Below are 115343 nucleotides of genomic sequence, written 5' to 3' on the forward strand. Positions count from 1 at the left end.
ACCGTCCTCGGCCTGGACGGCATGCGGATCACCGGCGTGACGGGCTGTGCGCCGGTGCCGAAGAACAAGCTGCAGCCGATCACCAACAGCGGGTTCGCCTGCGCGATCTCCGATCTGGCGCCCGGCAAGGAGCGGTCGTACACCGTCTCGGCGACGTACGACCTGTCGAAGACCGGCAAGATCTGCCTGCCGGTGACCGCGGGGACCGGCGACCAGGTGCTCTGGCAGCAGGGCCCGGTGCCGTTCGGCGCGGCCAAGCCGTCGCCGAACGCGCCCGACACCCCGCTGCTGCTCGGCACCGACAACGTGCCGGCCGCCCCGCCGTCGGGCACGGCCTCGCCGTCGCCGTCCCCGACCGGCCCGGCGCCGCCTCCGCAGCTGCCCAGGACCGGCATCAACGACGGCGTGCTGCCGCTCGCCGCGGCCGGGGTGCTGTTCCTGATCGCCGGTGGCACGGGGCTGTGGTGGACCACCCGGGGCCGCAGGCGGATGTCCAGGATCTGACGAACACGCCCGTTCGAAAAACCTGACGGCAGGTGTCAGGTTTTCGCGGGAAGCTCTCCCCATGTCCAGCAAGCAGGCAGACGGAGGGCTTCCCGTGCAGACGTTCCACCCCGGCGACAGCGGCTACGACACCGAACTGGCCGGATACCAACTCGGGTTCACCCAGCGCCCCGCCGTCGTCTTCGCGGCCGAGAGCGCCGCGGACGTGCAGCGGGCCGTGCGATACGCGGCCGAGCGCGGGCTTCCCGTCGGGGTGCACGCCACCGGGCACGGGCTCGCGGGCAGCACCGAGGGCGGGGTGCTCGTCACCACCCGCCGGATGGACTCCCTCGCCGTCGACGCCGGGCAACGCACGGTACGCCTCGGCGCGGGCGTGTCATGGGGGCAGGTCGTCGCGGCCGCGGCCCCGCACGGGCTCGCCCCACTGAACGGCTCGGCGCCCAGCGTCGGCGCGGTCGGCTACACGCTGGGCGGCGGACTCGGCATCCTGGCAAGGGAGTTCGGGTACGCGGCCGACCACGTACGGGCCCTGGAGGTCGTCACCGCGGACGGCGAACTGCGCGAGGTGACGGCCGACAGCGACCCCGACCTCTTCTGGGGACTGCTCGGCGGCGGCGCCAACCTCGGCGTGGTGACCGCGCTGGAGACCGCTCTGGTGCCGGTGGCCCGGCTGTACGGGGGCCAGCTCGCCTTCGACGGGGAGCGGCTCGGTGAGCGCGTACTGGAGGAGTACCTGCGCTGGACCGCGACAATCCCGGACAGTGTGACCTCCTCGCTCCAGGCCATCCAGTGGCCGGACGCCGAGTGGGTGCCCGCGCCGGTGCGGGGGCGGTACGTGGTGACGGTGCGGGTGGCGTTCACCGGGAGCGCCGAGGAGGGCGAGCGGCTGGTGGCTCCGCTGCGGGCGATCGGGCCCGCGATCATGGACGACCTGCGGGAGATGGCGTACACCGAGTCGCCGTCCATCCACCGCGACCCGGAGCACGCGCACCCCTATTACGGCAACGGCGCGATGCTGCGCGACGTGGCTGCGGCGGCGCTGGCGCAGGCGCTGCGGCTGACCGGGCCCGAGGCGCCCACGATGTGCGTGGTGCAGCTCAACCACCTGGGCGGCGCGCTGGCGAAGCCCGCGCCGAACGCGGTGCCGCACCGCGAGGCGGACTTCCTGCTGCGCGTCCTGACCCCGTTCGCGGAGGATCAACTCACCGCCGTGCGCGCCCTCCACGCGGAGGTCCTCACCGCGCTGAAGCCGTGGACTCTGGGCCGCTCCCTCAACTTCACGTTCGGCGACGCGGAGTTCGGCGGTACCGAGGGTCTGTACGGCGAGGAGAACGAGAAGAGGCTCACCGCGGTGAAGTCGGTGTACGACCCGGCGAACCTCTTCAGGAACAACTACAACGTGAACCCGGCGTAGCCGAGCGGGGTCTGGGGGGCGGCGCCCCCAGGTCCTCAGGCCCGGCGGCCGATCAGCTTCCACGCCGCGGGGAGCAGCCCCATGGCCAGCGCGGCCTTCAGGGCGTCGCCGAGCAGGAACGGGGTGAGACCGGCGGCGACCGCGGCGCTCAGCGACATCCCCGTCGACGCCGCGAGGTAGGGCACGCCCACCGCGTAGATGACCGCGGAGCCGAGCACCATGATCCCGGCCGTGCGCAGCACCGTGCGGTCGGCCCCCCGACGGGCCAGCGCGCCGACGACCGTCGAGGCGAGCAGCATGCCGAGGACGTAGCCGAACGAGGCGCCGCCCGCGCCGGACGTGGCGCCCGCGAACCACGGCACCCCGGCCATGCCGACCAGGGCGTACAGCGCGAGCGAGAGGAAGCCGCGCCCGGCGCCGAGGCCCGCGCCGACGAGCAGCGCGGCGAAGGTCTGCCCGGTGACCGGCACGGGCGTGCCCGGGATGTGCACCGCGATCTGGGCGGCGACACCGGTGAGCGCGGCGCCGCCGACGACGAGCGCGATGTCCTTGGTGCGGGAGGCGGGCAGCAGGTCGGCGAGTACCGATCCGGTGCGGGGGGCGGCGGCGGACGCAGTGCTCATCGGAACTCTCCGGCGGGTATTGGGCGGCGGGACGTGCTGGGACACCGTGACGTTAGCCCACCGAATCTCGCTGGATCACCAGCAGCCGTCCACAAAGCGGGCGTTGAAGGCTTGGTGGGGTCTGCACAAAGGCCGGGATTCATGCACGGCTCGGCGTGACCCTCATCACTGCGGTGATGGTGTTGGGTGCCCCTTTTGCGCCAGGGGCCGTGACTCGGGGAGACTGTAGGTTCCCCATAAATCGAAAGTTACGAGCGCCATGCACGACTCCTTGCCCGCGGAGCCCCTCTCGCACGGGCTGAAGCAGCGCCATCTGACCATGCTCGGCCTCGGCGGGGTGATCGGCGCGGGGCTCTTCGTGGGGTCGGGCGCCGGGATCGCGGTGGCGGGTCCGGGCATCGTCGTCTCGTATCTGATCGCGGGCGCGATCGCGATGCTGATCATGCGGATGCTGGGCGAGATGTCGTCGGCGATGCCCGCGTCGGGTTCGTTCTCGGTGCACGCCGAGCGGGCGCTCGGCCGCTGGGCCGGGTTCAGCGTGGGCTGGCTGTACTGGTTCCTGCTCGTGGTGGTGCTCGCCGTGGAGGCGACCGGCGCCGCGAAGATCGCGAACGGGTGGGCGCCGGGGGTGCCGCAGTGGGCCTGGGTGCTGATCTTCATGGTGGTGTTCACCGGCGCCAACCTGGCCGCGGTCAAGAACTTCGGCGAGTTCGAGTTCTGGTTCGCCGCCCTGAAGGTCTTCGCGATCGTCGCGTTCCTGGTGCTCGGAGTGCTCGCGGTCTTCGGGGTGCTGCCCGACACGTCGGCGGTCGGCATGTCCAACCTGACCGGGCGGGGCGGCTTCCTGCCGGCCGGGTGGAGCGGCGTGGTCTCCGGGGTGCTCGCGGTGATCTTCGCGTTCGGCGGTCTGGAGGTCGTCACGATCGCCGCCGCCGAGTCGGACGACCCGGCGCGCGCGGTCGGCCGCGCGGTGCGCAGCGCGGTGTGGCGGATCCTCTTCTTCTACGTCGGCTCGATGCTGGTCATCGTGACGCTGCTGCCGTGGACGTCGATGAAGCCGGGCCAGAGCCCGTACGTCGCGGTGCTCGACTCGATCGGCATCCCGTCGGCCGGCCAGATCATGAACATCGTGGTGTTCGTGGCGCTGCTCTCCGCCCTCAACGCCAATCTGTACGGGTCATCGCGCATGGTGTTCTCGCTGGCCGAGCGGGGCGAGGCGCCGAAGGGGCTGCTGAAGGTGTCGGGCGGCGGGGTGCCGCGCCGGGCGGTGCTCGCGTCGGTGGCCTTCGGGTTCGTCTCCGTACTGCTCAACCTGAAGTGGCCGGACTCGGTGTTCCTCTACATGCTCAACGCGGTCGGTGCGGTGCTGCTGTTCGTGTGGGCGCTGATCGCCGTCTCGCAGCTGCGGCTGCGGCGCCGCATCGAGCGCGAGACGCCGGAGCGGCTGACCCTGAAGATGTGGGCCTTCCCCTATCTCACCTGGGCGGCGCTCGCCGCGATGGCGGCGGTCCTGGTGCTGATGCTGTTCGACGACACCGCCCGGCCGCAGGTGCTGTGGTCGACGGGGGCGACGGCGGCGGTGCTTCTGGTGGCGGGGGTACGGGAGTTGCGCACGCGCCGCGCGTGAAGTTCATGTAAACGAAACGCACAGGAGTCTTCACCCTGTGTGAGTCGGGTGTCCGCATACCGGTCGGGTGTTCCCTCTGAGCGGAGCCGCACAGAGACTGTGGGCTCCGCGCCGCCGACCCGGTGGATCAGCTACTGAACAGGGCATGCCCATGTCTCGGACAACCGCGCCCGCGCCGAACGACAGCCGGCCGAAGACCGACTCACCTCTCACGCATGGCCTCAAGCAGCGCCATCTTTCGATGATCGCCCTCGGCGGGGTCATCGGCGCCGGGCTCTTCGTCGGATCCGGCACCGCGATCGCCGCGGCGGGCCCCTCGATCATCCTCGCGTACGCGATATCCGGCGCCCTGGTCATGCTCGTGATGCGCATGCTGGGCGAGATGTCGGCCGCCAATCCCGCCTCGGGCTCGTTCTCGGTGCACGCCGAGCGGGCGATCGGGCCGTGGGCCGGGTTCACCGCGGGCTGGGCGTTCTGGTTCCTGCTGTGCGTGGCCGTCGGCCTGGAGGGCATCGGCGCCGCGGGCATCGTGCACGGCTGGCTGCCGGGCGTCCCGGAGTGGGCGCTGGTGGCCGTGTTCATGCTGCTGTTCTGCGGCACCAACCTGGCGGCCGTGAAGAACTTCGGCGAGTTCGAGTTCTGGTTCGCCGCGCTGAAGATCGGCGCGATCGCGCTGTTCCTGGTCGTCGGCGTCCTGGCGATCCTCGGCGTGCTGCCCGACACCAGCGCGCCGGGCCTGGCCAACCTCACCGGCCAGGGCGGTTTCATGCCCAACGGCAGCGAGGGCCTCATCGTCGGACTGCTCGCCTCCGTCTTCGCGTACGGCGGTCTGGAGACGGTCACGATCGCCGCGGCCGAGTCCGAACACCCCGTCCAGGGCGTCGCGAAGGCCGTGCGCACCGCGATGTGGCGGATCGCGATCTTCTACGTCGGCTCGATGGCGGTCGTCGTCACGCTGCTGCCGTGGACCGCCAAGGACATCGCGACCAAGGGCCCCTACGTCGCCACGCTGGACCACCTCGGCATCCCCGCCGCGGGCCAGATCATGAACGTCGTGGTGCTGGTGGCGCTGCTCTCGGCGATGAACGCGAACATCTACGGCGCCTCCCGCATGGCCGGTTCGCTCGTCTCGCGCGGCCAGGGTCCCAAGGTGCTCGGGAAGATCTCCGGCGGGGTGCCGCGGGTCGCCGTGCTCACCTCGTCGGCGTTCGGCTTCGTGTGCGTGCTGCTGAGCTACTGGCGTCCGGACGACATCTTCCAGTGGCTCCTGAACACCATCGGCGCGATCATCCTGGTGGTCTGGTTCTTCATCGCCGCCTCGCAGTTGCTGCTGCGCCGCCGCATCGAGCGCGAGGCGCCGGAGAAGCTGGTCGTGAAGATGTGGCTCTACCCGTGGCTGACCTGGGTCGCGCTGCTCGGCATGGCGGTGATCTTCGTGCTGATGGCCCGCGAGGACGGCACCCGGGTACAGCTCTACTACACGGGCGGCCTCACCGTCGTCCTCGCGGTGATCGGCTACATCCGCCAGCGGACCACGACCCGGACCCCGCTGGACGGCTGACCCGAACCCGCTCAACAGTCCTGCGTCCCAAAGGCCCTAGGCCTCGGGACGCAGGACTTTTTGCTGAGCCCACCCTTAGCTGCGAAGCCCCATTCCTGCTGATAGCGTGCACTTGCACATAGCTTGCAATAAGAACTTGCAGTGATCCGCCGGAGGGCTCGGACATGGCCATTTACACGCTTCCTGAACTTCCGTACGACTACGCGGCGCTCGAACCGGTCATCAGCCCGGAGATCATCGAGCTGCACCACGACAAGCACCACGCGGCGTACGTGAAGGGCGCGAACGACACCCTGGAGCAGCTCGCCGAGGCCCGCGACAAGGATGCCTGGGGCTCGGTCAACGGCCTGGAGAAGAACCTCGCGTTCCACCTCTCCGGCCACATCCTGCACTCGATCTACTGGCACAACATGACGGGTGACGGCGGCGGCGAGCCCCTGGACAAGGACGGGGTGGGCGAGTTGGCCGACGCCATCGCCGAATCCTTCGGCTCCTTCGCCAAGTTCAAGGCCCAGCTCACCAAGGCCTCGGCGACGACGCAGGGTTCGGGCTGGGGCGTCCTCGCCTACGAGCCGATCAGCGGCCGCCTCCTGGTCGAGCAGATCTACGACCACCAGGGCAACGTCGGCCAGGGCTCGACCCCGATCCTGGTCTTCGACGCCTGGGAGCACGCCTTCTACCTCCAGTACAAGAACCAGAAGGTCGACTTCATCGAGGCGATGTGGCGGGTCGTCAACTGGCAGGACGTGGCGAAGCGTTACGCCGCCGCCAAGCAGGCCGGCAACAACCTCCTCCTGGCCCCGTAGGGCCCGTGCGAACGTCCTGCCTCGTGATCGTCTTCTCAGCCTTCATGACGGCAGGCGGATGAAGGAAGCGCCCCCGCGAGGACGTGACTCGCGGGGGCCCTTCTGTGCCGGGACTCAGAGGTTGCTGAAGTCGGGGCCCGCCGTGCGGCTGCGCTTGATCTCGTAGAAGCCGGGGGTGGCGGCGACCAGGAGCGTGCCGTCCCACAGCTTCGCCGCGGCCTCGCCCTGCGGGGCGGGGGTGACGACCGGGCCGAAGAAGGCGATCTGCTCGCCGTCGGCGCCCGGCACCGCGATGACCGGGGTGCCGACGTCCTGGCCGACCTTGTCGATGCCCTCCTGGTGGGAGGCCCGCAGCTGGGCGTCGTAGGTGTCCCGGTCGGCGAACTCGATGAGCTCGGCGGGCAGGCCCGCGTCCTTGAGGGCGGCGGCGACGGCATCGCGGTCAACGCCCAGGCCCTCGTTGTGGAAGCGGGTGCCGAGCGCGGTGTACAGCTTGCCGACGACCTCGTCGCCGTGCAGCTCCTGGGCGGCGATCACCACGCGCACCGGGCCCCAGGCCTTGCCGCCGGGCCGCATGTTCTCGGCGTACTCCTCGGGCAGCTCGTCCAGCCGGTCCTCGTTCAGCACCGCGAGGCTCATCACGTGCCAGCGCACCTCCACGTCGCGGACCTTCTCGACCTCCAGCATCCAGCGCGAGGTCATCCAGGCCCACGGGCACAGCGGGTCGAACCAGAAGTCGACGGGGGTCTTGGCGGACTCGGACATGTCTCTCCTCGGGCAACGTCGGGCAAGCAAGTCTTCTGTACGGCCGAACACCGGCAGTGGCCGAAAGCATTCCGCCGTTCCCGATCGCGTTCCCCCACCGCACACCGCCCCGGCGGCATGGGAGGATCGAAGCCATTCGAACGAGACACGAAGGAGTGCCCGTGCCCGGTGAGAATCTGTCCCGCGACGAGGCCCGCGAGCGGGCCGAGCTGCTGTCCGTCGAGGGCTACGAAGTGGCCCTGGACCTGCGGTCCGCGGTCGGGGACGCCCCGGACGGGCCCCGCACGTTCCGCTCGCTGACGACGATCCGGTTCCGCGCGGCGCGGCCCGGCGCCGCCACGTTCGCCGATCTGATCGCCCCGTCGGTGACCGCGGTCACGCTGAACGGCCGCGCGCTCGACGTGGCAGCCGTGTTCGACGGCAGCCGCATCGCGCTGGACGACCTGGCCGAGGAGAACGTGCTGGTGGTCGACGCCCAGTGCGCGTACAGCCGGACCGGCGAGGGCATGCACCGCTTCGTGGACCCGGAGGACGGCGAGGTCTACCTCTACACCCAGTACGAACCCGCCGACTCGCGCCGGGTGTTCGCCACCTTCGAGCAGCCCGACCTCAAGGCCCGCTTCGTCTTCGAGGCGCTGGCCCCCGAGGGCTGGACGGTGTGGTCCAACGGCGCGGGCGGCCAGGTAAGAGAAGGGGCGCGCGAAGCGCTTCCGAATAAGGGTGGTGGCGGGCGACGGGAGGGCGGGACGTGGCGCTTCGCCGCGACCGAGCCGATCTCGACGTACATCACCTGCGTGGTCGCGGGCCCGTACCACTACGTCACGGACTCCTACACCCGCACCTTCGACGACGGCAGCAAGCTGGAGATCCCGCTCGGCGCGATGTGCCGCAAGGGGCTCGCCAAGCACTTCGACTCCGACGACGTCTTCCTCGTCACCAAGCAGGGCCTGGACTTCTTCCACGACCACTTCGACTTCCCGTACCCGTTCGGGAAGTACGACCAGGCGTTCGTGCCCGAGTACAACCTGGGCGCGATGGAGAACCCGGGCCTGGTGACCTTCCGCGAGGAGTACATCTACCGCGGCAAGGTGACGCAGGCCGCGTACGAGCGCCGGGCCAACGTCATCCTGCACGAGATGGCGCACATGTGGTTCGGCGACCTGGTCACCATGGTGTGGTGGGACGACCTGTGGCTGAAGGAGTCCTTCGCCGACTTCATGGGCTCGTTCTCGCTGGCCGAGGCCACCCGCTTCACCAACAGCTGGGTGACCTTCGCCAACAACCGCAAGGCGTGGGCCTACCGGGCCGACCAGCTGCCGTCCACGCATCCGGTCACGGCCGACATCCGCGACCTGGAGGACGCCAAGCTCAACTTCGACGGGATCACGTACGCCAAGGGCGCCTCCGTCCTCAAGCAGCTCGTCGCCTACGTCGGGCGGGACGCCTTCCTCGAAGGGGCGCGGCGCTACTTCAAGCGGCACGCCTACGGCAACACCCGCCTGGGCGACCTGCTGTCGGTCCTCGAAGAGGTCTCGGGGCGCGACATGGCGACCTGGTCGCGTTCCTGGCTCCAGACGGCCGGGCTCAACTCCCTTACTCCGGTGGCCACTTACGACGCGGCCGGCCGCGTCACCGAGCTCGCCGTGCTCCAGGAGGGCGATGAACTCCGCCCGCACCGCGTCGCGGTGGGCCTCTACCGCAGCGAGGCGGGCGACCTGGTGCGCTACGCCCGCGCCGAGGTCGACGTCGAAGGGCAGCGCACCGTCGTGGACGGGCTCGCCGGGTCCGAGCGGCCGGATCTGATCCTGGTCAACGACGACGACCTGACCTACTGCAAGATCCGCTTCGACGAGGGCTCGCTCGCCACCCTGCGCGCCCACCTCGGCGACATCACCGACCCCCTCGCGCGCGCCCTGTGCTGGTCCGCGCTGTGGAGCCTGACGCGGGACGCGCTGATGCCCGCCCGCGACTTCATCGCCCTCGTCCTCGCGCACGCGGGCCGCGAGTCGGACATCGGCGTGCTCCAGATGCTGCACGCCTGGGCCCAGTCGGCGGTCGTGCACTACGCGGCGCCCGCATGGCGCGAGGAGGGCGACCGGCTGCTCGCCGAGGGCGCCCTGCACGAGCTGCGGCTCGCCGAACCGGGCAGCGAGCACCAGCTCACCTGGGCCCGCTTCTTCGCGGCGACGGCCACCACCGACTCCGACTTCCAGCTCCTGAAGGGGCTGCTCGCGGGCTCGGCGAAGATCGACGGTCTCGACGTCGACCAGGAGCTGCGCTGGTCGCTGCTGGAACCGCTGGCCTCGCACGGCGTCGCGGACGAGTCGGCAATCGACGCCGAACTGGCCCGCGACGACACGGCGTCCGGCAAGCGCCACCATGTGCGCTGCCTGGCCGCCCGCCCGTCGGAGGCGGTCAAGGCGCAGGCCTGGGCGCAGGTCGTGGAGTCGGACGCGCTCTCGAACGCGCTCGTCGAAGCGACCATCGCGGGCTTCGGCCCGCCCTCGCAGCGGGAGTTGACCGCTCCGTACGCCCCGAAGTACTTCGAGGTGATCGAGCGGGTGTGGGCTCAGCGTTCGATCCAGATCGCCATGGACATCGTCAGGGGCCTCTTCCCCGGGCTGCAGGACGACGAGCGGACGCTAGACGCGACCGACGCGTGGCTGACCGCGCACCGGGACGCGGCTCCGGCGCTGCGCCGCCTGGTCCTGGAGGCCCGCGACGACCTGGCGCGCTCGCTGCGCGGCCAGGCCTGCGACGCGGCGGCGGCCGCCGCGCGCTGACGCCCGTTCGGGGGGCCCGCACCGGGCCCCCCGATCGGCAGTCGAACGCCCGTACTTTAGGACGGTGTTGTCCGGATTTGTCGACGGCCGTGTAACAGCGGTTAGCGGGCGGTCCGGCTGCGGGAAACCCCGGAGCATGAACCACAACACCCCGCTCTCCCCCCGCCCCCTGAGCCACCTCACCGATGTCCAGCGGCGCGTGCTCTCCGCCAACCAGCTGCGCGCGCACGGGGTTTCGGCCGCGCGGACCGCCGCCCAGTGCCGGCCCGGCGGCCCGTGGCAGCAGCTGCTTCCGGGGGTGTACGTGCTGCACCCGGGCCCGGCCACCAGCGAGGAGCGGCTGCATGCCGCGCTGATGTACGCGGGGTGGCCGGCGGCCGGGCGCGCCAAGGTCGTCCCGGCGCAGGGCCAGGCCGACACCGCCGCGCCGCAGGCGATCGTCACCGGGCTCGCGGCGCTCGCGCTGCACCGGTTCGCCTCCGCTCCCCCGCTGCTCTCGCTCGACCGGATCGAGGTCCTGATCCCGCGCACCCGGCGGCTGCGCTCCACGGGCTGCGTCCAGCTGGTGCGGGCCCATGTGATGCCCGGCGCGGAGATGATCACCGGGGTGCCGGTGGCGCCGGTGCCGCGGGCGCTCGCCGACGCGGTCGCCGGCCTCTCGGACGCCCAGGCGGTGCGCCGTCTGCTCACCGAGGCGGTGCGCTGCGGACACACCGAACCGGCCGCGATCGTACGGGAGTTGACGCAGGCCAGACTGCTGAGCCGGGCCCATGTGGTGGACGCGGTGGACGCGCTGCTCGCCGAGGGGCGCTCGATCGCCGAGGAGCGGCTCTACACGATGGTGCGCGAGCACGGTCTTCCGGACCCGCTGTGGAATGTGGACCTGCGGCTTCCGGGCGGCCCGCACCTGGGCGGGCTCGACGCGTACTGGCCCGACCAGGCGGTGGCGCTGGAGCTGGACACCCGGGCCCCGCGCCAGGAGGACGACGGCGTGGGGTCTCCCCGGTTCGAGCGGAGCCGAGAACTAGGGGAATGGTCGGAGTACACCCGCAAGCGCGAGACGCTGGAGCGGATCGGGATCACCGTCGTCCACCTCACGCCGCGGAAGCTGCGCGAGTCCCTGGAGCAGCAGGCGGCCGTGGTGCGGACCGCGCTGATGGCGTCCACCGAACGGGAGCCCGCCGCCTATGTGGTGGTGCTGCCCCGCTGAGCCGGGTCGCGAGCGGCGGGCCTTCAGGAGGGGAACGGCCCGCCGCCCGCGACCCGATCCGGACGGGCTTCGGACACCGGCTCTCAGCCTGCGACTTTCCCGAGCGGCGGCCGGGTGCGCCACAACTCCACGCCGGTGTCGACGAGTTCGACCCGGTCCAGATTGCTCACCGCGTCGAGCGGATGCCAGGCGGCCAGGTCGGTGGAGCCGTTGGTCTCGTGGCGCAGTTCACCGCCGGTGACCCGGCCCTCGTACACGATGCGCAGCCCCTGGAAGTCGGCGAACATGCCCAGTCTGCGCGGGTATCGGCGGCTGATCGAGTCGATGCCGAGCAGCCGGACCGGCTCGACGGCGTACCCGGTCTCCTCGTCGGCCTCGCGCACCACCGTGTCGACGGGATCCTCGCCGTGATCCATGCCGCCACCCGGCAGCGTCCACCGCTTGGTGCCGTCCCTGGCCACCCAGCGGGCCAGCAGGATCTCCTGGACCCCCGCTGTTCCCCGTACGCATACGGCGTAGGCCGCCACCCTCAACTCCGTGTTCATTTGGTGAGGTTACGGGGCCGGGTGCGCGGGCGTTGAGACCCGACGCGGCAATCGGACACCCGAAATGCGTCAGTCCCGCTTGTGGCGGGCGTAGTGCCGCGACGCCTTGGCTCGGTTGCCGCAGCCGGCCATCGAGCACCAGCGGCGGGTGCCGTTCTTGGACGTGTCGTAGAAGTGCAGCACGCAGTCCGGGCCGGCGCAGCGGCGGATGCGGTCGGGGCGCTCGCCCAGCAGCCGCAGGTAGTTGTCGGCGGCGGCCCAGGCGGGCAGCCACCGCGGGCTGTCGGTCTCGACCTCGTGCACGGGCCCGTCCGCCGCCAGCGCGAACCGCACCCGGCCGTGGGCGAGGACGGCGTTGAGGGCGTGCCGCGCGGCCGGACCGGCCGGGTCGTCGATGACGGCGGCCAGCGCGTCGCGGACCTGGAGCAGGGCGTCGAGCGTGCCGCGGTCGGCCCGCACCTCGTGCCCGCGCAGCTCGCGGACGACGGTGTCCGAGGCCAGCCATCCGGCGAGTCCTTCGGTGCTCGAAAGGAGGTCCCGCAGGTCGGCGCCGTGTGTCCAGCGGGTGTTCAGCAGGTCGATGGCGAGGGGTTCGCCGGCCAGCGGCCGGGGGTCCTGGTCGGTCACGGCACCGGTCCTTCCTCAGGCGTGGCTCTCGTGCACAACCTCAAGCCTAACCGGTGACGATCCCCGCAGTGGTTGACAGCCCCGAAGTCCCGCCTCCGCCCAGCACCACGAGCCGGACTGGCGGGCTCCGCGCGATGGCGGAAATGCGCCATGTTCACATCATGCAACGGTCAACTCTCCACAAACAACAGTCACATACGCCATGCTCAGCGGTCATCCGGCACCGAAATACGAACCGACTTCGCACCGCCGGACCCTTACCCACATAACAGGGATGCTGAATGACCACTGAATCCCAGCGCTCCATACCCGGGGCGAGACGCACGGCCCGAATAGCGGCCGCGACCGGCCTGGTGGCCGCACTCGTCACGGCGGGCGCCGCGCCCGCCTTCGCCGCCGCCACGGGGGACACCCCAGGAGGAACGCAGACCGCGCCTCCGGTGAAGACCGCTCCGGCCAAGACCGCCGAGAACAAGCTCGGCAGGGCCGACGAGCAGCGGCTCGCCGAGGCTCAGGCCAAGGGCGAGAAGAGCGTCACCGTGATGGTGGCCACCCAGCCCGGCGCCACCGCCGCCGTCAGCAAGCAGTTCGGCTCGGTCGCGGGGGCGACCGTCGGCAAGCAGGACGACAAGCTCGGCTACGTCCGCGCCACCCTGCCCATGGCACGGGCCGAGGCCGCGCTGAAGGCGGCCGCGAAGCTGCCCTCGGTGCACGGCATCGACCTCAAGCAGGACATCCAGCTGGACGACCCGACGCCCTCGGGCGACACCTCGAAGTCCGCGAAGCAGCTGCGCACTTCGGGCAGCTACCCGGCGCCGGGCAAGGACACGCCCGCGAAGAACCCGTACAACCCGAACTTCGAGACGGGTGCGGTCGACTTCGTCAAGCAGCACCCCGAGGCGGACGGCCGCGGGGTCACCATCGGCATCCTGGACTCGGGCGTGGACCTCGGTCACCCGGCGCTCCAGAAGACCACCACCGGCGAGCGCAAGATCGTCGACTGGGTCACCTCGACCGACCCGGTGCAGGACAACGACGGCACCTGGCTGAAGATGAACACCGCCGTATCCGGTCCGGTGTTCACCGCGGGCGGCAAGACGTGGAAGGCGCCGGCGGGCTCGTACGACTTCAGCTCGTTCGCCGAGAAGGCCACCCTGGGCGGCGACGAGGCCGGTGACCTGGACCGGGACGGCCGGACCGACCACGTCTGGGGCGTGCTGTACAACCCGGCGGACAACACCGTCCGGGTCGACCTCAACGGCAACGGCGACTTCTCCGACGACGTGCCGATGAAGCCGTACAAGGACGGCTTCCAGGTCGGCTACTTCGGCGAGGACAAGACGGACCCGATCACGGGGGCCAGCAAGCGCATCCCGTTCACCGTCGAGATCCGCAAGAACGTCCCGTACGACGCGGCCGGGCACACCTCCGACTACGTCAACATCGGCGTGATCGAATCCGAGCACGGCACCCACGTCGCGGGCATCACCTCCGCCAACGGCCTGTTCGGCGGCAAGATGAGCGGGGCCGCGCCCGGCGCGAAGATCGTCTCCTCGCGCGCCTGCAACTGGGACGGCGGCTGCACCAACATCGCGCTGACCGAGGGCATGATCGACCTGGTCACCAACCGCCACGTCGACATCGTCAACATGTCGATCGGCGGCCTGCCGGCGCTCAACGACGGCAACAACGCGCGCGCCGAGCTGTACAAGCGCCTCATCGACACCTACGGCGTCCAGATGGTCATCTCGGCCGGCAACGACGGTCCAGGCGTCAACACCATCGGCGACCCCGGCCTCGCCGACCACGTCATCTCCGTCGGCGCGAGCATCTCCAAGGAGACCTGGGCCGCCAACTACGGCTCCGGGGTGTCCACGGACTACCAGATGATGCCGTTCTCCTCGCGCGGCCCGCGTGAGGACGGCGGCTTCACGCCGACCATCACCGCCCCGGGCGCGGCCATCAACTCCACCCAGACCTGGCTGCCCGGCAGCCCGGTCAAGGAGTCGGGCTACAACCTGCCGGCCGGCTACTCGATGCTCCAGGGCACCTCGATGGCCTCCCCGCAGGCCGCCGGCGCCGCGGCGCTGCTCCTGTCCGCCGCCAAGCAGCAGGGCATCGACCTGCCGCCGGCCGACCTGCGCACCGCGCTGACGTCAACGGCCAAGCACATCAAGGGCGTTCAGGCCTACCAGGAGGGCTCCGGCCTGATCAACATCGTGGGCGCCTGGGACGCGATCAAGCAGACCGCGAAGAAGCAGGCCCCGGCCCACGAGTACACCGTGGCGGCCCCGGTCTCCAGCGCGCTCAGCTACGCCCTGAAGACCCCGAACGTGGGCACCGGCATCTACGACCGCGAGAGCGGCCTGAAGGCCGGCCAGAAGAAGACGTACGACGTCACGGTCACCCGCACCACGGGCCCGGACAAGAACGTCAGGCACAAGCTGTCGTTCAAGAACGACGACGGCACGTTCAAGGTGCTCGGCAAGGACGAGGTCGACCTGCCGCTCGGCAAGCCCGTCACCATCAAGGTGCAGGCACAGCCGAAGTCCGCCGGCGTGCACAGCGCGATCCTCCAGGTGGACGACCCGAAGACGGTGGGCGTCGACCAGCAGATCATGGCCACGGTCATCGTCTCGACGCCGGTCGCGGGCCCCGGCTACACCTTCACGGCCTCCTCGACGGTGCAGCGCAACTCCACCAAGTCGTACTTCCTGACCGTCCCGGCGGGCGCGAAGAACCTGGAAGTGCGCATGAGCGCGCTGCGCTCCGGCAGCCAGACCCGGTTCATCTCGCTGCACCCGTACGGCATGGCGCTCGACACCACGTCGACGCCGAACTGCTACCCGAACTACGACAACCCGGCCAACACCTGCCGCCCGGACCTGCGTTCCTACGAGAACCCGCAGCCCGGCGTCTGGGAGATCGAGGTCGAGTCGCGGCGTACCTCGCCGTACCTGGACAACTCGTTCAAGCTGGACGTGTCGGTGCTCGGCGTCGCCTTCGACCCGGCCACCCAGTCGGTGCCCGAGGCCAAGGTGGGCACCCCGGCCCCCGTCAAGTGGACCGTCACCAACGGCTTCGCCGCGCTCCAGGGCAGGCTGAAGGGCGGCTCGCTGGGCTCCGCGAAGGTCGCCAGGCCGACCATCAAGGCCGGTGAGACGCAGGAGAGCACGGTCACCGTCCCGGCGGGCACCGAGCGGCTCGACGTTGCCATCGGCGGACCCTCCGACGTCAAGGCGGACCTCGACCTGTACGTCCTCAAGGACGGAGTGGTCGTCGCCAAGTCCACGACCAGCAGCTCCGAGGAGTCGGTCAGCCTGGTCAAGCCGGCCGCGGGCACCTACACGATCCAGGTCGCCGGGTACGCGGTCCCGTCCGGGTCGACCACGTACAACTACAAGGACGTGTACTTCGCGCCCTCGCTCGGTACCGTCAAGGTCGACGAGAGCAAGTCCGTCAAGCTCGCGGGCGGTGCTTCCGCGCAGGTGACGGCGGATGTCGTCGCGGCGGGCGCGGCTCCCGAGGGACGCCAGTTCTTCGGCACCGTGCAGCTGGTGAACGAGCGCGGCACCGCCGCGGGCACCGGCAACGTGATCATCGGGAAGGTCACGCAGTAGCACGGCGAAGGAACACGGCGGGGCGGGCGCTCTTCACGAGCACCCGCCCCGCGAACGTGACGTCCTGGTACGAGACGTCGTACCCCGGCCTGCTGGAGCTTCCCGTACGCACAGGCGGCCGAGGGCGGCGGCGAGGGCCGCCATGGCCCGGCTGCGACGGGATACGGGCACGGGAAATCCTCCGGAATGCGGTGGGGTGCGGCCGGTGATCGACCGGGATTCCAGGACCGCAGCCAGCAAAAACGGCTCCCTGGGGCAATTCGGGGCGGATGCCACACGGATGCCATGGACTTGTCATACGTGGGCAGCCGTCCCACACCCCGGACAATGGATTGGACAAGTCCGCCGGGAGCCGACGCATCATGGGTGCGCCGGAGTACATGTGCACTAAGGAGTCACCGTGAGGGTCGGAATCGTCGGAGCCACCGGACAGGTCGGCGGAGTCATGCGCAAGATCCTCGTCGAGCGGGCCTTCCCGGTGGACGAGCTGCGCCTGTTCGCCTCCGCGCGCTCGGCGGGCACCGTCCTGGACGGGGTGACGGTCGAGGACGCCTCCACCGCCGACTACACCGGCCTGGACATCGTGCTGTTCTCGGCGGGCGGCGCCACCTCGCGCGCGCTGGCGGAGAAGGTCGCGTCCCAGGGCGCCGTAGTGATCGACAACTCCTCCGCCTGGCGCGGCCACCCCGAGGTCCCGCTCGTGGTCTCCGAGGTCAACCCGCACGCGATCAAGAACCGCCCCAAGGGCATCATCGCCAACCCGAACTGCACCACGATGGCCGCGATGCCGGTCCTTCGCCCCCTGCACGACGAGGCCGGGCTCACCGCGATGGTCGCCACCACCTACCAGGCCGTGTCCGGCTCGGGCCTGGCGGGCGTGGCCGAGCTGCACACCCAGGCCTGCAAGGTCGCCGAGGCCGCCGACCAGCTGACCTTCGACGGCGGCGCGGTCGAGTTCCCCGAGCCCGGCGTCTACAAGCGCCCCATCGCCTTCAACGTGCTCCCCCTCGCGGGCAGCATCGTGGACGACGGCTCCTTCGAGACCGACGAGGAGCAGAAGCTCCGCAACGAGTCCCGCAAGATCCTGGAGATCCCGGACCTGAAGGTCTCCGGCACCTGTGTGCGCGTGCCGGTCTTCTCCGGCCACTCGCTCCAGGTCAACGCCCGCTTCGAGCGCCCGATCAGCGTGCAGCGCGCGTACGAGCTCCTGAAGGACGCCCCGGGCGTCGAGCTCTCGGAGATCCCGACCCCGCTCCAGGCGGCGGGCAAGGACGCCTCGTACGTGGGCCGCATCCGCAATGACGAGACGGTCGACAACGGCCTGGCCCTCTTCCTCTCCAACGACAACCTCCGCAAGGGCGCCGCGCTGAACGCCGTCCAGATTGCCGAGCTGGTTGCGGCCGAGCTCAAGGGCTGAGCGCTCCGGGGGCCGTGCGTTTGGTTCGGCTGGGGTCTGCGCGTCGTTCGGCCGCGGGCCGTGCGTGGCTGGTCGCGCGGTTCCCCGCGCCCCTTTGGGGCTCGGCCTGCCCGGCTGAGGGGGCGGGTGCCAAGGGCATCCGCCCCCTTCACTTCTCCGGCAGACCGGCGTGCGCCGCCACCGCGAGGGCCAGCGTCGCGAGCGCTCCGCCGAGCCAGAGCACGCCCGGTTCGCCCGCCCGGTCCACGACCAGGCCGCCGGCCGCCGCGCCCAGCGCGATCGCCGCGTTGAACACCCCGGAGAACAGGGCCGTCACCACCTCCCCGGCTTGCCGCGGCGAAGTGGCCGGGCGCACCGCGGCCTCGGCGGGCAGCGGCGGCAGGAGCGCGGCCAGCAGTCCCGCGACCACGACGGCGACCAGGCCGACGAAGCCGAACCCCCAGCGCCGGCCCGCGAGTTCACCGGTGAGCGCACCGGCCGGGACGCCGATCACGGAGGCCACCGCGATCCCGCTGAAGATCACCGCGGTGGCCCGTCCGACGGCCGCCTCCGGCACCAGCCGGTGTCCGAGGCCCACCGCGATCGCCCAGACCCCGCCGATGCACACCCCCACGACCAGGCGGGCCGCGAGCAGCACGGCGAAGGCGGGGGCGAGCGCGGACACCAGATCGGCGAGGGCGAGCAGCAGCACCAGGGCGACGAGCAGGGAGCGCCGGTCGGTGCGGCCGGCCAGGGCGGGCAGCAGGGGCGCGGTGACGGCGGCGACGAGTCCCGGCAGGGTGACGGTCAGCCCGGCGGTCCCCTCTGAGACGTGGAGGGCGGCGGCGACCGGGCTGAGCAGCCCGACAGGCAGCATCTCGGTGGTCACGACGCTGAAGGTGGTCGCGGCGACGACGAGCACGGCGGCCCGGCCGCGCGCGGGGCCCAACGCCCCTGCGGGGGCGGGCTGTTCGGTGGTGGCGTCCATGCCCCCACCCTTCGGTGCGCCGGGCCGGGGAACAACGGCGAAGCCCTCGTCCCGGCGGACGCCGGGGTGCCGGAGTCGGCCCTAGGGCCTGCGCACCTCGAAGAGGAAGCAGCCGTACTCGACGGCCCGCAGGTGCGCCAGCACCACTTCCGGGTCGGCGAAGGCCTCGTCGAGAGCGGCGTCGAGGGCGGCAGTCGCGGCATCGGGGATCGTAAGGAGGCGCCCGCCGACGATGTGCCCGTCGGCGTCGTAGCGGCGCAGGGCGCGCAGCGCGCCCGGCCGCGCGGCGGGATAGCGGTCCGCGCCGGCCGGGGCGCCACACTCCTCGGCGTGGATGAAGACGGGACCCTGCTCGTCGTACGCACCGGGCCTGGCCCAGGTCTCGGCGGCCCAGCGGCGCAGCGGGGCGTACGAGACGAGGGCGACCCGCTCCCCCGCCGCCATGGGCTTCAGACAGCAGCGCAGGAGGTCGCCCGCCTCGGTGGCGGTGTACGGGACGCAGGGCTGCCCGGCGTCGTCGGTGTCGCGGAGCTGCTGGACGGCGGCGGGGTCGACGGGGCGTGCGGTGTAGTACGTCATGGCACCAGCGTGGGCGTGGACGGCCCTGTTCACCGGCGGAAAACGGACATCGCGCTGCGCGCACCCTGCGTGCAAGGATGGCCGGAACGTCACGATCTGATGGAACTGAAAGCATCTGAAGGAGATGACCGGGTGCCTGGCACGAATCTGACCCGTGAAGAGGCGCAGCGGCGGGCCGCCCTGCTCACTGTCGACTCGTACGCGATCGAGCTCGACCTGAGCGGCGCGCAGGAGGGAGGCACGTTCAGGTCCGTCACCACCGTGCGCTTCGATTCCGCCGAGGCCGGGGCGGAGACCTTCATCGACCTGGTCGCACCGACCGTGCACGAGGTCGTCCTGAACGGCACCGCGCTGGACGCGGCCGCCGTGTTCGCCGACTCGCGGATCGCCCTGACCGGGCTCGAAGCGGGCCCGAACGAGCTCAAGGTGGTCGCGGACTGCGCGTACACCAACACCGGTGAGGGCCTGCACCGCTTCGTGGACCCGGTGGACCAACAGGCCTACCTCTACACGCAGTTCGAGGTGCCGGACGCGCGCCGGGTGTTCGCCTCGTTCGAGCAGCCGGACCTGAAGGCGACCTTCCGGTTCACCGTGAAGGCGCCGAGCGGCTGGACGGTGATCTCCAACTCGCCGTCCCCGGAGCCCAAGGACGACCTCTGGGCCTTCGAGCCGACGCCGCGCATCTCCTCGTACATCACCGCGCTGATCGTGGGCCCGTACCACTCGGTGCACAGCAGCTACGAGAAGGACGGGCAGAGCGTCCCGCTCGGCATCTACTGCCGCCCCTCGCTCGCCGAGTTCCTCGACTCGGACGCGATCTTCGACGTGACCCGGCAGGGCTTCGACTGGTTCCAGGAGAAGTTCGACTACGCCTACCCGTTCGCCAAGTACGACCAGCTCTTCGTGCCGGAGTTCAACGCGGGCGCGATGGAGAACGCGGGCGCGGTCACCATCCGCGACCAGTACGTCTTCCGCTCCAAGGTGACGGACGCGGCGTACGAGGTGCGCGCCGAGACCATCCTGCACGAACTCGCCCACATGTGGTTCGGCGACCTCGTGACGATGGAGTGGTGGAACGACCTCTGGCTGAACGAGTCGTTCGCGACGTACACCTCGATCGCCTGCCAGGCGTACGCCGACGGCTCGAAGTGGCCGCACTCGTGGACCACCTTCGCCAACTCGATGAAGACGTGGGCCTACCGGCAGGACCAGCTTCCCTCCACGCACCCGATCATGGCGGACATCCGCGACCTGGACGACGTCCTCGTCAACTTCGACGGCATCACGTACGCCAAGGGCGCGTCGGTGCTGAAGCAGCTGGTCGCCTACGTCGGCATGGACGAGTTCTTCCAGGGCGTGCAGGCCTACTTCAAGGCGCACGCGTACGGCAACACGCGCCTGTCCGACCTGCTGGGCGCGCTGGAGAAGACGTCTGGCCGCGACCTGAAGACGTGGTCGACGGCGTGGCTGGAGACGGCGGGCATCAACGTGCTGCGCCCCGAGCTCTCCGTGGACGACGCCGGGACCATCACGTCCTTCACCGTCCTCCAGGAGGCCCCGGCGCTGCCGGCCGGCGCCAAGGGCGAGCCCACCCTGCGCCCGCACCGCATCGCGATCGGCTTCTACGACCTGGTCGAGACGGGCAAGCTGGTCCGCACGAACCGGATCGAGCTGGACGTGGACGGCGCCCGTACCGAGGTCCCGCTCCCGCAGGGCACCAAGCGCCCGGCGGTCGTCCTGCTCAACGACGACGACCTCTCCTACGCGAAGGTCCGCCTGGACGAGGAGTCGCTGCGGGTCGTCACCGAGCACCTGGGCGACTTCACCGAGTCCCTGCCGCGCGCCCTGTGCTGGGCCTCGGCCTGGGACATGACCCGCGACGGCGAACTGGCCACGCGCGACTACCTGGCGCTCGTGCTGTCCGGCATCGCCAAGGAGTCGGACATCGGCGTCGTCCAGTCCCTGCACCGCCAGGTGAAGCTGGCGATCGACCTGTACGCGGCGCCCGAGTGGCGGGACGCGGGCCTGACCCAGTGGACGGACGCGACGCTGGCGCACCTGCGCACCGCCGCGCCGGGCAGCGACCACCAGCTGGCCTGGGCCCGCGCCTTCGCGGCGACTGCCCGCACCCCGCAGCAACTCGACCTGCTCCAGGGCCTGTTGACGGGTGCGGAGGTCATCGAGGGCCTCGCCGTGGACACCGAGCTGCGCTGGACGTTCGTGGAGCGCCTCGCGGCGACCGGGGTGCTCGACGAGGCGGAGATCGCGGCGGAGCTGGAGCGGGACCGGACGGCGGCGGGCGAGCGCCACGCGGCGACCGCGCGGGCGGCGCGTCCGACGCCGGAGGCGAAGGCGGAGGCGTGGGCGTCCGTGGTGGAGGGCACTGCCTCTGATGCGAACGAGGGCCTCCCCAACGCGGTCCAGGAAGCGGTGATCGCCGGCTTCGTCCAGTCGGATCAGCGCGAGCTGCTGGCCCCGTACTCCCCGAAGTTCTTCGCGGCGGTCAAGGGCGTGTGGGAGTCCCGCTCGCACGAGATCGCCCAGCAGATCGCGGTGGGCCTGTACCCGGCGCTGCTGGTCTCGCAGGACACCCTGGACGCCACGGACACCTGGCTCTCCACGGCCGAGCCGAACGCGGCCCTGCGCCGCCTGATCTCGGAGTCCCGCGCGGGCGTGGACCGCGCGCTGCGAGCACGGGCGGCGGACGCGGCGTCGGCGGCGTAACGGTTTGAGCGGGGCGCGGCCTTCCGGGGCCGCGCCCCGCGCACCCGCTTCGGACACCCTTGCGCGGCACCCTGCTTGAGCGGGAGTCACCGCATGACCGAGTCTGCGGTGGCCGCGTTGAGGGGGCTCCTACGGCAGGCCGACCAGGCCCCAGCCGCGGCGGGCGGCTTCGGTGACCACGTCGCCCCACTCACGCAGGATCGTGGTGAACTCTTCGAAGCTGTCCGGGCGTCCGGCCCAGCCCTCGCACTCGGCGACGAAGGGCCCGCGCAGTTCCTCCAGGCGCCCGGCCGCCTGCTCCCAGGCACGGGCCTTGCCGGGTACCGCCTGCGGTGGGCAGACGAGGAGCAGACGAGGGTACCGGCGGTCGGTGGCGAGCGGGAAGAAGCCCCCGCCTCCGGTCAGCGCGGGATCCTTGGCCGGATCCGCGCACACAGATCAGGTCGTTCAAGAAGCAGTCCATCGCCTCGCGCAGGGGGGCGGCGACAAGCACCCGCATGTCGCCCCAGCCGTCGCCTGCGCGGAAATGCGGCTTGCACGAGCCGCTGGTGCAGAAGAAGCGGTACTCGGCGCACCACGCCGGACCCCGGTCCGGGGGCCACACCCAGCCCTCGGCCAAACCGAGCGCGCTGCAGTCGTCGTAGTCGAGACCCGTCGGCCAGATCGCCTCATCCAGTGCCCGGATGCGGTCCTCGACGGGAATCTCGCGCAACCGCCCCCAATCGGCCATACACAGGGTCAGGTCCATTCCCATGGCAGCAGCATAGGCAGGGGCGCGACGGCCGCCGAGGCTCACCTCATGGACGATGGGGATTGGTGCCACCCTTCCGGAGACGTCGGCAGGCGCACTGTCAGCCTTGCTTCTCGCCGAGGGCTGCGTGCAGCCAGTCCAGGCTGCCCTGGGCGAGAAGTTCGTCGGCGAGGCGCATGGCTGTCTCGGTGACGAGGCGTCCGCGGCTGTTGTCGATCCAGCGCTGCGCGTTGTCGTAGCCCTGTGCTTTGTACTCGATGCCTTGCAGCAGGCACTCGAGTTTGTCGGCGTCCCGGGCGCAGAGCGCTTCGGGCGATTCTTTGGCCTCGTACTCGTCCACGAGGTCGCGCACGGCCAAGGCCAGCACATCGGGCATTCCTGTTGTCTGGTCGGCGGTTACGGCGCGGGCATCGGAGGCGCCGGAGGAGTACTTCTTGCCGAGGTGGTTCACATCGCCGGTGCGGGTCTCCTGGGTGTCGTGCCAGACGGCCAGGAGTGCGGCGCGCGCGGGGTCGGCGCCTTCAAGTCTCGCGATGACGGTCGCCATGAGGGCAGTGCGCCAGGAGTGCTCGGCGACGCTTTCCGGGTCGCGTACTCCCGCCATCCACCAGCCGGTGCGGCGGGCATGCTTGAGCGTGCCCGCTTCATACAGGAAGTGCGCTACTGCGGACAGGTCGTCTGCCACGGTCCGTCCCCTCTCACGCCTCGGCGAGGCGGATCGCATACCGGATGCCTTCCAGTTCCCGGCGCGCGGGCGCCGACAACTCCTGGCTATCCAACAGCACTGGCAGGCGCTTTCGTAGCGCGTGGCCTGTCGGGGTGGGGGAGCGCAGGAGATGGGGGCGGATGGTGAGGAGCGCCCAGTAGTTGAGGTTCGCTGCCTCGCCCGCGTCACTGTTGAGAGTGGTGGCGATGAAGTGGCTCATTCGGTCACGGTCGCCCTGCCGGGCGGCGACGGTGGCCACGGACCGGGCGTTGAGCCAGCCGGATAGCCAGTCGTCGGGGCGTTCGGTGCGTTGCTGGTGGGCGAGCCATGAAGGAGCGTCGGCCCGGTCGTCGTAGCCGCAGAGGTAGAGCGCTTGGCGGCGGAGCAGAAAAAGCTCCGGGTTGCGGGCCTGCTCGGCGGTGCGGCGCATCTGGTCGAAGAAGCGGCGTCGTTCACCAGCGGGTAGGTCAGGCTCGTCATCGGAGGCTTCCCCCGAACACCCTTGCCCGCCACCCCGGGGAAATGAACGCCTCAACCAAGGGGTAGCGACCGCCAAACGGGCATGTCGCACAAGGGAGTTGAGCCATGGCAATGGCCTACGGAGAGTGGCTGAAGGAACAGCGGGAACTGGCCGGTCTCACTCAGCAGCAACTGGCCGACATGGCCCTCATGAGCCGCACGCATATCGCCCACATCGAGGCGGGCCGCCGATGGCCGTCCGAGGACGACGCGAGACGGCTGGACCTGGCGTTGAACACGGGGAATGTGCTGGTGAGTTTTTTGCCGGACAAGAACGCGCGCCCGGTCGCCAATCATTTCGAGACGGCCAAGCGGTTCGAGCAACAAGCCTCGGTGATCCGCGAGTTCGCGCTCTCTTACGTGCCGGGCATTCTCCAGACGGAGGCGTACGCCCGTGCCGTCCTGAGCGTCAGATACCCTCCGTTGAGCCCCGAAGAGCGCGACAAGGCTGTCGCCACACGTCTGGAGCGCTCCCGCATCCTCACCGATCCGGTGACGCCCGTCGTATGGGCGCTCTTGGACGAGAACGTCCTGCGCCACCCCGTCGGCGGCTCAACCGTCATGGCGGAACAGCTCGTTCATCTCACAGAGCTGGCCGACGCCGGACGCATCCGCGTTCACGTGCTGCCGTTCAGCACGGGCGCACACCCGCTGCTGCTCAGCATGGTGACGCTCATGTGGTTCGAGGACCAGCCCCCTATCGCCTACGTGGAGGGGCTGCACACTGGAACTGTGCACGACTCCCCGGCGCTGGTCGAACGTTTCCAGGGCACATACGATCTTGCGCTGAGCGACGCGTTGCCACTGAAGGAATCACTTGCCCTGCTAAGGGCGACAGCGAAGGGCTACGGACACGATGACGATTGAGCACATCATCCCCAGGGCTTCCACGCTGACGGGTTGGCGGAAGTCGAGCTACAGCGGTTCGGACGAGGGCAGCTGCGTAGAGATAGCGGATGGCCACAGCGCCGTCCCCATACGGGACTCCAAGAACCCCCACGGCCCCGCCCTGCTCATCCCGGCCGAATCGTTCAGCGCATTCATCGACGCGCTCAAGGGCCCCGCTCTCTGAGGAAATGAGAACCGCCCGGCGGACGGGCGTCGAGGCGCAGCCGTTCGCCGGGCGGAAACCCGTGGGGGCCCGGTCAGGCGGTCAACTCCGTGTAGCGGCGGCGGAGTTCGGCGGCACCCCGCTCGGTGAGGGCGCCGTGCAGGCGCATGCGGGCGACCCCGCCGTCGGGGAAGGCGTCCAGGCGGACATGGGTGGCGACGGCGTGCGCCGGGAGGCGGAAGCGGTGCAGGGTGTCGGGCTGCAGGCGCGTGCGCGGGATGATCTCGAACCACTCCCCCGTCCGGCCGTTGCGCCCGCTCAGCGCGATCCACCCCGCCGAGTTCCCCTTCAGGTACGCCGTGTCGATCTCGACGGCGCGGATGGCGCCCTGGGCGACCAGGCGGAACCGTACCCAGTCGTTGGTGTCGCGGACCCGGCGGCGGCGGTTCTCCCAGCCGTCGTCCATCTTCCGGGACGTGCCGGGCAGGATGATCTGCGTGGGCGAGGAGTAGAACTTGTCGGACGCGTCCTCGTACGCACCGCCGTTGACGGCCGCCACGAGGTCGATCGTGCCCAGCGTGTCCAGCCACTCCGGATCGGGGACGACCTCGCCGTGCACGCGCAGGCGGGCCACGCCGCCGTCGGGGTGCTGGCAGAGCCGGACGTGGGTGTAACGGCGCCCCGCGGTGATGTCAAAACCGTTTTCGGCGTGGCCGCGTACGGGCGTCGGCGGGACGATCTCGTCCCACTTCACGTCGTCGGCGAGCAGCCGCTCGGGGCCGGGCGAGCCCTCGACCGAGGTGGCCTGCACCGACACCCGCTGCGGGTAGTTGCCCCGGAAGTGGGCGGTGTCGACCACGATCCCCTTGATCACGCCGGGCGCGCCGAGGCGTACCAGGGCCCAGTCGTGGTCCTCGGGCGCGGGGAAGGGGTGGCCGGCGTCGCCGCCGCGACGGCGGCGGGTCTCCCAGCCGTCCATGATCTTGCCCTTGTGCCCGAAGTGCTCCGGGTCGAAGACGGCCCGCTCGCGGACGAGGAGGTTCTCGCGCTCGGCGAAGAACTCGTCGTTGGCGGCGATGACTCCGGCCCCGAGCCGGCGGTCGGCGAGGTCGACCAGCTCGGTGAAGGCGAAGTCACCCGAGCGGTAGTCGGCGTACGGGTCGCCACCGCCGTAGGGGGCGGCGTCGTTGGCGTGCGGGTCCTCTGCGGCTGCGCTGTTCGCGGTGGCGGAAGTCATGACACGACTCTCGCCCGCCCCGACAGCTCACGTCCATCGACAGTTTCCGCACAGTCCGTTCCGTATTACTGAATGGTCATGCTCGCGGCAGGTTGTTGCCAGCTCGCGTCGCTCCGGGCGCCGGCTGCGAGACTCCCGGCATGACCTCACAGACGATCACCGCGGCTGCCGCGGGCACCTGGAAGCTCGGCGACCTGACCGTCAACCGGATCGGCTTCGGCGCGATGCGCCTTCCGCAGCGGGGCGCGGCGCTGCGTGCCGATGCCCTGCCGAGCGACCGGGATCGGTCAATCGCCGTACTGCGCCGGGCAGTTGAGCTCGGCGTGAACCACATCGACACCGCCGCGTTCTACTTCTCGCCGCTGCGTTCCGCCAACGAGCTGATCAACAGCGCGCTCGCGCCCTACCCGGACGACCTCGTGATCACCACCAAGGTCGGGCCCGCGCGGGGCCCCGACGGCGAGTGGGCGGCCCACGCCCGGACCCCGGAGGCACTGCGCGGGCAGGTCGAGGAGAACCTGCGCCAGCTCGGCCGCGACCACCTCGACGTGGTGAACCTGCGCATCGTCGGCACCGATTCCATCGCCGAGCGCTTCGGCGCGCTGGCCGAGCTGCGCACGGCCGGACTCATCCGCCACCTGGGCATCTCCAACGTCGGCCCCGGCCACCTCGCCGAGGCCCTGGCCATCGCGCCCGTCGTCTGCGTACAGAACCCGTACGGGATCGGCGCGCCCGCGGAGCAGGAGGAGATGCTGCGGCTGTGCGGCGAGCGGGGGATCGCGTTCGTGCCGTTCTACGCGATCGCGGGGGCCGGGCGCGAGACGGGCGCGAGCGGCGCCGACAGCGAGGAGGTGCTGGCCGTCGCGCGGGCCCACTCGGTGAGTGCGGCGCAGGTCCGGCTGGCGTGGACGCTGCACCGCGGCCCGCACGTGCTGGCCATCCCCGGCACCGGCGACCCGGACCACCTCGTCGACAACGTGGCGGCGGGCGCCCTGCGCCTCACCGACGAGGAGCTGACGCGTCTCGACGCCCTCCACGTCGAGGGGGCCATCCGTCCCTAACCGGCGGGCCGTACGTTCGCGACCTCGCGCAACGCGGCGAGGACCCGGGCCACCGCCGGGCCCTCCTCCGCCCCGCGCCGCACCGCGGCCACCACGTGGCGCCGGGGCTGGTCCGCGCTGAGTATCCGCATGACGACCCCCGCGCGGCGGTCCGCCGCCGCCATCCGGGGCACCAGGGCGACGCCCATCCCGGCCTCCACCATGGCCAGGATCGCGGTCCACCCGGCGGCGCTGTGCGCCTGCTCCGGTACGAAGCCCGCCGCCTCGCAGGCCGCCGTGGTGATCTGGGACCAGGGGCCGCTGCCGCCGAAGATCCACGGCTCGTGCGCGAGGTCGGCGAGCCTCAGGCCCGGTTCGGCGGCGAGCGGGTGACCCGCGGGCAGGGCCACGTCGAGCGGGTCGGTGAGCAGCGGTACGAGCGCGAACTTGGGGTCCCGGGCGCTCGGCGCGTGCGCGGCGAGCGACAGGGCGAGGTCGACCGCCCCGGCCGAGAGCAGTTCGTACGCCTCGGCCGCCTCCGCCTCCCGCACCCGTACCTCCAGAGCGGGATGGCTGCGGCGCAGCTGCTGTACGGCGGGTACGACGAGGGCGGGCACGGCGGTCGAGAACGCCCCGATCCGCACCTCGCCCGCCTCGCCCTTGAGGTAGCCCGCCAACTCGGCGTCGGCGCGCTCCAGTTGGGCGAAGACGGCCTCGGCGTGGCGGAGTACGAGGTGGGCGGCGTCAGTGAGGCGCACCCGCCGGCCGTGCGCTTCGAGCAGTGGCACGCCGAGCTGTTTGGCGAGGTTGGACAGCTGCTGCGAGACCGCCGAGGGCGTCATGAGCAGCACCTCGGCGGTCGCGGTCACGGTGCCCTGCTCGCGCAGGGTCCGCAGGATGTGCAGCTTCTTGATGTCCCACTCGCTCATGGGACGCAACATACCGGCGCCCCCGGAGGGCGGCTCACCTGCGTGATCCGAGGACGACGCCGCCGAGGATCAGCGCCATGCACACCAGCTGCACCGGGCCGGTCGCCTCGCCGAGCAGGACGAAGGAGAGCAGCGCCACACAGACCGGCTGGAGGTAGTAGACGACTCCGGCGCGGGCGGCGCCGATCAGGGCGATCGCCTTGTTCCAGGCGAAGAAGGCGACGGCGGAGGACAGCACGCCGACGTAGAGGAGGGGGCCGACGGTCGCGGGCGTCGCCGCGAAGCCGCCCTGGACCGCGAGGCTCACTCCGTACGCGGGAGCCAGCATGAGCGCGCCGAGCGCGAACGTGGTGAACAGGAAGGCGAGCCCGCCGAGTTCGGCGGGCCGACGCCGCAGCAGCACGCTGTACGAGGCGAAACTGACGGCGGCCACGACCATCCAGAGGTCGCCGGGGGCGAGGGCGAGATCGAGCGAGCCCTTGCTGACCAGGAGCAGCACTCCGGCGCAGGCGATGAGGAGTCCGACGGTGCGCCGCGCGCCGAGCCGGCCGCCGGTGAGGCGTTCGTGGACGGCCATCAGGACGGGCGAGGCGGCCATGATCATGCCCATGTTGCCGGCCGTGGTGGAGGTTCCGGCCTGGTTGACGAGGGTGTTGTAGACGGTGATGCCGAGCAGCGAGGCGACCGCGAGGAAGCCCAAGTGGCGCCGGATCAGGGCGCGTTGGCGCCAGGTCTCGCGGGCGGCGAAGGGGGCCGTGGCGACGATGGCGATGAGCCAGCGCCAGAAGGCGGCCTGGACGGGCGGCACCGAGTCGTGCAGGGCCCGGGAGGCGACGAAGCTCCCGGACCAGACGACCGTCGCGACGGCCGCGAGGACGAGCCCGAGCCCGGAGGCCTGCCCCGCCCTCGTTGCGGCGGTGGCGCGCGGTGTGCTGCGGACTCGGTCCAGGACGGTCACGGTGACTCCGTTTCGGGGCGGCGGGGCTGGGATGCGCCCTTACCGTCGCACCGCCGAACCAGTCACGTCCATCGAAAGTTTACGGTCACTATCTTCAGCAGAACTGAACGATTTGGCGCCCTCCGCCGGCCTCCTCGGGGCGATCTGTCCGGCCAGCGTCGCGCCGAAGGCGACGGTCATGCCGAGGAGCTGGACGGGGACCAGCGTCTGCCCGAGCGCCGCCCAGCCGATGACGGCGGCGGTGAGCGGCGAGAGCGGGCCGAGGAAGGTGACGGACGTCGCGGTCATCCGGCCGATGCCGCGGAACCAGAGCCAGTACGCGACGGCCGTGTTCACCAGGGCGAGGTAGGCGTACCCGGCGAGGTTGCGCCCGTCCAGCGCGGGCGGCGCCCCTTCGACGAAGAAGGCGACCGGCGCGATGAGGAGCCCGCCCGCGGTGAGCTGCCAGCCGGTCAGGGCCAGCGGCCCGACCCCCTCGGGCCTCCCCCACCGCTTGGTGAACACCGTCCCCGCGGACATCGAGGCGGAGGAGCCCAGAGCCGCGATCACTCCGACCGCGTCGAAGGCCCCCGCCGCCTTCAGCACGACCAGGCTGACACCGAGCGCGGCGGCGATGCCGGTGAGCAGGGTCCGCAGGGTGGGCCTCTCGCCGAGGAAGACGGCGGCGAGCCCCGCCACCCAGAGCGGCCCGACCGACCCGATGACCGCGGCCATGCCGCCGGGCAGCCGGTAGGCGGAGAGGAAGAGCAGCGGGAAGAACGCCCCGATGTTGAGCGCACCGAGCACCACCGACTTCCACCACCAGTCCCCGCCGGGCAGCCGCCTGGTCAACGCGACCAGCGCGAGCCCGGCGGGCAGCGCCCGCATCATGCCGGTGAACAACGGCCGGTCGGCGGGCAGGAGTTGAGTGGTGACGAAGTAGGTGGAGCCCCAGGAGACGGGGGCGAGCGCGGTGAGGGTGACGGTGGTGAGGTGGTTGCGGTTCATGGGTCGACCTCCTGTGGATACCCATGTCACGGCGGGAAGGGGCGGGGTGGGGAAGGAATCAGCGAGCAGCCACCAGCACCGCCCCCGCAACCGCCCTCCCCCGCGGAGCCACCCGCACCGCACCCCCCGGCAGCACCCGCTCCAGCCGCACCACCACCCCCGCCGCCACCAGCGACGTACCGACCAGCACCGCCCACGGCAGCCGCCCGTCGACCGCGATCAGCGCGGTGAAGAACGAGGGCGCGACGGCCGCCGCGAGCGACCAGGACAGCTGGTACGCCGCGAGGTAGCGCCCCCGCAGCGCCTCGGGAGCGGCGGCCACCGACAGCGCCCCGGCGGAGGGGCTGTGGACGAGTTCGCCCAGCGTGTACAGCGCCACGATGACCAGCAGCGCGCCGCCGAGGACGAGCCCCGAGCCGGGCCGGACCGTACCGAGCACGACCTGTGCGGCGAAGGCGGTGGCGAAGAGGAGTGAGCCGAGGGCGGCGGAGCGGGTGCGCCGGGCGCCGCGGGCCCGTACCCGGGCGGCGATCACGACGCCGCCCGCCGCGCACATCACGGTGTTGAGCGTGAACGCGGTGCCGGTGATGGCCTGGGGGCCGTGCAGCCAGGTGGAGATGTAGAGCGGGAAGAGGACGGAGAGGGCCGAATAGCCCAGCGCGTTCAGGAAGTTGACGCCGGTGAGGGCGAGGAAGGGGCGGTCGGCGAAGACCTGCCGGTAGCCGGCGGACGGCCGGGCCGCGCCTTCGACGGGTGCCTGGCGCTCGGCCCGCACGCCCCGCATCAAGAGGGCCGCGAACGCGAAGCTGGCCGCGTTCAGCCAGGCCGCCGCGGTGAACCCGGCGTCCCCCGCGAAGCCGACGATCAGCGAGGCGATGAGCGCGCCCGCGCCGAGCCCGCCGTTGCGCAGGGCCCGCGAGGAGGCCTGGAGCCGGTCCCGGTCGGCGCCCCGGGCGACCTCGCCGATCAGCGACTGCTGTACGGCGGGGAAGGCCCGGTCGCCGAAGGCGGTGGCCAGCGCCACGGCGGCGAAGGCGGGCAGCGAGTGGGCGAAGGGGTACAGGAGGAAGCCCGTGCCCCGCACCCCGTACAGGAAGAGCTGCACGCGGTGCGCGCCGTACCGGTCGACGGCGCTCCCGGCGAGCGGCAGCGCACCGAGCCCGAGCAGCCCCACGACGGTGAGCACCAGCCCGACGGTGGCGAAGGGCAGCCCGGTGACGTGCCGGAAGAACACGAGGCTGAACGGTACGTACATCCCGGAGCCGGTCGCGTCGACCGCCATCGCGACGAGCATCCGGCGTTCGCCGGCCATGCGCGGGGTGCGGGTACGGCGGCGGAACGTACGCATGGGAGCTCCGGGGGATAACGGGGGGCGAGGCGGCGGGCGGCCGGGCCAGGAAGTTGCTTGACGGAAAGTAGCTTACTTGCAAGCTACTTTCCGTCAAGCAACTTTCTTGCGCGCGACCGAAACGCCTCGGATACTGGCCCCATGACTTCTGCAAGGTCTTCTGCAAGGACTTCCGCGAAGCCCGAGACGCCGTCCGGGACCACGCCCACGGACGCCGTGGACGGGATCACCGCACAGTGGGCGGTGGTCCGCCCGGACCTGGAGACGGTCCCGATGGCGGTGTACGGGCGGATCTACCGGATCGCGCGCGCGATGGGCGACCGGATGGACAGGGAGTACGCGAAGTTCGGCATCGGGCGCGGGGAGTTCGACGTCATCGCGACGCTGCGGCGCTCGGGTGATCCGTACACGCTGTCACCGCGCCAGCTGTCGGCGACGCTGATGCTCACGACGGGCGGCATGACCGGCCGCCTGGACAAGCTGGAGAAGGCGGGCCTGCTGACCCGCAGCCCGGACCCGAACGACCGCCGGGGCCTGCGGGTGAGCCTCACGGAGAAGGGTCTGAAGCTGGTGGACGAGTCGGTGACGGCGGGGCTGGCCGCCCAGACGGAGGTTCTGACGTCCGCCCTGGACGAGGACGAGGCCGCCCAACTGTCGGCGCTGCTGCGGAAGTTGCTGGCGGCGCACTGAGGGGGCAGGGGCGGTTGATTCCCCCACCCCGCCCCTTCCCGAGACCCTCCGGGGGTGGGAGCGCGGCTGCACGCCGGTGGCTGGGAGTGGGGAGGGGCTGGATACGCAGTCGGTTGGCCGCGGGCGGTGCGTGAGCTGGTCGCGCCCACGCGGCGGAGCCGCACGGTGTCACAGCCCCGCGCCCCTGATGGGGTCCGGTGTCGGATGCCGGCCGTGCTCGCGCCCACGCGGCGGAGCCGCAAGATGTCACAGCCTCGCGCCCCTGGCAGGGTGCGGTGCGGGCATATCCAGCCTGTCCGGCGATTGAGGACGAGCGCCCTCAAGGCGCGAACGGGGTCTGGGGCGGAGCCCCAGGAACGCCCACCGGGCCCCGCCGGGTGAAGCGCCCGTACCCGCCCGGCCGGTCGGCCCTCACAGGGGGGCAGAACGGGCGGGCGGGTGGGAAAACCAAGCTTCCTGAAGCGGGAGCTCCCTACGCCTTCTCGGCCGGGGCCTTCCGGGACTTGTCCAGCACCATCACCAGGCCGGCGATCACCGCGAACAGCGCGATGGGCGTGACCACGAACAGACCGATCGTCTGGATCACACTCAGGCCGGGCCCCGGGTCGTCACCGTCATCGCGCGTGAGCGCAAGCGCGGGGGACGACATGAGCAGCATCATCAGCGTCGTACCGGCTGCTACGGCTCCGGCGCGCAGGGCGTTCTTCTTGTCCACGGTGCAAACGTAGCGAACCCCGTAGCGGGCCGCGCGCCCGGGGTGCCGTACGGGGATCCGCGCCCGGTCACGCACCCTGCCCCGCCCCCGGATCCGTACGCGGGAAGACCCGCATCAACGCGTGCAGCCGGGGCGAGGCGAGGATCTCCTCCAGGGCGAGCGGCTGCCCGTCGGGCCCGGCCACCGGCAGGCGCCAGTTGGGGTACTGGTCCCAGGTGCCCGGCAGGTTCTGCGGTCTGCGGTCACCGACCGCGTCGGGCAGCCAGACGCCGACCATCCGGGCCGGGGTGCGCAGCAGGAACCGGTAGACGGCACGGATCTCGGCCTCCTCGTCGCCGGGGGCGTCGGGCAGCAGCCCGAGCCGTTCGAGGTGGCCGAGCCACTCCGCCACCTCGGCGCGGGCGGCGTTGCGCTCCTGTTCGAGGGGGCTGGTGAGCAGGCCGAGGCGGTGGCGGAGCTCGACGTGTTCGCCGGTGAGGCGGGCCGCGGTGGACGGCAGGTCGTGGGTGGTGGCGGTGGCGACGCAGCCTGGCCGCCAGTCCTCGGGGGCCAGCGGCCGTCCGGTGCCGTCCCAGTCGCGTTCGAACCAGAGCACCGAGGTGCCGAACACGCCCCGCTCGGCGAGGGCCTCGCGTACCCCCGGCTCGACCGTGCCGAGGTCCTCCCCTATGACGACGGCGTCCGCGCGGTGCGCCTCCAGGGCGAGGACGGCGAGCATGGCCTCCGCGTCGTAGTGGACGTACGTCCCGTTCGTGGGCGGCTGTCCCTCGGGCACCCACCACAGCCGGAACAGGCCCATCACATGGTCGATGCGCAGCGCGCCCGCATGGCGCAGCAGTCCGCGCAGCAGTCCGCGGTAGGGGGCGTAACCGGAGGCGGCCAGCACGTCGGGGCGCCACGGCGGCAGGCCCCAGTCCTGGCCGCGCGCGTTGAAGGCGTCCGGCGGCGCCCCGATCGACATGCCGGGCGCGAAGGCGTCCTGCTGCGCCCAGGCGTCGGAGCCCTCGGGATGCACCCCGACCGCGAGATCGTGTACGAGGCCGACGGGCATGCCCGCCTCGCGGGCGGCGCGCTGGGCCGCGGCGAGCTGGGTGTCGGTGAGCCAGGCGAGCCAGGAGTGGAAGTCGACGCGGTCGATGAGTTCGCGGCGGGCCCGCGCGGTCTCGGCGGACCTCGGGTCGCGCAGCCCCCGGGGCCAGCCGCGCCAGTGCGGGCCGTACCGCTCGGCCAGCGCGCACCAGGTGGCGTGGTCCTCCAGGGCCTGGCCCTGCCCGGCGAGGAAGTCGCAGTAGGCGGCCCGGCGGCCGGGCCCGAGCGGCACCCGGTGCAGGATGCCGAGGGCCTCCCGCTTGGCCTCCCACACGGCGTCCCGGTCGATCAACTCCCCTTTGGTGAGCACCGATTGGCGCAGCGTCGAGGCGCGTACGGCCAGGCCGTCGAGGCGGTCGCGGTCGGTGGCGTACGCGTACTCGGGGATGTCCTCGATCCGCAGGTGGACGGGGTCGGGGAAGCGGCGCGAGGAGGGCCGGTAGGGGGACGGGTCGGTCGGGGTGCCGACGACGGCCGCGTGCAGCGGGTTGACCTGCACGAATCCGGAGCCGAGCGTGCGGCCCGACCAGCCGGCGAGCTCCGCGAGGTCGCCGAGGTCGCCCATGCCCCAGGAGCGTGCGGACAGCAGCGAGTAGAGCTGGACGAGGAAGCCGTGGAGGCGGCCCCGCGGCTGCGGCACGCCGTCCGGCGCGACGACGAGCGTCGCGGATGCGGTGCGCCCGTCCCGGTGGCGTACCTCCAACTGGTGGATTCCGAGCGGGAGTTGCTCGACCGGTGTGCCGATGACGGTCAGCCCGTCGGGCAGTTCGGGCACCGGGCCCCGGCCCCAGCGCACCAGCGTCGCGGGCAGCAGCCGGTCCGCCTCGGCCGCTTCGGCGGCGGCCAGGGCCCGGCGCACCTCGTCCGGGGTCGAGGCGTCGACGCCGAGCGCGGCAAGCACGGCGGTCACCGTGGCGTCGGGCACGTCGACGGTGACGCCCGCCGACGGGGAGTACGAGGTGGCCACGCCGTGGTGGGCGGCGAGCCGGGCCAGGGTCATCGCGTCAGAACCCCGCGGCCGCGGCCACCGGGGTCGGCTCGCTGGTCAGCGGGGCCGCTTCGGCCATCGGGGGTTCGCTGATCAGCGGCTCGGCGTCGGCCATGGGGGGCTCACTGGTCAGCGGCTGCTCGGGGGCGGGGGCGACCACGGGGGCCTCCGGTTTCGGTGGGCGGCAGGGACAGGGATGCCCTACCCAGCGGACGGCCCGCCAGACGTTCCGCCGCGCACAAGCTCCTACCACATCCATCGCGCCAGGCATATCAGACACATCGGCCACTCGCATTGACACCCTCGGCAGCCGGGTGGTGGGCTCGTGGCTCACGCAGTTCCGGGTGAGAGGTGGGCCGTGCAGCTCGGTCGCAGGAAGAGGGCGACGGCCATCGCGGTCGCCGTGATCGGCGGACTGCTCGGTGCGGCACCCGGCGCCCTCGCGGCCCCGGCGGGCCCCGCCGCCACCGCCCCCGATCCGGCCCAGGAAGCGGGGCAGCTGCCCGAGGTGTGGCCGCGGCCGCAGTCGCTGACGCCCGCGGGCCGGCCGGTCTCCTTCGGCGGCGAGGCCGTGCTGCTCGCGGACCCGGGCACCGACCCGTACGCCGTGCAGGGGGCCGAGGACATCCTGAAGGCGGCCGGGGTGCGTACCGTGCACCGCCAACTGCCGGGCAGCGGGCCAGTGTTCAGGATCGGCGGGCCGGGAGCCGACGAAGCCCTGCGGGCGCTGCGGGTGCCCGCGCGGGGCGATCTGCCGGCCGGCGGCTACCGCATCGGCGTCGGCCAGGCCGGCGGGCGGGACACCGTGGCGCTCGACGGGACCGGTGACGACGGCCTGTTCCACGCCGTGCAGACGCTGCGCCAGCTGGTGGGCAGGGACCGGCACGGGGACGGGCGGATCCCGGGCGTGGTGGTGCGCGACTGGCCGGGGACGGCCGTGCGCGGCACCACCGAGGGTTTCTACGGCCAGTCCTGGAGTCTCGAACAGCGCCTGGACCAGCTGGACTTCATGGGCCGCACCAAGCAGAACCGTTACCTGTACGCGGCGGGCGACGACCCGTACCGGCAGGCCCGCTGGCGCGATCCGTACCCCGCCGACCAGCGGGCCGGCTTCCGGGCGCTCGCCGACCGGGCGGCCCGCAACCATGTGACGCTGGCGTGGGCGGTGGCGCCCGGCCAGGAGCTGTGTCTGTCCTCGGGCGCGGACGTGGCGAAGCTGAACCGCAAGTTCGACGCGATGTGGGCGCTCGGGGTGCGCGCCTTCCAGCTGCAGTTCCAGGACGTCTCCTACAGCGAGTGGAACTGCGACGCGGACGCCGAAACGTTCGGCTCGGGCCCGCAGGCCGCGGCCAAGGCGCACGCCCGGGTCGCCAACGCGGTCGCGGCCCACCTCGCCCAGGCCCACCCGGGCGCCGAGCCGCTCTCGCTGATGCCGACCGAGTACTACCAGAGCGGCGCCACCAAGTACCGCGGCGCGCTCGCGGCCGCTCTCGATCCGCGCGTCCAGGTCGCCTGGACCGGTGTGGGCGTCGTGCCGCGCACCATCACCGGCACCGAACTGGCCGACGCGCGGGACGCGTTCGGGCATCCGCTGGTCACCATGGACAACTATCCGGTCAACGACTACGCGCCGGGCCGGATCTTCCTCGGCCCCTACACCGGCCGTGAACCCGCTGTCGCGGCCGGCTCGGCGGCGCTGCTCGCCAACGCGATGGAGCAGCCCTCGGCGTCCCGCATCCCGCTGTTCACGGCCGCCGACTACGCGTGGAACCCGCACGGCTACCAGCCCCAGGAGTCCTGGCGGGCCGCCGTCGACGACCTCGCCGGCGGCGACCCGAAGGTCCGAGAGGCGCTCGCGGCGCTCGCGGGCAACGACTCCTCGTCGGTGCTCGGCAGCCCCGAGTCGGCGTATCTGCGTCCGCTGATGGACGCCTTCTGGTCGTCGCGCACGGGTCCGGACAAGGCGGCGCGCGACCGGGCCGCGAAGGACCTGCGGGCCGCTTTCACCGTGATGCGCGAGGCCCCGCAGCGGCTCGCCGACACACCCGTCAGCGGTGAAGTGCGGCCGTGGACCGACCAGTTGGCCCGCTACGGGCAGGCGGGCGAGCTCGCTGTCGATCTGCTCCAGGCCCAGTCGGCCGGGGACGGCGCGGGTGCCTGGCAGGCCTCGCTCGCCCTGGCGCCGGTGCGCCGGGCGATCGCGGACGCCCCGGTCACCGTCGGCAAGGACGTCCTGGGCGCGTTCCTGGACCGGGTGGCGCGGGAGGGCGACGCGTGGACGGGCGCCGACCGTCCGGCCGGTGATGTCACCGCCTCGCCCGACGCGTACACCGTCCGCCTGGGCCGCACCCGGCCGGTCGAGGCGCTGACCGTGATGGCGCGGCCGGGCACCACCGGCGAGGTGCAGGAGCACATCCCGGGCGAGGGCTGGCGCCCGGTGGCCCCGCTGGCGGCCGCCGGCTGGACCCAGCTCGCCACCGGGGGCGTACGGGCCGACGCGGTGCGGGTGTCCGGCGGCTCGGCCGCGGTGCAGCGCCTGGTGCCCTGGTACGCCGACGATCCGCAGGCCCATCTGGCGCTGGCCCGCGCCGACACGGACGTGGAGATCGGCGGCCCGGCGCGGACCGTGACGGCGTCGGTGGCGGCGATGGGCCCCGAGGACGTGCGGGGCGCGCTGACCGCGAAGCCGCCGCAGGGCATCACGGTGCGCCTGCCCCAGGACACGACGGTGGCCCGGGGCACCAGCGCCGACGTGCCGGTCGAGGTGAGCGTGGCCAAGGGCACCCCGGCGGGCGAGTACCAGGTGCCGCTGTCCTTCGCGGGCCAGCAGACCACCCTGACCGTGCGGGCCCACCCGCGCACCGGCGGCCCCGACCTGATCGCGGGCTCGATGGCGACCTCGTCCGGCGACGCGGACCCCGCCTTCCCGGCCCGCGCGGCGGCCGACGGCGACCCCGCGACCCGCTGGGTCTCCTCCCCCGACGACGGCGCCTGGTGGCAGGCCGAGCTCGCCCGTCCCGCCCGGGTCGGCCTGGTGGTGCTCCAGTGGCAGAGCCCCGCCGGGGCGCGGTATGCGGTGCAGGTGTCGGCCGACGGGCGCAGCTGGCGTACGGCGGCGACCGTAGCCGAGTCCAAGGGCGGCCGCGAGGAGCTTCGGATGGACGAGAAGGACGCCCGCTTCATCCGGGTCCAGGGGATGAAGCGGGCGTCCGGGTCGGGCTATGCGCTGTGGTCGGTGGAGGCGTACGCCGTCGCCGGGGACGGCTGAGCCCGGCTCACGCGGAGATGCCGTCGATGCGGGCCAGGGCGTCGTCGGCGCCGAAGGGCTGGAGGTAGGGCAGCCAGCGCGGGTCGCGGTGGCCGGTGCCGATGATCCGCCAGGCGAGGCCGGTGGGCGGGGCGGGCTGGTGGCGCAGCCGCCAGCCGAGCTCCATGAGGTGGCGGTCCGCCTTGACATGGTTGCAGCGCCGGCAGGCGGCGACGACGTTCTCCCAGGCGTGCTGGCCGCCGCGGCTGCGCGGGATGACGTGGTCGACGCTGGTTGCGACGCCACCGCAGTACATACAGCGGCCGCCGTCCCTCGCGAAGAGGGCACGGCGGGTCAGCGGAACGGGCCCCCGATAGGGGACCCGTACGAATCTCTTGAGCCGCACGACGCTGGGCGCCGCGACGGCACGGGTCGCGCTATGCATGAAGGCGCCGGACTCCTCAAGGCTGACGGCCTTGTTTTCGAGGACGAGGACGAGCGCGCGGCGAAGCGGTACGACGCCGAGGGGCTCGTACGACGCATTGAGGACCAGGACGTGCGGCACGGGTGCCTCCTATTACGCCGGCGGCGCGTGGCTCGCGCCGGGACGATCTGCTCTCCAGTCTCTCCTCATGGCTGGTCGAAGCGCCACCACGTCCAGGTAACGGGCTCGAAGTGTTTTCGACCACACCCCCCTCTTTCCCAGGCTGACGGGCCCTCTCCCCCGAACACGTCAACGGAGCACAGCTCTTGCCCCGTTAGTGTGGTGGGTCTGCCGCCGCCTTCGCCGGCACCGCAACGCTGGAGGTTCCTGCCGTGAACTGGTCCGCCGTCCTGGCCGACGGATCGCCGCCGCCCACACCCGCGACGCTCCAAGACGCCCAGAAGTCGGCCACCGAGGCCGCCGGCTGGGTGGAGCAGAACTGGTCTACGTGGCTGTACGTCGGAGTCCGCATCCTCCTGATCCTCGTCATCGCCTCGGTCCTGCGGGTCCTGGTCCGGCGCGCGCTGACCAAGCTGATAGACCGCATGAACCGCAGCGCCCAGGCCGTGGAGGGCACCGCGCTCGGCGGTCTCCTGGTCAACGCGGAGCGCCGCCGCCAGCGCTCGGAGGCCATCGGCTCGGTGCTGCGCTCGGTGGCGTCCTTCCTCATCCTGGGCACGGCCGCCCTGATGGTCCTCGGCGTCCTGAACATCGACCTGGCCCCGCTGCTCGCCTCGGCGGGTGTGGCGGGCGTGGCGATCGGTTTCGGCGCGCGCAACCTGGTCACCGACTTCCTGTCCGGCGTGTTCATGATCCTGGAGGACCAGTACGGCGTCGGCGACTCGATCGACGCGGGGGTGGCCTCCGGCGAGGTGATCGAGGTCGGGCTGCGGGTGACGAAGCTGCGCGGCGCGGACGGCGAGATCTGGTACGTGCGCAACGGTGAGATAAAGCGCATCGGAAACCTGTCCCAGGGCTGGGCGACGGCCGGGCTCGACGTCCGGGTCCGCGCGAGCGAGGACCTGGAGCGGCTGCGTACGGTGATCGCCGAAGCGACGGAGTCCATGGCGAAGGAAGAGCCGTGGAACGAGCGGCTGTGGGGACCGGTGGAGATCCTCGGTCTGGACGAGGTGCTCCTGGACTCGATGGTGGTCCGCGTCTCCGCGAAGACCATGCCGGGCAAGGCGCTGAGCGTGGAGCGCGAACTGCGCTGGCGGATCAAGGTGGCCCTGGACGCGGCGGGCATCCGCATCGTGGGCGGTCTGCCGGCGGCGGAGGAGCCGCCCGCCGCGGACGCCTCGGCCGCGACGGCCGCACCGTCCGCCCTGGCCAACCCGGTCTCCCCGCAGTCCCTGGCCACGGCCCCGATCCCCGCGCCGCCGCAGAACCTGTCGAAGCCGCAGTAGCCGCGGGCCCGCACCACCCGAAGGGCGCCCCTTCCCGGAACGGCTCGGGAAGGGGCGCCCTTCGTTGCGTGGGCCCATTGCCCTGCGGGGCGGCTCACCCGTACCGGTTGACCTGGACGATGACGACGCGCCCGCCGCGTACGTCGGTCAGGCGGGTGAGCATCACCCGGCCCCGGCTCTCGGTACGCAGCCCAGGTCCCATGCCGGCGGTGCGCGGCGCGTACGATCCCGCCCGCTTCCGGAATTGCGGCGGCCCGCGTCTCGGGGTCCGGGCTGTCGACGGCCCGCTCGGCCGCGTGCAGGCGCCGGGCAGCCTCCGGGTGCCGTTCGATCTCCACGATGACACCCCACCGCTGGTAGAACATCCGGATCGGTTCGGGCGTGCCGCACGGCGGTGAGCCGCTGGCCCGGCACCTCCAGGTAACGCTTTGGTAGCCGCCGGGCCCCAGGCCATTGACGTGCCGCCGACAGGAGCCCTACGTTCCTCCCATCGAATAGGAAACTTTCCTAACAGTGATGTGGGAAGCGGGCACCGAAGGGGGAGGTGGATCCGTCGTGGCCGGTACTACCCCGGGAACCCCGCGCGTACTCCGCGCCATGAACGACCGGGCCGCGCTCGATCTGCTGCTTGAGCACGGGCCGCTCTCGCGGACCCGGATCGGCAAGCTCACCGGCCTGTCCAAGCCGACCGCCTCGCAGCTGCTCGCCCGGCTCGAAGCGGCGGGGCTCGTCGTCGCCACCGGCACGACCGAGGGACGCCCCGGACCCAACGCCCAGCTGTACGCGGTCAACGCGAACGCCGCCCACGTGGCGGGGCTCGATGTGACGCCCGAGCGGATCCGCGCCGCCGTCGCCGATGTGGCGGGCGGTGTCGTCGGGGAGTTCGAGGTGGCGACGCCGGGACGGCGCGCCGATTCCGTGGTGCGGCAGGTGACCGACGCCCTCGACGGCGCGGTGAAGGCCGCCGGGCTCGCGCGGGCCGATGTGCACCGGGTCGTCATCGGCACCCCGGGCGCCTTCGACCCCGGCACCGGCCGGCTGCGCTACGCCTCCCACCTGCCCGGCTGGCACTCGCCCACCCTGCTCGACGAGCTCGCGGCGGCCCTGCCGATGCCCGTCGAGTACGAGAACGACGTGAACCTGGTCGCCATGGCCGAGCAGCGCCTCGGCGCGGCCCGCGGCCACGACGACTTCGTGCTGCTGTGGAACGAGGGCGGGCTCGGCGCCGCCCTGGTCATCGGCGGGCGGCTGCACCGCGGGTTCACCGGCGGCGCCGGCGAGGTCGGCTTCCTGCCGGTGCCGGGCGCCCCCCTCGTACGCCATGTGACGAAGGCGAACTCCGGCGGCTTCCAGGAGCTGGCCGGCGGGCAGGCGCTGCCGCGGCTCGCCCGGGAGCTCGGGGTCGACGCCGTTCCCGGCGGGGCGCCGGGCGAGGCCGCCGCCGCCCTGATCGCCCGCGGCGCCGCGGCCGCCGGGGGCCCCGACCGCCGGCTCCTCGAAGCGTTCGCCACCGGACTCGCGACCGGACTCGCCTCCATGGTCGCCGTGCTCGACCCCGAACTCGTGGTGCTGTCCGGCGGACTGATCTCCGCCGGGGGCGAGCCGCTGCGCGCGCTCGTCCAGAGAGAACTGAGCGAGCTGGCCGCCTCCCGGCCCCGGCTCGTCGTCGGGGAGGTGACCCGACTGCCCGTCCTGCGCGGCGCGTTGGAGGCCGCCCTCGCCGCCACGCGCGACGAAGTCTTCGACACCACAGGCTGAACCACCCGCACCCCACCCCCTCCACCCCCTCGTCGGGAGACACCGCCATGCCCGCAATCCGCCGGAAGTCGGCCGCCGCACTGGCCGCGACCGCCTCGATAGCCCTGTTCGCCTCCGCCTGTACGGGCCAGAGCAACACCAGCGCCAAGGACGACGCGTCCAAGGACACGACGATCACCTTCTGGCACGGCTGGAGCGCCCCCAACGAGGTCAAGGCCATCCAGGCCGATGTGGACGCCTTCCAGAAGGCGCACCCCAACATCCACGTCAAGGTCGTCGGCAACATCAACGACGACAAGATCAACCAGGCGCTGCGGGCGGGGGGTTCGAGCGCCCCCGACGTGGTGTCGTCCTTCACCACGAACAACGTCGGCAAGTTCTGCTCCTCGAACGCCTTCGTCGACCTCGCCCCCTTCCTGAAGAAGGACGGCATCGACCCGGCGAAGACGTTCCCCAAGACCATGAACGAGTACACCCAGTTCCAGGGCAAGCGCTGCACCCTGCCGCTGCTCGGCGACTCGTACGCGCTCTACTACAACAAGGACGCCTTCAAGGCGGCCGGGATCAACGAAGCGCCCAAGACCTGGACGGAGTTCGAGGCGGACGCCAAGAAGCTGACCAAGCCCAAGGGCGACTCCTTCGAGCAGCTCGGCTTCATGCCCAACTACCACGCCTACGAGACGACGACCGAGCACTACCTGGCCCAGTGGTCGCCGACGTACTTCGACGCCAGCGGCAAGTCGGACATCGCCAGGGACCCGGCCTTCGAGAAGGGCCTCGCCTTCCAGAAGCAGCTGGTCGACGACCTGGGCGGCTTCGCCAAGCTGGAGAAGTTCCGCAGCTCCTTCGGCGAGGAGTACGGCGACACGAACCCGTTCAACACCGGCCGGCTCGCGATGTCGATGGACGGCGAGTGGCGCCTGGGCATGGCGATGGACAGCAAGCCCAAGTTCGACATCGGGGTGGCCGCGCTGCCGGTGCCGGACGACCAGGTGGGCACGTACGGCAAGGGCTATCTGACCGGCACCATCGCCGGCATCGCCGCGACCTCCAGCAAGCAGAACGCGGCCTGGGAGCTGGTCAAGTTCCTCACCACCAACACCGACGCGGTGGTCGACTTCGCCAACGCCATCCACAACGTGCCGTCCACCTTCGACGCGCTCAAGTCGCCGAAGCTCCAGGCCGATCCGCGCTTCAAGACCTTCCTGGACATCGCGCAGAACGCGAACTCCACCACCACCCCGGCCTCCGTCAACGGCGGCCAGTACCTGGTGTCCCTGCAGAACCTCGGCTACGACGTCGAGAGCGGCAAGCAGGGCGACATCAAGGCGGGTCTGGCCAAGACCGCGCAGGAGATCGACGCCGCGATCGCGCAGGCGAAGTAGCCGCGCCATGAGCTCCACGTACACACTGCGCGCCAAGCACCGCAGGTCGGCGCTGCGCACCCTGGCCTTCCTGTCGCCGTGGCTGATCGGCTTCAGCGTCTTCTTCGCCTATCCGCTGATCTCCACGGTCTACTTCTCCTTCACCCAGTACGACGGCTTCGCCGCGCCCTCCTTCGACGGCCTCAAGAACTGGTCGTACGTCTTCAACGACTACCCGCTGTTCTGGCCCGCGCTGCGCAACACGCTGTGGCTGGTGATCGTGATGGTGGCCTGCCGGGTCGTGTTCGGCCTCGGCGTGGGCATGCTCATCACGAAGATCAAGACGGGCGTGGGCGTCTTCCGCACGCTGTTCTACCTGCCCTACCTGGCGCCGCCGGTCGCCGCGACCCTCGGTTTCGTCTTCCTGCTCAACCCCGGTACCGGGCCGGTCAATTCGATCCTGGGGGACCTCGGCATCCCGGCCCCGAACTGGTTCACCGACCCCACCTGGTCCAAGCCCGCGCTCACCCTGCTCGCGGTGTGGGGCCTCGGCGACCTCATGGTCATCTTCATGGCCGCGCTGCTCGACGTCCCCAAGGAGCAGTACGAGGCCGCCGAGCTGGACGGCGCGTCCGCCTGGCAGCGGTTCCGCTACGTCACCCTGCCGAACATCTCGCCGATCGTGATGTTCGCGGTGGTCACCGGGGTCATCCAGGCGATGCAGAGCTACACCCAGCCGCTGGTGGCGGGCAAGGTCGCGTCCGGAATCATCGGCAACTCGGGCCAGCAGTTCGAGCCCGGCTACCCCGACAAGTCGACGCTGACCCTCCCCCAGCTCGTCTACAACCTGGGCTTCCAGCGCTTCGACTACGGCTCCGCCTGTGTGGTCGCGCTTGTCCTGTTCGCCCTCTCCATGGCCTTCACGGCGCTCCTCATGAAGCGCCGCGGCGGACTCGTCCAGGCAGGTGAGTGACATGACGTACGCCCTGGAGGCACCGGTCGCGACCCCGGCGGCCAAGGTGGCCCGCCGCAAGGCCGCGCTGCACTGGATCGCGGTGCACTCGCTCGGCGTCGCGGCGGCGCTGTTCTTCGTGCTGCCCTTCGTCTTCCTGCTGCTCACCTCGCTGATGGACAACCAGCAGACCCTCACCCGGGACCTGGTCCCGCACCACTGGGCCTGGTCCAACTACCGCAAGGTGTTCGACACCCCGGGCTTTTTGACCTGGTGGAAGAACACCCTGCTGTACGCGGGGCTCGGCACCGTACTGAGCGTGGTGTCCTCGGTGCCGGTCGCCTACGCGCTCGCCAAGTTCCGCTTCCGCGGCCGCAATCTGTCGCTGATGCTGGTCATCTCGATGATGATGCTGCCGCCGCAGGTCGTCATCATCCCGATGTACCTGTTCTGGGCGAAGCAGCTGGACCTGTCCGGCACGCTCTGGCCGCTGATCATCCCGCTGGCGTTCGGCGACGCGTTCACCATCTTCCTGCTGCGGCAGTTCCTGATGACCATCCCGGGCGAGTACCTCGACGCCGCGAAGGTCGACGGGTGCGGGGAGCTCAGGACGCTGATCAAGGTGGTGCTGCCGATGGCGCGCCCCGGCATCGCCGCCGTCGCGCTCTTCCAGTTCTTCTACGCCTGGAACGACTACTTCGGGCCGCAGATCTACGCGTCCGACACGCCCGCCTCCTGGACCCTCAGCTACGGCCTGGAGTCCTTCAAGGGCGCGCACCATACCGACTGGAACCTGACCATGGCCGCGACCGTACTGGTCATGGCCCCCGTGATCCTCGTGTTCTTCTTCGCACAGAAGGCTTTCGTCGAGGGCGTCACACTGACCGGAGTGAAGGGCTGATCCGCATGCTGCAGTCGATCGGGGGACAACCCCCGAACCCCCGGCCGAGAAAGATCGCGGTTGTAGGGGGCGGATCCACCTACACCCCCGAACTCATCGACGGCTTCGCCCGGTTGCGGGACACCCTGCCGGTCAGTGAGCTCGTCCTGGTCGACCCGGCCGCCGACCGCCTGGAGCTGGTCGGCGGGCTCGCCCGGCGCATCTTCGCCAAGCAGGGCCACCCCGGGAAGATCGTCACCACCTCCGACCTGGACGCGGGCGTCGCGGACGCCGATGCCGTCCTGCTCCAGCTGCGCGTCGGCGGACAGGCGGCCCGGCAGCAGGACGAGACCTGGCCGCTGGAGTGCGGCTGCGTCGGCCAGGAGACGACGGGCGCGGGCGGCCTCGCCAAGGCGCTGCGGACCGTGCCGGTCGTCCTGGACATCGCCGAGCGGGTTCGCCGCGGCAACCCGGACGCCTGGATCATCGACTTCACCAACCCGGTGGGCATCGTGACCCGCGCCCTGCTCCAGGCCGGACACAAGGCGGTCGGGCTGTGCAACGTGGCCATCGGCCTCCAGCGCAAATTCGCCGCGCTGCTCCAAGTGGCGGCGTCCGAGGTCCACTTGGACCATGTCGGCCTCAACCACCTCACCTGGGAGCTGGGGGTGCGCCTGGGCGGGCCCACCGGGGAGAACGTGCTGCCGAAACTGCTCGCCGAGCACGGCGACGCCGTCGCCGACGACCTGCGGCTGCCCCGCCAGGTGCTCGACCGGCTCGGCGTGGTCCCCTCGTACTATCTGCGGTACTTCTACGCCCACGACGAGGTGGTGCGCGAGCTCGGCACCAAGCCGTCGCGTGCGGCCGAAGTGGCGGACATGGAACGGAAGTTGCTCACGATGTACGGCGACCCGGCGCTGGACGAGAAGCCCGAGCTGCTCGCCCAGCGCGGCGGCGCCTTCTACTCGGAGGCGGCCGTCGACCTCGCGGCCTCGCTGCTCGGCGGAGAGAGGGGCGGGCCCGAAGGGCCCTCGGGCAAGGGCGGTGGTGGGCGACGGGCGGGCGGCAGCCCGGTGCAGGTCGTCAACACGTACAACAACGGCACCCTGCCCTTCCTCGCCGACGACGCGGTGATCGAGGTTCCGGCGCGGGTGGACGGGAGCGGCGCGGTGCCGCTGCCGGTGCCCGAACTCGACCCGCTGTACGCCGGGTTGATCGCGCACGTCACCGCCTACGAGGACCTCGCCCTGGAAGCCGCCCTGCGCGGCGGGCGCGACCGGGTGTTCCGGGCGCTGCTCGCCCACCCGCTGGTCGGGCAGTACGCATACGCCGACGGGCTCACCGACCGGCTGATCGCGCACAACCGGGAGCACCTCGCGTGGGCATGAGTGTGCTGGCGATCGACGCCGGCAACAGCAAGACCGACGTGGCGATCGTCGGGGCGGACGGAACGGTGCTCGGCGCGGCCAGGGGCGGCGGCTTCCGGCCGCCGTCGGTGGGCGTGGAGGTGGCCGTGCACATGCTGGCCACCACGGTGGAGGAGGCCCACCTCGCCTCCCGGATCACCGCTCCGCTGCGGGTCGAGCACGTCTCGGCCTGTCTGGCCAACGCCGATCTGCCCATCGAGGAAAGGGAGTTGGCGGCGGCCCTGGGGGCACGCGGCTGGGGGGACTCCGTGCGGGTGCACAACGACACCTTCGCGATCCTGCGCGCCGGACTGCCCAGCGGCGCCGAGCCGTGCGGGGTCGCGGTGGTGTGCGGCGCCGGCATCAACTGCGTCGGCATGACGCCGGACGGGCGCACCGCCCGCTTCCCCGCGCTCGGGAAGATCTCCGGCGACTGGGGCGGGGGCGGCGGGCTCGCCGAGGAGGCCCTGTTCTTCGCGGCGCGCGCCGACGACGGCCGCGGCGAGCCGACCGAGCTCGCGGCGGCGCTGCCCGCCCACTTCGGCCTCGCCTCGATGTACGAGCTGATCGAGGCGCTGCACCTGGAGAAGATCCCGGCGGCCCGCCGCCACGAGCTCGCCCCGGTGCTGTTCGCGGTGGCGGCGGCCGGGGACCGGGTGGCGCGGGCCGTCGTCGACCGGCAGGCCGAGGAGATCGTGGCCCTGGCGGCGGTCGCCCTGGACAGGCTCGGGCTGCTCGACGTGGAGACGCCGGTACTGCTCGGCGGCAGCGTGCTCGCCGCCCGCCATCCCCAGCTGGACGACGGCGTACGCGAGCTCCTGGCGGCCCGCGCGCCCAAGGCGGTGCCGCTGGTGGTGACCACATCTCCGGTGCTCGGCGCGGGACTTCTGGGCCTGGACCAGGTGTCCGCCCCGGCGTCGGCCTACACCCGGCTGCGCGCGCAGTACGCGTAGCCGGACCGTTCGGGTCCGTTCGAATCCGTTCGGGTCACCGGGGAACCGAATGGATCCGGCCCGCGTATACATGATGGGGAGGCGGGGCAGGGGGGAAGGGTCGGGCGCGGCAGGTAACAAGATCCATACAACCCTGGTTGGTTGTCGGTGCCTGCCGCCATACTGCCTACGCAGCGACCGAGGGGGAGGTCAGGTGGCGAATCCGCCGAACGTGCGCGAACCGGAGTCGCGGCAGCCAGCGGCTCAGACGCCGGCGCAGCCGCGGCCCGGCACCCGCCGAGCGGGGTCCCCCCTGCTCGAACGGGGCCGGGGGCTCGGCGAGAGCTGGGCCGAGACCCGCGGGCGGCTGCGCGCCGCCGCGACGACCGAGCCCGGCCGCCTGTGGATCATCGGTACGGTCGTGGCGGTGCTCGTCGTCGCGTTCGGCGGCATCACGGCCTGGCAGGTCTCGGACCGCTCGGCCGCCGCCGACGACGTGGTCAGCCGCAGCCAGCCGCTGAGCGCCGACGCGGCCTCCATCTACCGCTCCCTCGCCGACGCCGACACGGCCGCGGCGAGCGGCTTCCTCGCGGGCGGCCAGGAGCCCCTCGATGTGCGCAAGCGGTACGACACGGACATCGCGACCGCGTCCCGCCTGCTCGTCAAGGCGGCCGCGAACACCTCGGGTTCGGCCGAGTCCGCCCAGCAGATAGCCAAGATCAACGAGCAACTCCCGCTCTACAACGGCCTGGTGGAGCAGGCCAGGGCCAACAACCGGCAGGGCTTCCCGGTCGGCGGCGCCTATCTGCGCTTCGCCAACCAGAAGATGACCACCGAGCTGCTGCCCGCCGCCCAGAAGCTGTACGAGGCGGAGACCGGCCGGCTGTACGCGGACTACGGTCAGGCCGACACCTGGCCGTACGCGGCGACCGCGCTGGGCGTGGTGGCGCTCGGCGGGCTCGGCTGGGCCCAGCGGCGCAACTACCGGCGTACCAACCGGGTGTTCAACCACGGGCTGCTCGCCGCGACCGCCGCCTCCACGGTGGTGCTGCTCTGGCTGGTGGTGGGGCACGCGGTGGCCGCCGCCGACCTGTCCACCTCGCGCTCGCACGGCCAGGAGTCGCTGAAGGTGCTCAACGACGCCCGGATCAGCTCGCTCCAGGCCCGCGCCAACGAGAACCTGACGCTGGTCGCCCGGGGCGCGGTGCTCACCCGGGACGGCAAGGACCAGTACGAGGCGGACTTCACCTCGGAGATGGCGACGCTCTCCGCCAGGCTCGGCGCCGCGGTGAACCTCGCGGACGACAGCGCGGGCGACGCCCCGGTGAAGGACGCCCAGACGAACATGGCCCAGTGGCAGAGCCGCCACGCGGCGGCCCGCAAGACGGACGACAGCGGTGACTACGACGGCGCGCTGAAGCAGGTCATCGGCGCGACGGGCTCAACCGGGGAGTGCTTCGACAAGGTGGACACGGCCCTGGACTCGGCGCTCGCCCACGAGCAGCAGGAGTTCACCACCGCCGCCACCGACGGCCGCGACGCGCTGACCGGCCTGCCGGTGGGTGCCGCGCTCCTCGCGGTGCTCGCCGCGGCCGGCGCGGGTCTCGGCATCAGCCGCCGCCTCGCGGAGTACAGGTGAGCGGCATGGACAGCGGCAACGGACGAGCCGCCGGCGGCGGACGGGCGAGAGGGGTCGCGATGAGCGGCGCGAAGGGCTCGGTGGATCCGGCGGAGCCGACCGCCCCCGGCACGGACGCGTCCGGCGGCCGCACCCGCCGCACCGCGCGTCGCGGGGCCGCGCGGCTGCGCGGCTGGGGCGGCGTCGCCGGGATGGCGCTCGCACTCGCGGTCGCCGCCGCCGCGCTGGTCCCGCTGACCCGGCACGGCGGCGACACCGCGGCCACGGTCGTGGGCCCGGGATACGCGCAGGGCGTGCAGGCCAAGGCCGACAGCTGCAAGGAGCCGGAGGCGAGCCTGGCCCCGTCGTCGGCGGGCGGGCCGAACATCGACGCCATCAAGCAGCGCGGCAAGCTGATCGCGGGCGTCGACCAGAACAGCTTCCGCTGGGGATACCGCAACCCGGCGACGGGCGCCCTCGAAGGCTTCGACATCGACCTGGTGAAGGCGATCGCGAAGAACATCCTGGGCGACGAGAACGCCGTCATCTACCGCGCCATTCCCACCAGTCAGCGCATCCCCGCGCTCCAGAACGGCACGGTCGACGTCGTCGTACGGACGATGACCGTCAACTGCACCCGCATCAAGCAGGCGTCGTTCTCCACCGCCTACTTCGAGGCGGGCCAGCAGGTGCTCGCGCCCAAGGTCTCCGGCATCAAGGGCTTCGACTCCTCGCTGAACGGCAAGCGGGTCTGCGTGGCGGCGGGCTCCACCGCCTTCGACGCTCTGAAGGCCGACCCGCACGGCACGGACTACCAGGACTTCACGGTCCCCAACCAGCTGGACTGCCTGGTCCGGCTCCAGCAGAACCTGGTGGACGCGGTCGTCACCGACAACGCCCTGGCCGCCGGACAGGCCGCGCAGGACCCGGCGGTCCAGCTGAAGGGCAGCCCGTTCACCACCGAGTACTACGGCGTCGCCGTCAAGCTCGGCAACAACGACCTCGTGCAGCGGATCAACCAGGTCCTGGTGGACTACCGCAACGGCGGGGACAACAGCCCGTGGATGACGGCGTACCGCAAGTGGCTGGCCGCCGACCTGCCCGGCATATCCGGCCCGCCCGCCCCCAAGTACCGGGCAGGATGAGCGAGTTCATGACGGCGAACCACAGAGCGGAGACGTGATCGATGGGCGCGGGATCCTCCCCCAGCTCCACCGGGGGACCCCCGGAACCGGTCATGGACCGGGACGAGGTGGACCGTGCGCTGGCCCGCCTCGGCGCCGAGCACGAGGCCGTCGAGACCTCGCTGCTCGCCCTCCAGGACCATGCCGGGCGCCGGCTCCTCGAAGGCGCGGGGCTGACCGGCGTCACCAAGGAGCGCTGGGCGGCCACCGAGCAGTCGATCTCCCTGCTGTGGGCGTACTTCGACGCGTACACCGCGGCGTTGGAGTCCGCGCGCGAGCTGCGCGAGCGACGCCGCTGGCCGACCCGGGAGGATCTGGCCGAGCTCACCGAGCGGCTGCGCGGCCAGTCCGTGACGCTGGCCGGCTCGGCGCTGCACAACGCGCCGACGCTGACCGGCCCGGCCCGGCTGACCGAGCGGTTCACCCTCGGCGAGCTGGTGAACCGGATGAACGAGCTGTACGCGCACTCGCTGGACCTGGTGGTCGCCGCCGACGCGGTGTGGTCGGCGCTGCCCGCCCGGATAGACCTCCTGGCCGCCGAACTGCACCGCACCCGGGGCCTCGCGCACTCGGTGGGGGTGCGCCCCGGTGAGCACCCCTCGGGCGACGACCTGGAGTCGATCACGGCCGAACTGGCCGAGCTGCGCGCCCAGGTGGTGTCCGACCCGCTGGCGTTCTGGGTGCCCGCGCCGGGCAGCTCCGCACCGGGCGGCGGCCGTCCCGACACCGGGCGCTACGACCGGGCGGCGCGCGCCCTGGAGGACGTACGCCGCGAAATTGACGCGGTCCTGACGGTCCGGCAGGACGCTGAGCAGCGGTTGGTCCGGTTGCGCGATGTACTGTCGCGGGCGGATCGCACGCTGGCCGAGGCCCGGTCGGCGCGCGGCGAGGTCCTCGCGAAGATCGCTGCCAGCGAGGTGCCCGCCGTGAGCGGCCCGTCGATCGTGCTCCAGGAACAGCTGGCCACCGCCGCCGAGTACCGCAGGCACTCGCAGTGGCACCGGCTCTCGCCCCTGCTCGAATCCCTTGAGCGGGAGGCCGAGGACGAACTGCTGCGCGCCCGCGAGTCGTTGACGGCGGTCACCGCGCCGCTGGCGGTCCGGGCGGAGCTGCGCGGGCGGCTCGACGCGTACAAGGCGAAGGTCGCCCGGCACGGCATGGCCGAGGATCCGCTCCTGATCGAGCGGTACGACGCGGCCCGCCGGATGCTGTGGTCGGCGCCCTGCGATCTGCGCGTCGCCGAAGAGGCGGTGCTCCGTTATCAGCGGGCGGCGGCCGACGTACTGGTCCCGCGACAGACCGGGCCCGTTGACCAGAGGGGGGAATCGTGAGCGAGAACGCCAAGTGCCAGCGCCCTGGCTGCGAGGGTTCGTACGAGGACATGGGCGGCGGTGAGCTGTACTGCGACACCTGCGGGCTCGCGCCGGTCGTCTCGCCCAACGGGATGGTGTCGTCGCCGCCGACGGGGATCACCGGCGGGGGGCACCGCTCGGCCTCGCAGTCCTCGCGCTCCTCCTCGCGCAGTTCGTCGCGGTCCTCGCGGTCCTCGACCTCGCGGCGCTCGGTGTCGGGGCGGCTGTCGTCGCTGACCGGCGGCAGCTCGCACTCGCGGTCGGTGTCGGTGCGCAGTTCGGGCGCGGCGGCGAGCGCCTCGGCGCGCAGCCGGCTCGGCGCGGGCCTGGTGTCGGTGCCCGAGGTGCCGCGCCCCGATCCGCGCTCGGCGGTGATGGAGAACCCCGAAGTTCCCGAGCGGAAGCGATTCTGCTCGCGTTCGGACTGCGGGGCGCCGGTGGGCCGTTCGCGCGGCGAGCGGCCGGGGCGCACCGAGGGCTTCTGCACCAAGTGCGGCCATCCGTACTCCTTCGTACCAAAGCTGCACACGGGCGACATCGTGCACGGCCAGTACGAGGTGGTGGGCTGTCTGGCGCACGGCGGCCTCGGCTGGGTCTACCTCGCCGTCGACCGCGCGGTCTCCGACCGCTGGGTGGTCCTCAAGGGCCTGCTCGACACCGGCGACCAGGACGCGATGGCCGCGGCGATCTCCGAGCGGCGCTTCCTCGCCGAGATCGAGCACTCCAACATCGTGCGGATCTACAACTTCGTGGAGCACCTGGACCAGCGGACCGGCTCGCTCGACGGCTACATCGTGATGGAGTACGTCGGCGGCAAATCGCTGAAGGAGATCGCCAACGAGCGCCGCACGAGCGACGGCAAGCGCGATCCGCTGCCCGTCGAGCAGGCCTGCGCGTACGGGATCGAGGCCCTGGAGGCACTCGGTCACCTGCACAGCCGCAACCTGCTGTACTGCGACTTCAAGGTCGACAACGCGATCCAGACCGAGGACCAGCTGAAGCTGATCGACATGGGCGCGGTGCGCCGCATGGACGACGACGAGTCGGCGATCTACGGCACGGTCGGCTACCAGGCCCCGGAGGTCGCCGAGCTCGGCCCCTCGACCGCCTCCGACCTGTACACGGTGGCCCGCACGCTCGCCGTGCTGACCTTCGACTTCCAGGGCTACACGAATGTGTACGCGGACAGCCTGCCGGACCCCGACACCATCGAGGTGTTCCGCAGGTACGAGTCGTTCTACCGGTTCCTGGTCCGGGCCACCGACCCGGATCCGGCGCGCCGGTTCGCCTCCGCGCAGGAGATGGCGGAGCAGCTGACCGGGGTGCTGCGGGAGGTCGTGGCGCTCCAGACGGGACGCCCCAGGCCCGCGCTCTCGACGCTGTTCGGCACCGAACTGCGCGTCACCGACACCAAGTTGTTCGCCGAGCCGAGCGGGGACGCCTCGCGCCTGGGGGCGCGGGTGGCGCCGGTCGGCAGACGCGGCCGCAGGGCGGTGACGGCCCCGGCGACGGCGGCGCTGCCGGCCGGCGCCCCGCCGCTGCCCGCCCTCGCGCCGGACTCCGGCCACGCGCCGACGCAGCCCGCGATCCCGGTGCCCCGCGCCGAGACCCCGGGCGGCGGGGGCCGGCCCGCGCCCCTGCTCGCCGCCCTGGACCCGCGCTCCACCTCGCTCGCGCTGCCCGTGCCGCACGTCGTCGCGAACGACCCCAACGCCGGGTTCCTCGCGGGCCTGATGGCCGCGGCCCCCGCCGAGCTGATCGCCGCGCTGCGCTCGGCCCCGGCGGACTCCATCGAGCTCAGACTGCGCGAGCTGCGGGCCCGGCTCGACATGGACGAGCGGGTGTCCGCCACCAAGGCGCTGGAATCCCTGGAGCACGACCACCCGGACGACTGGCGGGTGGTCTGGTATCGCGGCCTCGCCTCGCTGGCCGCCGGCGACAACGAGAACGCGGCGCTCTCCTTCGACGCGATCTACGACGCTTTCCCCGGCGAGCCCGCCCCCAAGCTTGCGCTCGGCGTGTGCGCGGAGGTGCTCGGCCAGCTCGACAACGCCGCCGAGTACTACCGCCTGGTGTGGGCGACCGACCCGAGCTACGTCAGCGCCGCCTTCGGCCTGGCCCGGGTGCAGCTCGCGGCTGGCGACCGCGTCAGCGCCGTACGGACGCTGGAGTCGGTGCCCGAGGCGTCGATCCACTACACCGCGGCGCGGGTCGCCGCGGTCCGGGCGCGGCTGCGCAGCCGCGCCCCCGAGGACCCGCTGATCGAGGACCTGCGGGCGGCCGCGGCCCAGGTCGAGGCGCTCGACGCGTTCGGTCTCGACGCCGTACGACGCGAACGGCTGGCGACCGAGGTCCTGGGCACCGCCCTGGACTGGGTACTGTCGGGGAGCACCGGCGCCGGGCAGGCGAAGACCGCACTGCTCGGCAGCGAAGTCGACGAGCGGGGCCTGCGCTTCGGTCTGGAACGTTCGTACCGGGTGCTCGCCCGGCTCGCACAGCGCGGCGAGGAGAGGATCGACCTGGTGGAACGGGCCAACCGATTCCGCCCACGGACCTGGGTGTGACGATGTCGCAGACGCATCAGCTCGCCGCCTGCCCCGGCTGCGAAGAGCCGTTGGAGCCGGGGGACCTGTTCTGCGGTGCCTGCGGGTACGACCTGTCGGCCGTGCCCGAGCCGCCGCGGGACCACCCGACGATCGTCATGGGCGGGGAGGATCCCGGGTGGCCGGCCGACGGCGCCGGGCAGCCCGCGCCCGTACAACTGCCGACGGATCCGCCGGGAACGGACCCGGGCGGCGGCCAACTGCCGCCCGCGCGGCCTCCCGTACGGTCCGAGGCGCCCGGCGTCGGCGAGGAGCGGCCCGAGGAGTTCCCGCTCGCGGCGCCCGATCCGCGCGCCGCGGAGCCGGCCCCGGACACCCATGTCGCCAGGCCCGCCGCGGCCGGTGCTGCGGCGGGCAAGGTATGCGTGGCCTGCCGGGCCGGCCGGGTGGACGACGACGGCTACTGCGAGAACTGCGGCCACGCCCAGCCGCGCGAGCGCGACCACATGGAGCAGGAGCTCGGCTCGGTCTGCGCGGTCAGCGACCGCGGGCTGCGCCACCACCGCAACGAGGACTCCTTCGCGCTGTCCTCGACGGCGCTGCCCGACGGCTCCCCCGCCGTGGTGGCGATCGTCTGCGACGGGGTGTCGTCGGCGACCCGGCCGGACGAGGCGTCCGCGGCCGCGGCGGTCGCCGCCAACGAGTCGCTGCTCGCGGCCCTGCCGCAGGGCACGCATCCGCAGCAGGCGATGCACGACGCGATCCTGGCCGCCGCCGGGGCGGTCAACTCCCTTGCGGCCGAGCCGGGTTCGGCCGTCGAGCACGATCCGCACCGGCATCAGAACGCGCCCGCCTGCACCCTGGTCGGGGCGGTCTCGGCGGGCGGGCTGCTGGTGGTGGGCTGGGTCGGCGACAGCCGGGCGTACTGGGTGCCCGACGACCGCAGGACCGCGCCCGCCCGGCTCACCGAGGACGACTCCTGGGCCGCGCAGATGGTCGCGGCCCGCCTGATGAGCGAGGCCGACGCCTACGCCGACGAGCGGGCCCACGCCATCACGGGCTGGCTCGGCGCCGACGCGTACGAACTGGACCCGCACACCGCCTCGTTCAAGCCGGACCGCTCCGGTGTCGTGGTGGTCTGCACGGACGGCCTGTGGAACTACGCGGAGGCCGCCGAGGAGATGGCCCGCGTCATTCCGGCGGACGCCGCCGAACGGCCGCTGCACAGCGCCCAGGTGCTCGTCGGGCACGCCCTGGACGGCGGGGGCCACGACAACGTAACAGTGGCCGTGCTGCCGTTCGCGGTGGAGCCGCAAGGGGCAGGATCCGCCTACTAGCGGATGTCCGCCCCCATTTCGCCACTTCTCTCACTTACTTCACTTCGGTCCATGGAGCCTCAAGGAGCCTTTTCCGATGGCCAATTTCTCCAAATCCACCGTGCCGCAGTTCTCCGTCGAGGTGTACCAGAACGAGTTCCTGCCGGAGGGCGGCCGCGAGGTCAACGCGATCGTCACGGTGACCTCCACGGGCGGCGGCACGCTCGGCGCCCCCTTCGGGGCCACGGCCTCGCCCGCGTACATACCCGGCCGGCCGCCGACCGCCGCGGTGGTGATCATGGTGGACTGCTCGGGCTCGATGGACTATCCGCCGACCAAGATGCGCAACGCCAGGGACGCGACGGCCGCCGCCATCGACACCCTGCGCGACGGGGTCGCCTTCGCCGTCGTCGGCGGTACGCACCTGGCCCGCGAGGTCTACCCCGGCAACGGCCGGCTCGCCACCGCCGACGGGCAGACCCGGGCCCAGGCCAAGGAGGCGCTGCGCAAGCTGAGCGCGGGCGGCGGCACCGCGATCGGCACCTGGCTGCGGCTCGCCGACCGGCTGCTCGGGGCCGCCGACGTCCCCATCCGGCACGGCATCCTGCTCACCGACGGCCGCAACGAGCACGAGTCGCCCGAGGACCTGCAAGCCGCGCTCCAGGCCTGCGCGGGACGGTTCACCTGTGACGCCCGGGGCGTGGGGACCGACTGGGAGGTCAAGGAGGTCACGGGGATCGCCTCCGCGCTGCTCGGCACCGCCGACATCGTCGCCGATCCGGCCAACCTGGCCGCGGACTTCACGCAGATGATGGAGAACGCGATGGGCAAGGAGGTCGCGGACGTGGCGCTGCGGCTGTGGAACCCGGTCGGCGTCGAGATCAAGTTCGTCAAGCAAGTGGCGCCCACCGTCGAGGACTTGACGCACCGCCGGACCGAGGCGGGCCCGCGCGCCGGGGACTATCCGACCGGCTCCTGGGGCGACGAGTCCCGCGACTACCACGTGTGCGTGCAGGTCCCCGAGGCCGGCGTCGGCCAGGAGATGCTGGCCGCGCGCGTCTCGCTCGTCGTCCCCGACCGCGAGGGCGGTCCGGCGCAGACGCTGTCACAGGGTCTGGTGCGGGCGGTGTGGACCGACGACATGGCGGCCTCCACCTCGATCAACCCCCAGGTCGCGCACTACACGGGCCAGGCCGAACTGGCACAAGTCATCCAACAGGGGCTGGATGCGCGCAAGTCGGGAGATGTCGACGGGGCGACCGCGAAGCTGGGCCGGGCGGTGCAGCTGGCCGCCGCCTCGGGGAACGCGGATACTGCGAAACTGCTTGCGAAGGTGGTGGACGTGGTGGACGAGGCGACCGGTACTGTGCGACTGAAGGCGAAGGTCGCGGAGGCGGACGAGATGACCCTCGAAACGCGCTCCACCAAGACCGTTCGCGTCAAGAAGTAGCGGGAAGCGAACGAGAAGCGACGTAGCGAAGCAGCTGCGCCCGAGATCCACAGAGAACCACCCAGAACAACCCAGAACCGCCGAAATACCACGGCCCGCCGGGCCGGACGATGAGAGGGGGAAGCGACTCCATGCCGACCTGCCCGAACGGACACCAGTCGGGTTCCGACGACTGGTGCGAGATCTGCGGCCATCGCATGGGTGCCGTGCCGCCGCCTCCCCCGCCACCGCCCGCGTACGGCCACCCGGGCCCCGGGGACCCGAACGCCACCGCCCAGGCGGAGCTCTGCCCGCAGTGCCGCACCCCGCGCGAGGCCGGGGCGCCCTTCTGCGAGGAGTGCCGCTGGAACTTCCTCACCAATACGGCGACCTCGTACACCCCGCTGGCCCCGCAGCAGCCCATGCCGCAGCCCGGCCCCGGCCCGGCGAACGGCCCCGGTCCCGGCCTGAATCTGCCGCCCGCCTTCCAGCAGGGCCCGCCGCCCTCGCCCCGCGACCCGTTCGAGTACCAGAGCTCGCGGCCCTCGCAGGTGAACCGGCCCGCCGAGCCGCTGGCCGCCGAGCCCTCGCAGCGCTCCGCGCCACCGCTGCCGCCGAACGCCTTCCAGCAGCAGCCGCCCGCGCCGCCCTTCGGCGGCGGCCAGGGCGGCCCGCCTCCGCCGCCGCCCGTGTTCCAGCAGCCGGCGCCGCAGCCTCAGGTCCCGCAGCCGCAGGGCGAGGACGACTGGATGCTGCCGCCGCCCTCCCAGCCCGTACCGGGCACGCGGCAGCAGACCGGACCGGCGCAGGGCACCGACGACTGGCCGCAGCAGACCGGAGCGGACCGGGGCAACGACGACTGGCCGCACACGGGGCCCGCTCAGGGCGGTGACGACTGGCCGCAGGCCGTGCCGCCGCCCGCGCCGGCCGCCTGGTCCATCACCATCGGCCCGGACCGGGACTACTTCCTGGCGATGATGCAGCGCAGCGGCCCCGAGGCGGCTGGGCTCAACCTGCCCGCGTACTCGCCCGAGCAGCAGCGCCCGCTGGCCGGCAACCAGATCACCATCGGCCGCCGCCGGCACTCCACGGGCGAGGCCCCCGACATCGACCTGTCGGTGCCGCCCGAGGACCCGGGCGTCTCGCACCAGCACGCGGTGCTCGTGCAGCAGCCGGACGGCACCTGGGCGGTGGTCGACCAGAACTCGACCAACGGCACCACGATCAACGGCGGCGCCGAGCCGATCCAGCCGTACGTTCCGGTGCCGCTCCAGGACGGCGACCGGGTGCACGTGGGCGCCTGGACGACCATCACGGTCCGGCGCGGCTGACCGGCGTCTCCCGCAGGGGCCAGGTGTAGGGCCCCTGCGGATCGTCCAGCCACGCCCACTGGGCGGTGCCGTCCAGGGTCACCCCGAAGCGCTCGCGCCGGGGCCGCTTCTCGCGGCGCCACAGCGCGTACGCCTCGTACGGGTCGAGGCTGCCCGCCGTCAGTTCGAGCAGGAAGCGGAACAGCTCGTTCGCCACGGTCTCGCGCGGCAGCCCGCCCGCGTAGGGGATCCGCCGCGCCTGCCGTCCCGTACCGCGCAGCGGCACGAAGTAGGCGGGCGTGTGCAGGAACCGGCCCTCGGCCCGGCCGGGTTCGCTCACCCGCAGCCGGATGAGGCCGGTCGCGAGCGGGGCCAGGATCACCGCGTCCGCCCGGCACTGCGCCGCCCACTCGTCCGGCACCGAGCTCACCGTGCAGGTCGCCACGATCCGGTCGAAGGGCGCCCGCGAGGGACAGCCGCGCGCCCCGTCCCCGGTGAGCACGGCGGGGTGGTACCCGGCCGCGGCCAGATGGGCCCGCGCGGACTCGGTGATCTCGGGGTCCAGGTCGACGGTCGTGACGTTGTCGTCGCCGAGCCGGTGGGCGAGCAGCGCCGCGTTGTACCCGGTCCCGGCGCCGATCTCCAGGACCCGGTCGCCGTCCCGGATGTCCAGGGCCTCCAGCATGCGGGCCATCAGCGAGGGCTGGCTGCTGGAGGAGACGAGGTCGCCGTCGCGCACCCGGGTGGCCAGCGGGGCGTCCGCGTAGGCCCCGGTCAGCCAGCGTTCGCGCCGCCCGGGGTCGGGGTCCTCGCCCCACAGCCGGTCGTGGCCGCCGTAGGCGCTCTCGTAGTAGTACGGCACGAAGAGATGGCGCGGCACCTGCTCGAAGGCGGCCCGCCAGGCCGGGTCCGCCAGTGCCCCGCCGGCCACGATGTCCCGCACGAGGGCCCGCCGCAGCGCCCGGTCCGCACCGTCCGCACTCATATGTCCACTGTGCTGCGCCGGAGCCCGGGAGGCGAGTGGTCCTACGCCCCCGGTCCTCGGCCACCGGGTCTGAGACCATGGAGGAGTGCCGGATCACCGGCGCGGTGGTGGGGCAGGCCGAATGACATTGCGAGGGTGTTCAACGTGACCGAGATTCCGCGCGGCACGCTTCAGGAGCAGACCTTCTACGAGCAGGTCGGCGGCGAGCAGACCTTCCGCCGGCTCGTCCACCTCTTCTACGAGGGCATCGCCGACGACCCGCTGCTGCGGCCGATGTACCCGGAGGAGGACCTGGGCCCGGCCGAGGAGCGGCTCGCCCTGTTCCTGATGCAGTACTGGGGCGGCCCGCGCACCTACAGCGACGGCCGGGGCCACCCGCGGCTGCGGATGCGGCACGCCCCCTTCACGGTCGACCGGGCCGCGCACGACGCCTGGCTGCGCCACATGCGCACCGCCGTCGACGGCCTCGGCCTCTCCCCGGAGCACGAGAAGACGCTCTGGAACTATCTGACGTACGCGGCCGCGTCGATGGTCAACTCCGAGGGCTGAGCCCCCGGCGGCCGACGCCCGGGGTCAGACCGGGCTGACGGTCAGCCCGCCGAGCCCCGCGCGGCGTACCACGACGGACCCGTACGGTGTGCGCAGCCGCAGCCAGGGGCCGGAGGCGAAGAGCGCCACCGGCTCGGGAGCGGCCGGCGCGCCCGCCGAGGCGAGCACCCGGGCCGGCCGCAGGAAGCCGAGGGACTGGGCCGCGTGCACGGCCCGCAGCGGCAGTTCGGTAGAGCCGAGCGTCCGGGACCAGATCTCGTGCCCGATCAGCTCGCGCTCGGCGCGGTTGCGCCGCGCCTCGGGCAACGCCTCGTCCCGGGCCCGGAATTCGGCGACGGCGGCCGCGACCGCACCCCGCATCCGCTCGGGTTCCGGCAGCCCCGGAACCGGCTGCCAGCCGCCGCGCGGCGGCAGCACCCCGGCCCACGGCGGCCCGGTGACGGCCGCCGGAACCCGCGCGGTGGACGCCGTCTCGTCCAGGGACTCCAGGAGTTCACCGGCGGAGACGGTCACGTCGAACGCGGCGGACTCGTCCCGGAGCCGGGCCGTGCGGATGGCGAGCACTTCGAAGGACGGCGGCCGGCCGAAGACGGCCAGCGCCCCGCCGCCCGCCTGCAGGCGCACCGCGGCGGCCCGGTCGTAGTGGATCAGCCGGCCGAGGAAGGCGGCGAGATCAGCCGCCTCCCTGGCATCGGCGAACCGCAGCACGGCGTTCATGCCGCGGCCCGCTCCGGCCCGTCGCCCCGGGCGCCGTCGTCCACGTACTCCTGGAGGAAGGCCTTCTCCTCGGCGGTGATCCGCCGCGGCCGGCCCGCCGCCAGGTCGAAGGGCACGACGACGGTGGACGCCGCGACGTACACCTGGCCGCTCTCCCCCGGGTCCTTGATCTCGTACGAGACGGTCAGGGACGCCGCGCCAATCTTCGTCACCCACGACTCGATGGTCACCGGCTCGTGCCGGTGCACCAGCGGCCGCTTGTAGTCGATCTCGTGCCGGGCCACGACGGACCCGCCCTGGAACGACGGCGAGCCGTCACCCGGCGCGAGCCGGAACATGAAGTCGATGCGGGCTTCCTCCAAGTACCGGACGAAGACCGCGTTGTTGACGTGCCCGAAGGCATCCATGTCCGACCAGCGCAGCGGGCAGCGGTAGATATGACGGGCCACGTTCCCTCAGCCCCGGGTGAGCTTCTTGTACGTGGCGCGGTGCGGCCGCGCCGCGTCGGCGCCCAGACGCTCGACCTTGTTCTTCTCGTACGACTCGAAGTTGCCCTCGAACCAGTACCACTTGGACTCGCCCTCGTAGGCGAGGATGTGGGTGGCCACCCGGTCCAGGAACCAGCGGTCGTGGGAGATCACGACGGCGGCGCCGGGGAACTCCAAGAGCGCGTTCTCCAGCGAGGAGAGCGTCTCGACGTCGAGGTCGTTGGTGGGCTCGTCGAGGAGCAGCAGGTTGCCGCCCTCCTTGAGGGTGAGCGCCAGGTTGAGGCGGTTGCGCTCACCGCCGGAGAGCACGCCCGCGGGCTTCTGCTGGTCCGGGCCCTTGAAGCCGAAGGCGGACACGTAGGCCCGCGACGGCATCTCGACCTGGCCGACGTTGATGTAGTCCAGCTCGTCGGAGACGACGGCCCACAGCGTCTTCTTCGGGTCGATGTTGGCGCGGCTCTGGTCGACGTACGAGATCTTGACGGTCTCGCCGATCTTGACGGTGCCGGAGTCCGGCGTCTCCAGGCCCTGGATCATCTTGAAGAGCGTGGTCTTGCCGGCGCCGTTCGGGCCGATGACGCCCACGATGCCATTGCGCGGCAGGGTGAAGCTGAGGTCGTCGATGAGGACCTTGTCGCCGAAGGCCTTCGAGAGGTTGTTGACCTCCACGACGATGGAGCCGAGGCGCGGGCCCGGCGGGATCTGGATCTCCTCGAAGTCCAGCTTCCGCATCTTGTCGGCTTCGGCGGCCATCTCCTCGTAGCGGGCCAGACGCGCCTTGGACTTGGTCTGACGCCCCTTGGCGTTGGACCGCACCCACTCCAGCTCTTCCTTGAGCCGCTTGGCGCGCTTCTCGTCCTTGCGGCCCTCGACCTTGAGGCGGGACGCCTTCTTGTCCAGGTACGTGGAGTAGTTGCCCTCGTACGGGATGGCGCGGCCGCGGTCGAGCTCCAGGATCCACTCGGCCACGTTGTTCAGGAAGTACCGGTCGTGGGTGACCGCGACGACGGCGCCCGCGTACTTCGAGAGGTGCTGCTCCAGCCAGTTCACCGACTCGGCGTCGAGGTGGTTGGTGGGCTCGTCGAGGAGGAGCAGGTCGGGGGCCTCGATGAGCAGCTTGCAGAGCGCCACCCGGCGCTTCTCGCCGCCGGAGAGGTTGACCACGGGCCAGTCGCCGGGCGGGCAGCCCAGCGCGTCCATGGCCTGCTCCAGCTGGGCGTCCAGGTCCCACGCGTTGGCGTGGTCGAGGTCCTCCTGGAGCTTGCCCATCTCCTCAAGGAGCGCGTCCGAGTAGTCGGTCGCCATGAGCTCGGCGACCTCGTTGAAGCGCTTGAGCTTGCCCATGATCTCGGCGGCGCCGTCCTGGACGTTCTCCAGTACGGTCTTGGACTCGTTGAGGTGGGGCTCCTGCATGAGGATGCCGACGCTGTACCCGGGCGACAGGAAGGCGTCGCCGTTGGAGGGCTGCTCCAACCCCGCCATGATCTTGAGAACGGTGGACTTACCGGCACCGTTGGGGCCGACCACACCGATCTTCGCGCCGGGCAGGAAGCTCAGGGTGACGTCATCGAGAATCACCTTGTCGCCGTGCGCCTTGCGCGTCTTGCGCATGGTGTAGATGTACTCAGCCAAGAGAAACCGTCCGGCAGATCGATGGGTGGGCAGATACACCCCATCTTGCCTGACGGCCACCCTTCGAAGGAAACGGCCCCGGTACGCGAGGCGTACCGGGGCCGCTGCCCGTTACCGGGCGCTCACTCTGTGTTCAGCATTCGGCCTACTGACCGGCGCTCTTCTTCTTGCGGAGGAAGAACACCGCGCCGCCACCGAGCAGCACCAGGACGACGGCCGCACCGGCGATCATCGGGGTGGCGCTGGAGCTGCCGGTCTCGGCCAGGTTGGTGCCGTTGGTCCCGGTCGAGCTGCCACCGGCCGAGGCGGGGCTGGGCTTCGAGGACGGGGTGGGCGTACCGGAACCGACGTTCTTGCAGTCAAGGACGCCGGAGAAGTGCTGACCGGCGATCGTGAAGTCGTACTTCTGGCCCTCCGCGACGGGGAACAGCACGGTCTTCGACTCGCCCGGCTTCACCGACGCGACGGTCTTGCCGCCGACGGTCACCGGGAAGGCCTCGTCGCCCTTGTTGCTGACGGTGATGTCCACGCCGCCCTTGACGCAGTCCTTCTTCACCGAGACGGCCGGGATGGCACCCTGCTTCGCCCAGGTCAGCTTGGCCTCCGTCTGGACCGTCGAGTCGCTCGAACCGGCCAGGATCTGGGTCTGGCTCTTGGAGTCACTGGCGAACGCGCGGCCGACCGGCACCTGGGTGGTGGCCTGGAGGCGCAGCGCGCCGGAACCCGGCTTGGCGGTCGCGGGCACGTCGAAGAAGAGCTGGCTGCCGTTGGCGACGGTGGTTACGGCCTGCCCCGCCTTGTCGACAACCTTGACCCCGGCGTCCGTGAGCTCCTGGGAGCGGGTGACCGTCACCTTGTCGGCGTTGGTGTGCACCGTGACCGGGCCGAGCTTCTGGCCGACCTTGCCGGCCACCGACGGGTTGTCGAGGGTCAGCGAGGCCTTGGGCTCGTCGGCGTCCTGCGCGTTCTTGACCAGCCAGTCGGCCAGCGTCTCGGCGTTCTTGTCCTTGGCCTCGACCTTGGCACCGTCCGAGTAACGCCAGATGGCGACCTGGGTGCCCGCGGCCGCGAGGGCGTTGTTGAACTTGCCCGTGATGCCTGCCTTCTTGGCCAGCGCGTCGAGGTCGTTGATGTGCGGGTAGGAGTTCTCAAGGATCCAGCGGATCTTCCCGGCGTCCTTGTTGGTGCTCAGCGAGGTGCCGCTCCACGGCGTCTCGTTGTACTTCGCCTCGGACTGCGTCGGGTTGTGAATGTCGATGCAGTACGTGCGCAGCGTGCCGCCACCGTCGACGTTCATCCGGAACAGGCCGGCGGGGACGTCTTCCGTGCCGTTGATGAGGGCCCGGTCGTACGAGCCCTTCTCCAGGCCCTGGATGGTGGCGGTGGCGCCGCCCTGGCCCTGCTGGTCAGGCGTGTCCGCGACGGCCGCACCGGCGCCGGCGATCGCACCGGCCGCGACGAGTCCCGAGACAGCTATGGCGGTGGCGAGGCGCAGAGCACCCCGCTTGCGGGCGGAAGGCCCGTGAACGGCTGAAAACACAGAATTCCCCTTCGGGCGAGGCTCTTTCGCAAGGTGGTGCGCGTGCACGGAGGGTGCGCGTTGGGGGAAGTGCCTCGCCGGCAGACTCAAGTGCCCCGTGAGTACGCGGGAATCCTAGGGATACGGAAGTCAACGATCCGCAGTGATGACGTCAGATAACCATTCTGATTCGGAATCGTTATCCCAGGCTACGTATTCCAGCCAGCGATATCGACAAATCCCCGGCACAGAAAGGGAGTTTCGGACATCCTCCGCGCTCCGCCTCCGCACCATCTCCGCTCAAGCGCGCCCGGCTAGGTACCCACCGGAGCCGCGGCGGGTGCCGACTCCCATACCACCGGTGGGAGTCCATCAGGTGCCGACGGTTCGGCTCCCGGCGCCGAGCCCCCCTCCGCCACCTGCGTCCCGGCCCGCTCGGCCGGGCTCGCCTCGCCCTTGAACACCCGCCGGAATGCGGTGGTTCCGCGCGACATGTCATGTCCGACCGCCACCGCGTCGACGTCCGCCGAGAACCAGCGCGGGCCGTCCTTGCGCTCCTCGTCCCGCACCTTCAACCGCCCGTGCACCACGAGCGGTTCACCGATCGAGACCGAGCCCGTCAGGTTCATCCCGAGCGCCCGCGCCGCCCACACCGTGTAGAAGCTGGTGGCGCCGTCCACCCAGCACTGCTTCTCCCGGTCGAAGCGGCGCGCGGTCACCGCGAGCCGGAACCTCGCCGCCCCGCCCTTCGCCGATTCCCGCCACTCCACCTGCGTCGCCACATTGCCGACCAGCGTCACCATCGTGTCGTTCACTGCCCTCAACCCCCGTACCCCGTAGATCCCGTGGGCCCGGTCCCGCCGCGTGCCGCGGTGGCGGAGAAAGCCCCCGCCCGGCCCCGCAGTCGATCGAACCCTTGCGCTGTCGATCTCCATGCTGGACCGGACGGGGAGCCCGTGCAGCGGCCTGTGGACTACCGCCCGGTTGTGGACAACCCGCTCACCCGGCGCCCGCCACCCCGGCCCGCGCGAACCCCCCTCACCGCGCCCCCGCCCCCACCACCGCCGCGTACTGCTCGCGCACCTCGCGGTACCGCAGCAACTCGGCGGCGACCGGGTCCAGGACCTTGGCCCGGCCGCAGGCCGCCGCGGCCTCGCGGAGCCGGCGTTCGGCCTCCTGCCCGTAGCGCCGTCCCGGGCCGCGCGCCGCCACCGCGCACGCCCACTCGACCAGCGGTCCGCCGACGATCCCGCCCAGCATCACCAGCGCGGGCACGATGAGACCCGGCTGAAGGACCCCGACGATCTGGCCGAAAAGCCACAGCCCGCCGACGATCTGAATGCCGGTCATGAGCATCTGGGCCAGCACGGCGGCGGGCCACCAGGGCGGCCGGGGTGAGGTGCCGCGCTCCTGCTCCTCCCGTGCCGCGAGTTCGTCCAGGGACTCGGGGAGGCCCTCGGCGCCGCGCACCGCGGCCTCGCGCACGGCCTGGGCCCAGGGCGCGGGCAGCCCCGCCGCGGCTTCGCCGGCGACCGTACGGACCGCCTGCTCGACCCGCTGGCGTGCGGTGACCGGCTCCTCGATCGGGGCCTCGGGGCGGGTCCGCAGCACGGCCGGGACGCGGATCCGCTCGTACCAGCGCCACAGCCGCAGCCACGGAGTCCCGCACGCACGCCCGGCGTTGCGCCGCCACTCGCGTTCGGCGGCCTCGCCCGCCGCGCCGGCTCCGACCGCGGCGGCCAGGCGCTCCGCGAAGTCCTTGCGGGCCCGCTCCCCGAGGCGCGGCCGGCCGTCCGCGACGTACAGGGGACGCAGTTCGGCGGCGGCGGAATCCACGTCGGCGGCCAGCCGGCGGGCCGCCGCGCCGCGTTCCTGCACGAACCGGCCGAGCTGTTCGCGGAGTTCGCCCACGCCCTCGCCGGTCAGCGCGGAGAGCGCGAGCACCGAGGCGCCGGGTTCGCCGTGTTCGCCCAGTGCCATGCCGTCCTCGTCGAGCAGCCGGCGCAGATCGTCGAGAACCTGGTCGGCGGCCTCGCCGGGCAGCCGGTCCACCTGGTTGAGCACGACGAAGCTCACCTCGGCGTACCCGGCGAGCGGGCGCAGATAGCGCTCGTGGAGCACGGCGTCCGCGTACTTCTCGGGGTCCACCACCCACACGATCGCGTCCACGAGCGCAAGGACCCGGTCGGCGGCGTGGCGGTGCGAGACGACCGCCGAGTCGAGGTCGGGCAGATCGACCAGGACCAGGCCCTCCAGGTCGCTCTCCGCGCCGTCGAGCGGTCTGCGGCGCAGCCTGCCGGGGATGCCGAGCCGGTCCAGCAGACCGGCGGCGCCGTCGGTCCAGCTGCACGCGATGGGCGCCCCGGTGGTCGGCCGACGCAGCCCGGTGTCCGAAATATGGCTCTTGGCAAGGGAGTTGAAGAGAGTGGACTTGCCGCTTCCGCTGGCACCCGCGACTGCGACGACGGTGTGCCGCGACGAGAGCCGCCGGCGGGCCGCCGCCTCGTCGAGCACCCGGCCCGCCTCGGCGAGGGTCCGCCCCTCCAGACGCGCGCGGGACAGGCCGACCAGTTCGCTCAGCGCGTCCAGGCGGCCCTTGAGCTCACCGACGTACGGCCCGCCGATGGGCTCGTAGGCGTCCTCGGCGGCATCCTCCGACTCCCCTCCTGCTCCCTCCCCCTCTCCCGGAAGGACCGCTTCCGCCACCTCGCCGGGTTCGGCGACGCGCCGCGCGATCAGCCCGTCGTCCCAGCGGTCGTCAGCCTCCTGCGTCATGCCGCTTTCCTCTCCCTCTGCACCACGGACAGCGCCGCGATCAGCCCGGCCTGCGGCTCGGGCGTCACCTCCAGCGCGTCCAGCGGCGCGAGCCGCCGTTCCCGTTCGGCGCCGAGCACCTGGTCGACGTACGTGGTGACCAGCTCGCCGCCCTTGTCGCGCAGCCGCAGCGCGCCCTGGGCGCCGATCCGCTCGGCGAGCCGCTCGCCCGCCCGGCGGGCCCGGCGGCCGCCGAGCAGGGCCGCGGCGAGCAGGGCCGCCACGGTCTCCGGATCGGGCGCCAGCGACCGCTCCATCTCCCGCACTTCGTCCTCGGCCAGCTCTTCGAGCACCCTGCGCCAGCGCCGTACGGCGAGCCCGATCCGGTCCTCCGGGTCCTCGTGGCGCACGGCCTCGGGGAACCGCCCCGCGGCCGGCTCGCGCGCCCACGCGTCCCTGACCCGCTCGTCGGCGGCGGCGGCCGCGCACCGCAGCAGTTCGGCGAGGCTGTCCACGAGCGCGTCCAGGAGCTCCGCGGAGGTGGCGCCGCCGGGGTGGGCGCGCCAGCGGGTGATCGCGTCCCCGGCGAGCACCTCGCCCGCCAGCACCCGCCGCCGCACCCGGGCGCCCTCCTTGGCGTACGCGTCCTCGACCGCGCCGGTGAGGCGTACGGCGGCCGCGTGCTGGGCTGCGACGGCCGAAGCGAGCTCGGGCATCCGCGCGTTGAGCGATTCGATCGCGCCGGAGGCGGTGCGGGCCACGGCCTGCTGGCGGGCGGCCGGGTCCTGGCTGCGGTGGCTGAGCCAGGCGAGCAGCGGGGCGACGGCACTGGCGGGCAGCAGCCCGTGCGAGACCCCCGCGGACTCGGGCAGCTCGGGCACGGTGAACCGCGGCACCTCCCCGAGCCCGGCCTTGGTGAGCAACGCCCCGTACTGGCGCGACACTTCGGTGAGCACCTGGTGCGGCACCCGGTCGAGCACGGTGACGAGCGTCGCGTCGTACTCCTTGGCGGTGCGCAGCAGATGCCAGGGCACCGCGTCGGCGTACCGGGAGGCGGTGGTGACCATGACCCACACGTCGGCGGCGCAGATGAGTTCGGCGGCCAGGATGCGGTTGCTGACGACCAGTGAGTCGATGTCGGGCGCGTCGAGCAGGGCGAGCCCGCGCGGCAGCGTGGCGACGGTCTCGACCCGTACGGCCCCGACGTCGTCCCCGCCGGGCGGGTCGCCCCCTTCGGCGTCCTCCTGCTGCTGCGGCAGCCATACGCGGGTGAGTTCGGGCAGGACGCGCGGTCCGGCGAACCAGTCCTTGTCGTCGGGATGGCAGACGAGTACGGGCGTACGGGTGGTGGGCCGCAGCACGCCCGCCTCGCTGACCCGGCGCCCCACAAGGGAGTTGACGAGTGTGGACTTCCCCGCGCCGGTCGAACCGCCGATGACGGCGAGCAGGGGCGCTTCGGGATCTCGGAGCCGGGGCAGCAGATAGTCGTCGAGCTGTGCGAGCAGCTCGCTGCGCGTCTGCCGGGCGCGTGGGGCACCCGGCAGGGGCAGCGGGAGACGCACGGCGGCGACACTGTCGCGCAGGGCGGAGAGTGCGTCGATGAGCTGAGGCCGTACGTCCAAGGTCACCACATGCGAAGAATGCCCAACTTTGGCGGCTTTTTGAAGCGTATGGCCACTTCCGCGCGCGTCCATTCATCGCCAGGGCATACCGGACGGACACATGGGACACACGGGACGAGTAGGACGCAGGCATAACGAGTGCACAACACCCTGCGCCACAAGCGTCAAAAGCGCTGCAGGATTCGCACCTGCCTGCGATTATCGGTTCGCTTCACCGAACCTCCACATCGTGCCACGCAGGTGAAGCAACCGGGACTGGGTGACAGGAGCCCTATCCTTGTCCCGGCAAGGTCAACGGCCCGGGACCCGTCCCGGACCCGCCCCCTTGCCCGCCCGGGGCTCCAGGCCACCGAGGCCACCATTCGGCCCCCGTAGCTCAGTGGATAGAGCAGGCGCCTTCTAAGCGCTTGGCCGCAGGTTCGAGTCCTGCCGGGGGCGCTTTCGCGCCAGTGCTGGTCTGGCCCTCCTTCGGGAGGGCCTTTTTGCTGGTGGGGGCAGGCTAGCGGGCATGGCGTAGCAGGGGCGTAAGACCTGCCCGAGCCCCTGGTCACGCCCTTGCGGGGAGGGGCTACGACGTGGTCGTCGTCGGCAGGTCCGGGCTGACCGGTGGGTGGCCGGCCGCCTGCTTCAGGGTGATGACCATGGTCATGCCGCCGCCCGGGGTGTCCTCGGCCGCCAGCGTGCCGCCCATGGCCTCGGCGAAGCCGCGGGCCACCGCGAGGCCGAGGCCGACTCCGGCGCCGCGCGGGGCGTCGCCGTAGCGCTGGAAGGGCGCGAATATGCGGTCCTTCGCCTCGTCGGGGACGCCCGGACCCTGGTCGGCGACGCGGAGCTCCACCCGGTCGGCCATGGCGCTCGCGGAGATGAGGACCCGCTCGCCGGGCAGGCTGTACTTGACGGCGTTCTCCACGATGTTGGCCACCGCGCGTTCGAGCAGACCGGCGTCGACCGCCACCATCGGGAGGTCCTCCGGGATGTCCAGCACCACGCTGTCCTCGGGGACGCCGCCCAGCGCCATCGGGACGACCTCGTCGAGGTCGATCTCCCGGATGATCGGGGTGACCGTGCCGGTCTGGAGCCGCGACATGTCCAGGAGGTTGCCCACCAGGTGGTCCAGGCGGTCCGCCCCCGCCTCGATGCCTTCGAGCAGCTCCGCCTCGTCGGCCTCGGACCACTCCACGTCGTCCGAGCGCAGCGACGTGACGGACGCCTTGATGCTCGCGAGCGGGGTGCGCAGGTCGTGGCTGACGGCGGCCAGCAGCGCGGTGCGGATGCGGTCGCCCTCGGCGTACAGCCGCGCCTGGTGGGCCTCCTCCCGGAGGCGCTGGCGGTCCAGGACGACCGCGGCCTGGGCCGCGAACGCGCCGAGCACCCGCCGGTCCTCGGCGGGCAGTACGCGCCCGGAGAGCGCGAGGGCCATCCGGTCACCGACCGGCATGTCCACGTCGGCGTCCTCGGGGCGGGAGGCCGGGGCGGGTCCGATGCTGCCCGTGCAGGTCCACGGCTCGACCTCGCTCGTACGCTCCAGAAGGGCCACGGACTCCATGGCGAAGGTCTCGCGGACGCGTTCCAGGAGGGCGTCCAGGCTGGTCTCGCCGCGCAGCACGCTGCCCGCGAGGAAGGAGAGGATCTCCGATTCGGCGCGCAGCCGGGCGGCCTGGTGGGTGCGGCGGGCGGCCAGGTCCACGACCGAGGCCACGGACATCGCCACCAGGAAGAAGATCGCTATGGCGACGATGTTCTTCGGGTCGGCGATGGTGAGTTCGTGGACCGGCGGGGTGAAGTACCAGTTGATGAGCAGCGAGCCGAGCGCCGCCGAGGCCAGCGAGGGCAGCAGACCGCCGAGCAGCGCGGACCCGACCGTCAGCGACAGGTAGAGCAGCATCTCGTTGGCGAGGCCGAGGTCCATGCTGATGCGGTTGAGCAGCATCGTCAGGAGCACCGGGCCTATGACTCCGGTCAGCCAGCCCCACAGGATCCGGGTCCGGCCGAGCCGCGCCCCGCGCGCCACCGGCAGACCGCGCCCGCGCGCGGCCTCCTCGTGCGTGACGATGTGTACGTCGAGATCGGGACCGGAGTCGCGGGCGACCGTGGCGCCGACGCCCGGCCCGAAGAGGTACTGCCAGGCCCTGCGGCGACTCGTGCCCAGCACGATCTGCGTCGCGTTGACCCCGCGCGAGAAGTCGAGCAGGGCCGGCGGCACGTCGTCGCCCACCACGTGGTGGAAGGTTCCGCCGAGGTCCTCGACCAGGGTGCGCTGGACGGCGAGTTCCTTCGGCGAGGCGGCGGTCAGGCCGTCGCTTCTCGCGACGTAGACGGCCAACACCTCACCGCCCGCGCCCTTTTCGGCCAGCCGGGCCGCGCGGCGGATGAGGGTGCGCCCTTCCGGTCCGCCGGTCAGGCCGACGACGATGCGCTCGCGCGAGCCCCAGATCTTGTTGACGCGGTGCTCGCTGCGGTACTCCGTCAGATACTCGTCCACCCGGTCGGCGACCCACAGCAGCGCCAACTCCCGCAGTGCGGTGAGGTTTCCGGGCCGGAAGTAGTTGGAGAGCGCCGCGTCGACCTTCTCCGGCTTGTAGATGTTGCCGTGCGCCATGCGGCGGCGCAGCGCCTGCGGCGACATGTCGACCAGCTCGATCTGATCGGCCCGCCGCACGACCTCGTCCGGGACGGTCTCCTGCTGCCGTACGCCCGTTATCGACTCGACGACGTCACCGAGCGACTCCAGATGCTGGATGTTGATGTTGGAGACGACGTCGATGCCGGCCGTCAGGAGCTCTTCGACGTCCTGCCAGCGCTTGGTGTTGCGCGAGCCGGGGATGTTGGTGTGGGCCAGCTCGTCCACCAGGGCCACCGACGGGCGGCGCTCCAGGACCGCGTCCACGTCCATCTCGGTGAAGACGCTCCCGCGGTATTCGATCTCGCGCCGGGGCAACAACTCCAGGCCGTGCAGCATCACTTCGGTGCGCGGCCTGCTGTGGTGCTCGACGAAGGCGACGACGCAGTCGGTGCCGCGCTCGGCCCTGCGGTGTGCCTCGGAGAGCATCGAGTACGTCTTGCCGACACCCGGCGCCGCGCCGAGGTAGATGCGGAGCTTGCCGCGTGCCATGGTTCCGATCTCTGTGGTCGCTCTGGATGGTGGGGCCGGTCCCTGCCTCGTTGCTGCTGGGCGCGGATGGAACGGACCTGGATACGGACCCGGTGGGGTCACACCTCGAAGCGGTACCCCATGCCCGGGGCGGTGATGAGGTAGCGCGGGTGGGACGGATCGACCTCCAGTTTGCGCCTCAACTGGGCCATGTAGACCCGGAGATAGTTGCTCTGCGTACGGTAGCTCGGCCCCCACACCTCCTGCAGCAGCTCGCGCTGGGTGACCAGGCGGCCGCGGTTGCGCAGGAGGACTTCGATCAGGTGCCACTCGGTCGGGGTGAGCCGGATGTCCTTGCCGCCGCGCCTGGCCTTCTTGGCGAGCAGGTCGATGCTGAAGCTCTTGGTGGTGACGACGCCCTGCGCCTCTTCGGCCTGGGCCTCGGGGCCGGTCCGCCGGGTGGCCGCCCGCAGCCGGGCGAGGAGTTCGTCCATGCTGAACGGCTTGGTGATGTAGTCGTCGGCGCCCGCGTCCAGCGCGGCGACCTTCTCGTCGGAGGTGTTGCGGGCCGAGACCACCAGCACCGGCACCCGGGAGAAGCGGCGCAGCGCCTTCATCACATCGAGGCCGTCCATGTCGGGCAGTCCCAGGTCGAGCAGTACGGCGTCCGGCTGGTTCGCGGCGGCCAGACGGAGGGCCGTCTTCCCGTCGGACGCGGCATCGACGACGTATTTTCGCGCCCTGAGGTTGATCTCAAGAGCCCGTACGAGCTGTGGTTCGTCCTCGACCACCAGCACCCGGGTCATCGGTGTGCCGCCTTCCTATTGTGCTGTGGATCCAGAGGGAGCCCGGAAACGGGGCACGGTCGTGCCGAGGGGCGGAGGCCCGCGGCCGGAGTACCCGGACCGCCGGCCCCCGCCCCTCGCGGTAAGCCGATCACTTCTGGACGAGTTCCTTGAGCGCGATGTTGAGCTTGAGGACGTTCACGCGCGGCTCGCCGATGAAGCCGAGCCGGCGGCCGCTGGTGGCGTCCGCGACGATCTTGTCGACCTGCTGGACGGTGAGGTGGTTCTGCTCCGCGACCCGGTGGACCTGGATCTTCGCGTACGCCGGGGAGATGTCCGGGTCCAGACCGGAGCCGGAGGAGGTGACCGCGTCCGCGGGCACGTCGGCCGGGTTCACCTTGTAGCCGGCGGTCGAGTTGTCCTTGACGACGGCGGCCTTCGCGTCGGTGACCTGCTTGATCAGCTTGTCGTTGTCACCCGACAGGTTCGTCGCACCCGACACGATCAGCTGGTACTGCGTGTTGACCGTGTTCGCGGCGAGCCCGTTGGAAGGGCGCGGCTGGAACCACTTCGGGTCCGGTACCGCAGCTTCCTCGGCGTCGTTCGGGTTCTTCTTCGGCAGGTTGTAGCTCTGGCCGATCAGTTCCGAACCGACCACCTTTCCGCCGGACTTGATCTCGGAGCCGTTGGCCTTGTTGCCGAACGCCACCTGGGCGATGCCGGTCACGACGAGCGGGTAGATGACCCCGCACACGACCGTCAGGACCAGGAGGGCGCGCAGACCGGCGCCCAGCAGACGGGCGGTGTTTCCCAGTGAGTTGTTCATGACCGATCAGCCGATTCCGGGGATGAGGGAGATGAGCAGGTCGATGATCTTGATGCCGATGAACGGGGCGATCAGACCGCCCAGGCCGTAGATGCCAAGGTTGCGGCGGAGCATCTTGTCGGCGCTGGTCGGCTTGTACTGCACGCCCTTCAGCGCGAGCGGCACCAGCGCGATGATGATCAGCGCGTTGAAGATGACGGCCGACAGGATCGCCGACTCGGGGCTGTGCAGGCTCATGATGTTGAGCTTGTCCAGGCCCGGGTAGACCACCGCGAACATCGCCGGGATGATCGCGAAGTACTTCGCGACGTCGTTGGCGATCGAGAAGGTGGTCAACGCGCCCCGGGTGATGAGGAGTTGCTTGCCGATCTCGACGATCTCGATCAGCTTGGTCGGGTTCGAGTCGAGGTCGACCATGTTGCCGGCCTCCTTCGCGGCCGACGTACCCGTGTTCATGGCCACACCGACATCGGCCTGTGCGAGCGCCGGGGCGTCGTTGGTGCCGTCACCGGTCATCGCGACCAGCTTGCCGCCGGCCTGCTCCCGCTTGATCAGCGCCATCTTGTCCTCGGGGGTCGCCTCCGCGAGGAAGTCGTCCACCCCCGCCTCTTCGGCGATGGCCTTCGCGGTCAGCGGGTTGTCACCCGTGATCATGACCGTCTTGATGCCCATGCGGCGCAGCTCGTCGAACCGCTCCCGCATGCCCTCCTTGACGACGTCCTTGAGGTGGATGACACCCAGGACGCGGGCGCCCCGCTCGTCCTCGACGGCGACGAGCAGCGGCGTGCCACCGGCCTCGGAGATCTTGTTCGCCAGCGCGTCGGCGTCCTCGGCGACCTGGCCGCCCTGCTCCTTGACCCAGGTGATGACCGAACCGGCCGCGCCCTTGCGGGTCCTGCGTCCGTCCACGTCCACGCCCGACATACGGGTCTGGGCGGTGAAGGCCACCCACTCGGCGCCGGCGAGTTCGCCCTGGTGGCGCTCGCGCAGGCCGTACTTCTCCTTGGCGAGGACCACGATGGAGCGGCCCTCGGGCGTCTCGTCGGCCAGCGAGGACAGCTGGGCGGCGTCGGCGACCTCGGCCTCGGTGGTGCCCTTGACCGGCACGAACTCCGACGCCTGGCGGTTGCCCAGGGTGATGGTGCCGGTCTTGTCCAGCAGCAGCGTGGAGACGTCGCCCGCCGCTTCGACCGCCCTGCCGGACATGGCCAGTACGTTGCGCTGGACCAGGCGGTCCATGCCCGCGATACCGATCGCGGAGAGCAGCGCGCCGATCGTCGTCGGGATCAGGCAGACCAGCAGCGCGGCAAGCACGATCATCGACTGCTCGGCCTTCGCGTACATCGCGAACGGCTGGAGCGTGACGACGGCCAGCAGGAAGACGATCGTGAGGGACGCCAGCAGGATGTTGAGGGCGATCTCGTTCGGCGTCTTCTGGCGGGAGGCGCCCTCGACCAGGTTGATCATCCGGTCGATGAACGTCTCGCCCGGCTTCGTCGTGATCTTGATGACCACGCGGTCCGACAGCACCTTCGTACCACCGGTGACGGCCGAGCGGTCGCCGCCGGACTCCCGGATGACGGGAGCGGACTCGCCGGTGATCGCCGACTCGTCCACCGACGCGACACCCTCGACCACGTCACCGTCGCCGGGGATGATGTCGCCCGCCTCGCAGACGACCAGGTCACCGATCTTGAGCTCGGTGCCGGGCACCTGCTCCTCGACGCTGCCGTTGAGGCGGCGGGCGACGGTGTCGGTCTTGGCCTTGCGCAGGGTGTCGGCCTGCGCCTTGCCACGGCCCTCCGCCACCGCCTCCGCCAGGTTGGCGAAGATCGTGGTCAGCCACAGCCAGGCCGCGATCGCCCAGCCGAACCAGTCGCTCGGGCTCTTGATCGCGAGGATGGTCGTCAGGACCGAGCCGATCTCGACCACGAACATGACCGGAGACTTGATCATGGTCTTCGGGTTGAGCTTCTTGACCGCGTCCGGGAAGGACTTGACCAGCGCCTTCGGGTCGAAGAGACCCCCGCCGACCTTGCCGTGGTCCTTGTGACCCGTTGGGACGTCGCTGTGCGGGGCCCGGGTCGGAGTGGCAGTGGACATCTCGTCCTCGTGCTTCAGGTTGGTGGTCATGACGCCAGCCCCTCGGCCAGCGGACCCAGCGCGAGCGCGGGGAAGTAGGTCAGACCGGTGACAATCAGGATGGTGCCGACCAGCAGGCCCGTGAACAGCGGCTTGTTGGTGCGCAGGGTGCCCGCGGTCTCCGGGATCGGCTTCTGCTCGGCCAGCGAACCGGCCAGGGCGAGGACGAAGACCATCGGCACGAACCGGCCGAGCAGCATCGCGAGACCGATCGAGGTGTTGAACCACGGGGTGTTCGCGTTGAGGCCCGCGAAGGCGGAGCCGTTGTTGTTGGCGCCCGAGGTGTAGGCGTACAGCACCTCGGAGAAGCCGTGCGCACCCGAGTTCGACATCGAGACCAGCGTGGAGGGCATCGCCATCGCGATACCGGTGAAGATCAGCACCAGCGCCGGGGTGATGAGGATGTAGCAGGCCGCGAACTTGATCTCGCGGGTGCCGATCTTCTTGCCCAGGTACTCGGGCGTGCGGCCGACCATCAGACCCGCGATGAACACCGCGATGATCGCCATGATCAGCATGCCGTACAGGCCGGAGCCCGTACCGCCCGGCGCGATCTCGCCGAGCTGCATGCCCAGGAGCTGGATGCCGCCGCCGAAGCCGGTGAAGGAGGAGTGGAAGGAGTTGACCGCGCCCGTGGACGTCAGGGTCGTGGCCACCGAGAAGATCGCCGAACCGCTGATCCCGAAGCGGGTCTCCTTGCCCTCCATCGCCCCGCCCGCGACGTCGAACGCCGGGCCGTGGTGGGCGAATTCGGTCCACATCATCAGGGCGGTGAATCCGACCCAGATGGTGACCATCGTGGCGAGGATCGCGTAGCCCTGCTTGACCGAGCCGACCATCTTGCCGAAGGTCCGGGTCAGTGCGAGCGGGATGACGAGGATCAGGAAGATCTCGAAGAGGTTCGAGAAGCCGTTGGGGTTCTCGAAGGGGTGGGCCGAGTTGGCGTTGAAGTAACCGCCGCCGTTGGTGCCCAGCTCCTTGATGGCCTCCTGCGAGGCCACCGCCCCGCCGTTCCACTGCTGCGAGCCGCCCATGAACTGGCCGACCTCGTGGATGCCCGCGAAGTTCTGGATCGCGCCGCACGCGACCAGGACGACCGCGCCGATCACCGAGATCGGGATCAGGATCCGGACGGTGCCGCGCACCAGGTCCGACCAGAAGTTGCCCAGCTCACCGGTGCGCGAGCGGGCGAAGCCACGGACCAGGGCGACGGCGACCGCGATGCCGACGGCGGCCGACACGAAGTTCTGGACCGCCAGACCACCGGTCTGCACGACGTGGCCCATGGCCTGCTCGCCCGAGTACGACTGCCAGTTCGTGTTGGACACGAAGGAGGCGGCCGTGTTGAACGCCTGGAACGGGTCGATCGACACGAAGCCCAGCGAGCCCGGCAGCGAGCCCTGCAGGCGCTGGATCAGGTAGAGGAACAGCACGCTGACCGCGGAGAAGGCGAGGACGCCGCGCAGATAGGCGGGCCAGCGCATCTCGGTGGACGGGTTGGCGCCGATGGCCTTGTAGAGCCACTTCTCGACACGCAGGTGCTTGTCGGAGGAGTAGACACGGGCCATGTAGTCGCCGAGGGGACGGTATGCCAGGGCCAGCGCCGCTGCGAGCGCGAGGAACTGGAGCACACCGGAGAGCACAGGTGACATGTCGGGGCTCAGAACCTCTCCGGGTAAACGAGGGCGAGGACGAGGTAACCCAGCAGGGCGACGGCCACGATCAGACCGACAATGTTCTCGGCAGTCACAGCTTTGCCACCCCCCTGGCGATGAGCGCCACCAGCGCGAAGACCGCGATCGTGGTGACGACGAAGGCCACGTCGGCCATCGTGAACTCCTGAAAGAGGTTCGAAAAAGAACGGACGCCATGAGGAAACCGTCTCCGACAGTGTTTGCGCGCTCCGTTGACGGGCCTCTTACGGCCATTGGCGCCCCTTTAACGGGACTCTTACGCCCGCACGGACGGCCACCCGTCGACCTGGGGATATCTAGCAGCCTTCTACGCCAAACGGGGCATTTTTCCGAGCGGGTCACAACGCTTTCCGGCCGGATGCGCGAAGGTCGGCCAAACCCCCGTGTACGGGATCCTGACAGGACACTGACACCCGGTCGGCGAGCCGCCGTCAGAGGGGCGTAAAACTCCGCTCAACGGGCGGAGCGCGGCTTCTTCGTCGCCTAGATTCGTGTGCTGCCGCTCACTGACAGTCGCGGACAGCCATGGCCGGCCCGCACTCGGGCCATGCCCTTCCACCGTCCCGGCATGAGCGGTGACCTGCGGCGATGTCTCGCCGCATCGCGTCCCCACCAGAAGGTCACCCCCGATGTCTCCCGCCGCCCCCCAGCAGGCCCAGACCGTCCCCGCTCCCAGTGGTCCGCCGCCCCGCAATCCCCGGACTCCGGGGCCCGGCCGGCCCCCGCACCGCGGTGCCCGCCGCCCCAGCGGGCTCTTCGAGCCCGTGCAACTGGTCACGTCGTTTCCCGACGCGCTGCGCAAGCTGCATCCGCGGGCGCTGGTGCGTACCCCGGTCCTTTTCGTGGTCTCGGTCGGGGCGGTGCTCACCACGCTCTCCGCGCTCCTGAACCCGTCGGTCTTCACCTGGGTCATCAGCGTCTGGCTCTGGCTGACGGTGATCTTCGCCAACCTCGCGGAGGCCGTCGCCGAGGGCCGGGGCAAGGCCCAGGCCGAGTCCCTGAGGAAGGCCCGCACGGACACGGTGGCGCTGCGCCTGCGCGACAACTGGCGGGTCGGCACCGATCTGAGCAGCGCGCGCACGGAGGCGGTCGCCGCCACCGACCTCAAGCCCTTCGACTTCGTACTGGTCGAGGCGGGCGAGCTGATCCCGGCGGACGGCGACGTGGTGGACGGGGTCGCGGCGGTGGACGAGTCGGCGGTGACCGGCGAGTCCGCGCCGGTCATCCGCGAGTCCGGCGGCGACCGCTCCGGCGTCACCGGCGGCACCACCGTCCTGTCCGACCGGATCGTCGTCCGCGTCACCTCACGCCCCGGGCACTCCTTCCTCGACCGGATGATCGCGCTGGTCGAGGGCGCGTCCCGGCAGAAGACGCCGAACGAGATCGCGCTCAACATCCTGCTCGCCGCGCTCACCATCATCTTCGTGCTGGTCGTCGTCACCCTCCAGCCCATGGCCGAGTACGCGAACGCCGCCCAGTCCACCACCGTCCTCGTGGCGCTCCTGGTGACCCTGATCCCGACCACCATCGGCGCGCTGCTCTCCGCGATCGGCATCGCGGGCATGGACCGGCTGGTGCAGCGCAACGTGCTGGCCATGTCGGGGCGGGCGGTGGAGGCGGCCGGCGACGTGAACACCCTGCTGCTCGACAAGACCGGCACCATCACCCTCGGCAACCGCGAGGCCGCCGCCTTCATCCCCATGCCCGGGGTGCGCGAGCACCACCTCGCCGACGCCGCGCAGCTCGCCTCGCTCGCCGACGAGACGCCCGAGGGCCGCTCCGTCGTCGTCCTCGCCAAGAACCAGTACGGGCTGCGCGAGCCCGCCGAGGGCGATCTGGCGGGGTCCCGGTTCGTGGAGTTCAGCGCCCAGACCCGGATGAGCGGGGTGGACCTGCGCTGGGAGAACGGCGCCGTCTCCCACATCCGCAAGGGCGCGACCGCCCAGGTCATCGAGTGGGTCATGATGTACGGGGGCCAAGTGCCGCCCGAGGCACTCCAGTTCACCGAGGCGATCTCGGCATCCGGCGGCACCCCACTGCTGGTGGGCGTGCACGACTGGAACGGGCCCCGCGTCCTCGGCGTGATCCACCTCAAGGACGTCGTCAAGGACGGCATCGCGGAACGCTTCTCGGAACTGCGCCGCATGGGCATCCGTACGGTCATGATCACCGGGGACAACCCGCTCACCGCCCGTGCCATCGCGCGGGAGGCCGGGGTGGACGACTTCCTCGCCGAGGCCACCCCCGAGGACAAGCTCGCCCTGATCAAGAAGGAGCAGGAGGGCGGCAAGCTGGTCGCGATGACGGGCGACGGGACGAACGACGCCCCGGCGCTCGCGCAGGCCGATGTGGGCGTGGCGATGAACACGGGGACCTCGGCCGCGAAGGAGGCCGGGAACATGGTGGACCTGGACTCCAACCCGACGAAGCTCATCGAGATCGTCGAGATCGGCAAGCAACTCCTCATCACCCGTGGGGCGTTGACCACCTTCTCCATCACCAACGACGTCGCGAAGTACTTCGCGATCATCCCGGCGATGTTCGCCTCCGCCTATCCGGGCCTCGAAGCGCTGAACGTCATGGGCCTGCACAGCCCGACGTCCGCCATCACCTCGGCGATCATCTTCAACGCCCTGATCATCGTGGCGCTCATCCCGCTCGCCCTGCGCGGCGTCCGCTACACCCCCGCCTCCGCCCACGACCTGCTCCGCCGCAACCTCGGAATCTACGGTCTCGGCGGACTCGTCCTGCCCTTCGTCGGCATCAAGCTGATCGACGTGATCGTGTCGATGATCCCCGGCCTCGGCTGACCGGCATCAGCGGGATTCGGGCTGCGTCCGCGTCTCGCGGACGTCGACGCCGAAGTGTTCGAGCACGGCCAGGAAGGCCGTCCGGTTGGGTATGCCGTTCGGCTCCCGCATCGCCTGGCGCCGCTCTCCGTCCCGGGTGTGTACGACGATGCCGCGCGGCCGCGCCGTCAGGTCGAACCGCGGCCCCACCTCGATGTGGTCCAACTCGGCCCAGGTCACCAGCTCGCGGCGTTTGACGAAGAGCAGCCAGTCGTGGAGGAGCAGGCCCTCGGGGGTGACGGCGGCCAGCTGGAAGTCGACCGTCCCGCCCTGCCGGAGGCGCTCCAGCATCCCGGGGAGCTGCGCCTGTGCGATCCTCGGATCCGCCAGGCGGACGAAGTGCGTCAGCGCCGTCTCCTCGGGGCCCAGGGCCCCGGCCATCATCCGGTGCCTTCTCCCCCGGTGCCAGAGGCAGTACCGGTACCCGAACCGGTACGTCGCGCCCTGATGGCGGACCCAGGAGAAGGAGTGATCGAACCTCTCGACCTCCTGCCATCGCACGGCGAACGTCCTCCCCCTGCCCGGCGCCAGGTGTGCGCGGTTCCCGTGGAAGAAGACGGCACCGTGCTCGTGGACGTGGACGGTCTCGTGCGGGACCCGCAGCACCGCGACCTGCGCGCCGAGCGATGCTCCGGCCGCCAGCCGCGCCGCGACAGGCGCCATGAGGGAGTCCTCGGCCTGCGGCCCGAGGTGGCGCCGCGTCTCTTTCGCCGAGCACAGCGCGATGCCCGTCACCGCGAGAGCGAAGACCGTTGCCGAACCCGCCAGCGCAGGCAGCCAATCCCTGGTGGAGAGCGAATCGTCGAACAATGCGGGGCCCAGCGTTCCGGCGACGCCGAGAGCGGCCACCAGGCTGACGAGGAAGAGGACGTTCTCGGCTCTGCCCAGCGCGCTCGGCCGGCCCCGCAGGATCGCGCGGCCGCTCCACAGCAGGTCCGTCCCCATGCCGAGCATCAGCAGGCACCAGACGAACAGGAGCGGGCCCACCAGCCACCGGTCTTTGCCGTGCCCGGGTTCCGCGTCGAGGATCCACAGCACGGTCCACCCGGCACCGAAGCCGCCGGCCGCGGCCATGGCCGCCCCGGCGAGCATCGCGAATCCGCCTGCCGCGGTGACCACTCCCGGGCGTACCGGACCCACCGTCCCCCCTTCCCCGCGGTGGACGCCCCGTCAGCGGAACTCGGCCAGCCGCGGCCGCAGCCCGAGAACGAGGAGCCCGGCCGCCAGGATCAGGGCGCCGGCGGCCGTGGACGCCTGGGTGCTGATGGCGTCCCGGCCGGTGGCGATCGCCGTTTCGTGGTGGGCGGCGTTGATCCCGGTCACCTGGTCCAGGGCCTTCATCCAGTCGCCGAAGTGGGCGTTGGAGGTGTCGGAGGACCAGCCGATGCAGAAGACCGTGGCCTCCTGGAGCTTTCCCTCGGCGACGAGCCGGCGGAAGGTCCGGTCGTCCTTCTGGTAGACGGCGTACGCCTCGACCGTCTTCTCCGCCGCCTCGCGCTCCCCGGCGAAGGTGATGTTGTCCAGCTCGCGCCGGTACTCGCCGGTGAACTGCTCGTCGCTGTGGTCGCGTTGATACGCCGACCAGGTCCCGGCCAGTTTCGCGTCGTACGTGGCGAGGCTCGCGCCTTCGAGCCCGTACAGCTGCTGCGACTTGTCGAAGAACGACTTCTCGTACGCGTCCCTGCGTGCGGCGTCCAGCAGGAAGCGGCTCTCGTCCGCGTTGGCGTCGTAGCCGATCGCCTTGGAGCGGGAGAGGGCGACCACCGAGTCGAAGGAGTCGTGGCGCGCGATCTTCAGCTGCTCCTCGGAGACCGTCAGGAGCCGGCTGCCGCACACCACCGCGACGACCGCGCACAGCGTGGCCGCGAGGAGCGCGGGGTTGAAGACGCGCCGGAAGCCGCGGGCGATGCGGACCTGGAGTACCGCCAGGACGACGAGCAGCAGCACCCCGAGGACGGCCTCGGTGACGAGCTGGACGGACAGGTCCGAGCGCGCGGCCTCGTACTCGCCCTCGTACACGGCGTTGTTGGCGTCCACGAGCCTGCGGGCCTGCGGCAGCAGGCGCTGCGCCAGGAGGTCGGTGGCCAGCCGGTAGTCGGCGCGGGCCGCGTCCTTGCCGCCGGGGTGCCCGTCGTTCTCCAGGGACCGGCCGATCAGCTCCTGGTAGTGCGCGAAGTCGTCGGTGAGGGCGACCACCGTGTCCTCGGTCGCCTTGTCGCCCTCGGAGGCGGCACCGAGGGTGCGCAGGGAGCCGCTGATGGTCTGCTGGGCGTCCCGGTAGAAGCCGCTCGCCTTGCTGTACGACTCGTCCAGGCGACCCCTGCCCGAATCGCCGCTGGACAGAAGGATGTTGGCGGCCTGGGCGTCCATGTCGTTGAGTGCCAGGTTGAGTTGCGTGGCCGCGACCGTGCGGGGTGCGGCGCGGTGCTGGATCGCGTCCCACGTGGTGGAGAGCCCGGTGGCCGCCACGGCGATCAGGACGACAAGTCCGGCGCCGAGCAGCAGGCACACCGCGCGGGCGAGCCGCAGCCGGCCCTGTGTGGTGGTCCAGTAGCGGCCGACGGCGTACCGGAAGAGACGGACCAGCCGGGCGACGGCGATGGGAGGCCGTCGCCCCGGCTGTCCGCTTCGCGGACCCCCTACGGACCGCTGCTCGGGAGTTCCCCCACGACGAACGTCCGGCGCGGGGTCTGGTTCAGCAGTCGACGGGGCCCCCGCTCCCTGACGCTGCCCGGCACCGGCGGTGACCGTCACTCGCCCTCCAACCTCGCGCCACGGGCCGCTCGTACGTTCCCGTGCGCTGACCATCATGTGGGGCAGAAGTTCGAGTGATCGCTTGTGTTGACGGGTCCCTGATGCCCAAGAGCCTTGGCTTAACGCCTACTTGACGGCCGGAAGCCGTCGGTCGTGTCCGGTCGGTCCGCGGTTGCGCCGGCCCGGTGTTCAGTCCTCCCGGACCGCGCCTTCCCCCGCCTCCGCCAGCGCCGCCCCGGCCTGCCCGGCGAGGGTCACCGCCACCAGCCGGGCCTGCAGCGGAACGACGTCGCCCGGCCCCGGCCTGAGCATGAACCGGCCGTAGTAGTGCCCCTTGCCGACGGCACGCAGCTCGATCTCCTGCCCCCGCGGCCAGCCGTGGCGCTCCACGTCCCACCGGGCACCGCGCGCCGTGGTGACCTCGCCGTCCTCTTCGAGGCCGGGCGGGTGGCCGAGAAGCGTTCCGTACTCGAAGCGGCAGCCGTCCAGGGCCAGCAGGTCGATGAGCTGGTCGCGGACGTGGGTGACGACGGCGTCCGCGGACGCGGCGTTCTGCGCGAGGCGGGCGGTTTCGTGGATGCGGGCGAGATGGCCCGCGTCGGTGACGGTGACGACCTTCAGGCGCCGGGCCCGCGCGGCGAGCTGCGAGACCGCGAGTCCGACCGCGAGCAGCAGGACGGCGGTGGTGATCTCGTCGCCGCTGGAGATGGTGAACCGCTCGTAGGGGCGGGTGAGGAAGAAGTCGAACCAGAGGGCCGAGGAGAGCGCGGCCAGTGCCCCCGCGCCGCGGTGCCCGTTGGCGGACACGGCCACCACGACCACCACGAGGATCAGTGCGAGGTTGGTGCTCGCCACGTGCGTACGCAAGGGCGTGAGAGCCGCGGCGACGGCGAGCGGACCGACGACGGCCGTCGCGAGCGCGAGCTGGTCGCGCGTCGGGCGGGAGATCCGTACGGGCCGGACGTACCGCCCCAGGGCCCCTGGCAGCGTGAAGCCGGACATGGCCACCTCCAGTGCTCCGCCTTCCACGATGCTCCCGCAGCGGGAAGACGGCTCACCGGCCGCGATTGTCCTGACGGACTCCTTACGCCCCTACGCGCCCACCGCTCCCCCGGCGCCGGCCTCGCCGGACACCCGCTGGTCGGCGGCGGGCAGCGACAGCACCATGGTCAGTCCGCCGCCCGGGGTGTCCTCGGGGGTGAGGGTGCCGGACATCGCCTCGGTGAGGCCGCGGGACAGGGCCAGGCCCAGGCCGACCCCGGTTGTGTTGTCGGTGTCGCCGAGGCGCTGGAACGGCACGAAGGCCCGCTCGCGTCCCTCGGCCGACAGGCCGGGCCCCCGGTCGATCACCCGTACCTCGACCCGGTCCGCGAGGGTGCTCGCGGTGAGCAGGACCGGTTCGCCCCGCGGGGTGTACCGGGCCGCGTTGCTCAGCAGGTTGGCGACGACCCGTTCCAGCAACGGCGGGTCGGCGAGGACCGCCGGGACGGCGTCCAGGCCCTGGATGTCCACCGGGGCCGCCCCCGGGGGCAGTGACTCCAGCGCGGTCGGCAGGACCTCCTCAAGGGCGGTGGCCCGCAGGCTCAGTTTGAGCGCCCCGGCCTGGAGGCGGCTCATGTCGAGGAGGTTGTCGATGAGCCGGCCCAGGCGCGTCATGGACTCGTCGGCGGTGGCGAGGAGCTCCTCGCGGTCCTCGTCGCTGAAGTCGACGTCGCGGCTGCGCAGCGAGGTGATGGCGGCCCAGCCGGCGGCCAGCGGAGTGCGCAGGTCGTGGCTGACCGCCGCGAGCAGCGCGGTGCGCATCCGGTCGGCGGCCTTCACCGGTTCGACCTCGGCGGCCACCTCCGCGAGCCGGGCCCGCTCCACGGCGACGGTGACGTGCGCGGCGAACGCGGTGAGCACCTTGCGTTCGGAGGACGGCAGCGTCCGGCCCCGCAGCACCAGGAAGGCATCCGGTCCCACCGGGACCTGCACGACGCCCGGGTCCGCGACGGGCAGCGGCACGAGCTCGGCCGAGTCCATGCCGAAGGTCTCTCTCGTACGTTCCAGGAGCGCCGGAATCGCCCGGTCGCCCCGCACGATCGAGCCGGCCAGCGAGGACAGGGTCTCCGCCTCGGCGGTGGCGCGGGCCGAACGGCGCGAGAGCCTCAGCGAGCGGTCCACGACGGCCGCGACGATCCCGGCGACCAGCGCGAACACCACCGTCACCAGCATGCTGTTGAGGTTCGTCGTGAACTGGCCGACCGGCGGGATGAACCAGTAGTTGAGGAGCAGCGAGGCCGTCACCGAGGCGACCACGGCGGAGACCACGCCCCCGACGCAGGCCACCCCGACGACCGTGAGCAGGAACAGGAGCGCCTCGCTGGTGAGGGTGAGCGTCCCCCTCATCTGCGCGAGCACGAAGGTCAGGGCGAAGGGCAGGACGAGACCGGACACCGGGCCCGCGATGAGGCGGGTGGTCGACAGGGTGCGCCGCCTCGACGCCAACAGCCGTCCCCGGCCCGCCCGTTCGTGGGTCACCATGTGCACATCGATGTCGTGGGAGAGCGACACGACGGTCTCCCCTATGCCGCGCCCGGTCATGAACCGCTCCAGCCTGCTGCGGCTGCTGGTGCCGAGCACCAGCTGCGTGGCGTTCTCGGCGCGGGCGAATTCGAGCAGCGCGGTCGGGATGTCGTCGCCGACCACCGAGTGGTAGCTGCCGCCGAGGCTCTCCACCAGGGCGCGCTGCCGGGCGAGGGCGGCGGCCGAGGAGCCCGCCGCGAGGCCGTCGCTGCGGGCGATGTGCACGGCCAGTACGTCGCCGCCGGCCGAGCGGTCGGCGATCCGGGCCGCCCGCCGGATGATGGTCTCGCCCTCGGGCCCGCCGGTCAGGGCGACGACCACCCGCTCGTGGGTCTCCCACACGCCGCCGATGCCGTGATCCGAGCGGTACTTCTGGAGTGCCTCGTCCACGCTGTCGGCCACCCATCGCAGCGCCAGCTCCCGCAGCGCGGTCAGGTTCCCCACCCGGAAGTAGTTCGCCAGGGCCGCGTCCACCTTCTCGGGCGCGTAGATGTTGCCGTGCGCCATGCGGCGGCGCAGCGCCTCGGCGGGCATGTCGACCAGTTCGATCTCATGGGCGCGGCGCACCACTTCGTCGGGGACGGTCTCCTGCTGGGGCACCTTGGTGATCTTCTCGACCACGTCGTTCAACGACTCGACGTGCTGGATGTTGACCGCGGTCACCACGTCGATGCCGGCCGCGAGCAGCTCCTCGATGTCCTGCCACCGCTTGGCGTTGCGGCCGCCCGGGATGTTGGAGTGCGCCAGCTCGTCGACGAGAGCCACCTGCGGGCGGCGCGCCAGCACCGCGTCCAGGTCCATCTCCTCGAACTTCCCGCCCCGGTAGGAGCGTTGGGAACGGGGAATCACTTCCAGACCGTCGAGCCCCGCCAGCGTGTGCCGCCGTTTGTGGCACTCCACGAACGCGACCACCACGTCCGTGCCGCGCCCGCCCCTCCGCCGGGCCTCGTCCAGCATCCGGTACGTCTTGCCCACCCCGGGAGCCGCCCCGAGGAAGACCTTCAGCCGACCCCGCCGTCCGGGCGGGACATCCGGCTCCACCACCACAGCACACGCCTCCTTGCGCAGAACGCGCGCCCCGGTCGCCGGGCAGGGGCCCTGCGCGACCGGGGGCGCGATGTGTGCTCCTGATCATCACCGGAGGTCGCCGGGCAGCACGACCGAGGCGTACGACCTTGATGTGTTCCTGATCCAACCGCGCTGCCGGAGGCCGGTGTTCGTCAGAACCGGTCCGGGTGGATCAGCGCGAACACCAGATAGCCGAGCAGGCATCCGGCGACGCAGAGTCCGACGATGTTCTCGAAGCTCACGGTCGTTCAACTCCCTGGGCCACGTGCGGCGGCTACGACTGGGGGCGCAGCGGTGGGCGCCCTTCCACCGAACCGCTTCCGGCGGTCAGGAGGCACGTGCCTTGACGCCTTCCTGTCGCGGGCCCGCACTTCATTGACGGCGCCTTGACGACGCACGGATCGACCGGCGTATCGACCGGCTTACTCGATAGGGTGAAGGCGGTGTGCCGGGAAGTCTGGTCGGCGTTGCGGGCCATACGGGCTCGCGTTTTGGTCCAGGGGGCGGCATGCGCGGCGTCGGTACGGTCTTGTTCCTCGTGGTGCTCGCCACGGTGGTGGCCACGGGCGCCCGCCGCTGGCGCATACCCGCGCCCTCGCTCCTGGTCGTCGCGGGTCTGGTCGTCGCGATGCTGCCGGGCACCCCCGCGATACACATCACCCCGGAGATCATCGGCCTCGTCGTACTGCCGCCCCTTCTGTACGCCAGCGCCGAGGAGATCTCCTGGCGCGAACTGCGCGTCGTGTGGAAGCCGGTGAGCATCCTCGCCATCGGCCTGGTCCTCGCCTCGGCCGCGGCCGTCGGTTACGTCGCCTCGGTGCTGACCCCGCTGCCCTGGCAGCTGGCGCTGGTCCTGGGCGCGGTCCTGGCCAGCACCGACCCGGTGGCGGTCACCGCGCTCGGCCGGCGCCTCGCGCTGCCGCCCAAGGTGCAGGTCCTGGTGCAGGCCGAGAGCCTGTTCAACGACGCCACCTCGCTGGTCCTGTTCAAGGTCGCGGTGAGCATCGCCGTCGCCGCCTCGGCCGTCTCCTGGGCGGGCGCGGGCGGCGAGTTCGCCCTGCTCGCGGGCGGCGGCACCCTGATCGGCGCGGCCGTCGCGGGCCTGGTCGTCCTGATCCGGCGGCGCACCGAGGAGCCGGTCCTGGAAACCGTGGTCGCGCTCGTCACCCCGTACGCGGCGTACGTGCTCGCCGAAGCGGCCCACACCTCCGGCGTGACCTCCGTGGTGGTGGCGGGCGTGGTCCTGGGCGGCAACTCCGACCGGCTGACCAGCGCCCGCATACGGCTCCAACTGCACGCCGTCTACGGCACGGTGGTCTTCCTCCTGGAGAGCGTGGTCTTCAGCCTCATCGGCCTCTCGCTGCCCGGCCTCATCCGCGAGCTGGGCGACGCCGACCGGCTCTGGCCGCTGTACGCCCTCGCACTCGCCGGGACGCTGATCGCGGTCCGGATGCTGTGGATCTTCCCGCTGTCCGCGCTGCTCCAGTGGAAGGGCGGCCAGCGCAAGACGAACTGGCGGGTCCCGGTGGTGCTGTCCTGGGCCGGCACCCGGGGCGTGATGCCGCTGGCCGCCGCGCTCTCCATCCCGGTCGCCGCCGCCGACGGCACCCTGCTCCCCGGCCGCCCCCTGGTCCTGGTCCTCACGACCTCGGTGGTGGTGGTCACCCTGGTCGTCCAGGGCTTCTCGCTGGCCCCCGTCGTACGCCGCTCGGGCATCGCCCTCGAACCCGACCGCACCGAACGCGAGGAGGCCCGCGCCCGGCTGAGCCTGGCCGACGCGGGGCTGCGCCGCCTGGACGAGATCTCCGAGCTGGAAGCCGTCCCCGAGGTGGTGGCCGACCGCCTGCGCCGCGCTCTGCTGGCACGCCAGGAGCACGCCCGTGAACGCCTCGACGACACCGACAACAGCCAGTCCGAGTCCGCCGACCACGTCTACCGCCAGCTGCGCCGCGACCTGATAGCGGAGGAGGCGGCCGAACTCCAGCGCCTCTACGACGGCCACCGCATAAGCGAGACCACCCGCCGCCGGCTCCAGCGCTCCCTGGACCTGGAGGAGGCACGGCTCACTGGCGCCTGACACCGGTGTGCCAGATGGGCGTCGCCGCGCACCCGTCCCGTTAGCGATCCATCAACGCCCCATCAAGGTGCGCCCGCCGGGGCCCGCGCCCCCTTACCGTCCCCATCCATGGAACGACGGACCGTCCGGAGCGCGGCGGGGCGGCCTTCGCGGGCGGCCGACGGCGCCGTGCACGACACCCGATGGGCCGGGGAGGCACGCTCGGCGGTGGGCTGCGCCGTGCTGCTGCTCTGCCTGCTGCTGGCCATCGACGCGGCGGCCGGCACGCTCAGCGTCCTGCGCACGCTGTTGTGGCTCGGCCTCGCCCTCCTGCTGTTCGTCGTGCTCTGGCCCGCCCGGGTGTCGGCGAGCCCGGGGCGCCTGGCCTCGCGCGGGCTGCTGCGACGGGCCGAGGTCCGCACCGACCGGCTCGTGTCGGTCCGCTGGTCCGACGGCGTCGCCCAGCGACTGGTACTGCGGGACATCGAGGGCAACCGCGCCGAGCTCGACCCGAAAGTGCTCGTCGCCAATCCCCCGCTGTGGCACGTACTCGACCAGGACGCCCGCACCAGCACCGACCGGGGCACGCTCCGCTGCGGCGAAACGGCCCTGCGCCAGATCGCGTCCCGCGTCGACAAGGAAACGGCGCAGACGGTGTTCAAGGTATCCGGGCTGGAATAGAACGTCGTTCACGGCCTGCGAGCCGCGAGGGACGCCCACCCCGCAGCGGCAAGCCGATCCGCACGGTCAGTGCCCCAGTCTCCCCAGCGCCCCCTCCGGGTACCGTCCCCCGGCCACCGCCCCCGCCGGGACCGCCCGGGTCAGCAGGGCCACCTGCTCCCGCGTCAGGGGCAGCTCGGCCGCCGCCGCGTTCTCCTCCAGATAGCGGCGCTTCTTCGTGCCGGGGATCGGGACGACGTCCTCGCCCTGGGCCAGCAGCCAGGCCAGAGCCGCCTGCGCGGGGGTGCGGCCGATCTCGGCCGCGACGCGCCGCACGGCGTCGACGAGGGTCAGGTTCTGCCCGATGTTCTCCTCGGCGAAGCGCGGCCAGCGCCTGCGGTTGTCCGTATCGTCCAGGTCCGCCGCCGAGGCGATGCCCCCGGTCAGCATGCCGCGGCCGAGCGGGCTGTAGGCCACCACCCCGATCCCCAGCTCCCGGCACACCTCCAGCATGGCCCCCTCCACGACGTCCCGCGTGAACAGGGAGTACTCCAACTGCACGGCGCTGATGGGGTGTTCGGCATGCGCCCGGCGCACGGTCTCGGCGCTGACCTCGCTCAGCGCGAGGTGCCCGACCTTTCCCTCCGCCACCAGCTCCGCCATCGCGCCCACCGTCTCCTCGACCGGAACCGAGGGGTCGCGGCGGTGCACGCAGTAGAGGTCGATCCGCTCGACCCCGAGGCGGCGCAGCGAGGCGTGGCAGGCGGTGCGGACGTACTCCGCCGAGGTGTCCACCTCGTTCACCCGGCCCGACACCGGGTCGTGGCGCAGCCCGAACTTGGTGGCCACCACCAGCCGGTCCCGCTCGGCCGCGCGCCGCCGCAGCCAGCGCCCGAGGAACTCCTCGTTGGCGCCCCGCCCGTACGCGTCCGCGGTGTCGAGCAGCGTGACGCCCAGCTCCAGCGCCCGGTCGAGCGCCCGCTCGGACTCCGCGTCGTCCGGGGTCCCGTACGCGATCGACATCCCCATGCACCCCAGCCCCACGGCCGAAACCGTCGGACCCCCGGTGCCCAGCTCGCGATACCTCACGTTGCGTTCAGCTCCCTTTCCGTCATGAACGGGGCGAAAGGACCGGCGATGCCGGGCCGGCAGGCGCCCCCGCCTCTCGATCATGGCGCCTCCCCCCACCGCCCCGGAAGCCCGTCATCCACCGCCCGGATGCCTCTTTGTAAGCTCGGCAGGGCGCATCCACCCATGCCGTTCCGCACGCGCGGCCCCGCGAGAGGACACACCATGACCACCGAGCTGAGCTCCGACGCCCTGGCCGGGCTCCTCGATCAGGCCCGGCAGGACTACGCGGCGCTGGTGGGCCGCGGTCTCAAGCTCGATCTCACCCGGGGCAAGCCGTCGCCCGAGCAGCTCGACCTCTCGGAGGACCTGCTCAGCCTGCCCGGCGGCCGCCACACCTCCGCCGACGGCACGGACCTACGGAACTACGGGGGACTGCAGGGGCTCGTGGAGCTTCGGGAGATCTTCGCCGACGTCCTCCAGGTGCCGGTCCCGCAGCTGCTCGCCGCCGGGAACTCCAGTCTGGAGCTCATGCACGACTGCATCGTGCACGCGCTGCTGAGCGCGCTGCCGGGCGCCGAGTCCCGCTGGGTGGACCAGGAGCGCATCGCGTTCCTGTGCCCGGTGCCCGGCTACGACCGGCACTTCGCGCTCTGCGAGCGGTTCGGCATCGAGATGATCCAGGTGCCGATGACCGACGAGGGCCCGGACATGGACGTCGTGGAGCGGCTCGTCGCCGAGGACGCGGGCATCAAGGGCATCTGGTGCGTGCCGAAGTACAGCAACCCGAGCGGCGTCAGCTACGGCGACGAGACCGTGGCGCGGCTGGCCCGGATGGAGACCGCCGCCCCGGACTTCCGGATCTTCTGGGACAACGCCTACGCCGCCCACCACCTGACCGACGAGCCCGTCGAGATCGCCGACCTGCTCGGCGCCTGCGCCACGGCCGGCCACCCCGACCGGGCCTTCGTCTTCGGCTCCACCTCCAAGATCACGGCGGCGGGCGCCGGCGTCGCCTTCTTCGGTTCCTCGCCCGCCAACGTGCGGTGGCTGCTCGCCAACAACTCCAAGCGCTCGATCGGCCCGGACAAGGTCAACCAGCTGCGCCACGTCCTGTTCCTGCGCGACGCGGACGGCGTACGGGCGCACATGGAGCGCCAGCGCGCCGTGCTCCAGCCGAAGTTCGAGACCGTCCGGCGGATCTTCGACAGCGAGCTCGGCGGCACCGGCCTCGCCACCTGGACGACCCCCGCGGGCGGCTATTTCATCACCCTGGAGGTCCCGGAGGGCTGCGCCAAGGAGGTCGTGGCGCGGGCCGCCGCGGCGGGCATCGCCCTGACCCCGGCCGGCGCGACGCACCCGTACGGCAGCGACCCGCGTGACGCCGCCATCCGCATCGCGCCCAGCTACCCGACGCTCGCCGAGCTGGAGCAGGCGATCCTGGGCCTGACGGCCTGCGTGCGGCTCGTGGGGTACGAGAAGCTCCTCGCCGCCTGATCCGTTCCGTACCCCGCCAGGACGGCGGCCGCCTTCGAGCACACCGTACGAGCCGATCGCCACCGGCTCGGCGGACTCGAAGGCGGCCGTCGTCGTCGCCGGGAACCGTCCCCGCTACGACACGATGTCCTTGCGCGCGAACCCCCGGAACGCCAGCGCGAACAGCACCAGCGCGTAGGCCACCGACACCGCCGAGCCCTTCAGCATGCCGCCCCATTCCAGGTGCGGCTGGAGCGCGTCGGCCCAGGCGAACTGCCAGTGCGCGGGCAGGAAGTCCCGCCAGCCGCCGAGCGCCGTCACCGCGTCCAGTACGTTGCCGACGATGGTCAGGCCCACCGCGCCGCCGACCGCGCCCAGCGGCGCGTCCGTCCGGGTGGAGAGCCAGAACGCGAGCCCGGCGGTGACCAGTTGGGAGACGACGACGAAGGCCACCGCGACGGCGAGCCTCGGCAGGGCGTCTCCTGAACCGAGTTGGCCGCCCGCCGGGATCTGCAACGGGCCCCAGCCGTAGGCCGCCGTGCCGACCGCGAGCGCGACCAGCGGCAGCAGCACGATCGCCGCCGCGCTGAACCCGAGCGCCACCGCCAGCTTGGACCACAGCAGCCGGGCCCTGGGCACCGGCGCCGCGAGCAGGTAGCGCAGCGAGGACCAGCTCGCCTCGGAGGCGACGGTGTCCCCGCAGAACAGCGCCACCGGCACCACCAGCAGGAAGCCCGCCGAGACGAACAGGCAGGTCGCGGCGAAGTTGGCGCCGGACGCGGTCGCCGTGTCCATCAGGGTGATCCGCCCGTTGCGGCTGCTCGGGCTGCCGCCGATCGCGAACGCGACGACCAGGACGAACGGCAGCGCGCCGAGCACCGCCCCCATCACCAGCGTGCGCCGGCGCTTCAGCTGCCGTACGGCCTCGACGCGCAGCGGCAGGGTGCGCCGGGCCCGGTAGCCGGGGGCCGTCTCGCCCGCCGGGGACTCCAACAGCGTGGTCATGCGGACCCTCCGATCAGGCTGAGGAACGCGTCCTCCAGGCGGCGGTGCGGGCCGATGCCGGTCAACGGCACGTCCAGGCGCACCAGTTCGGCGATGAGCGCGGCCGGACTCGCCCCGTCGAGGCGGACCAGCAGGCCCTCGTCGGTGCGCAGCGCGGAGCCGATGCCGGGCAGCGCGGCCACCTTGTCCGCGACCGCCTCGGCGACCGGTTCGGCGGTGGTGACGAGCAGCGTGTCGCTCTCGCCGGTGATCTCGGCGACCGGTCCCGCCTGCACGAGCCGGCCCCGGTCCATCACCACCAGATGCGTACAGGACTGCTCGACCTCGGACAGCAGGTGGCTGGAGACGATCACGGTGCGCCCGCCCGCCGCGTACCGGATCATCACGTCCCGCATCTCGCGGATCTGCGGCGGGTCGAGCCCGTTGGTCGGCTCGTCCAGGATCAGCAGGTCCGGCATGCCGAGCATGGCCTGGGCGATGGCGAGCCGCTGCCGCATGCCCTGGGAGTACGTCCGTACCGCGCGCTGGAGTGCGTCGCCGAGGCCCGCGATCTCCAGGGCGTCCTCGATGCGGGAGTCCTCGGCGGGGCGGCCGGTGGCCTGCCAGTACAGCTCCAGGTTCTCGCGGCCCGACAGGTGCGGCAGGAAGCCCGCGCCCTCGACGAACGCGCCGACCCTCGACAGGACGGGCGAGCCCGGCCTGATCGCGTGGCCGAACACGCGGATCTCGCCGCCGTCGGGCCGGATCAGGCCCATCAGCATGCGCAGTGTGGTGGTCTTGCCCGCGCCGTTGGGCCCGAGCAGGCCGAGCACCTGGCCCTTCTCGACGCGGAAGGACAGGTCCCGGACCGCGTACCTCTCGCTGGACTTGGCATACTTCTTGGTCAAGTCGGTGATCTGGAGCGGCACTTCGGCCAGCCCGGCATCGGGCTCCGGGGTGTGGGTGCGCCGGGTGACCAGGAGGGCCGCGCCGATGACGGCCCCGGCGAGCGGCAGACCCCACACCCACCAGGGCAGCCCCGCCGACGCGGTCCGCGCCGCGGGCACGGTCGGCACGCTCAGCCCGTCGCCGGCCAGCGACACGGTGTACGTGGCGGGCGCGGCCGGGGAGGCGAAGCCGAGGTCGGTGGCGGCCAGGACGAGGCGCAGCCGGTGGCCCGCCTCGACGGTGTGGTCGACGGCGGGCAGGGTCAGTTCGACGGTCCTGCCGTCCTTGGCTCCGTCGACCCGGACCGGGGCGACGAGCTGGGCGGGCAGCACCTGCTGCTTGCCGTCGGGGCCGACGTCGTACACCTTCCCGAACAGCACGGCGTCGTCGCCGCTCGACCTGACGTTGACCTTGACGGTCGGCGAGCCGGTGATGGCGACGCCGGTCGTCAGGGGTGCGGAGTCGAACTTCGCGTACTGGCCGGGAAAGTCGAGGGAGATGCCGACGCCCAGCGAGGACAGGCCGGACAGGCCCGCGCCGAGGCCGGGCACTGCGGAGATCGCGGGTGGCGCGCCGCCCGGCGGGTTGTCGAAGCTCTGCTCGCTGCCGGCGAGCGAGATTGTGCGGCGCCCGCTCTCCAGACCGGGATAGCTGCCGCTGCTCGCGCCCCTCAACTGGGCCGCGCCGTCAGTGGAGTTGATGCCTCCGGTACGGGTCACGCGGAACGCGGGCCCGGTGTCGGCGCTCTTGTCGCCCTTCAGATACCGGTCGAACCACTGGGTGACGCGGGCCTGGGTGCGGCCGGATTCGCGGTCGCCGCCGTCGTGGCCGCCCGCGATCCAGTCGACGGAGACCGGCGCGCCGTTGGCAGCGATCCGCTGCGCCATGGCGTCGGCCTGGCCGAGCGGGAACAGCGAGTCGGTCTGGCCCTGCATGATCAGCGCGGGCACCTTGATGCGGTCGCCCACGGCCGAGGGGCTCTTGGCGGCCAGGAGCTGCTCCGCCGCCTCGTCGGGCTTCCCGGCGGTCGCGACCCGCTCGTACATCGCGCAGAGCTGCGGCTCGAACGCCTTGCAGCCGCCGGCCGTGGAGACGAAGATCCCCGCCCAGAGCTTCTTGTAGACCCCGTTGGGGAAGAAGACGTCCGACAGGTTCCAGTACGTCATCTCCGGCGCGATCGCGTCGACCCGCTTGTCGTACCCGGCGGCGAGCAGCGAGATCGCCCCTCCGTAGGACACCCCGGTCACGCCGACGCGCGGGTCGCCGGGCGCGTCGAGGCGCACCTCGGGGCGTTTCGCCAGCCAGTCGATCAGCCGCGAGACGTCCTTGACCTCGGACTGCGGGTCGTTGAGCCCGATCTGCCCGGTCGACCTGCCGAAGCCGCGCGCCGACCACGTCAGGACCGCGTACCCGTCGCGTGCGAGTTGCTCGGCCTGGCCCCTCACCTCGTTCTTGCTGCCGCCGAAGCCGTGGCCGATCAGCACGGCGGGCCGCTTGTCCGATGCGCTGCCCGCCGTGAAGAACGAGGTGTCGATCTTCGCGCCGGGCATGTCGAGCACCCGGTCCTCGCGGTGCACGGCGGGTGCGCCCGAGGCGCCGGCGGCGCTCCAGACGCCGGCGCCGGCCAGGGCTGCGAGGGCGGCCGCCGCCGCGGCCACCCGCCAACGCCGTCTGCGGATGCTGATCTCCATCCCCCAACCGTATGCGCCGGGTCCGACAACCGAAGCTGCCGCTGGGTGGAAGTGCCTGGTGTACCCGGGGAGTACGGCCGCCCCGTCCCGTACCGCAGCGGGAGTAGTGAGGGCCCGAGGCGGAAGCCCCGCGGGAGACCACCGCGGGCGAGGCGACCGCGCCCAGCACCTGTTCGACGGCCCGGCGCGCGGGGAGCGGGCGGCCCGCTCCCCGGCCGCGCCGGGCCATGGAACGGAAGGGTCAGAACGCCGTCGCGGCCAGCCACTGGTCGAGGACGTCCGCGTCGCCGAGGACCTCGACGGCCGGGGTGTCGACGGGCAGCCGGCGATAGAAGACGCGCATCACATCGGTGAGCGGGCCGCGCAGGGCGACCGTCGCCTTCTCGTGCGCGCGGCGCCAGGTGACGCCCTCGTCCGCGAGCTCGATGAGCCACTCGGCGCCGGGCGCGTCCGTGGCGTGCAGGTGGATGGTCCGGCCGCCGCCGCGCAGTGCGTCCGCCGCCTTGCCGCCCCGGGCGGCCTGGATGAAGGCGATGATGCCGAGCCATTCGTCGATGGCGTCGGCCGCGACCTCGGGCGCCAGCCGGTACTCGGCGCCGGTGGCGCCCGCGGCGTCGGCGCGGTGGACGACGGTCTCGTGGGCCATCCGCCGCGCCCAGAACGCCGTGGTCGACTCCCCCACCCAGGTCCAGGTCGGCGCGTCGGGGCCCGCGTCCCGCAGGGCGCCGGCACACAGTTCGGCGCCCTCGGCCAACCAGGCGTCCAGCGCGGCCGGTTCGTCGCTCGCCGGCCCGTCGGCCCCCGGCACCTGCTCGCGGGGGAGCTGGGACGTGGCCTTGGTCCGTACGATCTCGGCGACCCAGCGATGGGCGCCGCTCACATGGACGGCGAGGTCCCGCAGGCTCCAGTCGGGACAGGTCGGCACCTTCGAGTTGAGGTCCGCACCGCTCAGGTGGGACCTCAACTCCTCGGTCTGGCACACTATTTCATCGCAGTAGACGGCGTGGTCCAGGTATCGGGTGGCATCCGGAACAGTCATGGACACCACCCTAGGCAGGACCTCAAACCTGCGCATCCTCCGGGATGCTGACCAGCCATCGGGTGTCGCGGCGCGGCCTCAGATACAGCGCCCAGTACAGCGTGGCGACCGCGGTGATGCCGCCGGTCCACAGCAGGTACTCGGTCTCCTGCTGGGTCAGGATGTAGGCGAGTACGGCGATGAGCAGCACCGGCACCGCGGGCCACAGCGGCATGCGCCAGGCCGGGACGTCCTTGTGGGAGCCGCGCCGGCAGAGCAGGGCGGCGACGGCGACCAGCAGGTACATGCCGGTGACGGAGACGCCGGTGACGCCGTAGAGGGTGTCGAGCTTGACGAAGCACAGGCCCGCGCCGGGGACGCCGACGAGGAGGGTGGCCACCCACGGGGAGCCGAACCGGCCGAGCCGGGACAGGCCCCGGTTGACCGGCTCGGGCCAGGCCTTGTCGCGGGCGGAGGCGAACAGGACACGGGAGTTCTGGATGACCATGACGATGCCCGCGTTGATGATCGCGAGGGCGACGCAGAGGCTGACGAAGGTGCCGACCGCGGAGTTCGACCAGGCGGCGACCATGCCGCTGAGGTCGCCGCCGGTGAGGGCGGCGAGGTCGGGGGCGCCCATGGTGATCGCCACAACGGGCACCAGGATCACGGCGGTCGAGATGGCGAGGGTGGCCAGAACGGTGCGGGCGACGTTGCGCCGCGGGTGCTCCAGCTCCTCCGACAGGTACACGGCGGTCGAGAAGCCCTGGGTGACGAAGAGGGCGATGGCGAGTCCGGAGATCACCATCATCGTGGTCACCGTCGAGGGGGCGCCGCCCGAACCGGCCACCGAGCCGTGGACGAGGGCGGAGGCGCCGCGCTCGCTGTGGGAGAAGCCGAGCACCGCGACGACACCGGCGGCGATGACTTCGAGGACCAGGAAGATGCCGGTGATCCAGGCGTTGGCGCGCAGGTCGAGCAGGCCGGCCAGGGTGGCGAGCAGCATCACCCCGGCCCCGGCGGCGGGCGCCGGGATGTGGACGATCGGCGCGAGGTAGGCGGCGGTGCCCATCGCGATGACGGGCGGCACGATCATCACGACGAGCAGCGAGAGGACGAACACCAGCCATCCGGCGAGCCGTCCGGCCATCGTGGACACCATGGCGTACTCGCCGCCCGCGCTGGGGATGAGGGTGCCCAGCTCCGAGTAGCAGAAGGCGACGGCGATACAGAGCAGCGAGCCGATCGCGATGGTGAGGGCGGTGTAGGTGCCGAGGGTGGCGAAGAGATCGGGCACGACCACGAACAGGGTGGAGGCGGGCGTCACGCAGGACAGCGTGAGGAGGGTGCCGCCGACGACGCCGATGGAACGCTTGAGCTTCTGCGGGGTGGGGCCGGTCGAGGGGGCGAGCGCCTGGGGGGCGCTGAGCGTTTCCGTCATCGTGCGGTTCCGATCGACTGGTGCGGTGTCCGATCCGCGGGAGCGGTATCGCCTCCATAGGCGGGTGGTGAAAGTGGTTCGGTGGCTCCCGGGTGGACGTCATGGAAGCCTCCGGAGAACCGCAGGTCAATAGCTGTTCTGCTGCGGAATCCGAAGATCCGGCACGCGTAGACCCCGGTTTTCGGCGTTAAGAACGCGCCAAGGCATGACGATCGGACGGTGCGGGAACCGCAGCGCCCGCGCCGAAGTTTGTCCTTAACTTTTCGCGGCCTTCCGCAGTGCGGACGGTCGCGGCCCGCTCGGACGCGGGCGCTCAGCCGCCCAGCGCGGCCACCAGGGCCGGTACGGGTCCGGCGGGGCTGCGCGGATGGATGATCTCCGTACGGTGCACGAGGCGGGGCGCCGAGATCCGCACGCCCACCGTGCCCGCGAGCCCGTCGGCCGCGCCGAGCGCGAGCGCGGCGAGCCCGTGCCCGGCCGCGACGAGCACCCCGAGCCCCCTCAAGTCCGTACCGCTGTACGTCACTTGGGCCCGGAAGCCGTCGCTGTGTGCGGCGCTGCGGAGCCGGGCGAGGGGGACGGCGGTGTCCGGGGCGTCGATCCAGCGGGCGTCGGCGAGGTCGGCCAGGCGCAGGGCGGGGCGGTCCGCGAGGGGGTGGCCCGTGGGGAGCAGCACCGCGAGGGGCTCCTCGGCGATCCCCAGGGTGGCCATCGGTCCCGCGTCGGGCAGCGGCAGGGGGTCGCTGGGGGCGGCGGCGCCGGACACGAGACCCAGGTCGGCCTCGCCCGTCACGACGGCCCGGACCACCTCGTCACGCCCGAGCACCCGCACGGCCGCCACCAGCCCGGGGGCGGCCCGGCGCACGGCGGCGAGGGCGTCCGCGAGGGCGGGGGTCATGGCGGCGGGCACGCAGGCGACCGTGAGGCGCGAGGACTTGACCTGCTTGAGCGATGCGATGTCGGCGCGGGCCGCGTCGAGGCGCAGCAGCAGCGGGCGGGCGTGCTCCATGAGCCGCTGCCCCGCCTCGGTGGGCCCGACCGGGCGGCGCGAGAGCAGCGCGGCGCCGAGGTCGGCCTCAAGGGCCGCGATGTGCTGCGAGACGGCGGACTGGGTGTAGCCGAGCGACTGGGCGGCGGCGGAGAACGAGCCGTGCTCGACGACGGCGACGAAGGTGCGCAGCAGATGCGGATCCATGGGCATCAGTATCGCTAATGTGGAGTGCAGAGATCATCGTTGGACGTAATGACGGGGTGGGCGCCAGGCTGGTGGGCATGACCACGACCCGTATCGCCCTGGTGGGCGACCGCTCGCCCGACGTCCGCTCGCACACCCGCGTCCCGCTCCTCCTGGAGGCCCTGCGCAGCCGGGAGGGCCTCGACCTGGACGCGTACTGGATCCCGACCGAGGAGGCCGAGGCGCACGGCGTCGGGGGCTTCGACGCGGTGTGGGTGCTGCCCGGCAGCCCGTACCGCAGCGAGGCGGGCGCGCTCGCCGCCGTGCGGACCGCCCGCGAGGAGGGCATCCCCTTCCTCGGCACCTGCGGCGGCTTCCAGCACGCGCTGGTGGAGTACGCGCGGAACGTGTGCGGGCTGCACGGGGCCGGCCATGCCGAGAACACCCCGGGCGCCGAGGACCCGGTCATCGTGCCGCTCGCCTGCTCGCTGGTCGGCCACGAGGGGGAGATCCTGCTGGCGCCGGGCTCGCGGGCGGCCCAACTCCTGGGAGCGGAGCGGAGTCTGGAGCGCTACCACTGCAACTACGGCGCGAGCGCCCGGCACCTGGACACCCTGCGCGCGCACGGTCTGAGCTTCCCGGGCACCGACACCGAGGGCGACGTCCGCATCGCCGAACTCCCCTCCCACCCCTTCTACCTGGCCACCCTGTTCCAGCCGGAACTCTCCGGCGACGGCACCCGCCCGCACCCCCTGATCCGGGGCCTGGCCGCCGCGGCGGTCCAGCACGCGGAGTCGCGATGAGACGCCTGCTGGCGGCGTACGTCCGCGCGTGCACGGTGCCGAACGCGTGGGCGGCGAGCCCGCTGGGGCGGGCGGGACGGGGTTAGGGGGTGCCGTTGCGGAGGGCCTCCGCGAGCTTCTCGGCGAGGGAGGCGGGGACGGCGCCGATCTCCGCCCAGGGCGTGCCGCGCCCGCTGACCAGCGGCCGAACCCGCGCAACCCGCCCCTCAGCGGCACCGACCGCCCGCAAAGCATCCTGAAGCAACTCACTGGCCTGAGCGGCCCGGTCCCATCCGTCCCGCCACTCATCCATCCGCATGTCGGGGATCTCCTTTCATGCGGGTGGCCGACGTACGCCGCTCGTCATGCCGCGGATGGTTCCGCACTTCCGCGGCGGCGTCGTACGCCTCGCCCCACCGCTTGGCCTCCCGCGCCTCCCGAAGCTGCTCAGCCAGCGCCATGCACACCCCGCACCCGTCAACAGGGCTGCACCCATATACATACGCTTCGACCGCCCCGGCCAGTTCTACCGGCGGTTCTGGATATGTGGCCGGATTGGTCATGGCATCTCCTCACGACATCGCGTTTTTGCTGCGCGACCAGTGTCGTATTCCGGACGGCATGCTCCTAGGGAGTTTCCTGTTCCGTCAAAAACCCGTCTCGGATTCCCTCAACCAGGCTCCGCATTCCGTCGCCGGACAAGGCCGATTGCTCGAACCCTTTGAACTTGCGGACATACATTTCAACGTCCTGCGGATCCGTAACGACTATCTCAGCGTGCACCGTTTCAACGGTCACCATCCGGTCGTCTCGAATGACGAAAGCGTGATTGGCGATGTCCGTCTGCGGGGCGGAGAGCGGCACGACTCGAATGTCCACGTGAGCCAGTCGGGACATGGACACGATGCGGTCAAGCTGTGCGGCCATCATCTGGGGCGGGACGATCCGCCAGCGAAGGACAGGTTCCGTGATGACGAAGCGGAGCTTCTTCGTACTGTCGAACATCACGTTCTGACGCTCAAGCCTCCCGCCGATCGTGCGCGTGAGGGCGTCTTCGCTCAGGTCGTGGCGTTGGAGGACAGCGCGGATGTACTCAGGTGTCTGGAGCAGGCCGGGGACCAGAGCGGGTTGGAAGAGCCGCAGCACAGCCATCTGCGCTTCAAGGGCCTGCGCTGCCTGCTGACCCGTGTGGATACCGGCTCGCTTGAGGAGGCGCCACGCCGTGGCCTCTGTGGTCGCTGCGCGGACCGCTTCCGTGTACTCGGCCTTGATGGCGTCGGACACCCCGAGGGCGGTGAGGATGCGTTCTACGTCCGTGGCGCTCGGCAGGAGGTTGGCGTTCTCAATCTTGGAGAGCTTGGACGGAGACATGAGGGCGCTACGGGCGACGGCTTTGGCTTCCTTTCCGGATGCCTCTCGCAGTGCCCGCAGCGCGGCCCCAAGCTGTGCTTTGTTCACTCGCCGTACTTGGCCCACCAGTCGGTGAACGGCTCCGCGTGGGCAAGTGCCGTTTCTCGGTATGCCCGGTAGGTGGCTGCTCTGTCCGGCGGGAGAACGTCAGCACCGAGGAATGCCCCGGCATCGTCGTACCGCATGACAGCGGTGTCCTCGGAGTCGAAGAGCCAGAAGTCGGGAACGCCTTCGAGCGGATCGGTCCCGTCCGTCACGTCGAGGATGAAGAACTCTTCCCCACCGGTCATATTCGTCCAGTAGCCCCAGCCCAGCTCGAAACGGAGGTACTCCGTGAGCGGGCGCTTGAGGACGTGCACGCGGTACACCCTCTTGCCCCGGTGGGCGAGGCCCCGGAGCTCTGCGACCCATTCGGAGTTGTAGCCCTCCGGCCGCTGCCGGCCGGCCTGGAAGGCGCGGAAGGCGTCGACGTTCCCGGAGCCGCTGTAGTCCTCCAGGGTCTCCAGGCGGAACGCCTCGTGCCGGAACCCCTCGAAGAGTTCCGCGAGGGTGCTAGAGGAGGCCATCGGCAATGGCCTTCTTGATCAGCTCGACGGGGATCTCGACGAGGGTTTCGTGAGCGGGAATCCTCAGCCCGTGGTCGGTGGGCGTCTCCCCCTGGACGAGGAACGTGCCCCGGTCGGTGGCGTAGATCGTCGGGCAGTCCTTGATGTCACAGGTACTGATCAGCTTGGTCACCTTCATGGGTTCCGGTTCCCCTCTGCCGTGCGGTGGAGTGCCGTCTTCGATGCTCCCGAGCCAGTGACCACAGGGTCAAGGGATCACGGTTGAGAGAACGGGAAACCGACCGGGACAGCACGAACCCCCGGCCGGTTGGGGTTGGTCGGGGGTCCTGATCGGCCGGGGCCGGTGTCAGTGGTTGCGCGGGAAGCCCAGGTCCACGCCGGACGGGGCATCGGCGGGGTCCGGCCAGCGGGTGGTGACGACCTTGCCGCGGGTGTAGAAGTGCGTGCCGTCGTTGCCGTAGATGTGGTGGTCGCCGAAGAGCGAGTCCTTCCAGCCGCCGAAGGAGTGGTAGCCCACCGGCACCGGGATCGGCACGTTGACGCCGACCATGCCGGCCTCGACCTCCAGCTGGAAGCGGCGGGCCGCACCCCCGTCGCGGGTGAAGATCGCGGTGCCGTTCCCGAAGGGGGACGCGTTGATCAGCGCCAGGCCCTCCTCGTACGTCTCCACGCGCAGCACGCACAGCACCGGGCCGAAGATCTCGTCCCGGTAGGCGTCCGACGAGGTCGGCACGTGGTCCAGGAGGGAGAGGCCGATCCAGTGGCCGTTCTCGAAGCCGGGGACGGTGTGGTCCGTGCCGTCGAGGACGACGGTCGAGCCCTGCGCCGCCGCGCCCGCCACGTACGAGGCCACCTTGTCGCGGTGGGCCGCGGTGATCAGCGGGCCCATCTCGGACGCCGGGTCGTTGCCGGGGCCGATCTTGATCTTCTCGGCGCGCTCGCGGATCTTCTCCACCAGCTCGTCGCCGATGCCGCCGACCGCGACGACCGCCGAGATCGCCATGCACCGCTCGCCCGCGGAGCCGTACGCCGCCGAGACCGCCGCGTCGGCCGCCGCGTCCAGGTCCGCGTCCGGCAGGACCAGCATGTGGTTCTTGGCGCCGCCGAGCGCCTGCACCCGCTTGCCGTTGGCGGAGGCGGTGGTGTGGATGTAGCGGGCGATCGGCGTCGAGCCCACGAAGGAGACCGCGGCCACGTCCGGGTGGGCGAGCAGCGCGTCCACGGCCACCTTGTCACCGTGCACGACGTTGAAGACGCCGTCCGGCAGGCCCGCCTCGGCGAGCAGCTCGGCGATCTTCATCGAGGCCGACGGGTCCTTCTCCGAGGGCTTCAGGATGAAGGTGTTGCCGCACGCGATGGCGAGCGGGAACATCCACATCGGCACCATCGCCGGGAAGTTGAACGGCGTGATGCCCGCGACGACGCCCAGCGGCTGGCGGATGGAGGCCACGTCCACCCGGCTGGAGACCTGCGTGGACAGCTCGCCCTTGAGCTGGGTGGTGATCCCGCAGGCCAGATCGACGATCTCCAGGCCGCGCGCGACCTCGCCCAGCGCGTCCGAGTGCACCTTGCCGTGCTCGGCGGTGATCAGCTCGGCGATGGCGTCCCGGTTGGCGTCGAGCAGCGCCCGGAACTTGAAGAGCACGGTGGTGCGCTGGGCCAGGGAGGACGTGCCCCAGGTCGCGTACGCCGCCCGTGCGGTGGCCACCGCCTGGTCCACCTCCTCCACCGACGCGAAGGCGACCTGCGTGGTGACCGCTCCGGTCGCCGGGTCGGTCACCGGGCCGAAGTTGCCCGACGTGCCCTCGACGGTCTTGCCACCGATCCAGTGGTTGACGGTCTTCGTCATGTCCAAGTGCTCCTTCACAGATGGCGGCGTCGGGCGCTGACGTGCCGTTCGTACTCCTCGCGGGCCGTGACCGCCGACGATCGGGTCGCGGTCTCGGCCACGGGCACATCCCACCACGCCTGGGCCGGGGGCGGGCCCGACACAGTGTCGGGCGTTTCGGTCTCCACGTAGACACATGTGGGAACGTCGGCCTTACGCGCCTCGGCCAGGGCTTCCCGCAGGTCACGCACGGTTTCGGCGCGCAGGACGCGCATCCCGAGCGACGCCGCGTTGGCCGCGAGGTCGACCGGCAGCGGATCCCCGCCGTACGTCCCGTCCGCCGCGCGGAACCGGTACGCCGTGCCGAACCGCTCACCCCCCACCGCGTCCGAGAGCCCGCCGATCGAGGCGTACCCGTGGTTCTGCAGGATCACCACCTTGATGGGGACGTTCTCCTGCACGGCGGTGACGATCTCGGTCGGATTCATCAGATACGTGCCGTCACCGACCAGCGCCCAGACCGGCCGGCCCGGTGCCGCGAGGGCGACTCCGATCGCCGCCGGGATCTCGTATCCCATGCAGGAGTAGCCGTACTCGACGTGGTACTGGTCGCGCGAGCGGGTCCGCCACAGCTTGTGGAGGTCGCCGGGGAGCGAGCCCGCCGCGTTGATCAGGATGTCGTCCCCGGTGACCAACGTGTCGAGTACGCCGAGGACTTGGGCCTGGGTGGGGCGCCGGTCGTCGGATGCGGGGGTGTAGGCGGCGGTGACCCGGCGCTCCCAGTCCGCCTTCAGACGCGCGCGCTCGGCCTCGTACCCGGGCGGTACGCGGTGGCCCGCCAGCGCCTCGTGCAGCGCGGCCAGTCCCGTCCGGGCGTCGCCGACCAGTTGCCGGCCGCCCATCTTGTGCGCGTCGGCGGGCCGGACGTTCAGGTTGATGAAGCGGACGGCCGGGTTCTGGAAGAGGGTCGAGGAGGCGGTGGTGAAGTCGGTCCAGCGGGTGCCGACGCCGAGCACCACATCGGCGGTGCGGGCCAGTTCGTCGGCGGCGGCCGTGCCGGTGTGGCCGATGCCGCCGATGTCGCACGGATGGTCGTGGGGCAGCGCGCCCTTGCCCGCCTGGGTGCTCGCGACCGGGATGCCGGTGTCCTCGGCGAGGCGGCCGAGCACCTCCTGGGCGCGGGCGTGCCGCACCCCTCCGCCCACCACGATCAGCGGACGGCTCGCCTCCTTCAACTCCCCTGCCGCTGCGGCCAGTTCACCGGGGTCGACCGCCGGGGCCCGCACCTGCCACACCCGCTCCCGGAAGAAGTCCTCCGGCCAGTCGTACGCCTCGGCCTGGACGTCCTGCGGCAGCGCGAGGGTCACCGCGCCGGTGGCCGCCGGGTCGGCGAGCACGCTCATCGCGTTCAGCGCGGCCGGGATCAGCGCCTCGGGGCGGACGATCCGGTCGAAGTAGCGGGACACCGGGCGCAGGCAGTCGTTGACCGACACATCACCGGCGTACGGGACTTCGAGCTGTTGCAGCACCGGGTCGGCGGGGCGGGTGGCGAAGGTGTCGCCGGGCAGGAGCAGCACCGGGAGGTGGTTGACGGTCGCCAGCGCCGCGCCCGTGACCAGGTTGGTGGCGCCGGGTCCGATCGAGGTGGTCACGGCGTGCGCGGAGAGCCGGTCGCTCTGGCGCGCGTAGCCGACGGCGGCGTGCACCATGGCCTGCTCGTTGCGGCCCTGGTGGTAGGGCATGGCGTCCGGCCCGGATTCCAGCAGCGCCTGCCCGATCCCGGCGACGTTCCCGTGCCCGAAGATGCCCCAAGTGGCCGCGATCAGGCGGTGGTTGACGCCGTCGCGGGAGGTGTACTGGCGGGCCAGGAAGGCGATCAGCGCCTGGGCGGTGGTGAGTCGACGCGTCGTACCGGTCACCGGTATCCCTCCACGTGATCAGGGTGGAAGGAGATCTTCCACTCCCGTTCCTGCCCCGGTCCCGCCATGACGTTCAGGTAGTACATGGCGTTGCCCGGCTGGGCGATCGAGGGCCCGTGCCAGCCGTCCGGCACCAGCACCGCATCGCCCGAGCGCACCTCGGCGAGGACGTCGGCGCCGCCGGGGCGGGACGGCGAGACGCGCTGGTAGCCGTAGCCGTCCGGGCGCTCGAACTCGAAGTAGTAGATCTCCTCCAGCTCGCTCTCCTCGCCCGGCCGCCGCTCGTCGTGCTTGTGCGGCGGATACGAGGACCAGTTGCCGCCGGGCGTGATCACCTCCACGGCGATCAGCCGGTCGCAGGCGAAGGCGTCGGCGGCGGCGAAGTTGCGCACCGTACGGGAGCAGTTCCCGGCGCCCCGGGCTTCGACGGGTACCTCCGGCGCGGGGCCGCAGCGAGCGGGGAGTCGTCGCTCGCACCGCGCTCCTGCCAGCGCGAAACGGCCTCCCGCGCCGGAGGCGATCTGGGTGTGCGCGTCACGCGGCACATAGGCGAAGTCGGTGGCGCCCGCGAACACGCTCTTCCTGCCGAGCAGTTCGACGGCCGTGCCGTCCGTGCGCACCGTGCAGCCGCCGCTGAGCGGCACCACGAGCCACTCGCTGTCGCCGGTGGCCAGCAGGTGCGAGCCGCCGGGCGGCAGTTCGAGCACCCGCAGCGAGGAGTAGCCCCAGCCGGCCCGCCCCGGGTCGATGTCGACGGCGTACGCGCCCCGGGCGGCGGCCCCGGCCCGCACCAGCAGTCCTCGGTCTTCCGCCAGTCCTTGGTCATCCATGTCCGACTCCTACCCCCTACAGCAGCCCGACGGCGGTATCGACGGCCGCCGCCACATCGCCGTCGGCCGGATAGAGCAGCGAGCGCCCGGCGACCAGGCCCTGCACGGTGGGCAGGTGCAGCGCCCCGCGCCACTTCTCGAAGGCGGCCTCCTGGTCGTCCCCTATGTCGCCGCCGAGCAGCACCGCGGGCAGCGTGCTGGTGGCCATGACCTCGGCCATGTCGTCGGGGTTCTCGGTGACGGGCACCTTCAGCCAGGTGTACGCGGACGTCCCGGCCAGGCCCGAGGCGATGGCGATGGACCGGGTGACGGCCTCGGCGGACAGGTCGTTGCGGATCCGGCCCGCGCGGCGGTGGCAGATGAACGGCTCGACAAATACCGGGAGTTGGCGCTCGGCCATCTCGTCGATGGCGCGGGCCGCGGCGTGCAGCGTGTCGAGCGAGCCCGGGTCCTGGTAGTCGATCCGGAGCAGCAGCTTGCCCGCGTCGAAGCCGAGCCGGGCGAGGTCCTGGGCGCGGTGGCCGGTGAACCGGTCGTCCAGTTCGAAGGCGGCCCCGGCGAGACCGCCGCGGTTCATGGAGCCGACGACGACCTTGTCTTCGAGGGCGCCGAGCAGCAGCAGGTCCTCCAGGATGTCGGCGCTGGCGAGCACCCCGTCGACACCGGGCCGGGAGAGGGCCAGCCGGAGCCGGTCGAGCAGATCGCCCCGGTCCGCCATGGCCAGCCCGTTCGCGCCGACCCCGAGCGCGCCCCGGGCCGGATGGTCGGCGGCGATCACCATCAGCCGCGCGCCGTCGTCGCGCAGCAGCGGTCTGCGCACCCGCCGGGCGGCGGCCTCGGCGACGGCCTCGGGGTGGCGGGCCCGGATCCGCGCGAGCCCGGCGGGTCCGATGTCGGCGGTCATGCCCGGCCGCCTTCCAGTACGCGCTCGACCTCGGCGGGGTACGGCATCGCGGACGAGCAGGCGAGCCGGGACGCCACGATGGCCCCGGCGGCGTTGGCGTACCGCATGACGCGCTCCAGCTCCCAGCCGGCGAGCAGCCCGTGGCAGAGCGCCCCGCCGAACGCGTCGCCCGCGCCGAGCCCGTTGACCACCTCGACCGGCACGGGCGCCACCTCGGCGACCCTGCCGTCGCGGTGCACGGCGAGCACGCCCTTGGGGCCCTGCTTGACGACGGCGAGCTCGACCCCGGCGGCGAGCAGCGCCTCGGCGGCGGCCCGGGGTTCCCGCTCCCCGGTGGCCACCTCGCACTCGTCGATGTTGCCGACGGCGACGGTGGCGTGGGCGAGGGCCTCGCGGTAATGGGTGCGGGCTGCCTCCGGGGCCTCCCAGAACATGGGCCGCCAGTCGAGGTCGAAGACGGTGGCCACCCCCTCGGGGGCGCTGCCCCCGAACCCCCGTTCCCCAATCTCTTGGGTTCTGCTGTGCAGCGCCGCCAGCGTCGCCCTCCGGCTGGGCTCGGCGCACAGCCCCGTCCCCGTCACCCAGAAAATCCGCGCCGCCCGGATCGCGGAAAGATCCAACTCCCCTTCCCGCAGCTCCAGATCCGGCGCCTTCGGCAACCGGTAGAAGTACAGCGGGAAGTCGTCCGGCGGGAACACCTCGCAGAAGGTGACGGGCGTGGGCAGCCCGTCCACGGGCGTGACCCAGCGCGCGTCGACCCCGAACTCGCCCAGTTCCGTGCGGAGGTACTCGCCGAAGGGGTCGCGCCCGGTGCGGGTGATGAGGGCTGTGCGGCGGCCGAGCCGGGCCGCGGCGACCGCCACGTTGGAGGGCGAGCCGCCGAGGAACTTCCCGAACGAGGTGACCCGGGCCAGCGACACGCCGGTCTGCAACGGGTAGAGGTCGACGCCGATCCGGCCCATCGTGATCAGGTCGTACGCAGTGCCGTACGGAGCCTCGTCCATGCACGTCCCTTCGGGGTCGCCGGGTCGCCGGTGCCCCCAGGTCTAGCCGCCGTCTCCCACCCCTGTCAATCTTTTGTCCTTACATTCGGACGTAGCCTTGACACTCCTCCAGCGCCCCCGGAAGGCTGGCCCCCATGACGACGGCGAAGACCCGCATCCGGATCGGCTCTGCCCCCGACTCCTGGGGCGTCTGGTTCCCCGACGACCCGCGCCAAGTCCCCTGGCAGCGCTTCCTCGACGAGGTGTCGGCCGCGGGCTACCGGTGGATCGAACTCGGACCGTACGGCTATCTCCCCACCGACCCGGCGCGCCTCGCCGCAGAGACCGGAAAGCGCGACCTGCGGGTCTCCGCCGGGACCGTCTTCACGGGGCTGCACCACGGCCCGGCGGTCTGGGAGAAGACCTGGGCGCACGTGTCCGACGTGGCCACGCTGACCCGGGCCACCGGGGCCGGACACCTCGTCGTCATCCCGTCCTTCTGGCGCGACGACAAGACGGGCGCGGTCCTGGAGGACAGCACCCTGACCGCCGGGCAGTGGCGCGACCTGGCCGACCAGACCGAGCGCCTGGCCCGCGAGGTGCGCGAGCGCTACGGGCTGCGGATCGTCGTACACCCGCACGCCGACACCCACATCGACAGCGAGGAGAACGTGGCCCGCTTCCTCGACGCCACCGACCCCGAGCTGGTCTCGCTGTGCCTGGACACCGGGCACTACGCCTACTGCGGCGGCGACAGCGTCAAGCTGATCGAGACGTACGGGGAGCGGATCGGCTACCTCCACCTCAAGCAGGTGGATCCCGAGGTGCTGGACCAAGTGCGCGCCGAGGACCTGCCGTTCGGGCCCGCGGTCGCCCGGGGTGTGATGTGCGAGCCGCCGTCGGGGGTGCCGGCGCTCGAACCGGTACTGGCCGCCGCCCAGGCGCTGGACGTCGACCTGTTCGCGATCGTCGAGCAGGACATGTACCCCTGCGAGCCGGACCGGCCGCTGCCCGTCGCCGAGCGCACCCGCGCCTTCCTGCGATCCTGCGGAGCCTGACATGACCCTCGGCATCGCCGTCATCGGCACCGGCAGGATGGGCGCCGACCATGTGCGCCGCATCGACTCCGTCATCGGCGGCGCCCGCGTCGCGGCCGTCGCCGACCTGGACGCGGAACGCGCCAAGGCCGTCGCCGCGGGCATCGAAGGGTGCACCGCGCACACCGACCCGGCGGCCGCGATGGCCGCGCCCGGCGTCGGCGCCGTCCTGATCGCCTCCTCGGGCCCGGCCCACGAGGCGGCCCTGCTCGAAGCCTTCGCGCGCGGCCTGCCGGTCCTGTGCGAGAAGCCGCTCACCCCCGACCCGGCCGGCGCCCTGCGCGTCCTGGAGGCCGAGCAGCGACTCGGCCGCAGGCTGGTCCAGGTCGGTTTCATGCGCCGGTACGACGCCGAGTACCAGCAACTTCAACTCACCCTCAACCAGGGCGAGTTGGGCCGCCCCTTGATGCTGCACTGCCGGCACCGCAACGCGGCATCGCCCTCCTTCTTCACCACCGAGATGCTGATCCGCGACTCGGTGGTGCACGAGGTGGACGCCACCCGCTGGCTGCTCGGCCAGGAGATCACCGCCGTACAGGTACTGCGCCCGCGCCCCACCTCGTCCGCACCGCAGGGGCTCGGCGATCCGCAGCTGGTCCTGTTCGAGACGTCCGGCGGCGCGGTGGTGGACGTGGAGATCTTCGTCAACTGCGGCTTCGGGTACGAGGTCCGCTGCGAGGCGGTGTGCGAACGCGGCACCGCCTCGATCGGCGAGAGCGCCGGGCTCGTCACGCGGACCGCGGGGCGGACGGGCCGCGACATCCCGCAGGACTTCACGATCCGGTTCGCCGACGCGTACGACCGCGAGGTGCAGGCGTGGGTGGACGCGACCCGGCAGGGCCGCGTCGAGGGGGCGAGCACCTGGGACGGCTATGCGGCGGCCGTGGTCTGCGAGGCGGGGGTACGCGCCCAGGAGACCGGCGAGCGGGTCCGCGTACAGCTGGCGGAGCGGCCCGCGCTGTACGCGTAGACGGCGGGACCGAGGGGCTTCGCCCCTGACCCGTAAGGGAGGACGGCGGCCCCGAAGGGAAGGGGAGGGCTTCACCCATTTGCCCCAACTACCCCGTTCGCCGCATCCGTTACAAGGATCTCCTTCCCGTCACACATGTCTCCATTACGCAGGTCTTGCGTCACAGGCGGTCAACAGGCGCTCTCCTCGCCTCCCTCCCTGTCGTTCAGCGGGCACAGGCTCAGTGATCGCCAAGCGTTCGCGCCACAGCTCCCCCGACGGCCTTCCGGCCGCCGCTGCGGCGTACGCAGGGAGGTGCCCCACATGACCGACCGAAGGCTCTGGTCGTACAAAGAGATCGCCGCGCACATCCGGGTGCAGCCGGACACGGTCCGCTCGTACCGCAAGCACGGGCTGCTGCCCGCGCCGGACCTCGTGGAGAACGGCAAGCCCTACTGGTTCGCGGACACGATCCGCGCGTGGGTCGCCCGCCGTCCGGGCAACCGCAGCCGTCGAGGGGACTGAGCGGGCGGCCCGTCGTTATCAGCGTGCGGAAGCGAGCCATGCGGCCTGCCGGAGTCGCCATGTACCCCCTGGGGGTATACAGTGGAGACCCTCGGGGCGCGCGGTTCCCTTCCGGCTCCCTGATGCACCATGGATCCGTAAGCCCGTGAAGAGGAGAACGCCATGACCGCCGCCACCGACATCACCACCGTCTACAAGGTCTCCGGTATGACCTGCGGCCACTGCGAGGGGGCGGTGTCCGCGGAGATCTCCGGGATCGAGGGCGTCAGCTCGGTGAAGGCCGTCGCCGCCACCGGCGAGGTCACCGTGATCTCGGCCGCCCCGCTCGACGAGGAGGCGGTACGCGCCGCTGTCGACGAGGCGGGCTACGAACTGGCCGGCCTGGCCTGACCCCCCACCCGGCGCCCACCATGGAAACCCCCGGCCCCGCTCAGCGGATCGAACTCGCCATCGGCGGGATGACCTGCGCGTCCTGCGCGGCCCGCATCGAAAAGAAGCTGAACCGGATGCCGGGGGTGAACGCGACGGTCAACTACGCGACGGAGCGGGCACTGGTCTCCTATGCGCAGGGCGTGGAGCTGGCGGACCTCCTCGCGACGGTGGTGCGGACGGGGTACACGGCGGAGCCAATGCCGGTCGACCAGGAATCAGTGCTGGCCGGCAAAAATCCAGCCCCTCTGGCGTTTGAGGAGCGGGGTCTGGGGCGGAGCCCCGGTTCGGGAAGGGGCGGGGTGGGGAATGGGCCCGCCGCAGGCGCCCGCATCCGGCGGGCGCCAGAGCGCGAGCCGGCCCCGCTGAGGCAGCGCCTCCTCACCTCGGCCACCCTGGCCACCCCCGTCGTCGCCCTCGCCATGATCCCGTCGCTCCAGTTCGACAACTGGCAGTGGCTCTCCCTCACCCTGGCCGCCCCCGTGGTCGTCTGGGGCGGCCTCCCCTTCCACCGGGCGGCGTGGACCAACCTCCGGCACGGCGCCGCCACGATGGACACCCTCGTCTCCACCGGCACCCTCGCCGCGTTCGGCTGGTCCCTGTGGGCCCTGTTCTTCGGGACCGCAGGGCTGTCCGGCATGCGGCACGGCTTCGAGCTCACGGCGAGCCGCACCGACGGCAGCGGCACCATCTACCTCGAAGTCGCCGCGGGCGTCGTCACGTTCATCCTGCTCGGCCGCCATCTGGAGGCCCGCGCCAAGCGGAAGTCCGGCGCCGCCCTGCGCGCGCTGATGGAACTGGGCGCCAAGGACGTCGCCGTCCAGCGCGACGGGGCTGAAGTACGCGTCCCGGTAAGCGAGTTGCGTACCGGCGACCGCTTCGTCGTGCGGCCCGGCGAGAAGGTGGCCACGGACGGCATCGTCGTGGCAGGCACCTCGGCCGTCGACGCGTCGATGCTGACCGGTGAGTCCGTCCCCGTCGATGTGACCGTGGGCGACCCGGTCACCGGCGCGACCGTGAACGCCTGCGGCCGCCTGGTGGTGGCGGCGACCCGCGTCGGCGCGGACACCCAACTCGCCCGCATGGCCCGCATGGTGGAGGACGCCCAGAACGGCAAGGCCGAGGTCCAGCGCCTCGCGGACCGCATCGCGGCCGTGTTCGTGCCGGTGGTGCTCCTGATCGCGCTGGCCACCCTGGCGGTCTGGCTCCTGACCACCGGCGACACCGCCGCCGCCTTCACCGCGGCCGTCGCCGTCCTGATCATCGCCTGCCCGTGCGCGCTGGGCCTGGCCACCCCCACCGCCCTCATGGTCGGCACCGGACGCGGCGCCCAGCTCGGCATCCTGATCAAGGGCCCGGAGGTGCTGGAGTCCACCCGCCGCGTCGACACCGTCGTCCTCGACAAGACGGGGACGGTCACCACGGGACGGATGAGCCTGTACGAGGTCCACCCGGCCGAGGGCACCGACGAGAAGCAACTCCTGCGCCTGGCCGGTGCGTTGGAGCACTCCTCCGAGCATCCCATCGCCCGCGCGATCGCCGCCGGCGCCGAGGACCGGGCCGGGGTCCTGCCCGTCGCCGAGGGCTTCCGCTCGCTGCCCGGCCGGGGCGTCGAAGGCACCGTGGAGGGCCACCGGGTGTACGTGGGCCGGGACGGCGCCCTGGAGCTGCCGCCCGAGCTCGCCGCGGCCAAGAGCGCCGCCGAGGCCCAGGGCCGTACGGCCGTCGTCGTCGGGTGGGACGGGGTGGCCCGGGGCGTCCTTGCCGTGTCGGACACCGTGAAGGCGACCAGCGCGGAGGCCGTCGCCCGGCTGCGGGCGCTTGGCCTCACCCCGGTCCTGCTCACCGGCGACCACCGGGCGGTGGCCGAATCGGTGGCCGCGGAGGTCGGCATCGCGGCGGCCGATGTGTACGCGGAGGTCCTCCCCGAGGACAAGGCCGCCGTGGTCAAACGCCTTCAGGAGCAGGGCCGTACGGTCGCCATGGTGGGGGACGGCGTCAACGACGCGGCCGCCCTCGCCACCGCCGATCTGGGCCTGGCCATGGGCACGGGCACGGACGCCGCGATCGAGGCGGGCGACCTCACCCTCGTACGGGGTGATCTGCGGGTCGCGGCGGACGCGATCCGGCTGTCCCGGCGGACCCTGGCCACCATCAAAGGCAACCTTTTCTGGGCATTCGGCTACAACGTGGCCGCGGTGCCGCTGGCCGCGGCAGGGCTGCTGAATCCGATGATCGCGGGCGCGGCTATGGCGTTCTCATCGGTGTTCGTGGTAACCAACAGCCTACGGTTGCGTTCCTTCACCTGACCTCCACAAAGAGATCTAGATCACAGAGGTTTTGAGGTAACCATCGGGAGGGGTCGGGAGTCTAAGTGGGCGATGCCGCGGATGTCTTGGGGGACGTCCATGGAATGTCTTGGGGGACGTTCCAGGCAGCGCGTTGGCCGGGGCACGTACATCGGGGAGCTTTGAGCGGCCCACCCGACTGGTACGTACCCCGGCAGACCGCCTAGACCCCCGGCTCGGATCCCGTGGGGGGAATCCGCACCGGGAAACAGGGAAGCGCCCCGACTGCCGACCCGTGGGGGGATCGGCAGCGGGGCGCTTTCCGCTTCCGGAGCCTTCGACTCCGCACTACTGCCCGCGAACTGCCGGGCAGCACACGGAAGTTCAGCGGCCCTCGACCGGCACGAAGTCGCGCAGCACTTCGCCCGTGTAGATCTGACGCGGGCGGCCGATGCGGGAGCCCGGCTCCTTGATCATCTCGTGCCACTGGGCGATCCAGCCCGGGAGGCGGCCGAGCGCGAACAGGACCGTGAACATCTCGGTCGGGAAGCCCATCGCGCGGTAGATCAGACCCGTGTAGAAGTCCACGTTCGGGTAGAGGTTGCGCGAGACGAAGTACTCGTCGCTCAGCGCGTGCTCTTCGAGCTTCAGCGCGATGTCGAGCAGCTCGTCGGACTTGCCGAGCGCCGAGAGGACATCGTGCGCCGCGGCCTTGATGATCTTCGCGCGCGGGTCGAAGGACTTGTACACCCGGTGGCCGAAGCCCATCAGGCGGACGCCGTCCTCCTTGTTCTTCACCTTGCGGATGAAGGAGTCCACGTCGCCGCCGTTGGCCTGGATGCCTTCCAGCATCTCCAGGACGGACTGGTTGGCGCCGCCGTGCAGCGGGCCCCACAGTGCGCTGATACCGGCGGAGATGGAGGCGAACATGTTCGCCTGCGACGAGCCGACCAGGCGGACCGTGGAGGTCGAGCAGTTCTGCTCGTGGTCCGCGTGCAGGATGAGCAGCTTGTCCAGCGCCGAGACGACGACCGGGTCCAGCTCGTACTCCTGGGCCGGCACGGAGAACGTCATGCGCAGGAAGTTCTCGACGTAGCCGAGGTCGTTGCGCGGGTAGACGAAGGGGTGGCCGATCGACTTCTTGTACGCGTACGCCGCGATCGTCGGCAGCTTGGCCAGCAGCCGGATCGTGGAGAGGTTGCGCTGCTTCTCGTCGAACGGGTTGTGGCTGTCCTGGTAGAAGGTGGACAGCGCGGAGACCACCGAGGACAGCATCGCCATCGGGTGGGCGTCCCGCGGGAAGCCGTCGAAGAACCGCTTGACGTCCTCGTGCAGCAGCGTGTGCTGGGTGATCTCGCTCTTGAAGCTGGAGAGCTGGTCGACGGTCGGCAGCTCGCCGTTGATCAGCAGGTACGCGACCTCCACGAAGGTGGAGCGCTCCGCGAGCTGCTCGATCGGGTACCCGCGGTAACGCAGGATGCCCTGCTCACCGTCGAGGTAGGTAATGGCGGATTTATAGGCGGCGGTGTTGCCGTATCCGCTGTCGAGGGTGACCAGTCCGGTCTGGGCTCGGAGCTTGCCGATGTCGAAGCCCTTGTCGCCGACGGTGCTGTCGATCACCGGGTAGGTGTACTCGCCATCGCCGAACCGCAGTACTACAGCGTTGTTCGCGTTCTCGCTCACGTCATCCCTCACCGACGTAGTGCCTCTTCTTCGAGGTGCCCTGACTGTCTCTACCATCCCCCATTTGGCTCAGCAGAGTGCACTCGGGGTCGCCCATTGGGCTTATTCACGGCACTCAGTGCCGCTCAACCTGCTCATCCTGCCCCGTTCGCCCCACTTCCGAAAGTCCTGGGTGATCTTTCACACCAAAGTGCCCCCTGCCAGCCGGTGAGCGAGTGCGGTAAAGCGTCTGCCTGCGGAAACGGTACGCACTGCCTGGCCGATCGCCTTGCGGGACCCCACCAGGACGACGAGCTTCTTGGCTCGGGTGACCGCCGTGTAGAGCAGATTCCGCTGGAGCATCATCCAGGCGCCGGTGGTGACGGGGATGACCACCGCCGGGTACTCGCTGCCCTGCGAGCGGTGGATCGTCACCGCGTAGGCGTGCGCCAGCTCGTCCAGCTCGTCGAAGTCGTACGGCACCTCCTCGTCCTCGTCGGTCAGCACCGTCAGCCGCTGGTCGTCCAGGCTGAGTGAGGTGACCACGCCGACGGTGCCGTTGAAGACGCCGTTCTTGCCCTTCTCGTAATTGTTGCGAATCTGGGTGACCTTGTCTCCGACGCGGAACACCCGGCCGCCGAACCGCTTCTCCGG

Annotated in this window: 93 protein-coding genes, 1 tRNA gene and 1 pseudogene (2 of these 95 only partly in view); 41 read left to right on the top strand and 54 right to left on the bottom strand. The window is 71.6% G+C overall.

Annotated features, from left to right (window positions below):
- Both ACIQ8J_RS04290 and ACIQ8J_RS04295 read left to right on the top strand, forming a co-directional pair.
- Window positions 1-504, top strand: partial view of an LPXTG cell wall anchor domain-containing protein gene (locus ACIQ8J_RS04290; RefSeq protein ID WP_403607738.1) — the 3' portion only. Its footprint begins 189 nt before the window's first position; 504 of the gene's 693 nt are visible here — the last part of the coding sequence; its start codon lies beyond the left edge, outside the window; the stop codon is at window positions 502-504.
- A 61-nt stretch (window positions 505-565) separates the two neighbouring features.
- On the top strand, window positions 566-1918 hold the full coding sequence (locus tag ACIQ8J_RS04295) for an FAD-binding oxidoreductase (RefSeq protein WP_403264591.1): 1353 nt from the start codon (window positions 566-568) through the stop codon (window positions 1916-1918).
- Window positions 1919-1953: 35 nt separating this feature from the next.
- Here the strand turns inward: ACIQ8J_RS04295 and ACIQ8J_RS04300 are convergent, their stop codons facing one another.
- Complete coding sequence (locus ACIQ8J_RS04300) at window positions 1954-2541, bottom strand: biotin transporter BioY (RefSeq protein WP_403264594.1); 588 nt, start codon at window positions 2539-2541, stop codon at window positions 1954-1956.
- Window positions 2542-2800: 259 nt separating this feature from the next.
- On the opposite strand from ACIQ8J_RS04300, the gene ACIQ8J_RS04305 reads away from it, so the two are divergent.
- The 3 genes from ACIQ8J_RS04305 to ACIQ8J_RS04315 all read left to right on the top strand — a co-directional run bounded on the left by ACIQ8J_RS04305 (window position 2801) and on the right by ACIQ8J_RS04315 (window position 6535).
- Window positions 2801-4168 carry an amino acid permease gene (locus ACIQ8J_RS04305; RefSeq protein ID WP_403264597.1) on the top strand — a complete coding sequence of 456 codons (1368 nt, stop codon included), beginning with the start codon at window positions 2801-2803 and terminating at the stop codon, window positions 4166-4168.
- A 151-nt stretch (window positions 4169-4319) separates the two neighbouring features.
- Window positions 4320-5729, top strand: coding sequence for an amino acid permease (locus ACIQ8J_RS04310; protein WP_403264600.1), 1410 nt, complete (start codon window positions 4320-4322; stop codon window positions 5727-5729).
- A gap of 164 nt (window positions 5730-5893) precedes the next feature.
- The gene (locus ACIQ8J_RS04315; protein WP_403264603.1) at window positions 5894-6535 is read left to right on the top strand and encodes a superoxide dismutase; all 642 of its coding nucleotides are present in this window, start codon (window positions 5894-5896) and stop codon (window positions 6533-6535) included.
- Window positions 6536-6649: 114 nt separating this feature from the next.
- Here the strand turns inward: ACIQ8J_RS04315 and ACIQ8J_RS04320 are convergent, their stop codons facing one another.
- Window positions 6650-7300 carry a DsbA family protein gene (locus tag ACIQ8J_RS04320; RefSeq protein WP_403264605.1) on the bottom strand — a complete coding sequence of 217 codons (651 nt, stop codon included), beginning with the start codon at window positions 7298-7300 and terminating at the stop codon, window positions 6650-6652.
- A 161-nt stretch (window positions 7301-7461) separates the two neighbouring features.
- Between ACIQ8J_RS04320 and pepN (ACIQ8J_RS04325) the strand changes: the two genes are divergently transcribed.
- Window positions 7462-10083 (top strand): aminopeptidase N, encoded by a 2622-nt coding sequence (pepN, locus tag ACIQ8J_RS04325; protein WP_403264608.1) that lies wholly within the window; start codon window positions 7462-7464, stop codon window positions 10081-10083.
- Window positions 10084-10219: 136 nt separating this feature from the next.
- Window positions 10220-11293, top strand: a complete 1074-nt coding sequence (locus tag ACIQ8J_RS04330) for a hypothetical protein (RefSeq protein WP_403607740.1) — start codon at window positions 10220-10222, stop codon at window positions 11291-11293.
- An 83-nt stretch (window positions 11294-11376) separates the two neighbouring features.
- On the opposite strand, the gene ACIQ8J_RS04335 is transcribed toward ACIQ8J_RS04330, so the two are convergent.
- Window positions 11377-11838, bottom strand: coding sequence for an NUDIX hydrolase (locus ACIQ8J_RS04335; protein ID WP_403264614.1), 462 nt, complete (start codon window positions 11836-11838; stop codon window positions 11377-11379).
- Window positions 11839-11907: 69 nt separating this feature from the next.
- On the bottom strand, window positions 11908-12465 hold the full coding sequence (locus ACIQ8J_RS04340) for a CGNR zinc finger domain-containing protein (protein ID WP_403264617.1): 558 nt from the start codon (window positions 12463-12465) through the stop codon (window positions 11908-11910).
- A gap of 281 nt (window positions 12466-12746) precedes the next feature.
- On the opposite strand from ACIQ8J_RS04340, the gene ACIQ8J_RS04345 reads away from it, so the two are divergent.
- Together ACIQ8J_RS04345 and ACIQ8J_RS04350 are read left to right on the top strand one after the other, a co-directional pair.
- The gene (locus ACIQ8J_RS04345; protein ID WP_403264619.1) at window positions 12747-16085 is read left to right on the top strand and encodes a S8 family serine peptidase; all 3339 of its coding nucleotides are present in this window, start codon (window positions 12747-12749) and stop codon (window positions 16083-16085) included.
- A 400-nt stretch (window positions 16086-16485) separates the two neighbouring features.
- A complete protein-coding gene (locus tag ACIQ8J_RS04350) occupies window positions 16486-17502 on the top strand; it encodes an aspartate-semialdehyde dehydrogenase (protein WP_403264622.1) in 1017 nt (338 codons plus the stop codon).
- A 148-nt stretch (window positions 17503-17650) separates the two neighbouring features.
- On the opposite strand, the gene ACIQ8J_RS04355 is transcribed toward ACIQ8J_RS04350, so the two are convergent.
- The gene (locus tag ACIQ8J_RS04355) at window positions 17651-18469 is read right to left on the bottom strand and encodes an MFS transporter (protein WP_403264625.1); all 819 of its coding nucleotides are present in this window, start codon (window positions 18467-18469) and stop codon (window positions 17651-17653) included.
- 81 nt (window positions 18470-18550) lie between these two features.
- Entirely contained in the window at window positions 18551-19048 is a 498-nt protein-coding gene (locus ACIQ8J_RS04360) for a DUF1203 domain-containing protein (RefSeq protein WP_403264628.1), read from the bottom strand.
- Between the two features lie 132 nt (window positions 19049-19180).
- Between ACIQ8J_RS04360 and pepN (ACIQ8J_RS04365) the strand changes: the two genes are divergently transcribed.
- A complete protein-coding gene (gene pepN, locus ACIQ8J_RS04365) occupies window positions 19181-21772 on the top strand; it encodes an aminopeptidase N (protein WP_403264631.1) in 2592 nt (863 codons plus the stop codon).
- A gap of 129 nt (window positions 21773-21901) precedes the next feature.
- On the opposite strand, the gene ACIQ8J_RS04370 is transcribed toward pepN (ACIQ8J_RS04365), so the two are convergent.
- From ACIQ8J_RS04370 to ACIQ8J_RS04380, 3 genes and pseudogenes are all read right to left on the bottom strand, one after another.
- Window positions 21902-22207 (bottom strand): hypothetical protein, encoded by a 306-nt coding sequence (locus ACIQ8J_RS04370; protein WP_403264634.1) that lies wholly within the window; start codon window positions 22205-22207, stop codon window positions 21902-21904.
- Between the two features lie 416 nt (window positions 22208-22623).
- Window positions 22624-23208, bottom strand: a complete 585-nt coding sequence (locus tag ACIQ8J_RS04375) for an HD family hydrolase (RefSeq protein ID WP_403264636.1) — start codon at window positions 23206-23208, stop codon at window positions 22624-22626.
- A 13-nt stretch (window positions 23209-23221) separates the two neighbouring features.
- A pseudogene (locus ACIQ8J_RS04380) lies at window positions 23222-23701 on the bottom strand (transcriptional regulator); the annotation flags it as partial.
- A gap of 113 nt (window positions 23702-23814) precedes the next feature.
- On the opposite strand from ACIQ8J_RS04380, the gene ACIQ8J_RS04385 reads away from it, so the two are divergent.
- Both ACIQ8J_RS04385 and ACIQ8J_RS04390 read left to right on the top strand, forming a co-directional pair.
- Complete coding sequence (locus tag ACIQ8J_RS04385) at window positions 23815-24615, top strand: Scr1 family TA system antitoxin-like transcriptional regulator (RefSeq protein ID WP_403264639.1); 801 nt, start codon at window positions 23815-23817, stop codon at window positions 24613-24615.
- Complete coding sequence (locus tag ACIQ8J_RS04390; RefSeq protein WP_403264642.1) at window positions 24605-24820, top strand: DUF397 domain-containing protein; 216 nt, start codon at window positions 24605-24607, stop codon at window positions 24818-24820. The genes ACIQ8J_RS04385 and ACIQ8J_RS04390 overlap by 11 nt, the downstream gene beginning before the upstream one ends.
- Window positions 24821-24893: 73 nt before the next feature.
- Here ACIQ8J_RS04390 and alc read toward each other — a convergent pair whose 3' ends face one another.
- On the bottom strand, window positions 24894-26036 hold the full coding sequence (gene alc, locus ACIQ8J_RS04395) for an allantoicase (RefSeq protein WP_403264645.1): 1143 nt from the start codon (window positions 26034-26036) through the stop codon (window positions 24894-24896).
- A gap of 140 nt (window positions 26037-26176) precedes the next feature.
- On the opposite strand from alc, the gene ACIQ8J_RS04400 reads away from it, so the two are divergent.
- Window positions 26177-27097: an aldo/keto reductase gene (locus ACIQ8J_RS04400; protein ID WP_403264648.1), complete on the top strand. Its 921-nt coding sequence runs from the start codon at window positions 26177-26179 to the stop codon at window positions 27095-27097.
- On the opposite strand, the gene ACIQ8J_RS04405 is transcribed toward ACIQ8J_RS04400, so the two are convergent.
- Genes ACIQ8J_RS04405 through ACIQ8J_RS04420 form a run of 4 tightly spaced genes read right to left on the bottom strand, consistent with a single transcriptional unit; the run spans window position 27094 to window position 31298 of the window.
- The gene (locus ACIQ8J_RS04405; RefSeq protein WP_403264650.1) at window positions 27094-28005 is read right to left on the bottom strand and encodes a LysR family transcriptional regulator; all 912 of its coding nucleotides are present in this window, start codon (window positions 28003-28005) and stop codon (window positions 27094-27096) included. The genes ACIQ8J_RS04400 and ACIQ8J_RS04405 overlap by 4 nt on opposite strands.
- Before the next feature lie 34 nt (window positions 28006-28039).
- Window positions 28040-28963 (bottom strand): DMT family transporter, encoded by a 924-nt coding sequence (locus tag ACIQ8J_RS04410; protein WP_403264652.1) that lies wholly within the window; start codon window positions 28961-28963, stop codon window positions 28040-28042.
- A 39-nt stretch (window positions 28964-29002) separates the two neighbouring features.
- Window positions 29003-29950, bottom strand: a complete 948-nt coding sequence (locus ACIQ8J_RS04415; RefSeq protein WP_403264654.1) for an EamA family transporter — start codon at window positions 29948-29950, stop codon at window positions 29003-29005.
- 58 nt (window positions 29951-30008) lie between these two features.
- On the bottom strand, window positions 30009-31298 hold the full coding sequence (locus ACIQ8J_RS04420; protein ID WP_403264657.1) for an MFS transporter: 1290 nt from the start codon (window positions 31296-31298) through the stop codon (window positions 30009-30011).
- Window positions 31299-31439: 141 nt separating this feature from the next.
- On the opposite strand from ACIQ8J_RS04420, the gene ACIQ8J_RS04425 reads away from it, so the two are divergent.
- A complete protein-coding gene (locus ACIQ8J_RS04425; protein WP_403264660.1) occupies window positions 31440-31988 on the top strand; it encodes a MarR family winged helix-turn-helix transcriptional regulator in 549 nt (182 codons plus the stop codon).
- A gap of 472 nt (window positions 31989-32460) precedes the next feature.
- Here ACIQ8J_RS04425 and ACIQ8J_RS04430 read toward each other — a convergent pair whose 3' ends face one another.
- The 3 genes from ACIQ8J_RS04430 to ACIQ8J_RS04440 form a co-directional block, all read right to left on the bottom strand.
- Window positions 32461-32703 (bottom strand): hypothetical protein, encoded by a 243-nt coding sequence (locus ACIQ8J_RS04430; protein ID WP_399047846.1) that lies wholly within the window; start codon window positions 32701-32703, stop codon window positions 32461-32463.
- 67 nt (window positions 32704-32770) lie between these two features.
- On the bottom strand, window positions 32771-34792 hold the full coding sequence (malQ, locus tag ACIQ8J_RS04435) for a 4-alpha-glucanotransferase (protein ID WP_403264664.1): 2022 nt from the start codon (window positions 34790-34792) through the stop codon (window positions 32771-32773).
- 4 nt (window positions 34793-34796) lie between these two features.
- Window positions 34797-34940 (bottom strand): hypothetical protein, encoded by a 144-nt coding sequence (locus ACIQ8J_RS04440; protein ID WP_399047849.1) that lies wholly within the window; start codon window positions 34938-34940, stop codon window positions 34797-34799.
- A gap of 198 nt (window positions 34941-35138) precedes the next feature.
- Between ACIQ8J_RS04440 and ACIQ8J_RS04445 the strand changes: the two genes are divergently transcribed.
- Window positions 35139-38048: a beta-N-acetylglucosaminidase domain-containing protein gene (locus ACIQ8J_RS04445; protein ID WP_403264667.1), complete on the top strand. Its 2910-nt coding sequence runs from the start codon at window positions 35139-35141 to the stop codon at window positions 38046-38048.
- A 7-nt stretch (window positions 38049-38055) separates the two neighbouring features.
- Here ACIQ8J_RS04445 and ACIQ8J_RS04450 read toward each other — a convergent pair whose 3' ends face one another.
- Window positions 38056-38592, bottom strand: coding sequence for an HNH endonuclease (locus tag ACIQ8J_RS04450; protein ID WP_053727372.1), 537 nt, complete (start codon window positions 38590-38592; stop codon window positions 38056-38058).
- A gap of 251 nt (window positions 38593-38843) precedes the next feature.
- Here ACIQ8J_RS04450 and ACIQ8J_RS04455 point away from each other — a divergent pair, with 251 nt between their 5' ends.
- The 14 genes from ACIQ8J_RS04455 to ACIQ8J_RS04520 all read left to right on the top strand — a co-directional run bounded on the left by ACIQ8J_RS04455 (window position 38844) and on the right by ACIQ8J_RS04520 (window position 57982).
- Entirely contained in the window at window positions 38844-39917 is a 1074-nt protein-coding gene (locus ACIQ8J_RS04455) for a mechanosensitive ion channel family protein (protein WP_403264669.1), read from the top strand.
- Window positions 39918-40472: 555 nt separating this feature from the next.
- Window positions 40473-41675, top strand: coding sequence for an ROK family protein (locus ACIQ8J_RS04460; RefSeq protein WP_403264672.1), 1203 nt, complete (start codon window positions 40473-40475; stop codon window positions 41673-41675).
- A 47-nt stretch (window positions 41676-41722) separates the two neighbouring features.
- Window positions 41723-43060: an ABC transporter substrate-binding protein gene (locus ACIQ8J_RS04465; protein ID WP_403264674.1), complete on the top strand. Its 1338-nt coding sequence runs from the start codon at window positions 41723-41725 to the stop codon at window positions 43058-43060.
- Window positions 43061-43067: 7 nt separating this feature from the next.
- A complete protein-coding gene (locus ACIQ8J_RS04470; protein WP_403264677.1) occupies window positions 43068-44012 on the top strand; it encodes a carbohydrate ABC transporter permease in 945 nt (314 codons plus the stop codon).
- 1 nt (window position 44013) lies between these two features.
- Window positions 44014-44892 carry a carbohydrate ABC transporter permease gene (locus tag ACIQ8J_RS04475; protein WP_403264680.1) on the top strand — a complete coding sequence of 293 codons (879 nt, stop codon included), beginning with the start codon at window positions 44014-44016 and terminating at the stop codon, window positions 44890-44892.
- Window positions 44893-44897: 5 nt separating this feature from the next.
- Entirely contained in the window at window positions 44898-46259 is a 1362-nt protein-coding gene (locus tag ACIQ8J_RS04480) for a 6-phospho-beta-glucosidase (RefSeq protein ID WP_403264683.1), read from the top strand.
- Window positions 46256-47230 carry an N-acetylglucosamine kinase gene (locus ACIQ8J_RS04485; RefSeq protein ID WP_403264686.1) on the top strand — a complete coding sequence of 325 codons (975 nt, stop codon included), beginning with the start codon at window positions 46256-46258 and terminating at the stop codon, window positions 47228-47230. Before ACIQ8J_RS04480 ends, ACIQ8J_RS04485 begins: the two co-directional genes overlap by 4 nt.
- A gap of 193 nt (window positions 47231-47423) precedes the next feature.
- The gene (locus tag ACIQ8J_RS04490; protein ID WP_403264689.1) at window positions 47424-48848 is read left to right on the top strand and encodes a hypothetical protein; all 1425 of its coding nucleotides are present in this window, start codon (window positions 47424-47426) and stop codon (window positions 48846-48848) included.
- A gap of 59 nt (window positions 48849-48907) precedes the next feature.
- Entirely contained in the window at window positions 48908-49972 is a 1065-nt protein-coding gene (locus ACIQ8J_RS04495; RefSeq protein ID WP_403607742.1) for a glutamate ABC transporter substrate-binding protein, read from the top strand.
- 92 nt (window positions 49973-50064) lie between these two features.
- Entirely contained in the window at window positions 50065-51342 is a 1278-nt protein-coding gene (locus ACIQ8J_RS04500; protein WP_403264691.1) for a hypothetical protein, read from the top strand.
- Window positions 51343-51392: 50 nt separating this feature from the next.
- Window positions 51393-53927 carry a tetratricopeptide repeat protein gene (locus ACIQ8J_RS04505; protein ID WP_403265248.1) on the top strand — a complete coding sequence of 845 codons (2535 nt, stop codon included), beginning with the start codon at window positions 51393-51395 and terminating at the stop codon, window positions 53925-53927.
- Between the two features lie 2 nt (window positions 53928-53929).
- Window positions 53930-55243 (top strand): protein phosphatase 2C domain-containing protein, encoded by a 1314-nt coding sequence (locus ACIQ8J_RS04510; RefSeq protein WP_403264693.1) that lies wholly within the window; start codon window positions 53930-53932, stop codon window positions 55241-55243.
- 76 nt (window positions 55244-55319) lie between these two features.
- Window positions 55320-56672 carry a VWA domain-containing protein gene (locus tag ACIQ8J_RS04515; RefSeq protein WP_403264695.1) on the top strand — a complete coding sequence of 451 codons (1353 nt, stop codon included), beginning with the start codon at window positions 55320-55322 and terminating at the stop codon, window positions 56670-56672.
- Between the two features lie 131 nt (window positions 56673-56803).
- Window positions 56804-57982 carry an FHA domain-containing protein gene (locus ACIQ8J_RS04520; protein WP_403264698.1) on the top strand — a complete coding sequence of 393 codons (1179 nt, stop codon included), beginning with the start codon at window positions 56804-56806 and terminating at the stop codon, window positions 57980-57982.
- On the opposite strand, the gene ACIQ8J_RS04525 is transcribed toward ACIQ8J_RS04520, so the two are convergent.
- A complete protein-coding gene (locus tag ACIQ8J_RS04525) occupies window positions 57963-58946 on the bottom strand; it encodes a methyltransferase domain-containing protein (RefSeq protein ID WP_403264700.1) in 984 nt (327 codons plus the stop codon). The two genes, ACIQ8J_RS04520 and ACIQ8J_RS04525, sit on opposite strands and share 20 nt — an antisense overlap.
- Window positions 58947-59090: 144 nt before the next feature.
- Here ACIQ8J_RS04525 and ACIQ8J_RS04530 point away from each other — a divergent pair, with 144 nt between their 5' ends.
- Complete coding sequence (locus tag ACIQ8J_RS04530) at window positions 59091-59495, top strand: globin (RefSeq protein WP_403264703.1); 405 nt, start codon at window positions 59091-59093, stop codon at window positions 59493-59495.
- 24 nt (window positions 59496-59519) lie between these two features.
- Here ACIQ8J_RS04530 and ACIQ8J_RS04535 read toward each other — a convergent pair whose 3' ends face one another.
- The 7 genes from ACIQ8J_RS04535 to ACIQ8J_RS04565 form a co-directional block, all read right to left on the bottom strand.
- Window positions 59520-60212, bottom strand: coding sequence for a hypothetical protein (locus tag ACIQ8J_RS04535; protein ID WP_403264706.1), 693 nt, complete (start codon window positions 60210-60212; stop codon window positions 59520-59522).
- Window positions 60209-60661, bottom strand: a complete 453-nt coding sequence (locus tag ACIQ8J_RS04540) for an acyl-CoA thioesterase (protein ID WP_403264709.1) — start codon at window positions 60659-60661, stop codon at window positions 60209-60211. Before ACIQ8J_RS04540 ends, ACIQ8J_RS04535 begins: the two co-directional genes overlap by 4 nt.
- 6 nt (window positions 60662-60667) lie before the next feature.
- The gene (gene ettA / locus ACIQ8J_RS04545) at window positions 60668-62332 is read right to left on the bottom strand and encodes an energy-dependent translational throttle protein EttA (RefSeq protein WP_403264712.1); all 1665 of its coding nucleotides are present in this window, start codon (window positions 62330-62332) and stop codon (window positions 60668-60670) included.
- A 145-nt stretch (window positions 62333-62477) separates the two neighbouring features.
- Window positions 62478-63872 carry an LAETG motif-containing sortase-dependent surface protein gene (locus tag ACIQ8J_RS04550; protein ID WP_403264715.1) on the bottom strand — a complete coding sequence of 465 codons (1395 nt, stop codon included), beginning with the start codon at window positions 63870-63872 and terminating at the stop codon, window positions 62478-62480.
- A gap of 293 nt (window positions 63873-64165) precedes the next feature.
- Window positions 64166-64666 (bottom strand): single-stranded DNA-binding protein, encoded by a 501-nt coding sequence (locus tag ACIQ8J_RS04555; protein ID WP_403264718.1) that lies wholly within the window; start codon window positions 64664-64666, stop codon window positions 64166-64168.
- A gap of 223 nt (window positions 64667-64889) precedes the next feature.
- Window positions 64890-66626: a GTPase gene (locus tag ACIQ8J_RS04560; RefSeq protein ID WP_403264720.1), complete on the bottom strand. Its 1737-nt coding sequence runs from the start codon at window positions 66624-66626 to the stop codon at window positions 64890-64892.
- On the bottom strand, window positions 66623-68227 hold the full coding sequence (locus tag ACIQ8J_RS04565; protein ID WP_403265250.1) for a dynamin family protein: 1605 nt from the start codon (window positions 68225-68227) through the stop codon (window positions 66623-66625). The genes ACIQ8J_RS04560 and ACIQ8J_RS04565 overlap by 4 nt, the downstream gene beginning before the upstream one ends.
- Before the next feature lie 365 nt (window positions 68228-68592).
- On the opposite strand from ACIQ8J_RS04565, the gene ACIQ8J_RS04570 reads away from it, so the two are divergent.
- Window positions 68593-68665 (top strand) — tRNA-Arg (locus ACIQ8J_RS04570).
- Window positions 68666-68795: 130 nt separating this feature from the next.
- Here ACIQ8J_RS04570 and ACIQ8J_RS04575 read toward each other — a convergent pair.
- The 6 genes from ACIQ8J_RS04575 to kdpF (ACIQ8J_RS04600) form a co-directional block, all read right to left on the bottom strand.
- Window positions 68796-71339: an ATP-binding protein gene (locus ACIQ8J_RS04575; RefSeq protein ID WP_403264723.1), complete on the bottom strand. Its 2544-nt coding sequence runs from the start codon at window positions 71337-71339 to the stop codon at window positions 68796-68798.
- Window positions 71340-71437: 98 nt separating this feature from the next.
- A complete protein-coding gene (locus ACIQ8J_RS04580) occupies window positions 71438-72124 on the bottom strand; it encodes a response regulator (RefSeq protein WP_403264726.1) in 687 nt (228 codons plus the stop codon).
- Window positions 72125-72254: 130 nt separating this feature from the next.
- Entirely contained in the window at window positions 72255-72929 is a 675-nt protein-coding gene (locus ACIQ8J_RS04585) for a potassium-transporting ATPase subunit C (protein WP_403264728.1), read from the bottom strand.
- A 6-nt stretch (window positions 72930-72935) separates the two neighbouring features.
- Window positions 72936-75062, bottom strand: a complete 2127-nt coding sequence (gene kdpB, locus ACIQ8J_RS04590; protein WP_403264731.1) for a potassium-transporting ATPase subunit KdpB — start codon at window positions 75060-75062, stop codon at window positions 72936-72938.
- Window positions 75059-76723 carry a potassium-transporting ATPase subunit KdpA gene (gene kdpA / locus ACIQ8J_RS04595; protein WP_403264734.1) on the bottom strand — a complete coding sequence of 555 codons (1665 nt, stop codon included), beginning with the start codon at window positions 76721-76723 and terminating at the stop codon, window positions 75059-75061. Before kdpA ends, kdpB (ACIQ8J_RS04590) begins: the two co-directional genes overlap by 4 nt.
- An 8-nt stretch (window positions 76724-76731) precedes the next feature.
- Complete coding sequence (kdpF, locus tag ACIQ8J_RS04600) at window positions 76732-76821, bottom strand: K(+)-transporting ATPase subunit F (RefSeq protein WP_063801986.1); 90 nt, start codon at window positions 76819-76821, stop codon at window positions 76732-76734.
- A 573-nt stretch (window positions 76822-77394) separates the two neighbouring features.
- Here kdpF (ACIQ8J_RS04600) and kdpB (ACIQ8J_RS04605) point away from each other — a divergent pair.
- Window positions 77395-79575 (top strand): potassium-transporting ATPase subunit KdpB, encoded by a 2181-nt coding sequence (gene kdpB / locus ACIQ8J_RS04605; RefSeq protein WP_403264738.1) that lies wholly within the window; start codon window positions 77395-77397, stop codon window positions 79573-79575.
- 6 nt (window positions 79576-79581) lie between these two features.
- Here the strand turns inward: kdpB (ACIQ8J_RS04605) and ACIQ8J_RS04610 are convergent, their stop codons facing one another.
- From ACIQ8J_RS04610 to kdpF (ACIQ8J_RS04630), 5 genes are all read right to left on the bottom strand, one after another.
- Window positions 79582-80754, bottom strand: a complete 1173-nt coding sequence (locus ACIQ8J_RS04610; protein WP_403264741.1) for a hypothetical protein — start codon at window positions 80752-80754, stop codon at window positions 79582-79584.
- A 30-nt stretch (window positions 80755-80784) separates the two neighbouring features.
- Window positions 80785-82368 carry a hypothetical protein gene (locus ACIQ8J_RS04615; RefSeq protein WP_403264744.1) on the bottom strand — a complete coding sequence of 528 codons (1584 nt, stop codon included), beginning with the start codon at window positions 82366-82368 and terminating at the stop codon, window positions 80785-80787.
- 189 nt (window positions 82369-82557) lie between these two features.
- Window positions 82558-83397: a DUF4118 domain-containing protein gene (locus ACIQ8J_RS04620; RefSeq protein WP_403264746.1), complete on the bottom strand. Its 840-nt coding sequence runs from the start codon at window positions 83395-83397 to the stop codon at window positions 82558-82560.
- A gap of 63 nt (window positions 83398-83460) precedes the next feature.
- Window positions 83461-85980 (bottom strand): ATP-binding protein, encoded by a 2520-nt coding sequence (locus tag ACIQ8J_RS04625; RefSeq protein ID WP_403264749.1) that lies wholly within the window; start codon window positions 85978-85980, stop codon window positions 83461-83463.
- 173 nt (window positions 85981-86153) lie between these two features.
- Entirely contained in the window at window positions 86154-86243 is a 90-nt protein-coding gene (gene kdpF, locus ACIQ8J_RS04630; protein ID WP_399047899.1) for a K(+)-transporting ATPase subunit F, read from the bottom strand.
- Between the two features lie 266 nt (window positions 86244-86509).
- On the opposite strand from kdpF (ACIQ8J_RS04630), the gene ACIQ8J_RS04635 reads away from it, so the two are divergent.
- Window positions 86510-88078: a Na+/H+ antiporter gene (locus ACIQ8J_RS04635; protein WP_403264753.1), complete on the top strand. Its 1569-nt coding sequence runs from the start codon at window positions 86510-86512 to the stop codon at window positions 88076-88078.
- Window positions 88079-88186: 108 nt separating this feature from the next.
- Entirely contained in the window at window positions 88187-88738 is a 552-nt protein-coding gene (locus ACIQ8J_RS04640; RefSeq protein ID WP_403264756.1) for a hypothetical protein, read from the top strand.
- 66 nt (window positions 88739-88804) lie between these two features.
- On the opposite strand, the gene ACIQ8J_RS04645 is transcribed toward ACIQ8J_RS04640, so the two are convergent.
- The gene (locus ACIQ8J_RS04645; protein WP_403264759.1) at window positions 88805-89806 is read right to left on the bottom strand and encodes an aldo/keto reductase; all 1002 of its coding nucleotides are present in this window, start codon (window positions 89804-89806) and stop codon (window positions 88805-88807) included.
- A gap of 204 nt (window positions 89807-90010) precedes the next feature.
- On the opposite strand from ACIQ8J_RS04645, the gene ACIQ8J_RS04650 reads away from it, so the two are divergent.
- Window positions 90011-91282 (top strand): aminotransferase class I/II-fold pyridoxal phosphate-dependent enzyme, encoded by a 1272-nt coding sequence (locus ACIQ8J_RS04650; protein WP_403264762.1) that lies wholly within the window; start codon window positions 90011-90013, stop codon window positions 91280-91282.
- Window positions 91283-91396: 114 nt separating this feature from the next.
- Here ACIQ8J_RS04650 and ACIQ8J_RS04655 read toward each other — a convergent pair whose 3' ends face one another.
- The 5 genes from ACIQ8J_RS04655 to ACIQ8J_RS04675 form a co-directional block, all read right to left on the bottom strand.
- A complete protein-coding gene (locus ACIQ8J_RS04655; protein ID WP_403264765.1) occupies window positions 91397-92266 on the bottom strand; it encodes an ABC transporter permease in 870 nt (289 codons plus the stop codon).
- Entirely contained in the window at window positions 92263-94884 is a 2622-nt protein-coding gene (locus ACIQ8J_RS04660; RefSeq protein ID WP_403264767.1) for an alpha/beta fold hydrolase, read from the bottom strand. Before ACIQ8J_RS04660 ends, ACIQ8J_RS04655 begins: the two co-directional genes overlap by 4 nt.
- A gap of 241 nt (window positions 94885-95125) precedes the next feature.
- Window positions 95126-95923 carry a maleylpyruvate isomerase family mycothiol-dependent enzyme gene (locus tag ACIQ8J_RS04665; protein WP_403264769.1) on the bottom strand — a complete coding sequence of 266 codons (798 nt, stop codon included), beginning with the start codon at window positions 95921-95923 and terminating at the stop codon, window positions 95126-95128.
- Between the two features lie 22 nt (window positions 95924-95945).
- A complete protein-coding gene (locus ACIQ8J_RS04670; protein ID WP_403264772.1) occupies window positions 95946-97343 on the bottom strand; it encodes an APC family permease in 1398 nt (465 codons plus the stop codon).
- Between the two features lie 313 nt (window positions 97344-97656).
- The gene (locus tag ACIQ8J_RS04675) at window positions 97657-98538 is read right to left on the bottom strand and encodes a LysR family transcriptional regulator (protein ID WP_403264775.1); all 882 of its coding nucleotides are present in this window, start codon (window positions 98536-98538) and stop codon (window positions 97657-97659) included.
- Between the two features lie 77 nt (window positions 98539-98615).
- Here ACIQ8J_RS04675 and ACIQ8J_RS04680 point away from each other — a divergent pair, with 77 nt between their 5' ends.
- Window positions 98616-99320, top strand: coding sequence for a hypothetical protein (locus ACIQ8J_RS04680; RefSeq protein ID WP_403264777.1), 705 nt, complete (start codon window positions 98616-98618; stop codon window positions 99318-99320).
- 82 nt (window positions 99321-99402) lie between these two features.
- On the opposite strand, the gene ACIQ8J_RS04685 is transcribed toward ACIQ8J_RS04680, so the two are convergent.
- The 9 genes from ACIQ8J_RS04685 to iolC all read right to left on the bottom strand — a co-directional run bounded on the left by ACIQ8J_RS04685 (window position 99403) and on the right by iolC (window position 107760).
- A complete protein-coding gene (locus tag ACIQ8J_RS04685; protein WP_403264779.1) occupies window positions 99403-99618 on the bottom strand; it encodes a hypothetical protein in 216 nt (71 codons plus the stop codon).
- Between the two features lie 308 nt (window positions 99619-99926).
- Window positions 99927-100757, bottom strand: a complete 831-nt coding sequence (locus tag ACIQ8J_RS04690; RefSeq protein ID WP_403264781.1) for a helix-turn-helix domain-containing protein — start codon at window positions 100755-100757, stop codon at window positions 99927-99929.
- A complete protein-coding gene (locus tag ACIQ8J_RS04695) occupies window positions 100754-101275 on the bottom strand; it encodes a DUF6879 family protein (RefSeq protein ID WP_403264784.1) in 522 nt (173 codons plus the stop codon). Before ACIQ8J_RS04695 ends, ACIQ8J_RS04690 begins: the two co-directional genes overlap by 4 nt.
- The gene (locus ACIQ8J_RS04700) at window positions 101262-101453 is read right to left on the bottom strand and encodes a hypothetical protein (protein ID WP_403264787.1); all 192 of its coding nucleotides are present in this window, start codon (window positions 101451-101453) and stop codon (window positions 101262-101264) included. The genes ACIQ8J_RS04695 and ACIQ8J_RS04700 overlap by 14 nt, the downstream gene beginning before the upstream one ends.
- A 168-nt stretch (window positions 101454-101621) precedes the next feature.
- On the bottom strand, window positions 101622-103124 hold the full coding sequence (locus ACIQ8J_RS04705; protein ID WP_403264790.1) for a CoA-acylating methylmalonate-semialdehyde dehydrogenase: 1503 nt from the start codon (window positions 103122-103124) through the stop codon (window positions 101622-101624).
- Window positions 103125-103138: 14 nt separating this feature from the next.
- Window positions 103139-105028 (bottom strand): 3D-(3,5/4)-trihydroxycyclohexane-1,2-dione acylhydrolase (decyclizing), encoded by a 1890-nt coding sequence (gene iolD / locus ACIQ8J_RS04710; RefSeq protein WP_403265251.1) that lies wholly within the window; start codon window positions 105026-105028, stop codon window positions 103139-103141.
- Window positions 105019-105852, bottom strand: coding sequence for a 5-deoxy-glucuronate isomerase (gene iolB / locus ACIQ8J_RS04715; RefSeq protein ID WP_403264793.1), 834 nt, complete (start codon window positions 105850-105852; stop codon window positions 105019-105021). The genes iolD and iolB overlap by 10 nt, the downstream gene beginning before the upstream one ends.
- Before the next feature lie 16 nt (window positions 105853-105868).
- Window positions 105869-106756, bottom strand: coding sequence for a deoxyribose-phosphate aldolase (locus tag ACIQ8J_RS04720; RefSeq protein ID WP_403264795.1), 888 nt, complete (start codon window positions 106754-106756; stop codon window positions 105869-105871).
- Window positions 106753-107760 (bottom strand): 5-dehydro-2-deoxygluconokinase, encoded by a 1008-nt coding sequence (iolC, locus tag ACIQ8J_RS04725; RefSeq protein WP_403264798.1) that lies wholly within the window; start codon window positions 107758-107760, stop codon window positions 106753-106755. The genes ACIQ8J_RS04720 and iolC overlap by 4 nt, the downstream gene beginning before the upstream one ends.
- Window positions 107761-107894: 134 nt before the next feature.
- Here iolC and ACIQ8J_RS04730 point away from each other — a divergent pair, with 134 nt between their 5' ends.
- The 5 genes from ACIQ8J_RS04730 (at window position 107895) to ACIQ8J_RS04750 (ending at window position 113048) form a co-directional block, all read left to right on the top strand.
- The gene (locus ACIQ8J_RS04730; RefSeq protein WP_403264801.1) at window positions 107895-108797 is read left to right on the top strand and encodes a sugar phosphate isomerase/epimerase family protein; all 903 of its coding nucleotides are present in this window, start codon (window positions 107895-107897) and stop codon (window positions 108795-108797) included.
- A 1-nt stretch (window position 108798) separates the two neighbouring features.
- Window positions 108799-109806 carry a Gfo/Idh/MocA family protein gene (locus ACIQ8J_RS04735; protein ID WP_403264804.1) on the top strand — a complete coding sequence of 336 codons (1008 nt, stop codon included), beginning with the start codon at window positions 108799-108801 and terminating at the stop codon, window positions 109804-109806.
- Window positions 109807-110109: 303 nt separating this feature from the next.
- Window positions 110110-110310: a helix-turn-helix transcriptional regulator gene (locus ACIQ8J_RS04740; RefSeq protein ID WP_403264807.1), complete on the top strand. Its 201-nt coding sequence runs from the start codon at window positions 110110-110112 to the stop codon at window positions 110308-110310.
- Between the two features lie 162 nt (window positions 110311-110472).
- Window positions 110473-110700 carry a heavy-metal-associated domain-containing protein gene (locus ACIQ8J_RS04745; RefSeq protein ID WP_403264810.1) on the top strand — a complete coding sequence of 76 codons (228 nt, stop codon included), beginning with the start codon at window positions 110473-110475 and terminating at the stop codon, window positions 110698-110700.
- Between the two features lie 20 nt (window positions 110701-110720).
- Window positions 110721-113048, top strand: a complete 2328-nt coding sequence (locus ACIQ8J_RS04750) for a heavy metal translocating P-type ATPase (protein ID WP_403264813.1) — start codon at window positions 110721-110723, stop codon at window positions 113046-113048.
- A 363-nt stretch (window positions 113049-113411) separates the two neighbouring features.
- Here ACIQ8J_RS04750 and ACIQ8J_RS04755 read toward each other — a convergent pair whose 3' ends face one another.
- Window positions 113412-114710: a citrate synthase gene (locus ACIQ8J_RS04755; RefSeq protein ID WP_398872044.1), complete on the bottom strand. Its 1299-nt coding sequence runs from the start codon at window positions 114708-114710 to the stop codon at window positions 113412-113414.
- A 180-nt stretch (window positions 114711-114890) separates the two neighbouring features.
- Window positions 114891-115343, bottom strand: the end of a protein-coding gene (locus ACIQ8J_RS04760) for an ATP-dependent RecD-like DNA helicase (protein WP_403264815.1). Its footprint extends 1770 nt past the window's final position; 453 of the gene's 2223 nt are visible here — the last part of the coding sequence; its start codon lies off the right edge, out of view — the gene reads right to left on this strand; its stop codon occupies window positions 114891-114893.

The sequence above is a fragment of the Streptomyces sp. NPDC094147 genome (assembly GCF_044764265.1).
Taxonomy (GTDB): Bacteria; Actinomycetota; Actinomycetes; order Streptomycetales; family Streptomycetaceae; genus Streptomyces.

What these genes read in the sequence shown, in the direction of transcription:
- ACIQ8J_RS04720 (WP_403264795.1), bottom strand. Translation starts at nt 106,756, where the DNA reads ATGACCGCCGACATCGGACCCGCCGGGCTCGCGCGGATCCGGGCCCGC.
- ACIQ8J_RS04695 (WP_403264784.1), bottom strand. Translation starts at nt 101,275, where the DNA reads ATGGCCTCCTCTAGCACCCTCGCGGAACTCTTCGAGGGGTTCCGGCAC.
- ACIQ8J_RS04670 (WP_403264772.1), bottom strand. Translation starts at nt 97,343, where the DNA reads ATGACGGAAACGCTCAGCGCCCCCCAGGCGCTCGCCCCCTCGACCGGC.
- ACIQ8J_RS04465 (WP_403264674.1), top strand. Translation starts at nt 41,723, where the DNA reads ATGCCCGCAATCCGCCGGAAGTCGGCCGCCGCACTGGCCGCGACCGCC.
- ACIQ8J_RS04420 (WP_403264657.1), bottom strand. Translation starts at nt 31,298, where the DNA reads ATGCGTACGTTCCGCCGCCGTACCCGCACCCCGCGCATGGCCGGCGAA.
- ACIQ8J_RS04300 (WP_403264594.1), bottom strand. Translation starts at nt 2,541, where the DNA reads ATGAGCACTGCGTCCGCCGCCGCCCCCCGCACCGGATCGGTACTCGCC.
- ACIQ8J_RS04500 (WP_403264691.1), top strand. Translation starts at nt 50,065, where the DNA reads ATGGACCGGGACGAGGTGGACCGTGCGCTGGCCCGCCTCGGCGCCGAG.
- malQ (WP_403264664.1), bottom strand. Translation starts at nt 34,792, where the DNA reads ATGACCCTGGCCCGGCTCGCCGCCCACCACGGCGTGGCCACCTCGTAC.
- ACIQ8J_RS04390 (WP_403264642.1), top strand. Translation starts at nt 24,605, where the DNA reads ATGACGATTGAGCACATCATCCCCAGGGCTTCCACGCTGACGGGTTGG.
- ACIQ8J_RS04400 (WP_403264648.1), top strand. Translation starts at nt 26,177, where the DNA reads ATGACCTCACAGACGATCACCGCGGCTGCCGCGGGCACCTGGAAGCTC.
- ACIQ8J_RS04635 (WP_403264753.1), top strand. Translation starts at nt 86,510, where the DNA reads ATGCGCGGCGTCGGTACGGTCTTGTTCCTCGTGGTGCTCGCCACGGTG.
- ACIQ8J_RS04665 (WP_403264769.1), bottom strand. Translation starts at nt 95,923, where the DNA reads ATGACTGTTCCGGATGCCACCCGATACCTGGACCACGCCGTCTACTGC.
- ACIQ8J_RS04660 (WP_403264767.1), bottom strand. Translation starts at nt 94,884, where the DNA reads ATGGAGATCAGCATCCGCAGACGGCGTTGGCGGGTGGCCGCGGCGGCG.
- ACIQ8J_RS04485 (WP_403264686.1), top strand. Translation starts at nt 46,256, where the DNA reads ATGAGTGTGCTGGCGATCGACGCCGGCAACAGCAAGACCGACGTGGCG.
- ACIQ8J_RS04315 (WP_403264603.1), top strand. Translation starts at nt 5,894, where the DNA reads ATGGCCATTTACACGCTTCCTGAACTTCCGTACGACTACGCGGCGCTC.
- ACIQ8J_RS04310 (WP_403264600.1), top strand. Translation starts at nt 4,320, where the DNA reads ATGTCTCGGACAACCGCGCCCGCGCCGAACGACAGCCGGCCGAAGACC.
- ACIQ8J_RS04685 (WP_403264779.1), bottom strand. Translation starts at nt 99,618, where the DNA reads ATGCGGATGGATGAGTGGCGGGACGGATGGGACCGGGCCGCTCAGGCC.
- ACIQ8J_RS04360 (WP_403264628.1), bottom strand. Translation starts at nt 19,048, where the DNA reads ATGACGTACTACACCGCACGCCCCGTCGACCCCGCCGCCGTCCAGCAG.
- ACIQ8J_RS04335 (WP_403264614.1), bottom strand. Translation starts at nt 11,838, where the DNA reads ATGAACACGGAGTTGAGGGTGGCGGCCTACGCCGTATGCGTACGGGGA.
- ACIQ8J_RS04475 (WP_403264680.1), top strand. Translation starts at nt 44,014, where the DNA reads ATGACGTACGCCCTGGAGGCACCGGTCGCGACCCCGGCGGCCAAGGTG.
- ACIQ8J_RS04495 (WP_403607742.1), top strand. Translation starts at nt 48,908, where the DNA reads ATGAGCGGCGCGAAGGGCTCGGTGGATCCGGCGGAGCCGACCGCCCCC.
- kdpA (WP_403264734.1), bottom strand. Translation starts at nt 76,723, where the DNA reads ATGTCACCTGTGCTCTCCGGTGTGCTCCAGTTCCTCGCGCTCGCAGCG.
- ACIQ8J_RS04535 (WP_403264706.1), bottom strand. Translation starts at nt 60,212, where the DNA reads ATGAACGCCGTGCTGCGGTTCGCCGATGCCAGGGAGGCGGCTGATCTC.
- ACIQ8J_RS04700 (WP_403264787.1), bottom strand. Translation starts at nt 101,453, where the DNA reads ATGAAGGTGACCAAGCTGATCAGTACCTGTGACATCAAGGACTGCCCG.
- ACIQ8J_RS04345 (WP_403264619.1), top strand. Translation starts at nt 12,747, where the DNA reads ATGACCACTGAATCCCAGCGCTCCATACCCGGGGCGAGACGCACGGCC.
- ACIQ8J_RS04650 (WP_403264762.1), top strand. Translation starts at nt 90,011, where the DNA reads ATGACCACCGAGCTGAGCTCCGACGCCCTGGCCGGGCTCCTCGATCAG.
- ACIQ8J_RS04520 (WP_403264698.1), top strand. Translation starts at nt 56,804, where the DNA reads ATGCCGACCTGCCCGAACGGACACCAGTCGGGTTCCGACGACTGGTGC.
- ACIQ8J_RS04735 (WP_403264804.1), top strand. Translation starts at nt 108,799, where the DNA reads ATGACCCTCGGCATCGCCGTCATCGGCACCGGCAGGATGGGCGCCGAC.
- kdpB (WP_403264738.1), top strand. Translation starts at nt 77,395, where the DNA reads ATGTCTCCCGCCGCCCCCCAGCAGGCCCAGACCGTCCCCGCTCCCAGT.
- ACIQ8J_RS04385 (WP_403264639.1), top strand. Translation starts at nt 23,815, where the DNA reads ATGGCAATGGCCTACGGAGAGTGGCTGAAGGAACAGCGGGAACTGGCC.
- ACIQ8J_RS04470 (WP_403264677.1), top strand. Translation starts at nt 43,068, where the DNA reads ATGAGCTCCACGTACACACTGCGCGCCAAGCACCGCAGGTCGGCGCTG.
- ACIQ8J_RS04320 (WP_403264605.1), bottom strand. Translation starts at nt 7,300, where the DNA reads ATGTCCGAGTCCGCCAAGACCCCCGTCGACTTCTGGTTCGACCCGCTG.
- ACIQ8J_RS04705 (WP_403264790.1), bottom strand. Translation starts at nt 103,124, where the DNA reads ATGACGAAGACCGTCAACCACTGGATCGGTGGCAAGACCGTCGAGGGC.
- ACIQ8J_RS04730 (WP_403264801.1), top strand. Translation starts at nt 107,895, where the DNA reads ATGACGACGGCGAAGACCCGCATCCGGATCGGCTCTGCCCCCGACTCC.
- ACIQ8J_RS04510 (WP_403264693.1), top strand. Translation starts at nt 53,930, where the DNA reads ATGTCGCAGACGCATCAGCTCGCCGCCTGCCCCGGCTGCGAAGAGCCG.
- alc (WP_403264645.1), bottom strand. Translation starts at nt 26,036, where the DNA reads ATGACTTCCGCCACCGCGAACAGCGCAGCCGCAGAGGACCCGCACGCC.
- kdpB (WP_403264731.1), bottom strand. Translation starts at nt 75,062, where the DNA reads ATGACCACCAACCTGAAGCACGAGGACGAGATGTCCACTGCCACTCCG.
- ACIQ8J_RS04585 (WP_403264728.1), bottom strand. Translation starts at nt 72,929, where the DNA reads ATGAACAACTCACTGGGAAACACCGCCCGTCTGCTGGGCGCCGGTCTG.
- ACIQ8J_RS04525 (WP_403264700.1), bottom strand. Translation starts at nt 58,946, where the DNA reads ATGAGTGCGGACGGTGCGGACCGGGCGCTGCGGCGGGCCCTCGTGCGG.
- ACIQ8J_RS04740 (WP_403264807.1), top strand. Translation starts at nt 110,110, where the DNA reads ATGACCGACCGAAGGCTCTGGTCGTACAAAGAGATCGCCGCGCACATC.
- ACIQ8J_RS04580 (WP_403264726.1), bottom strand. Translation starts at nt 72,124, where the DNA reads ATGACCCGGGTGCTGGTGGTCGAGGACGAACCACAGCTCGTACGGGCT.
- iolB (WP_403264793.1), bottom strand. Translation starts at nt 105,852, where the DNA reads ATGGATGACCAAGGACTGGCGGAAGACCGAGGACTGCTGGTGCGGGCC.
- ACIQ8J_RS04415 (WP_403264654.1), bottom strand. Translation starts at nt 29,950, where the DNA reads ATGAACCGCAACCACCTCACCACCGTCACCCTCACCGCGCTCGCCCCC.
- ACIQ8J_RS04405 (WP_403264650.1), bottom strand. Translation starts at nt 28,005, where the DNA reads ATGAGCGAGTGGGACATCAAGAAGCTGCACATCCTGCGGACCCTGCGC.
- ACIQ8J_RS04425 (WP_403264660.1), top strand. Translation starts at nt 31,440, where the DNA reads ATGACTTCTGCAAGGTCTTCTGCAAGGACTTCCGCGAAGCCCGAGACG.
- iolC (WP_403264798.1), bottom strand. Translation starts at nt 107,760, where the DNA reads ATGGACGAGGCTCCGTACGGCACTGCGTACGACCTGATCACGATGGGC.
- ACIQ8J_RS04750 (WP_403264813.1), top strand. Translation starts at nt 110,721, where the DNA reads ATGGAAACCCCCGGCCCCGCTCAGCGGATCGAACTCGCCATCGGCGGG.
- ACIQ8J_RS04680 (WP_403264777.1), top strand. Translation starts at nt 98,616, where the DNA reads ATGACCACGACCCGTATCGCCCTGGTGGGCGACCGCTCGCCCGACGTC.
- ACIQ8J_RS04305 (WP_403264597.1), top strand. Translation starts at nt 2,801, where the DNA reads ATGCACGACTCCTTGCCCGCGGAGCCCCTCTCGCACGGGCTGAAGCAG.
- ACIQ8J_RS04675 (WP_403264775.1), bottom strand. Translation starts at nt 98,538, where the DNA reads ATGGATCCGCATCTGCTGCGCACCTTCGTCGCCGTCGTCGAGCACGGC.
- ACIQ8J_RS04655 (WP_403264765.1), bottom strand. Translation starts at nt 92,266, where the DNA reads ATGACCACGCTGTTGGAGTCCCCGGCGGGCGAGACGGCCCCCGGCTAC.
- ACIQ8J_RS04640 (WP_403264756.1), top strand. Translation starts at nt 88,187, where the DNA reads ATGGAACGACGGACCGTCCGGAGCGCGGCGGGGCGGCCTTCGCGGGCG.
- ACIQ8J_RS04480 (WP_403264683.1), top strand. Translation starts at nt 44,898, where the DNA reads ATGCTGCAGTCGATCGGGGGACAACCCCCGAACCCCCGGCCGAGAAAG.
- ACIQ8J_RS04330 (WP_403607740.1), top strand. Translation starts at nt 10,220, where the DNA reads ATGAACCACAACACCCCGCTCTCCCCCCGCCCCCTGAGCCACCTCACC.
- ACIQ8J_RS04745 (WP_403264810.1), top strand. Translation starts at nt 110,473, where the DNA reads ATGACCGCCGCCACCGACATCACCACCGTCTACAAGGTCTCCGGTATG.
- ACIQ8J_RS04575 (WP_403264723.1), bottom strand. Translation starts at nt 71,339, where the DNA reads ATGGCACGCGGCAAGCTCCGCATCTACCTCGGCGCGGCGCCGGGTGTC.
- ACIQ8J_RS04515 (WP_403264695.1), top strand. Translation starts at nt 55,320, where the DNA reads ATGGCCAATTTCTCCAAATCCACCGTGCCGCAGTTCTCCGTCGAGGTG.
- ACIQ8J_RS04505 (WP_403265248.1), top strand. Translation starts at nt 51,393, where the DNA reads ATGGGCGGCGGTGAGCTGTACTGCGACACCTGCGGGCTCGCGCCGGTC.
- ACIQ8J_RS04560 (WP_403264720.1), bottom strand. Translation starts at nt 66,626, where the DNA reads ATGACGCAGGAGGCTGACGACCGCTGGGACGACGGGCTGATCGCGCGG.
- ACIQ8J_RS04295 (WP_403264591.1), top strand. Translation starts at nt 566, where the DNA reads ATGTCCAGCAAGCAGGCAGACGGAGGGCTTCCCGTGCAGACGTTCCAC.
- ACIQ8J_RS04355 (WP_403264625.1), bottom strand. Translation starts at nt 18,469, where the DNA reads ATGGACGCCACCACCGAACAGCCCGCCCCCGCAGGGGCGTTGGGCCCC.